We start from the raw sequence: 109,330 nt of genomic DNA on the forward strand, positions 1-109,330 counted from the left end.
CCACCGTCGTCGGCGGCGGCCTCTCCGGCCAGGCCGGTGCGGTTCGTCACGGCATCTCGAAGGCGCTGACCTACTACGAGCCGGCACTGCGCGCCGTGCTCAAGAAGGGTGGCTTCCTGACCCGCGACAGCCGCGTCGTCGAGCGCAAGAAGTACGGCAAGGCGAAGGCCCGCCGCAGCTTCCAGTTCTCGAAGCGCTAAGCGCTCCGCAATTTTGGACAATCGAAGGCCGCCTCCGGGCGGCCTTTTTGCATGGCGCATCCCTATCCGGCGGAGTGGTCGGCGTCGCGGATGAACAGGAAGGCGCAGAGCGCCGAGAACGCCACCGCGAGCGCGGAGGCGAGGAAGGCAATCTGCATGCCGTGGATCGTGCCCAGCGCCAAGGCAGAGCCGAACAGCGCCACGCCGATCGCTCCGCCCGACTGGCGCACGGTATTGAGCACGCCCGAGGCTGTTCCCGACATCGCCGTCGGCACGGACGACAACAGCGCCGTGGTCATGGCGGGTACGGCAAGACCGATGCCGACCGGCAGGAACAGCAGCCGCCACAGCAGCGACAGATAGGACGTGTCGGCCTGGATCAGCGCCATCAACCCGAAACCGGCCGCACCGATGAGCAGGCCGATCGCCATCGGCAATCGTGAGCCATAGGTTGCTGCGATGCGTCCGGCGGCGACATTCGACACCGTGACCGCCGCCATGAAGGGCAGGAAGGCGAGCCCGGTCATTTCGGGCGAAAAATGCCTTTCCTGCTGAAAATACAGGCTCAGCATGAAGATCGTGCCGTAGAGCGTCAGGTTGACCGCCAGCCCGACGAGGCTCGTCACCGCCGGGATGCGGCTGGCAAACAGCTTTAGCGGAAACATCGGCACTTTGGTCCGGCTCTCGACCAGCAGGAACAGGCTTCCTGCCGCCACCGCCAAGATCAGTCCGCCGATGACCGGCAACGAACTCCAGCCTGATGAACCGGTTTCGATGAAGGCGCCGGTCAGCGAAAACAGCGTCAGCACGACAAGCCCCTGCCCGGCCCAGTCGATCGGCGGCTTCTCCGCCTTGGGCGGCATTTCCTGAAGAAACCTGTAAGCCATCCAGATGGCGAGAACGCCGATCGGCAAATTGACCAGGAAGATGCTGGCCCAGCCGAGCGACGCGACCATGAAGCCGCCGAGCACCGGTCCGGCCGACAGTGCGATGCCGCCCGCTGCCGTCCACAAGCCCACAGCGCGCGCCCGGCGTGGCTTGTCGGCGGCATAGGCGCGGTTGAGCAGCGCCAGCGAACACGGCATCAGCAAGGCCGCGCCCGCGCCTTGCACGGCACGCGCCGCGATCAACACCCAGGCGCTCTGCGCCAGGCCGCAGACCAGCGACGCGATGCTGAACAAGGCCATGCCGCCGACGAACACGCGGCGGGCGCCAATCCTGTCGCCGAGCGCGCCGCCGGCGAGCAGCAGCGAGGCGAAGGCAAGCGTGTAGGCATCGACGACCCATTGCAGGCCGCCTATGCCCATCGACAGCGCCGCGCCGATCCTGTTCAGGGCGACATTGACGATGGAGACATCGAGCTGCACCACCACGAAACCGAGACTGGTCGCGGCGACGGTGGCGGCATAGGCGGCGTGGGGCTTGAAAGTGATGGTATCGGACATGCCCATGGGTAACGGTTTGTCACTGACACCGTTCCGTCAGGAGAGGCCAGCCTGCGACAACCAGGCGGGGATGCCGATCACGGCCAATCAATTGATGCTGGCGGTCGCGGCGGGCTCGAGGCGTTCGCCGGTCCCGGCATAGGGCACGCGATAGCCGTTCGCCGCCAGCCAATTGATGGCCGCCTTCGGTTCGTCGGTCTGGATGATGGTGGCGCCGCGATCGGCCCAGAAACCCCAGGCTTCGCGCGGCAGGCTGGCCTGGACCGCCAGTTCGTCGCCACGGCCGCCGGCGAGGAATCCGCCCGGCTTGTTGACGATGGCGTAAGTGTCGGCCCAGATGTGCCAGTTGCCCCGCACCGCGGCCGCGCGCATGCGCGTGCTGAACAGCGGTCCGCCGGTTTCGGTCAGCGTTTCGGCGCCCGCCCGCCAGTTGATCAGTTCGATCGCGCGCGGCGAGAAAGCGTGGTCGACCGTTTCGGCGAAACCGGCATCATGCACCGCGTCGTCGGCGATGATCGGCATGAACTGGAAGCCGCCGCCGATGGCAGCCATGGCTGATTTGACCGTGGTGATCCTGCTCTGGTTCCAGAGGTTCTCCTTGACGATGACCTGGTCGGCCATGCCGAGATCGCGCGCCACCGCGATCATGCCCGGGAGGTCGCCGACTTCGAGCTTGTTGTCGAGATTGATGAGGATCCGGTCCCTGGTTGCCATCAGCATCTCGCGCAGCGTCGAGACCCTCTCGTCGGTGACGGCGTGGGTGCCCTCGACCACCAGCCGGCAGGTCTTCAGTTCGGCCAGCGTGTACTTGACCACCTCGCCCTTGCAGGTCGTGGTGCGGTCGAGCCAGCTGTCATGCATGACGACGAGCTCGCCGTCCTTCGAGCGCCTGATATCGACCTCGACGATCTCGGCGCCCATGGCGATCGAGCCTTCCACCGCGGCAATCGAATTTTCCGCGTAAAGCGTCTTGCCAGCCTGCATGCTGCCGGCTCGATGCGCGGCCACCATGACATGGTCGCGCCACTGATTGGCATGCTCGAAGCGGTCAAGGATCTGCCTGGCGCGGCTTTCGCTGGCCAAGGCCTGACCGGAAACGGCCGCAAGTGCCGCAGAAAGCAGAAGGCTCAGCCAGATGGTCCGCATCGAGAATCGCTCCTTGCCGGATCGAAGCCGGGATAGGCGATGCCCGTGACATCCAGGTGAACGAGCCGGCTAGCGGCTTTCGCAAGAAGCCGGCGTCAGATGCGCTTCGACAGCCGGCGGAACCAGGCCATGGCCGGCATCTCCACCAGGCGCCAGGTGATCCACGAGGCGGCGACGGTGGCGACGAGCATGACGACGATCGCCACGGTCCCGGTCCAGCCGGTGCCGAAGCCGGTCGCCGGCGAGCCGCGCAGCACGATGTCGCCGACGAGGCCCAGGCCGAGCTTGCGCTCGACGAGCCCGGCAACGTTGATCAGGCGCCCCTGGACGAAGATGTGGACCATGTAGATCGAGTAGGACAGCGCACCGAGCGTCAGCATGAAGGGCGTTCTCAGCAAGGCGGAAATCCAACCGCCCTCATGGGCGAACAGAAACAGCGCCAGCGCGAACACCAGGGGTGCGGCGATGCCGAAATCATTGCTGCCCGCCAGCGAGACAAAAAGGACGATGACCGCCACCATGACCATTTCGGCAAGGGTCCAGCTCAGCCGCGGGCCGTTCCTGGCGAGGAGCTGTCGCGCCCCTGCAATGGAATCATGCTGAAACCAGGCCAGCAGGGCACCAAGCGAGAAGCCATAGAGACAGCGGATGAAGCCGAAATCGTAGGACACATCCATATGATGCGTGGAGAAGCCGAGCAGGAACAGCGGCGCGGTGATGGCGGCGGCGACGAACCATACCCACGCACGCGCGCCGGCGATGAAGACCACGCCCGCGAACAGGAGATAGGCGAAGAACTCCGCCGAAATGCTCCAACTTGGCGCATTCCAGGTCAGATGATCCTCGAAGCCCATTCCTTGCAGCAGCAGCAGATTGGCCAGCAGGCTCTTCAAGTCAAAGCCGCCGGTAAAGGGAGCCGCGCCGGTGCCATGCAGTTGCGGCAGCACCAGCCGCAGCAGTTCGAAACCGGCAAAAGCGGCGAGCATGAGCAGATGCAGCGGGTAGATGCGGCCGAAACGCACCAAAGCGAAGCGGGCGACCTGTGCCGGCTGGCTCAGCCGATTGCCATAGCTGCTGGCGATGACGAAGCCGGAAAGGACGAAGAAGAAGTCGACGAAAAGATAGGACGAACCGATGAATCTGCTCTGCGAGATCGCGGAAGCGGTCGGGAAATGAAACAGTGCCACCAGCAGTGCGCAGATGCCGCGCCACGAATCGAGAACCTGGAAGCGTTCGCCGGCGATCGTGCCGGTGTGGGTCGACACCACGGCATCGGACGGATTAAGAAACGCGGTCTGCGTCATGATGGCACAAATCCTGTCTTGCCGTGGCACCCGGGCGGCGCCGCTTCGTCTCCCCAAGCTGTGACTGGCATCTTCCATGCCGGTTCTGTAGTTGTTGCACCCCGATGAAAACGAGGACCAGTAATGGCGACCAAGAACATCGACCATGCCTTCACCGCCCGCTCCAAAACGGGCGGCGCCCTTGAGCCGACCTATTCCGGCGCGCTGTCGTTCATGCGGCGCAAATACACCAAGGACGTGAAGGGCGCGGACGCGGTGGTGTGGGGCATTCCGTTCGACGCCGCCGTCACCAACCGGCCAGGCGCCCGTTTCGGGCCGCAGGCGATCCGCCACGCCTCGGCGATCCTCGACAATGACCCGCAGTACCCGTTCTCGCGCGATCTGTTCGAGCATCTCGCGGTGGTCGACTATGGCGACTGCCTGCTGGATTCCGGCAACCATCAGAAGACGCCCGGCACGATCGAGCGCGAAGCGGCCAAGATCCTGAAATCAGGCGCTTTCCTTTTGACGCTCGGCGGCGACCATTTCGTCACCTGGCCGCTGCTCAAGGCGCATGCCGCCATCCACGGACCGCTCGCTCTGGTGCAGTTCGACGCGCATCAGGACACGTGGGAGGATGACGGCAAGCGCATCGACCACGGATCCTTCGTCGGCCGCGCGGTCAAGGAAGGCATCATCGACCCCGATCGGTCGATCCAGATCGGCATCCGCACCCACGCGCCCGACACGTTCGGCATCAAGATCCTCTACGGCCACGAAATCGAGGAGATGCGTGCGTCCGACATCGCCTACGCCATCGTCGACCGCACCGGCGGCAAGAAGACGTACCTCACCTTCGACATCGATTGCCTCGACCCGGCCTATGCGCCCGGAACCGGCACGCCGGTGGCCGGCGGACCGTCTTCGGCGAAGATCCTGTCGACGCTGCGGCAGCTCAACCAGATCGATATTGTCGGCGCCGATGTCGTGGAGGTTGCGCCGGCCTATGATCACGCCGATATAACGGCGATCGCCGGCTCGATGGTGGCCATGCAGTATCTCGGCCTGCTGGCGGAGCGGAAGGCACGGCAGGAAGAGATGAACAACGGCAATCACAACGGTGCCGCCGTGAATCATGGTAACGGCATATAGTCTTGAGATATCAGGGAATTTGATCAGGCAATGAAACCGAAAATCTTCATCGACGGCGAGCACGGCACCACCGGCCTGCAGATCCGGGCGCTGCTTGCCGAGCGTGGCGACCTGGAGATCATTTCCATTCCCGCCGAGCGCCGCAAGGAGACGGCGGCGCGCGCCGAATTCCTCAATGCCGCCGATATCGCGATCCTGTGTCTGCCGGACGATGCGGCGAAGGAGAGCGTCTCGCTGATCGCCAACGACACCACCAAGGTCATCGATGCGTCGACCGCGCATCGCGTCGCCGAAGGCTGGGCCTATGGCTTCGCCGAAATGGACAAGGATCAGGCCAAGACCATCGCCTCGGCCAAGCGTATCGCCAATCCCGGCTGCTGGCCGCAAGGACCGATCGCGACGCTGCGGCCGCTGGTCACCGCCGGGCTGCTGCCGGCCGATTTTCCGATCACCGTCAACGGCATTTCGGGCTATTCGGGCGGCGGCCGCCCGATGATCGAGGATTACGTCGCCAAGGGCGAGGACGCCTCGGAGTTCCTGCCCTATGGTCTCACCCTGCAGCACAAGCACGTGCCGGAACTGCGGGCCTATGCGAAGCTGTCGCATGATCCGATCATGCAGCCGGCGGTCGGCAATTTCGCCCAGGGCATGATCACCGTGGTGCCGCTGCAGCTCGGCGGCCTCGACCATGTGCCGACGGGTGCGGAGCTTCATGCGGCCATTGCCGACCATTTTGCCGCCATCAAGGGCGGCGTGGTCGAGGTGGCACCCTATGCGCATCTGGAGCGCATGCCGGAGATCGATCCCGAGATCTACAACGGCACCAACCGCATGAAGGTCTATGTCTTTGCTAACGACAAACGCGCGCAGGCGCTGCTGCTGGCGGTCTACGACAATCTCGGCAAGGGTGCCTCGGGTGCTGCCGTCCAGAACATGGACCTGATGCTCGGGCTTTGATGGACGCACCAGCCTTCCCGGCGCGCTGGAAAATCAGCGCGCCCGAACTCATTGCCGAAACCTTTTCAAGCCGCATATGGAAAGTGCGACGCCAAGACGGCTCACCGGCCGTCGTCAAGGCGCTCAAGCCTTTCGACGATGTTGCCGACGAATTGCGTGGCGAACATCTTCTCGCCTGGCGGCGCGGCGAAGGCGCGGTGCGGCTGCTTGGCCGCGACGGCCACAGCATGCTGCTCGAATATGCCGGCGACACCCTGCTTACGCGGGTTCTCGATGAACAGGGCGACAACGCTGCGACCGCGATCGCGGCCGAGGTGATGGCAAGGCTGCTCTCGCCTGGGAAAGACCCCTACCCGCCCGAGCTTCAGCCACTCAGGGAGCGTTTTTCGAGCCTGTTCAAGAAGGCGAAAACCGACCGCGACGACAGCGACGACAGCCTCTATGTCGAGGCCGCCACCATCGCCGAACGGTTGCTGGAAAATCCGCACGATATCAGGCCGCTGCATGGCGATCTCCATCACGACAACATCCTGCACGGGCCGCGCGGCTGGCTGGTGATCGACCCGAAGGGCGTGCTCGGCGATCCCGGCTTCGATGCCGCCAATATGTTCTACAACCCGCTTGATCGGGATGCGCTTTGCCTCGATCCCCTGCGGATCGCGCACATGGCCGAAGTCTTTGCCAGCACACTGGGGCAATCACCGGCAGCGATACTGGACCACGCCATCGCCTATGGCTGCCTGTCCGCGGCCTGGCACCACGAGGACGACAATGCAGTCGAGGAGAACCGCGAATTGTCGATCGCCGAGGCGATCCGGGCGGTGCGGGCAGGTTTTTGATCAAGCGAGGGCATTGGTAAACACTTATTTACCATGTTGGACTACTGAGATGTCCTGGCTCCCACCCAAGGATTCCTCATGGTTAGCGCGATCTCGGGTTCTTCCTCCGCAACCCAGTATTCCTCGTCCAGTTCCTCGAGCAATGCAGCCCAGGAGGCCGCGCTCGAAAAGCAGATCCAGGACCTGGAAGACCAGGCCAAGGCGATCACCGATGAGGTCAAGGCCGCCCAGGTGCGGCAGGATATCGCCGTTGCCCAGGCCAAGCTTGACGCGCTCAGAGCCGCCGACGCCGACAAGGCAGCGAAAGCCGCTCAGAGCCAGTCAACACCATCCGCCGCCGCTGTGCGCCAGGCGGAATTCGACGGCGAGAAAACCACGCAGTCCAACGAATTCTGGATGTGACGGGCCGATAGGCTCGATCAGTTCACCGTTTCACGGAAACGGCGGACTGTTCTTTTCCTGGAATTGCTCTAGCAGGCTGTTGAAGAAGTGCTGGCGCGGTTGTTTGGAGCGTGATTCACTTCTCCCCGGATGATTTGGGGATTTGTGGATGCGCGGCTCGGACGAACGGACAGGCTCTCTGTTTTCGTATGTCGATCTTGAGGCGCGGGTTCGACGTGATCATCCGCTGCGGGTGATACGGGAGATCGTTAACGCGGCTCTTGTCGCGATGGATGGCGATTTTGCGGTGCTTTATCCGCCCGGGCTCGGCCGTCCGTCGATCGCACCGGAACGTTTGCTGCGTGCGATGCTGCTGCAGGCCTTCTACGGCATTCGCTCGGAGCGCCAGTTGATGGAGCGGATGGAGTTCGATCTCCTGTTTCGCTGGTTCGTGGGGCTTGGTGTTGACGATCCGGCCTGGGATCATTCGAGCTTCACCAAGAACCGGGATCGGCTGTTGGAAGGTGAGATCGCGGCAAAGTTTCTGCGCGCTGTGCTGGCGCAGCCAAAGGTGAAGCGGCTTTTGTCGTCGGATCACTTCTCGGTGGACGGGACGCTGATCGAGGCCTGGGCTTCGATCAAGAGCTTCCGCCGCAAAGACGGAGACGACAACGGTCCGGATGGAGCAGGTCGCAATGCCGAGCGTGGCTTTCATAAGGAGAAGCGCTCCAACGACACACACCAGAGCACGAGCGACCCGCAGGCGCGGCTCTACAAGAAGGGCGACGGGCAGCCGGCGAAGCTCTGCTACATGGGGCATGCGCTGATGGAGAACCGCCATGGGCTGGCGGTCGATGGCGGCATCACCCAGGCCACGGGCACGAGCGAGCGTGATGCCGCGCTCGCCATGTTGGACCGCAGACCGTCGCGGCGGCGCATCACACTGGGTGCCGACAAGGCCTATGACGTGCGCGCTTTCATCAGGGATCTGCGCGAGCGCAAGATCACGCCGCACATCGCCATCGACGGCCATCTGAGCAAAACCGGCAAGCCTCGCGTGACGGCGATCGATGGTCGCACGCGCTCCCATGCCGGCTATGCGGTCAGCCAGCGCTGCCGCAAGCGGATCGAAGAAGTGTTTGGCTGGATCAAGGCCTCGGCCGGCATGGCCAAGGTCAAGCTGCGAGGATGCGCCCGTGTGGGCGCGGCCTTCACCTTGAACCTGGCGGCCTACAATCTGGTCCGCTTGCCCAAGCTGCTGGCAGCGCCGGTATGAGCCTCACCGGCCGCTGGCGGATTGTCGCGATGCCCGACTATGTCGAGGACTATCGCGACATGATGGAGCCCGCCTACATTGAGTTCGCGGCCGATGGCTCCGGGGAATTCGCCTTCGGCTGCGTCACCGGGCAGATCATCGGCGCGGGCGACGGCAACGATGTCGCCTTCTCCTGGCAAGGCAATGACGAAATGGACGAAGCCCAGGGCAATGGCTGGGCTGAAATCCAACCAGACGGCTCCATCAACGGACAAATCTGCTTCCATGGCGGCGACGAAGCTGACTTCGTCGCTCGCAAGTGCACTTCTTCAACAGCCTGCTAGGGATCAGCTCCTGAGCGCGATCTCTTGCGGCAAGGGGTAAGCCCCTTTTGTGCCCCGCCAGTGCGCGGCGGCAAAGCCCAGCACGATCAGTGCAAAGCCCTGATGGGTGAGCGCCATGTGCAACGGCACATGCATCAGCAGCGTGCCAATGCCGATCGAGGCCTGCACCAGCACCAGCACAAACAACAGCGTCGCGCGGCGGGCATGGGTTGAGCCCGGCAGCCGCCGACGCGTGGCGATCATGTGCCAGAGCGCGACGGCGAAGACCGTATAAGCGCCGAGCCGGTGGACGAACTGCACCGTCTTCGGGCTTTCGAAGAAATTGCGCCATGCCGGCTCGAGGATCAGCAGATCGCCCGGAATGATCTTGCCGTCCATCAGCGGCCAGGTGTTGTAGCTCAAGCCGGCGTCGAGCCCGGCGACCAGACCGCCGAGATAGATCTGGATCAGCGCCAGAAGCACGATGAAGCCGGCCAGCCGCTGCGTCGAACGATCGGCCGCAGGCTCCGAATGCGGCGCCAGCCCACGCGCGACGACCATGGTGGCGGTGAAGATCAACGCCGCCAGCGTCAGGTGCGTCGCCAGCCGGTACTGGCTGACGGAAACCCGGTCGACCAGGCCGGAGGCGACCATCCACCAGCCGATGGCGCCCTGCAGGCCGCCCAGAAGCAGAATGCCGACCAGCTTTGGCCCAAGGCCGCGCTCGATGCGGCGCGTTACCCAGAAGACCAGCAGCGGCAAGGCAAAGACCAGGCCGACGCTGCGCGCCAACAGACGGTGCGCCCACTCCCACCAGAAGATCGACTTGAACGCCTCGATGCTCATGCCCTTGTTGAGCTCGGTGTATTGCGGGATCTGCTGATAGCGCTGGAATTCCTCTTGCCACTCGGCGTCGTTGAGCGGCGGGATGACGCCGTGGATCGGCTGCCATTCGGTGATCGACAGGCCGGACTCGGTAAGTCGCGTGGCGCCGCCGACCAGAACCAGCGCAAACAGCACCAGCAGCACGGCGTAAAGCCAGCCGCGCACAAGTGCGCGGTTGTGCAGGTCACGGTCGCGGGCAACGTATGGCGCGGCAGCTGATATGGCAGCCATGATCTTGTCCCGTCCGGTTCAATGTCGCGGATTGGTGAACCATCGCACCCGTGCTGGCAAGACCGTGCAGCGCGGCACGCCGTCGCGCCTGATGTCGCGGGTTGCGCGTGTCTTGCGTTCGGCCTAAGCGATAGCAATCAACGAGGCCAAGCCATGCCCATTCGCCTGAAAAAGCTGATCGGAATGTTCCTGCTGGTGGCACTGGTCATCATCTATGCGCTGGTCGCGTCGATCTTCGCGGTCGCCCGGCTGTCGGAATCGGGTCCGTTGGTGCAATTCCTGTTCTTCCTGTTCAGCGGCCTGCTCTGGGTGCTGCCGGCGATGGGCATCATCAAATGGCTGATGCTGGAGCCGCGGGTCAAGCGCTGAAACCCAGCCTACGATCCCTGTGAAAACGCGATCGTGATTCATCAGCCAACGAGCAAAGGACTATCCTGACGGCGCTCACCTGGGGAGGCCGGCATGCTGAAAGGGATGTTCGCGGGGCTGATCTTGCTGTTCGCCTCGCTCGCCGCTTCGATCGCCGCGGCCGAAACCATCAACGTCTCGGACGACCATGGCGGCAGCGTCGCCGCCTACAGCCAGCGCTGGAAGGCGTTGGCGGCACGCGGCGTCAATGTGCGCATCGTCGGCAAGTGCCAATCCGCCTGCACGGTGCTGCTCGGCTATATCCCCCGCGGCCACATATGCGTGATGCCGGCGGCGAGTTTCGGCTTCCACCTCGCCCACCGCACCGACATGACCGGCGTGTTGTGGAACGCTTACGCATCCGACATCCGCGGCTGGATCAACGCGCATGGCGGGTTGACGGCAAACTTCAAATGGATGAGCGCGCCGGATACCTACCGCTACTTCCACAAATGCTGAAACGTTGCGGATGTTCGCTAGGTCGATCGTCGATACCGGGCCAGACAGTCGTCAGATGGTGACGACCATCTTGCCGGCATTGGCGAGCGGCGTCGTCACACCCGACAGCATGGTGCGGATGTGGGCGAGATTCTGGTAGCGGCCATTGATTGAAATGCGCGGCAAGGCATGCAGGAAGCCGGCATGCTCGGCGCGCAGCACGCCATGGCGGGTGGTCACGGCGGAGACATAGCCGGCGTCACGGACAAAGCCGACTTCGCGGCAGCCGACAGCGCTGGCATAGCCATAAGGATAGGCGAAATGGTGCGGCTCCCTGCCGAGTTCGGTCCGCAACATGTCCCTTACAGCGCCGATCTCGTGTCGCGCATCGGCCTCTGAAAGCCGCTTCAGATTGCTATGGTTGATCGTGTGAGCGCCGATCGTCACCAGCGGATGCGCGGCGACACTGCGGATCTCATCCCAGTTCATCAGTGTCCGCAGGCGCGGGGCGTCCGCGTCGACGCCCTTTGAACTGGCGAGATCGCGCAGCACGGTCCGCAAATCCTCCTCGCGGACCTCGGTGGCCAAGTAGGCGTGCAGCCGGGCTATGGCCTGGGTTTTCCTGGCGGGGGTCGCGCAATCGATTACTGCGGGACCATTCGAGGTCGCGAGCGTCAGGCGGTCGCATGCGTTGACGATGTCCTCGGCAACATCCCACCACAGATCGGCGGTGCCGTCGATCAGCCCCGGCGCGACATAGATGGTGATCGGCGCGCCGTGCTTTTCCAGCACCGGCAGGGCCTCTGTCATGTTGTCACGATAGGCATCGTCGGCGGTGATGGTGGCGAACCGGCCGCCCTTGCCCCCTGCCTTGATGCGCTCCACCGCCTCGTCCATCGAGACGAAGGCATAGCCGTCCGCCTTCATATCGGCGATCACGGCGTCGAGGAAACTGGGCGCGATGTTGAGGTGCCGGTTGACGCTGTCGGGCTTTTCCGGTGTCGCCGTCACGCGGTGCAACATCAGGATGGCGCCGATGCCGCCGACAAACGGCCTGGCCAGCGGTGCGAGGCCGGTATAGCGGGCGACGTTGAGCGCCAGTTTCCGGATTGCCTCCCCACCGTCGATCATTCATTCACCTTTTGCGCCTAGGCTGATCCAAGCACGGAACACGCCTGAGCGCTCCCCCAAATCGGGATCAATACGCCTTAAGGATTGAGGTATGGTTGACGCAATGGCGTCATTTGACGGCAATCGGCTCGCGGCGACCGAAGCTTCGCAACGAGCGCTGCCGAAGGATGCAGCGCAGCTGTCGGTCTCCGTTGCCGCAGCCGAAGGGCTCGCGGCCTATGCGGGGTTCTGCCGCTCGGCGCTCCATGCGCCGGCACAGGGCGCGACATGGATCCTGAACTGGGCCGCGCAACTCAAACCCGATCTCCTCGTCGTAACGCTCTCTCTCGAAGGCAAGCCGGTCTTCGCGTTGGCGCTGGAGGTCGTAAGCCAGGGGCCGTTCCGGGTTGCCCGTTTCATGGGCGGCCGCCACGCCAACGGCAATTTCGCCGCCGCCGACCCGCAATGGCTGGCCAGGGCGGATAGTGCGGCCGTCCGCTCGATGTTTGCGGCCATTGCCAGGGCCCGCCCCGATATCGATCTCATCGCACTGGAACGGTTGCTGCCCGATCTCGACGGCATCGCCAATCCGCTCGCATCGCTCGATCACTTTGCCAGCCCCAATCTTTCGCTGGCCGTCGATCTTGCCGGTGGCTTCGATGCCTTGCTGCTGCGCGCCAGCGGCAAGCGCAAACGCAAGAAGCATCGATCGCAGACGCGCAAGTTCGAGGCCGTCGGCAGCCACCGGCGCATCGAGGCGCGCAGCGCGGACGAGGTGGAGAGATTGCTCGACGCCTTCTTCGAGATGAAGGAGCATCGCTTTCGCAAGATGGGCATTGCCAACGTTTTTGGTGACGATCAGACACGCGCCTTCTTCCGGGGGCTGTTCACGCAAGCCCTGGCCGAGGACAAGCCTTCTTTCGTGCTGCATGGACTGGAGGTCGCCGGCAAGCTGCGCGCCATCACCGGGTCGAGCCGTTCTGGGAAACGCCTGATCTGCGAATTCGGCGCGATTGCCGAGGACGATCTCGCGCACAGCAGTCCCGGCGATTTTCTGTTCTTCGACAACATCCAGGAAGCCTGCGAGACCGGCTTTGCTGTCTATGATTTCTCCGTTGGCGACGAGCCCTACAAGCGGCAATGGTGCGATATCGAAACCCGGCATTTCGAGGTGCTGGTGCCGCTGACGCTCAAGGGCCGCGCGCTGGCACAGACGCTTCGCCAGGGCGCGCGGCTGAAGGCTTTCGTCAAGAACAGCCCGACAATCTGGAAACTGACCAAGATGCTGCGCCGCAAGGCCGCCGGACAGGCAGCGCCCGTGGCTGGCGAGGACGACAGCGACAACGATGCCCGACGGGATTGATCTCGGCTGGGCCTATAGTCCTGGTAAGGTCAGCTTTGTCGTAATCGATCGAATAGCGAGCGCCAGCCCGTGGTACAAATCTGTTGCGAAATCCAATTGGTCGGCATTATCTATGCGGCGTTTCAAATAGTAATGTGAGGTATCAATGCTTTGGTCGCCCGCAGAGCACATGCTCTATTCAGCAACTAGGCTGACGACCCTTGACGCCGGAGGCCTCACAACCGGTTATGGGACCGGTTTTTTCTATAAGATTTTTTTCGACGGCGGCGCCAAGTTTTCGGTCGGCATCGTGACAAACAAGCACGTGATCAAAGGCGCTTACGCTCTGCGCTTCCAAATGCATCTAGGCGAAGATGGTCCGTCTGGAGCGGTGAGAGAAATAGGCTTGATACTCGACCAGGAGGCTATCGTCTTTCACCCGACGGCTGACCTTTGCTACTTGGTTATAACAGACCTCCTCCACCGATTCGGCCAAGAGGGTTTGGCTCTCTTCTATGCCGTCCTTGAAGCTAAAGAGTTGCCAACCGATACCGAGTGGGCTGACTTTGACGCAATTGAGGGCGTTACGATGGTGGGGTGCCCAAACGGCCTCTACGACGAGGCCAATGCTCTCCCCATCACCAGAACAGGTTTCACTGCAAGCCATCCGGCAAAGCTTTACAATGGCAAGGCGGAATTTATGGTGGACATGGCTTGTTATCCTGGTTCGTCAGGCTCGCCGATTTTCCTTTTCGATCGAGGTGCACCGCATTTCGATAAATTCGCAGGACACTTCAAATTCGGTAACGCGATTCGGCACAAATTGCTCGGTATCCTCTACAGTGGGCCAACCATCACCACCGAAGGGACAATCACGCTTGCGAAGCAGCCGACGTTTGCAATCACGTCTATGATGCATCTAGGTACGGCTATCCGTTCATCTGAGCTGCTTGTGATTGAAGAAGCTCTTCGCGGTAAAATCGCTGCTTACAGATCGGGCTTGTCACAGTGATCCTTTGCGCCAAGGAAACCCTCGATCGGCATTGCTGAAGCGAGTGCCACACACTTTTCCCGGAATTGCGCCAGCCGTCAGAACTTGAGAGCTTCCCTGAGCGCTGGGCCGGCCCTGACGCGCAGATCGAGATCAGCCTCGATGTGATCGATGTGGTGCAGCATCAGCTGGCTCGCTCGCTCGCAATCGGCGTTTTCCAGCGCGCCGACAATTTCCGTGTGCTCGCTGTGCCCGCAGGCTGACACGCCGGATCGCCCATAAAGGGCGATGACAAGCGAGGAGCGTGCAACCAGTTCCTCCATGAAGCGCTGCAGGATGGCATTGCCGGCGACGGAGGCCAGCAGCAGATGGAAATCGCCGGACGCCTTGATTTCGGAACGCCGCGCGTTCGGGCCGTGCTCGGCGATGAAGCGGCCCTCCTCGTCGAGTTGCGCCTTGAAGGCGACGATGTCGGCTGATGTGACACGCCCGCAGGCGGCAATGGCAATGCCGGGTTCGATCAACCGGCGCGAGGCGAAGACCTGGCGTGCCTCCTCGGGCGACGGGTTGGCGACGAAGGCGCCGCGGTTGCGCTCGGTGCGCACCAGGCCTTCGAAGGACAGCATCTGCAAGGCCGCGCGAGCGACAGTGCGCGAGACGTCGAACAGCGTGCCGACCTCGCCTTCCGACAGTTTGGTGCCCGGCGCCAGCCGACGATCGACTATGGCGTCGCGCAGCTGGTCGCGGATCGCCTGGGCGCGATCCTGCGTGGCGCTGTCGGTGGCGGAATAGATCTGGTCGGCGATGTTCATGGCGATGTTCCCGCACCCTTCTAACGCGACTCATCCTTGTCGTACGAGAGGCAAAGTGGACACGAAGGCAAAAAAGATTGCATACGATTCTTATGCAGATCGCGCACAATCGCCCATTATTTGTGCAATGCACAAGATGGCTCGCCTGATAGGCAATGATCGGGAATCCTGATTTTTCAGACAATTCAAATGCTTGGCCGGTCGCTCCAATATTGGCACGCATGATGCATTGGTTAATGCGACCAAAAGGGAAGCCTGAATGTCCAAAGCCGCCGAGATCGACATCGTGTCCGTTTCGAAAATCTATGGAACGACGACCGCCGTCGAGGACATCAGCCTGAAGATACCGGCGGGCACCTATTGCTGCCTGCTCGGTCCCTCCGGCTGCGGCAAGACCTCGACGCTGCGCATGATCGCCGGCCACGAAAGCATTTCGTCCGGCGATGTCCGGCTCGGCAACACCGTCGTCACCGACCTGCCGCCGGCCAAGCGCGGCACGGCGATGATGTTCCAGTCCTACGCGCTGTTTCCGCATCTCGACCTCATCGACAACGTCGCCTTCAGCCTGAAGATGAAGGGCGTCGACAAGGAAAAGCGCCGCGCCAAGGCGCTCGACATGCTCAAACTGATGCAGATGGAGGCCTATGCGACGCGCCGTCCGGCGCAGCTTTCCGGCGGCCAGCAGCAGCGCGTCGCGCTCGCCCGCGCGCTAATCACCGATCCCGAGGCGCTGCTGCTCGACGAGCCGCTGTCGGCACTCGACCCGTTCCTGAAAATCCGCATGCGCGCCGAGCTGAAGAAATTGCAGACCTCGCTCGGCATCACCTTCGTCCATGTCACCCACAGCCAGGAGGAGGCGATGGCCTTGGCGGACCTGATCGTGGTGATGAATGACGGCCGCATTGAACAGGCGGCACCGCCGCGCGACGTGTTCGAGCGGCCGGCCACGGCCTTCGTCGCGCGCTTCATGGGCGACCACAATGTCATCTCCGGCCGGGTCACCGGCGCGCGCGACGGCATGGTCGTGTTCGACGTCAATGGCGGTGGTTCGCTTGCCGCCAGCGGCCACCGCCAAGAGGCGGGTACGCCGATCGACATCGCCATCCGCACCGACCATGTGCGCATCGGCGACGCGCGCTCGCCCGGCCTCGGCTTCACCGGCATCGTCTCCAACATCGAGTATCGCGGCGCCACCGTGAAGCTTTCCGTCACCGGCGCCGGCATCGACGATTTCACCGTCATCGTCGACGATTCCGACTTCTTCGCCAAACCCGTCGCCATCGGCGACGCCGTGCCGCTGGCCTGGGATCCGCAAGACGCGATCGTCCTCGGCCGCCTTCATTCATGAAATCAACCAAGCAAAACAAGACAGGGGAATAGACATGACAAAAACCATCGAAACGAAGACCGGCATTTCGCGCCGCTCGCTGCTCAAGACGGGTGCGGCCGCCGTCGGCCTCGCCGCCGGCTCGGGCGTCATCACGGGCTTCCCGACCATCTGGGCGCAGTCCAACATCACGCTGCGCCAGTTCGGCACCGGCGTGTCGAACCTCAACGCCATTGCCGACAAGTGCAAGGCAGACCTTGGCATCACGCTGGAGATGACGGCGACCGATTCCGACGCCGCCGCGCAACGCGCCGTGACCCAGCCCGACAGCTACGACATCGCCGACATCGAATACTGGATCTGCAAGAAGGTGTTCCCCACCGGCGTGCTGCAGCCGATGGATGTCAGCAAGCTGAAATATTACGACGAGCTGGTGCCGCTGTTCAAAACCGGCAAACTCACCCCCGACAGCGTCATTGCCCAGGGCACAGCGCCGCATACCGTCGGCTTCGTCGAGGCGCAGGACTCCAAGACCTTCGCCAAGGCGCCGACCAACTGGTTCACCATGGTGCCGACCATCTACAATGCCGACACGCTGGGCATCCGCCCCGACCTTGTCGGCCGCGACATCACAAGCTGGGCCGACATCATGGACCCGGCCTTCAAGGGCAAGACCGCCATCCTCAACATCCCGTCCATCGGCATCATGGACGCCGCCATGATCATGGAAGCCAGCGGCAACATCAAATATGCCGACAAGGGCAACATGACCAAGGACGAGATCGACAAGACGATCGACTTTTTGATCAAGGCCAAGCAGGGCGGCCAGTTCCGCGCCTTCTGGAAGTCCTTCGACGAGAGCGTCAATCTGATGGCGTCGGGCGAAGTGGTCATCCAGTCCATGTGGTCGCCGGCGGTCGCCGCCGTGCGCTCCAAGGGCATTCCTTGCCGCTTCCAGCCGCTCAAGGAAGGCTACCGCTCATGGGGCGGTGGTCTTGGCCTTGCCGCCCACCTCAAGGGCGCCGAGCTCGACGCTGCCTACGAATACATCAACTGGTACACGTCGGGCTGGGTCGGTGGCTACCTCAACCGCCAGGGCTACTACTCGGCCAACATGGTCTCGGCCAAGAAGTTCATGACCGAGGACGAGTGGGGCTACTGGATCGAGGGCAAGCCGGCCAAGGGCGAGATCAAGGCGCCGGACGGCACCGTCATGGAAAAGGCCGGCGCCGTGCGCGATGGCGGCTCCTTCGAGGAGCGCATGGGCAAGGTCGCCTGCTGGAACTCGGTGATGGACGAGGACCGCTACATGGTGAAGCGCTGGAACGAGTTCATCGCGGCGTAAGGGGAACAAGCGCCCTCCTCTACCCCTTCTCCCCTTGCAGGGAGAAGGGGTAACGCGGCTCAGGCCGCATCGCCAAAACCGAGAGCCTAGATGACAGTCGCGCTCGAACACCCCGCAATCGCCGCCGCGAAACCAGTCCGACGCCGCCGCTTCTCCATCGGTGCCGTCACGCCCTACCTCCAGTCGGCTCCACTGGCGCTGATCCTCGGTGCGTTCCTGCTTTTGCCCATCATCATGATCGTCGTCGTGTCCTTCTGGGACTATGACTTCGCCGCCATGTATCCGGACTTTCTCACCACCAACTATTCTGACGTACTGGGCTCCTGGGTCACCTGGAAGACCTATCTCAACACCATCAAATTCGCGGCCATCGTCTGGGCGCTGACCTTGTTCATCGGCTTCTGGGTCGCCTATTTCCTTGCCTTCCACATCCGCACCACGGCCATGCAGATGGTGCTGTTCCTGGTCTGCACCGTGCCGTTCCTGACCTCCAACATCATCCGCATGATCTCGTGGATCCCGGTGCTCGGCCGCAACGGGTTGATCAACTCGACGCTGGTGCACATGGGGCTGGTGCCAAAGCCGATCGAATGGCTGCTCTACTCCGAATTCGCGGTCGTGCTGGCGATGGTGCATCTCTATACGCTGTTCATGGTAACGCCGATCTTCAACACGCTGATGCGCATCGACCGCTCGCTGGTCGAGGCCGCGCGCGATGCCGGCGCCTCCGGCTGGCAGGTGCTTTGGAACGTCATCATCCCGCTGGCCAAGCCAGGCATGGCGATCGGCACCATCTTCGTCGTCACGCTGGTGATGGCCGACTTCTCCACCGTGCAGGTGATGTCGGGCGGCCAGAGCGCGTCGGTGGCGCTGATGATGAAGAACCAGATGTCGCTGCTGCAGTATCCGGCCGCCGCCGCCAACGCCGTGGTGCTTTTGGTGCTGGTGCTCTTGATGGTCGCCGGCATCCTGCGCATCGTCGACATCCGCAGGGAGCTTTGACGTGAGCCACGAAAAACGCACCCTCGAATTCTACGTGCTGGCGGCCTTCTTCGCGCTGTTCGTGCTGTTCCTCTACGGCCCGCTGTCGGCGATCCTGATCCTCTCCTTCCAGGGCGAGACCGGCGGCCTCACCTTCCCGCTCAACGGCGTGTCGCTGCACTGGTTCGCCAATCTGTTCGAGCGCCAGGCGGTCGGCGATTTCGGCGGCAGCTTCAAGCGCTCGCTGGTGCTGGGTTTGATGGTGATGGTCGTCACTGTCATCGTGTCGCTGCTCGCCGGCCTTGCCTTCCGCCAGAAATTTCGCGGCGCCACCGCGCTGTTCTATTTGGCGGTCGCCAGTCTCGTCGTGCCCTCCATCATCATCTCGCTGGGCATCGGCGTCGTCTTCCAGCAGGTCGGCTTGCGCCCAGCCTGGTATACGTCGGCCTTCGGCGCGCATCTGACCTGGACCTTGCCGTTCGGCGTGCTCATCATGTTCGCCGTCTTCAACCGTTTCTCGCCAGCATACGAGGAGGCCGCGCGCGATCTTGGCGCCACCTCCTGGCAGACCTTCGTCCATGTCGTGTTGCCGATGATCGCGCCGAGCCTGATCGGCGTCGGCCTGTTCGGCTTCACGCTCTCCTATGACGAGTTCGCCCGCACGCTGATGACATCGGGCACCTTCAACACGCTGCCGCTCGAGATCTATGGCATGACCACCAATGTCACCACGCCGGTGCTCTACGCGCTGGGCACGGTGACCACCGTGTTTTCCTTCCTGGTGATTCTGGCGACGCTGGGCGCCATCCTCTATGTCGGCCGCCGCCGGGCGAGAGCGTGACCGTGCAGATCCTGGTGGTGAACCCCAACACGACGGCCAGCATGACAGAGACCATCGGCGCGGCGGCGCGCGCGGTCGCCGGCGCCTGGACCGAAATCATCCCCGTCACTTCGTCGACGGGGCCTGCCTCGATCGAAGGCTATTATGACGAAGCGCTGGCCGTGCCGGGCCTTTTGATGGAGATCGCCGCCGGCGAGCGGCGCGGCGCGCAGGCGGCGATCATCGCCTGTTTCGACGACACCGGCCTCGACGCCGCGCGGGCCATGGCCGCCATTCCCGTCATCGGCATCTGCGAGGCGGCGCTCAGCATGGCCTCCTTCATCGCCCAACGCTTCACCGTCGTAACCACCACTGAACGCTCGCGCGTGCCGGTGGAGGGGCTGGTGCAGCGCTATGGCATGGCGGGACGGGCGCGTGTGCGGGCCGCCGACATTCCGGTGCTGGCGCTTGAAGATCCGGCATCGGGCGCAATCGGCAAGCTGCGCGACGAGATCGCTCGCGCCGTGGAGGAAGACCGCGCCGAAGCCATCGTGCTTGGCTGCGCCGGCATGGCCGACCTTGCCCACCAGTTGCAGGCGGATTTCGGACTGCCTGTCATCGACGGTGTCGGCGCCGCGATCAAGCAGGCCGAAGCGTTGATTGCGCTGGGCTTGTCGACATCGAAGCGCGGTGCCTATGCCAGCCCGCTGGCCAAGCCCTATCGTGGTATGCTGAAATCGTTCGCGCCGGGAGCTGTCGCCGCGGAGTGAGCACCATGAAACCGATCATCCGCGCGCTGTCGCTGGCGGAATTGGCCGACCTCATCGACTGGGCGGCTGACGAGGGCTGGAACCCCGGTCTTTACGACGCGGCGATGTTCCAGGCGGCGGATCCGGAGGGGTTCATCGGTGCCTTTGTCGGCGACGACATGGTCGCCGCGATCTCGGCGGTGGCCTATGGGCACGATTTTGGTTTCATCGGCCTCTACATCTGCCGTCCGGACATGCGCGGCAAGGGCTACGGCAAGGCGGTGTGGACCGCGGGCATGGACAGGCTGGCCGGGCGCACCGTCGGACTCGATGGCGTCGAAGAGCAGCAGGCCAACTACCGGAGCAAAGGGTTCAAGCCGATCTACGAGACCATCCGCTACAGCGGGCGCCCTGCGGCCCTGCCCGTCGACACCGGGCGGCTTCGCATGGTGACCGCGGAGCCGGGGCCCGACATCACCTGGTACGACGCGCTTTGCTTTCCCGCGCCCCGGCGCTCCTTCCTGCAGCAATGGCTGCAGCCGCCACATCATGCCCTGGCGGCGATCACATCGCGGGGAACGGCCGGCTATGCGGTGGCCCGCCCCTGCCGCAGCGGCTTCAAGGTCGGCCCGCTCTTCGCCGACGATGTGCAGACCGCACTCGAATTGCTCGGGGCGCTGGCGAGCGCGTGCGACGGCGGCGAATTGAACATCGACGCCCCGGCCACCCAGGTAGACTTCATCGCGGCGCTCGAGGCGGCAGGTTTCTCACCGACCTTCAGCACCACCCGCATGTACAAAGGCACGCCGCCCAAGCTCGATGCCAAGAGGATATTCGGCGTGACGACGCTGGAGCTGGGATAGGCCGAGCGCCTCGCCGAACAGCGATTCTGTCAGGCCGCGGAGCGCCGGCCCGGCGTGCCCGGCGGCTCGTGGCCAAGCGGCGTCACCAGCGTCAGGTCGGGGTAGCCGCTCTCGATCAACTTGACCGCGGCCTTCGTCACCTCGTCGTCCGGCTCGAGCATGGACAGGAACACTTCCGTGGCATCGCCGCCCAGGCGGCTGATGCCTTGCGCATCGGCCGGCCCGCATTCGACCACTACGAGATCATAGGCGGTGGTCAGCGACTGCATGATGATCGGCAGCCGGTCGGCGGCGCGCATGGCGCGGACCGGATCGGCGGTGCCGACGGGAATGACGTGACAGTCGGAATAGAGATCGGCATGGATCACATCGCTGAACTGCGCCTGCGAAGCGAGCAGATCGGTGATGCCCGGGAAAAGCCCGCTGTCCAACATCGGCCTCGAGGCGGCGCCCGAGGCGGTCAGGTCGAGCAACAGGACGCGCAGGCCGGCGTCGGACACCTCGCGTGCCACCAGGATCGCCGATGCGGCTGCCTCGTCGCCTTCGGGCGACACGAATATGGCGCGCGCGGCCCCGCTGGCGATCAGCTTTTCCGCGGCCTTCTCGATGTCGATCTCACCGAGCACCGAGCGTGGCCGCTGGACCTCTACGACAGGCTCCGGCTCGGAGACCGATTCGGCTTCCGCGACAGGCTCAGCCTTGGCCACAGGTTCGGTCGCGGCAACAGGTTCGGGCTCGGCAACGGGCTGCGGCTGCACCATCTCGGAATCCATGACCGTTTCGGGCCATGGCGTCTCGGCGGCACGATTGGCGAATTCGCTGGCGACGGCCGGCTCCAGACGGACAGATGGCTCCAGGGGAGCAGCCGGCTCCTGCCGGGCAGTTGCCGGCATCGCCACTTCGTCGATCGGCGCAAAACGGGCACCCGTGGCCGGGCGCATGGCGCGGCCCGAGAAGAGTTCCTTGAGCAGCGTGAAGACCGCCGCCAGCAGAAGCGAAGCCGCGGCGGCTGCACCAACGATCGGCCCGACCTTGGGGAAATACGGCTCGGAGGGAACCGAAGCCGGTGAGGAGACACGGGCGTCGACCGGCACATAGTTGCGGTCCTGACGCGAAGCTGCCTCGCGGTAGTTGGTCAGATAGAGTTCGAGCTGCTGGCGCTTGGCGGCGGCATCGCGCTGCAGCGCGTCGAGACCGACCTGCTCGTTGCCGGCCTGCGCCGATGCTGCCTTCAGTTGATTGACGTCGGAGATGAGCTGGCTCTCGCGCGCCTTGGCTGCGTCGGCCTGCATCACCAGGCCCTTCATGACCTTCTGGGCTTCGCTGCGGATCTGCGCGTCGAGATCGGCCAGTCGTGATTTCGCGGCGCGAACGCGCGGATGGTTGTCGAGCATTGTCGTCGACAGATCGGCGATGGTCGCGCGCAGCTCGACCTGCCGCTCCCGCAGACGCTGGATCAGGTCGGACGACAGCACTTCCGGCAGTGAGTCAAGCGAGCCGCCATTCTGCAGCGCCTTGCGCACGCTGTCGGCTGTGCCTTCGGCCGCGGCGCGATTGGCGCGCACCCGCGACAATTCGGTCGACAGCTCGGCCAGCTGCTGGGTGGCCAGGGTGGCATTGTTGCCGCCCATCAACAGGTCTGATTGGCCGCGGTAGGCCGCGACCTTGGCCTCGGCATCCCTGACCTGTTTCGACAGGTCGGCGATCTCAGGCGCCAGAAAGTCCGCGGCGGCGCTGTTCGATTCGCTCTTGGCCGCGCCCTGCCCGGCAATATAGGCAGCGGCAATGGCATCGGGGATGGCGGCGGCGAACTTGGGATCCTCGGAGGAGAACTCGATGGCAATGATGCGGGTCTTTTCAACGCCAAAGACGTTGAGCTTCTCGCGCATCTTCTTCAGGACACGCTCGTCGAGAGGAACATCCGTCGGGTCGTTCTTAAGCCCAAGGAGGACCAGCACGCGGCTCAGGTACGACATGTTGATCGCTTCGTCGAACTCAGGCAGTCGCGACAGGCCGAGTTTCTCCGCCACCTGCTTGAGGATTTCGTTGGACGAAATGATCTGGACCTGGGTGGCGACGCCCTGCTCGTCGAGGATCGGCTTGTCACCGTCATTGTTGCTGCCGGCCGGACGGGTGTAGACGGATTCACGCGGGGCGATTTCGATCTGCGTCTGGGCCTTGTAATGCTTTGTCGCGAACGATGCGAAGGCAAACGCCAGGCCCGTCACCACCAGGACGAAGAGCAATATGCGCAGCCAGTTCCTCGCCAGGCTGGCGAAGAGCTGCCTGAGGTCGACGTCGACATCTGCGGCCGCGGACTGAACGGACATGCATCCCTACTCCGAAACTGGGTCAGGATGCACCGTAAACAACTATGGTAACTCAGCCGTTAAGATCGCGGTAATACTCCGTTAGGGATTACTGCAGGCACCCAAGAAAATCGATAAAAATGGCAAAACCCTTGCCGGCGCGAGCCGTATCGGCCGGCTCCTTTACCCGGCCATTAACCCTAACAGGATGATAACGGACCCGATCCCAGATGTTTGCTGCGACGCCGCAGCGGCCAGTCGAAGGTACGTATCCGGTCATGAAAAGCACTGCTCCCCTCTTTCACGCTCTGCTTGCCGTATCGATGCTCGCCGGCTGCTCCAGCTACCGGCCGACGCCGGCTGCCTTCCACGAAGTCCTTGACCAGCCCTATCGTCTCGGCGCCGGCGACCGCATCCGCGTCACGGTGTTCGAGCAGGACGGACTGACCAACACCTACAGTGTCGACCAGTCCGGCTACCTCTCCTTTCCGCTTGTCGGTGCCATACCGGCGCGTGGCCACACCGCGCAGCAGATGGAAAAGGAGATCGCCGACAAATTGCGGCAAGGCTATCTGCGCGATCCCGATGTCTCGGTCGAGATCGATCGCTACCGGCCGATCTTCGTCATGGGCGAAGTGGGAGCTGCCGGCCAGTATTCCTATGTGCCCGGCCTGACCGTGCAGAAGGCCATCGCCATTGCCGGCGGCTTCTCGCCGCGCGCCAACCAGGAAAGCGTCGACATCACCCGCGACATCAACGGCAAGGTGATGACCGGCCGCGTGGTCACATCCGATCCGCTGCTGCCCGGAGATACCGTTTACGTCCGCGAACGCCTGTTCTGACAGACACCACGTGGCGGACAAGCTCAGGATCGTCCACTGCTTTCGTTCACCCGTCGGAGGAATTTTCCGGCATGTGCGCGACCTGACGGAAGCGCAGGTCGCCGCCGGTCATGTGGTCGGGATCGTCTGCGATTCGACCACCGGCGGCGAATTCGAGGAGCGCCTGTTCGAGCAGATGAAGGATATGCTGGCGCTCGGCATCCATCGCACGCCGATGCAGCGCCATGTCGGCCCGGGCGATCTCGCCTCGGCCCGGCGCACCTACAGGATCATCAAGGAATTGCGGCCGGACGTGTTGCACGGGCACGGCGCCAAGGGTGGCGCTTATGCCCGTCTGTTCGGCTCATTGTTGCGGGTATCAAGGTCTCGCGTAGCCCGCCTTTATTCGCCGCATGGCGGCTCCCTCCACTATGACGAAACGACAGCCACCGGGAAGCTGTTCTTCGCGCTGGAGCGCTCCATGGCGCGCTTCACCGATTGCCTGCTGTTCGTCTCGGACTATGAGCGGCGAACCTATCGCAGGAAGGTGGGCGAGCCGCCGATCCCGAACACGCTCGTCTACAACGGACTGCGCGCCGTCGAATTCGAACCGGTCATCATCGCATCCGATGCGGCTGATCTGCTCTATATCGGCATGATGCGGGACCTGAAGGGACCCGACATCTTCATCGATGCCCTGGTCGCCGCCGGTCCCCGGCTTGGCCGGGCGCTGAGCGCGGTTATGGTCGGCGACGGTGACGACCTGCCGCGCTACCACGCGCAAGTGGAGCGCCTGGGGCTTCAAGGCCATGTCCGCTTCTTACCGCCAATGCCGGCCAGAGAAGCCTTCGCGCTGGCGGCGCTGGTGGTCGTTCCATCCCGCGCGGAAGCCATGCCCTATATCGTGCTGGAGGCCCTTGCCGCGGCAAGACCCATGATCGCCACCTCCGTCGGCGGCATACCGGAGATTTTCGGTGCCGGCTCCCCTGCCCTGATCCGCCCCGATCCGGTCGAACTCGCCGACAAGATGAGCGAGGCGCTGGCCGACCTTGCCGCCTACAGCAAACTGATGCCCGACGGCGCCGGCCTCAGGGCACGCTTCGGCGCCGACGTCATGGCCGCGGAAATCGAGAAGGCCTATTTCGCCGCGCTCGACAGGTAACCCCCAAGCCTTTCCAAAGCCACGTGTTGTTTCAAGGGTTTCTTAGCTCTCTTTTGCTATTCACCCTGGGGAAGCTTGCGGACTGTTCCATGAATGAGATCGATCCCGCGCGCCGCTTTTCACCTGAAGCGGTGCGTAAATTCGACGGCCCTACCGATGGCAATGCGCCCGGCGGCATGAATGACGTTGCCCGACAGGTCGCATCGCAATACCGGCGCGATACGATGTCGCCGATCATGGTCAGCGGCGTCCTGCGCATGGTCGAATTCGGGGTGCTGTTCCTTTCGGGGCTGTGCGTCTATTTCTACTATGTCGGGTTCTTCAATTACCTCGCCTGGCAATATCCGGTGACGATGGCCGCCGCGTCGTTTCTCGCCGTGGTGCTGCTCGATGTCACCGACTGCTACCAGGTCGTCTCCCTGATGCGGCCGATCGCCAATTTTGGCCGGATCCTGTTGGCCTGGGCCGGCGCTTTTGCGCTGATGGCGTTGACGGCCTTTGCCATGAAGATGTCGGAAGACTATTCGCGGCTGTTGTTCGGCACCTGGTTCGTCGTCGGCTTCGTCCTCCTCTTCGGCCTCAGGCTGGTGATGTCGAGACTGATCCGGCGCTGGGCACGCGATGGCCGCATGGAGCGGCGCGCCGTCATCGTCGGCGGCGGCAAGGCGGCGGAAGTCCTGATCCGCTCGGTCGAGAAGCAGCCTTACAACGACATCCGCATCTGCGGCATCTTCGATGACCGCTCAGACAAGCGCTCGCCGCCGATCGTCGCCGGCTATCCCAAGCTCGGCACCATTTCGGAACTGATCGAGTTCGCCCGCATCGCCCGCATCGACATGCTGATCGTGTCGCTGCCGCTGACCGCCGAAACGCGCGTGCTGCAGCTGTTGAAGAAGCTGTGGGTGCTGCCGGTCGACATCCGGCTGTCGGCGCATTCCAACGCGTTGCAGTTCCGTCCGCGCGCCTATTCCTTTATCGGCTCGGTGCCGATGCTCGACATCTTCGACAAGCCGATCAATGACTGGGATTCGGTCGCCAAGCGCGCCTTCGATATCGTTTTCTCGCTAATCGGCATCATCGTCTTCTCGCCGGTGATGCTGGCGACCGCGATCGCCATCAAGCTCGACAGCAAGGGACCGGTGCTGTTCAAGCAAAAGCGGCACGGCTTCAATAACGAGATCATCGAGGTCTACAAGTTCCGCTCGATGTACACCGACCGGTCGGATCCGACCGCCAAGCAGACCGTGACCAAGAATGATCCGCGCGTCACCCGCGTCGGCCGCTTCATCCGCAAGACCTCGATCGACGAACTGCCGCAGTTCGTCAATTCGCTGCTGGGCTCGCTGTCGCTGATCGGCCCGCGCCCGCATGCGATCGCCGCGCAGTCGCACAACCTTCTCTACAACGAGGTGGTCGACGGCTATTTCGCCCGCCACAAGGTCAAGCCCGGCGTCACCGGTTGGGCGCAGATCAACGGCTGGCGTGGCGAGATGGACACCAACGAGAAGATCCGCATGCGGACGGAATACGACCTCTACTACATCGAGAACTGGTCACTGCTGTTCGATCTCAGAATCCTGTTCCTGACGCCGATCCGGCTGCTCAACACGGAAAACGCCTATTGAGCGCGATTTCCCACGAGCTGCCACTGGGCGCGGTCAACGCCAAGCTGATCGCGCTGATTTCTTCCAGTGCGGTGGTGTTCGGCATCCTTCTGTCCGGCTTCGTCATCAGCGAGCCGGCGCCTTACGAAATCTACATGGCCGGGCTGATCGCCATCTGGGCGCTCTTCGGCTTGCGGATTTCGCGCGCGGCCATGCCGCTGCTGGTGCTGCTGGTGACGATGAACATTGGCGGCATGATTTCCATGACGCAGATGGCGGACCTCGCCTTCACGCCGCTCTATCTCTCCGTATCGCTGTTTCTCGCCTTCAGCGCGGTGTTCTTCGCATCCGTCACCGCCACGCAGCCAGGCCTCTACCGGCTGATCTTCAATGCCTATGCCGTCTCGGCGGTGGCGACCTCGCTGCTCGGCATAGCAGGCTATTTTCACGCCTTTCCCGGCGCCGAAATGTTCACCAAATACGATCGCGCCGCCGGCGCCTTCCAGGACCCGAACGTTTTTGGGCCTTTCCTGGTGCTGCCCGGCATCTATCTGCTCTATCTGATCCTGACAGGTTCGGTCTCGCGCATGCCGCTGCTGGCGGTGCCGCTGCTGACCATCACATTGGGCATCTTCTTCTCCTTCTCGCGCGGCGCCTGGGGCATGTTCGCCGTGTCGGCGGTGCTGCTCACCGGCTGCCTGTTCCTGCAAAGCGCCAGCGGCAAGTTCCGGCTGCGCGTGGTGATCATGACCATCGCCGCACTGTCCTTGCTGACGATCGCCATCATTGTCATCCTGCAGCTGCCCGGGGTGTCGGAGATGTTCGCCAACCGCGCGCATCTCGAACAGAGCTATGACACCGCCCGCCTCGGGCGCTTCGCCCGCTATGGAATCGGCTTCCAGATGGCGATGGAGCGTCCGTTCGGCATCGGGCCGCTGGTCTTCGGCAAGATGTTCGGCGAGGACACGCACGACATCTGGCTGAAAATGCTGATGGATTATGGCTGGCTCGGCTTCGTGTCGTTCCTGACGCTCGTCGGCTGGACCATAGCAGCCGGGTTCCGCATCCTGCTGCGCGACCGGCCGTGGCAGCCTTATCTCCTGTGCGCCTATGTCGCCTTCATCGGCAATATCGGGCTCGGCACCTTCATCGACATCGACCACTGGCGTCATATGTATCTGCTGCTCGGCCTGATCTGGGGTGCGATCGCGCTGGAATACCGCCATCAGCGGCTGTTGCAGCCGGCATTTCCGGGCGTATCGCCGATCGCGCGATAAACGCCGAATTTCGGTTGACCCGAACGGGGTTATCACGATACATCGCGACCGGTCCGGAGTGTAGCGCAGCCCGGTAGCGCACTTGACTGGGGGTCAAGGGGTCGTCGGTTCGAATCCGGCCACTCCGACCATTTTACAACAAAGGACTTATCCCCAAAGTCCTGCCGAGCAGATGCCGCAGACAAGCGCCCAGGGTAACAAGCGGGGTATAGTCGCTGGCTCTCGCTTCGCCCGGCAATCCTGAATGATATCCGAATCAGCCAGCGGCACCTTGCCTTTCTTGATGGCCTGACTCAAAGTTGGCTCCTCTGCACGGTCGGGGATGCCATCCGCAGCAGACCGGGGGATGGTGTATGCTCAGAAGACTTCATTTCGAAAACTTCAAATCATGGCGTGAAGCGACTGTCGATTTCGCTCCGATTACCGCCTTCTTCGGCGCGAACTCGTCTGGCAAAAGCAGTATCATCCAGTTCCTGTTGATGCTGAAGCAAACGAAGGACTCGCCCGACCGGAACCTGGCTCTCGATTTTGGTGGTGACGACTCCCTGGTCGACTTGGGATCTTTCCCAGCCGCGGTCTACCGACACGATCTGGAATCGCGAATCCGTTGGAAACTTGATTGGTCGGCCAAGGACGAGATCAAGATTTCAGACCCGTCGGGAAAGCGAATTGACGTTCTTTTGCGAGGCAATGACCTCTCCATTTCATCGGAGGTTGGTCTTCGCAATCAAGCCGTTGTCGCAGAAGATCTGTCATACGATTTCTCGGGAGCGCACTTCGAACTCAAACGAGATCCTAACAGATCCGAGTTTCATCTGAGTGCATCAGGCGCCGACTTCCGCTTCATACGCGTTCCCGGCCGAGTGTGGACGTTGCCGGCCCCCACCAAGTCTCATGCATTTCCCGATCAGGCTCGAACCTATTATCAAAACTCGCAGTTCCTGAGTGAGTTCGAAACTGCGTATGTCCAGCAGATGGACGAAATCGTCCATCTGGGACCTCTGCGTGACTTCCCGAAGCGACAATACATTTGGGCCGGTTCCACGCCGGTCGATGTCGGACGCCGGGGCGAGCGGACAATCGACGCGATTCTGGCGGCCACAGCACACAACGAGGAGCGCAACGTCAAACCCAAGTCGCGCCTACGACCGTTTCAGGAGATGGTCGCTTGGTGGCTCAAAGAAATGGGCCTCATTGAGAGCTTCGAGGTAAAGGAAGTTGCGGCAGGATCAGGCCTATATCGCGCCTTCGTCCGACGCGACTCGAAATCTGCCGAGACGCTGATAACAGACGTCGGCTTCGGCATCTCGCAAATATTGCCCGCTCTCGTCTTGCTCTACTACGCTCCCAAAGGATCCACAGTGATTCTTGAGCAGCCGGAAATTCATCTCCATCCGGCCGTTCAATCCGCTTTTGCAGACGTGATCATCACGGCGAGCAAAGTTCGTGGCATACAAATTATTATCGAGAGTCATAGCGAACATATTCTCCAACGGATTCTGCGCAGAATTGCCGAAGGTGCCAAATCAAATTACCCCGAATTGACGCCCCGAGACGTCAAGATGTACTTCACACAATCAAAGAATGGCGCGTCGTCGTTGGAACCACTTGAGGTTAACCTCTTTGGCTCCATCGAAAATTGGGCAATTATCGGCTTGACGTACCAAGGAATTAAGTCCTATGATTCGTGGTGACAGGCCGGCACTAGGTGAGCGTTTGATTGATGTCACACCTGAAATGATTGATGCGGGATTGGACGAGTTCCGCCAGCATCAATATGACGGTGATGTGCGGCACATGTTAGAGTCGATCTACCGCGCGATGGCTTATGCAAGCTTCTCGGCTTCGGCCACCAGCCCTTCTAGATAAGTGACGTTTAGTTCGGCTACGGCGACCGGGGACGTTGATTGGAGTGGAACACCAAGATGGTGGGTCGGGGGATTGTATGTTCGGTCGCCCCTTGCACTTATGGGAACCAGAACTGTGGTCGATGGTGTACGCCGAACTTTAACGGGTTTCCCATCAAGAGATGTCACTCGCAAGTCGGCAGGTGGCGGGCCTCCCACAAACCCGATCGCTGTTGCGAAATTAGTCATGACAACATCGCGAAACGGTCCGCCGTCAAGGCGGATGGAATTGCTGTCGCCCTCGCCGGAAATACCGATGTCGTGTCGTTCAGGTTCGAGATGCACGGCAGAGCCGAGCCCGTGTTCATCGTCGTTTCTAGCTTCAAACATATATTGAAGCAGGGGGTCGCTTTTGCGGACTTGTTTCTTGGATCCAAGCCATTGCATCGACTGTGGCGATCCCTTTGCCCCTTGCTCCAGAACGGTATAAACGTTCTTGGAGGATGTCAGGACCACATACCAACTATCAGAGAAGTCATCAAAAGTGCGACTGGACCGCAATGCGGCCAGCGCCTTTTGCGCAACGCGAAGTCGCCCCTTAGCTTTTTCTACAGCGGACTGGTTCATGACAGAATCTCCTAAAGACAAAGACCAGGATAAGGCCGACGAGCGCCGCGACGAGTTGGCGAAGCGCGTCTTGAATACGCCGCCACAGCCCAAGCACGGCAAGCCAAACGAAAAGAAATCAGCGAACGGAAAGCGCGATGAGCCTCATTCAAAGAGAGATTGACCGGATTCGCGCTGCAATTGCCGTAGGTGGCGATCGTGCCGGTGAACTCTATGCCGCCCAGCAAGCCCTTGAGTGGGCACTGGAGCCGGGCGGCATAAAGTCGCCTTACGCCATGATCACTGGCACTCAGGAAGGCTCAGCAGGTTATCCCGCACCGTCGAATCCCGCGTGGTGCGGATGTGCTTCCGGTGCCCAGCGGGGCTGACAACGATTACGTTGGCTTCTATGGTCCCGACCCTAACGTAAAAATCTTCGTGGTCTGGGCCGCTGCTTTCGATCCGAGCGATAACCACCTCGACGGGCAGTTTCCACGGGATTCCAGCATCGCCAACGTGGGTTATGTGCTCGACGGAACTGTCGCGATTAGGCTTGTTGATGCACTTGATTTGAAAACGTCCTGCCATGTTAGAAAAAGTCCTTGTGTGGGGCCACAGGACGGCTTGACGGAATCACCGGTAGGTTTAGTTTGGCGATTGAACATGTGCCTAGCCGTCCTGTGGCTGGGTTGCATCAAACGGCGGTGACTACGAATCACCGCCGTTTCCAACTTTAAGGCCAAATCAACCGTGGAGTCCCCCGTTTCAGGGTTTCCCACACGGTTTTTTGTTCCCTTTTCGTTTCCTTAAACGGAGAAGCTTTCGCGCCTTCTGCTTAGGCGTGACTGGCTTCGTCAACCCGCCGATAGGTCAGACGTTTGCCGACCATGCCCTTGATGGCACGTTCGCAGCGCTCGGTGTCGGTGACGCCAAGGCCGACGCGGTTGTTGTAACGGAAATCGAACTCGGCAAGGTAGCGGTGCAGATGAGCTTCGCTCACCTGATGATACACGCCATTGATGCCGCGCTTAAGGATCGAAAAGAAGTTCTCGGCGGTATTGATGTGCATGAAACTGCCAAGGCGGACATACTCATTTGCCGAATGGTTCACGGTGCCATGGCTGGCGTATTCCTTGCCGATCTTCGGATAGACGGTGCTCTCGTCAGTCATAAATGCACTGGCGCGGTCGGCGGTGGTCACGATGATCGGGCGCACCGTTTCGGCGGTCACATTGGCAATATGGAATGAGGCAACGCGCCCGTCACGCTCGACCAGCGAAAGGACGGGTTTCTTTGGAGCGGGCTTGCGGTGGGCGCGGTTCTTTGCCTTGCCGCCGACATAGGCTTCGTCAACCTCGACAACCTTGTTCTTGCCGCCAAGCGGACCGGACGACTTAGGATCGTCGCGCATGGCTTCACGAAGGCGATGGCAGAGGAACCAAGCGCTTTCGTAGGTGATGCCAAGCATGCGGTGCATCTGGTGAGCGGACATGCCTTTCTTCGATGCGGTCAACAGGTGCATCGCGGCAAGCCAGACGTTGATCTTGATGTGGCTGCGCTCCATCAGGGTGCCAACCGTCACGGAGAATGGCTTGCGGCATTCCTTGCACTTGTAGACGCCCGGACGAGTGGACTTGCCCTGAAGCTTGGTAATGCGGTCCGGATTGGCATTGCCACAATGCGGGCAGTTCGGACCATGGGGCCAATGAAGGCTCTCAAGGTGTTCGCGGGCCTTGTTCTCGTCAGTGTAGATCGGGTCGGTGAGTTTCATGGGATTGCCTCTGAATTTGAGGCAATCTTATCAAAGTGAGCCGTGGTACGTCAAGCCGATAATTGCCGAAAATTGGCCGCCCGATTTCTTCGGTGACCAATTCGGCGAGATTGCCGCTCGGGATAAGGCGGCAATTCTGAAACGAATGAGCGGATCGTGATAGTTGTCGACGAGAACGTGCCGATCGTCGCCAATGAGGCGACGAAATCGGCAACTCAACGACTTGCGCCGCAAGCAGACGATGCCTGCATCCTCGCTTCGATCAATCGGTTGGAGGAGATCGTGAAAGGCGAGATCGTGCTGCTGGACGAGGCAGGCGCTGTGATGTCGGCTTATCGAGCCAAACTCAGCGGGAGTGGCATGCCTGGCACCGGAGATGCGTTCTTGCGGCATCTGTCAGATCGCCAATACGATCCATCCAAAGTTCGCATCGTGCCGCTGGAGGAAAACGCTGCGCGGGTCTACACCGCTTTTCCTGCCGACGAGGCACTAAAGAAATTTGATAAGGCCGATCGAAAATTTGTAGCCTTGGCTGCATCGGTTGCCGGCTCTCCAATAGTCAATTCCGTTGACAGCGACTATTCCCATCATAGCCAGGCTCTCATCAACGCCGGAATTGTCGTCGAGGAATTGTGCCCGCAATGCCTGAAAGCTCCGCCTGCGAATTGAAAGCCAGGCGCGGTTCTTGAGCAACGGTCAGAGGGTCCTCTGCTGAATTTCCGGTGCCCGAACTAAAGAAAATCAGCGACTTAGCCCGACAGTCCTGACCAATTGATCGCTCCAAAACTGGTCAGGGTATTTGTCTGGTAGCCGCACAGGCATTGTTTCACATTGGATGACCGATTTTCCGGTAAGGTGGGGAAGATGCAGAAGCTTGTTACAGTCAAAAATTCTGTTGTCGAGCTGCTTTCCGTCGGCGTTTTCGGGGCGATGTCAGGAGCGGTTATCTTTGCTTTCTTGGCCGACAGAATCGCATCGACGGCTGAATATGCGACGTTGCTAAGTGGCTTCGGTGGTGCGGTCTTGGGATCCGGTATGAGCGCATTCGTGGCTCTCGTGCTTGCAAGGCAGACATCGAAGGAAACTCTGGACAGGGACATTCGAGCTCGAAACGCCGAGCAGCAATCTTACGCTCTCCGCCTGATGGTGAAGGCGTCCTTGATCTTAAGCGATGTTGTTGCCATCCAGCGGTCAATCGATTCGTCACTTTCAGACGCGAACGACCGGAATCTGACATCGCAACCTCTATGGAAGCGTATTCTGCCGATTGTTGGAAGCTACCAGCTTTATGACGTCGATGCTGCTGAGTTGTCGCCTCTGATCGCCGCAAAAAACAGTGGCCTTATGCAGTCTGCCGTCACGCTTTTCATGCAGCATCGAAACCTGATCGAGGTGGTCAAGGTGTACAGCGAAAAACGGGATCTCGTTAAGAGTTACATTACGCATCACATCACGGCCGCAGACGGCGTTATCACGTCGGGATTGACAGAGGCAGACGTCTCTCGTTTGGCGCCACTGGAGATGGAACTTGAGAGCCTCGCCAAAGGCATCCGCGAGATGATCCCTAACCTTATCAGCCTGGGAGAACAGGTTACCTATGGCATCGGACCGGCGATGAGGAAATTTTATGAGAACAGTGAGTTCCCTGTTTTCGCACCAATAGCTCCATCCGGGCAGCCCGCCGACCCGCCAACAGCCACTGCCGCGGTGGCAGATTGACCTGCCTGCGGCTGATCGAGAATGTTGGCTGCCCCGCTCTGCAGGCCCGTGACACGGCCAAGCTTGCCGGCTTCCCAGCAAACACGCCTCTATGATGATAAGTGTCACCTAACCCTGGCAGACATCGACCCATTCAGCACCGATAATCTCGGCCATCCGCTGCGGTGCAATCCGTACCGCCGCGTTGGTGGCGCCTGCCGCAGGCACCACCTCGTTGAATTCGCGCAGCGACACGTCGCAGTAGACCGGCAGCGGCGACGGCAGGCCGAAGGGGCAGACACCGCCGACCGGATGGCTCGTGGCGGCGACGACTTCCTCCGCGTCCAGCATGCGCGGTTTGCCGCCGAACTGGTCCTTGAACTTGCGGTTGTCCAGCCTGGCGATGCCGCTGGTGACGACCAGCATGGTGCGCTCGCCGACGCGCAGGCAGATGGTTTTGGCGATTTGCGCCGGCAGCACGCCATGCGCCTCCGCCGCCAGCGTCACCGTCGCCGAGCTCGCCTGCGTGACGATGACCTCGATATCGGGCGCATGGGCGGCGAAGAAGGCACGAACAGAGTCCAGGCTCATATCAGAAAACCCACGATTCAAAGCCGACGCACGGCGGATGCAATTGGCGCAGATTTGGATGCCGCAGGTATAAACACGTGCGATCTGTAAATCGGCAAGTCCGGCCTGCCTGATAACGCCGTGGTGTCAACAAGAAACCCGCCAAGCGGGCCTTGGCGGGTTCTCCTGCATGCCTGGTGCTGGTCTAGGCCAGGGGTCGGCCCTGTGCGGCCGGCGTCGGTGTGGCGGAAGCGATGAGAGTGTCCTGAGGCATGCGAAGCGCGGATGCAATACGACGCAGCTTCGACGGATCGGCCGCCCGGCCGTTCTCCATATCCTCGATCTCCTCGACCGACAGGCCGCAGGTCAGGGAAAGCTCTTCCACGCTGTATCCGCGGGTTTCCCGCATGGCTCTGAGGGTGGTGTAATCCGGCCCGATCTCGCTGGCGAACGGTTCGGAGAGGGCATGGCTTTTTGCATTGTTGGGCATTGGCAACTCCGGTGGCTGAAAGCGTTTGATCAAAATGGAGTGTTGCCTGAGACGAGCAGGAACATGCCCGCTCGCCAGCGATTTGCCAAGAGCCAAAGGCCGTCACGCTATCGTGAACCGAATGCCTGCGAGGCGATCTCACCCGCGCCATCAAGTTCTTTTGAACACCCCGGCACCTTTTTGCCCGGAGGTTTCAGCCCACCTGTTCGTTGTTCTGATGCGCCGGCGTGAAAGCCATCCGGTTCCAGCCGGCCCGTTCCCAGAAGGATCTCTGCAATGAACTTCAAGACATTCATGGTCGTGCTCGGCGCGATCTCCAGCCTTTCCGTCGCTGCTGCAGGCGGCGCTCAAGCGGCGGACCCTTTGCGCGTGCGCGGCACGGTGGTCAGTTTCGAGCCATCGCTGCTGACCGTTAAAACCCGCCAGGGCGATACATCGGCGATCAAGCTCAATACCGGCTGGAAGATCTCCGGCGTCGCCAGCGCCTCTGAAAAGGACATCAAGCAGGGCGATTTCCTCGGCATCGCCTCCGTCTCGAAATCGGATGGCGGCAGCGGCGCCCTGGAAGTGGTGATTTTCCCCGCCGCCTTGAAAGGCACTGGCGAGGGAGACCGTCCCTGGGACCTGCAGCCGAACAGCCGCATGACCAATGGCACCGTGGCCGACGTCACCGACATAAGCGGGCGCGCCGTGACGCTGACCTACGACAACGGGCAGACCAAGAAGATTTCGATCCCCGACAGCACGCCCGTCGTGACCTTCGCCCCGGCCACGCCAACCGATCTCAAGCCGGGCGCGACGATCTTCGTTACCGCCCAGCGTGAGGCTGACGGAACGCTGAGTTCCAGCCGCGTCGTGGTGGGAAACAATGGCGTGATCCCGCCGATGTAGCCAAAACAGGCGGCAAGAGCCGGCTTTTCGGCCCTCGCAAAGATGTGACGGAAGCCGGCTTCCTTAGAAACAGTCCAGAAACAAAATTCTACAATCGGGAAATACTGACGAAAAAAACCAGGAGCGTAATCCGATACGCGGCAGCCGGGCTATCGACCCGATCTACATCTGCCTGCGAAAGAAGGAAACGATCCATGAAGAAATCCCTCCTCTCGGCCCTCGGGCTTGCAGCTGCAGTTGCTTTCACTGTGCCGATGATCGGTGCAACCAGCGCAGAAGCCGCCCCGATGGCAAAGCATCATCATCACCGTCACCACCATCATCATCGCCACCATCACTGGCACCACCACCATCATCATCACCACCACGTGAAGAAGATGGTGAAGAAGGCCTAAGCATACCGACTGCCAACGAGAAGACTGGCCTTGGCTTCTTGTTCAAGGCTGGTCTTCTCGTGGTTGTGCACTGCCAGCCCGACTTCAAACCGAGCCTGTCGAATTTCGCCTGACGATCCTGCTGGCCCAGGATTTTCGGCGCCGATACCGCGACGACAAGCGAAATCTTTCACGCGGCGCCAAATCGCGATACGGCAAGGCATGTTGCTGACCGGTGCACCGCGCCGGATAGGGCGTTCGCGAACAGGGCCAGGTATCCCCGATGACGGCCAAGGCCGATATCTCCCGGACAGACCGCATTGCCCTGTCGGTCGCCCGATTGTGGCTCACGCTTCGCCACCCCGCCCTTGTCGTGCGTTTCTTCCTGAAACTGGGCTATCTGCCCAATCCGGCCGCGCCCGTGCGCTACCATGAGCTGTTGCTCTGGCGAAAGATCCTCGACCGCAACCCGCTGTTCGTGACGCTGACCGACAAGCTGGCGGCCAAGGCCTATATCCGCGGCGCCTGCCCCGAACTCGCCTTGCCACGCACGCTCTGGTCCGGGCGCGACCCTGCCGACATTCCTCTCGACCTGCTGGCCGGCGATGTCATCGTCAAGACAAACCACGGCTGCGCGATGAACATATTCGTTGCCAATGGCGCCCCCAATCACGGCCTCATCGTCGCCAAGACGAGGCACTGGCTGAGAAAACGCTATGGCCGCCGCAATGGCGAATGGGCCTATTGGCCTGTCGTTCCCACCGTTTTCGTGGAAGAGCGGCTGGCGCTCTCCGGCGCAAGGATAGCAACCGACATCAAAGTGCATGTCTGCGGCGGTGAGGTAACGCATGCCTGGGTCGAGGATAAAGCCGCGAAGCGTTCGCTGCTTTTGGACCGGGACGCCAATCCATTGCCCGGGCGCGACCCGGACTATCCCCACGAGGATCAGGCGGTGCCCGTCAATGCGCAGCTTCTGGACTATGTTCGCCAGGCGGTATCGATCGCGCCAACCATCGCCGGCAACCTCGACTATATCCGCATCGACTTCCTGGTCACCGACCATTGTCTCTACGCCGGCGAGATCGTCGTCTATCCCGGCGCCGGCTATGGCACCACCACCAATCCGGCGTTCGCCGGCGAAATCGAACGGCTCTGGCGGCTCGACCAATCCGCCTTCCTGCGCCGCCCCCACAAAGGGGTTGTGCGCCTCTATGCCGACGCGCTCCGCGCCAGATGCCGGGCCGGCATCGCAAATGACGACGTCGGGGCCTAGCGCCGGCTGAACAGCAGGCTGGCGACCAGGCCGAGCACCACAAGGCCAACGGCGGCGGCCGCCGCCGGATGGTCGCGGGCCGATTTCTCGATCACCCTGCCCTGTTTGCGAATTGCCGGCATCGCATCCCGCAGACGCCCTGCAAGATCGGAATACGTGTCGAGAGCGGCATCGCGGCCGTCTTCATAGTAAGCGCCGCCACGCTTTGACACGGCCTTGCGCAACGCCGCGAGTTCCCTCGAGAGGGCCGCGACCTGCTTTTCGAGGTCGATGTCCGAAAGGGTTGAAAATGATGCCATCATGCGTTTCCTTGTCTTGCAGAAGGATGTCTTGCAGAAGGAAACGTAACGCCTCACCCCAAGTCGGGTTCCGGTCTTGAGGCTTCAAAGCACCTTTGGCGGCGGTCAGCGCACCTGGTCGAGCAGGCGCTTGCATTCCAGCAGGTCGAACAGCGCCTCCTGCAGCAGCGCGCGATTGTCACGCGAGAGTTTCGACGCGTCCGGCGGAACCGGACCTTCCTCATCGCTCTTGCCCAGGCCGAAAAAGCGGCGGCTGGGCTTGACCCTTGGCTGGCCAACCAGCTCATCATCGCCGCCGCGCGGCTGCGCTGCCGGCGTCAGCGGCACCTGGTCGGCCTGCTTTCGCTGCGAGATCGCCTCGACGGCGGCCATATCGCCATTGCCGATGGCGACGAGGAAATGATTGCCGTTTTCGCGCAGCAGCTTCTGCACGCCCTTGATGGTGTAGCCCTGGTCGTAAAGCATGTGGCGGATGCCCTTGATCAGCTCGACATCCTGCGGCCGGTAATAGCGGCGGCCGCCGCCGCGCTTCATCGGCTTGATCTGGTTGAAGCGTGTCTCCCAGAAGCGCAGCACATGCTGCGGCAGGTCGAGATCTTCGGCGACCTCGCTGATGGTGCGGAAGGCGTCAGGGCTCTTGTCCATGGGCGAAATCCTCACGCTGGAGCGTGACCCGGAACGGTATTCAGCGAGATCAGGCTTCAACAAAGAGAGAAGCTCATTCCATTTGCGCGGAATGAATCATACACCAAACACCAATCCGGCCATACTGCCGAATCGGGCCTTATTTCAGCGGTTTGTGAAGCAATATTCAAGCCCGGCGTCATGGCGGGGCCGGTTTTCAACCGGACAATGTAGGTTATTTGCCGCCCTTGGCCTTGCTGTTCTGATGAGAGCGCAAGATGCGGTTCTTCAACACGTTCGACGATTTGAAGGTCATCACCCTGCGCGGCAGGATCGGCACCTCTTCACCGGTCTTGGGATTGCGCCCGATGCGCTCATTCTTGGAGCGGACGTGGAATGTCGCGAAGGACGAAAGCTTGACCGTCTCGCCACGAACGATGGCTTCGCAGATTTCGTCCAGCACAGCTTCGACGAGTTCGGCGGATTCAGTGCGCGACAGACCGACCTTTCGATAGACGGCCTCCGCCAGGTCGGCACGCGTAAGTGTCTTTCCCCCCATGCGACCGTCCCATCAGCTCAAACATAAAATTCGGCACAACAACGGCTGAGCCTAAGTAATTGATCCGGCAAGGTCAAGGACCGAAACCGGGCCGTTCGGCACTTACCAGCGAACCAGAACAGCACCCCAGGTGAAGCCGCCGCCCATCGCTTCCAGGAGGACCAGGTCGCCCTTCTTGATGCGGCCATCGGCAACGGCCACCGACAGCGCCAGCGGCACGGAAGCAGCCGAGGTGTTACCGTGCAAATCGACGGTAACCACCACCTTTTGTTCTGCAATCCCGAGCTTCTTGGCCGAAGCGTCAATAATTCGTTTATTGGCCTGATGCGGCACGAACCAGTCGAGATCGTCGGCTGATATGCCGGCGGCCGAGAAGGTCGCCTCGATGACATCGGTGATCATGCCGACCGCGTGCTTGAAGACTTCGCGGCCTTCCATCCTGAGGTGGCCGACGGTTCCTGTCGTGGATGGTCCGCCGTCGACAAAAAGCTTGTCCTTGTGCACGCCGTCAGAGCGCAGGCTGGCGGCCAGAACGCCGCGGTCGGCAATCGTGCCGGCCCCCTCGCCTGCTTCCAGGACCAGTGCGCCGGCGCCGTCGCCGAACAGCACGCAGGTCGAACGGTCGCTCCAGTCGAGGATGCGCGAGAACGTCTCCGAGCCGATCACCAGCACGCGTTTGGCCAGGCCGCCACGGATGTAGAGATCGGCAGTCGTCACCGCATAGACGAAGCCCGAGCACACCGCCTGCATGTCGAAGGCAAAGCCGTGATGCATGCCGAGCCGGTTCTGGATCTCGACCGCGGTGGCCGGGAATGTGTTGTTGGGCGTCGACGTCGCCAGCACGATCAGGTCGATGTCATCAGGCGTCAGCCCGGCATCGGCAAGGGCGGCGCGGGCCGCGGCCTCCCCAAGCGAAGCCGTCGTCTCGTCATCGGCCGCGATATGACGCTGGCGGATGCCGGTGCGCTGGGCGATCCACTCATCCGAGGTCTCGACCATGCCCTCGAAATCGGCATTCTTCATGATGCGGCGGGGCAGCGCGGCGCCCGTGCCGCGCACGACTGATCTGATCAAAGTTCTTTCCTATTCCTTCGCGTCGGTAACGACGTCGGATTTCCGGGATGACAATGCATGCGGGTTGCGCGCATGAAACAGGTCCAGGTCGGCTTCGATGCGGTCGAGCAGATTGTTGCGCACCATGTCGTAGCCGAGCTCGATCGCCGCGGCAAAACCGTCCGAATCAGCACCGCCGTGGCTTTTGACGACGATGCCGTTCAGCCCCAGGAAGACGCCGCCGTTGGAGCGGCCGACATCCATCTTTTCGCGCAGGCGATCGAAGGCGCCCTTGGCGAAAACATAGCCGATCTTGGCCATCAGCGTGCGGCTCATAGCGGCACGCAGATACCCTGCGATCTGGCGCGCGGTGCCTTCGGCCGTCTTCAGCGCGATGTTGCCGGCGAAGCCTTCCGTCACCACCACGTCGACCGTGCCCTTGCCGATATCGTCGCCTTCGACAAAGCCATGATAGTTCATCGAGGCCATGTTGGCCTCGCGCAGCATGCGTCCCGCTTCCTTGACCTCTTCCTGGCCCTTGATCTCTTCCACGCCGACATTGAGCAGGCCGACGGTGGGCCGGGCGATGCCGAAGACGGAGCGCGCCATGCCGGTGCCGAGAATGGCAAAATCAATGAGCTGGTGCGCATCGGCACCAATGGTGGCGCCGACGTCCAGAACCACGCTTTCGCCGCGCAATGTCGGCCACAATGCCGCGATCGCCGGGCGCTCGATGGTGGCCATGGTGCGCAGGCAGAATTTCGACATCGCCATCAACGCGCCGGTGTTGCCGGCGGAGATGCAGGCGTCCGCGGCGCCCGACTTGACCGCTTCGACCGCCTTCCACATCGACGACTTCCAGCGGCCATGGCGCAGCGCCTGGCTCGGCTTGTCGTCCATCCTGACCGCGATCTCGCAGTGGAAGAATTCGCTCACCTCGGCCAATTTGGGAAACTTGGCCAGTTCTGGGCGCACCAGCTCCTCACGCCCGTAGATGACGAAGCGGATGTCGGGACGGCGGGTGGCGACCGTCATGAGCGCCGGAATGACCACGGCTGGTCCGTGATCGCCGCCCATGGCATCGATGGAAATCCTGATCACGCGGTATTCATCTCACGGTTATGCGGCAGGTCGCTTTAGTGATCGCGAAGGTTCGGCGAAAATAGCGGTTTTGGGTTTTCACACAACCGACTTTTCCGTCGCGGGCGAGGTTTTCAGGATTTTCCCAGCAAGGATCGCAGTTTTTGCTGAAATTCATTCTCCACCCCTTCAGTCTCACCGCCGGCATCCAGCGACGCGCCCGCCTTGCGTGGATAGGGGTCGATCGCCAATCCGAAGAACTGTTCGGCAAGCGCCCCGACATCGATGATGTCACCGGAGAATGTTTCGGGACTGTCAGGGCCGTCCGCATCGAGCAGGATCTCGCCACCGCCTTCGAATCCCTGCCGCCCAAGCTTGGACTCCTCGGGCAGCAGCAGCGCCTCGACCGGCTCGTCGATATGCGCCTGGACGGGATCGAGCGTGACGATGCAGGCCTGCGTGATATCGGCCTCGACACGGCCGCTGACCTTGACGCCATTGCGCTTCCAGGACGTCACAAGAAGTTCAGCGCGATAGGCTTCGACCGATAGCAGTTCGTGCTCCTCGGCAAGTGCCGCGCGCTGGGCGGCGTCGGCCTCGATCACCACCGGCAGGCCCTTCTGCGGCAGACGGGCGACATTCGCGAAAAAGGAAACTGGGCTTTGCGGATCAGCATGTTTCATCAAGCACCTCCCTTGGCGAGCGGAAACGCCACCGTGCCGGAAACGATTGATTCGGACGGCTGCGCGGCCAACTGCCGACAGGCGTCGGCGACATAGTCGGCCAATTGCGGCGCCTCCGGCCATGTGCCGGCATCGGGCCGGACATTGCGAGCAAGAGCCGCGATCAGCCCGTCGCGATCGTTTCTTTCCAACGCGTCATCATAGGCGGCGGTGCGGCCATAAAACATCTTCGCCAGTTTCTTCATGCGTTTGGGCACGCCGACGTCACCAATGCCCAGCTCCCGCAGCGAATGGTCGACGTCGAGGAAGAACTCGTCGATCAGCACCTGGGCGATCTCCTGCGCCACACCGTCCTCGCCGCGCAAGCGATGCTGGAACAGGAACATATGCAGCGAAAGCATCTCGAAACGGCCGAGCGGCGTGTCCAGCACATTCCAGTGGGAATAAAATACACTCTGCCGCGCCGCCGCCACGATTTGTGCGTAAAGCGCGTCCGTGATGGCGCGGTTGGCGTGGCGTTCGCGACCAAAAAGGCGCTGGAACATGGGGATGGTCTCCGGGGACCGTTTGTTGAATTGGCCTTGTTGCATCGGCAAGCAAGCTGGTTTACCGGTTTTGCGGCCCAGCGCAAGTTGCGGCGATATAATGGAGAATTGTTGTTGCGCGCGCTGAATTTCAAGTCGACCTTCTCGTCCAGGCCCGCCGGCGCGATCTCGCTGCTGCTCGTCGTATCGGCGCTCTCGGCATGTCATACCAACAAGATGTTCGGCGACCTCAGTCCGAGCGAGACGCTCACGCAAGGCTATGTCTACGACCAGCAGGCCGTCGATTCGGTGCCCGTCGGCTCCAGCCGCGAGCAGGTGCTTCTGGCGCTTGGCACGCCGTCGACCACGGCGACTTTCGACAATGAGGCGTTTTATTACATCTCGCAAACGCGCAAGCGCTATGTCGCCTTCGACAAGCCCAGGCTGGTCGACCAGAAAGTGCTGGCGGTCTATTTCGGCGCCGATGGCCGCGTCACCCAGATCGCCAATTATGGCTTGAAGGACGGCAAGATTTTCGACTTCATCTCGCGCACCACGCCGACTGGCGGCAAGGACCAGAACTTCCTCAGCCAAATCATCAACGGCGCCAGCAAGCTGGCGCCCGGCATCCCCGGCGGCGGCACTCCCTGATCCATCAGACTCTGCTTCCCCACGGGGAAAGCGGCATATCTCAGGCGACCGAAAACCCGTGGGAGCGATCTCACGGGTTTTTGTTTGGCCAAGGCAGGCCCGGCTTGCCAGCAATGGGGCAAGCCCGTATCCAAATCCCCGGGCTTTGGGGTTTGAAAATGAGCAGTGGCGAACGTGTAACATCGGACGGCTGGATGGCCACGGGAACACCCGATCGGCAGACCGTGACACCTGATTGGCTTGCCATCGATCCTCCGGCAATCGACGGCGTCAGGATCAAGGAAATCAGGCCGGTCGCGACGTCCAACGGCTATCTCACCGAGGTTTTCCGGGACGAGTGGGATCTCGATCGATTGCCCGTCGGCCAGGTCTTCCAGCGCACGATGTATCCGGGTGCGGTGACCGGCTGGCACGCACACAAGGTCACGCAGGATCGGCTTTTCTGTTGTGTCGGCAGTGTGCGCATATCGCTCTATGACGGCCGAAAGGCTTCGCCCAGCTTCGGCACGGTCTGGCACAAGATCGTCGGCGCGTTGCGGCCGGCGATCGTCGTCATCCCGCCCGGCGTGTGGCATGGCGTGACGGCTCTCGGACCAGAGATCGCCCTGCTGCTCAACCTCGTCGACAAGGCCTATGCGTACGACGCGCCGGACCATTGGCGCCTGCCGCCGGACACGGATCACATCCCCTATAGACTGGTGTAGCGTGGATCGATCCGGCCAGTCCGATGCAACCGGGCAGACCGCGCCGCTCGTCTCGGTGGTGATTGCAACCCACAACCGCCCCGCCGCCTTGCGACAGGCGTTGCGCAGCGTGCTGGGCCAGACCTTGCAGGACTTCGAAATTCTGGTGATTGGCGATGCCTGTCGCCCCGACACGGCGGCGCTCATCGCCGAATTCGCCGATCCGCGCATCGTCTATGTCGACCTGCCGGTCAATTTCGGCGAGCAATCCGGCCCCAACAATATCGGCTTCGCCAGGGCACGTGGCCGGTTCGTCGCCTTGCTCAACCATGACGACCTCTGGTTTCCGGACCATCTCGCGGCGATGACCGGCTGGATCGATGCGACCGGCGCCGATATCATCATCGCTCGCGGCGCCATCATCGAACCTGCGCGGATGAAAGGCGATCCTCTCAAGACCTTAATCTACGGGATGGGCAAAGGCGGGTTTTACGATCCCGTCATCACAGCCGGATACGGATCGGCACAGATGGCCAGGCGGGCATCGCTGGGCTGGCTCGGCCCCTGGCGCCCTGCCAGCGAGTGCCCCTGCGAAAGTTCGCAGGACTGGCTCTTCCGAGCCTGGCGAAAGGGGGCCGTGATCGCGACCATGCCACACCTGACGGTGCTCAGTATCTTCTCCGGCCAGCGCAGTGGCAGCTATGTCGAAGACACGGCGGTGGAGCAGGAAGAACTCGCCAGCGGCATGCGTATGCCGAACGACCTGCGCATCAAAATCCTTGCTGCGGCGGCGGCCCCTTCTCGCCTGAAGAAATTCAGCTATCTGAAACGCAGGCTTTGGGCCGCGTGCGGGATCCATCCGAGATCCGTCGAGTTTCGCCGCAAGTACGGACGTGGTTCCTGTGTTCCCAGGCTGCGTGAGATACGCGGCCTGCCGCCTATGCCAGAACGGGAACCGGGACTGGATGACTTGCTGGCCCGCTACCGCAAGCTCGCCGAGAGCGACGGAGCCAAGCCGAACGGTGGCTGAAGCACCGTGCCTGATCCAAGACAAACAAAAACCCACGGGGATCGCTCCCCGCGGGTTTCATGTGTCAACTGCTCAGCTCAGCCGTGCGCGAGCACGGCCAGCAGCAGGAGCGCCACGATGTTGGTGATCTTGATCGCCGGATTGACCGCCGGACCGGCGGTATCCTTGTAGGGATCGCCCACCGTATCGCCGGTCACCGAAGCCTTGTGCGCCTCGGAGCCCTTCAGGTGCTTGACGCCGTCCTTGTCGACAAAGCCGTCCTCGAAGGACTTTTTCGCATTGTCCCAGGCGCCGCCGCCCGAGGTCATCGAGATGGCGACGAACAGGCCGTTGACGATGACGCCGAGCAGCGAGGCGCCGAGGGCGGCGAAGGCGGACGCCTTCGAACCCGAGATCAAAAGCACGCCGAAATAGACGACGAGCGGCGCCAGCACCGGCAGCAGCGACGGGATGATCATCTCCCGGATCGCCGCCTTGGTCAGAATGTCGACCGCACGCGCATAATTCGGCTTGGAGGTGCCGGCCATGATGCCCGGATCTTCACGGAACTGCTTGCGCACTTCCTCGACGATCGAGCCTGCCGCACGTCCGACAGCAGTCATGGCAATGCCGCCGAACAGGTAGGGGATGAGGCCGCCGAAGATCAGGCCGGCGACGACGTAGGGGTTGGAGAGGTCGAAGGAAACCTCGCCCATGCCCTGGAAGTAGGGATATTTGTCGCCATTGGCGGCGAAGAACTTCAGGTCATTCGAATAGGCTGCGAACAGCACCAGCGCGCCGAGGCCGGCCGAGCCGATGGCATAGCCCTTGGTCACCGCCTTGGTGGTGTTGCCGACCGCGTCGAGCGCGTCGGTCGAGTGACGCACTTCCTTGGGCAGGCCGGCCATTTCGGCAATGCCGCCGGCATTGTCGGTGACCGGGCCGAAGGCGTCGAGCGCAACGATCATGCCGGCAAGGCCGAGCATCGTCGTCACCGCGATCGCCGTGCCGAAGAGACCTGCGAGTTGATAGGTCGAGATGATACCGCCGACGATGACGATGGCCGGCAACGCCGTCGATTCCAGCGAGACCGCGAGGCCCTGGATGACGTTGGTGCCGTGACCGGTCACCGACGCCTGGGCGATCGAGTTCACCGGACGCTTGCCTGTGCCTGTGTAGTATTCGGTAATCACCACGATGAGGCCGGTCACCACGAGGCCGATCAGGCCGCAGATGAACGTGTTCTTGCCGGTGATGATCATGCCGGCAACGGTGCCGATCTCGCCCCAGCCGACTGTAGCGGACGTGGCGATGCCGAGGCCGACGATCGACAGCAGGCCGGTCACGATCAGGCCCTTGTAGAGCGCGCCCATGATCGAGCCGTTCGAACCGAGCTTGACGAAGAAGGTGCCGACGATCGAGGTCAGGATGCAGGCGCCGCAGATGGCGAGCGGATACAGCATCGCAGTCTGCAGAGCGGCGGTACCGCCGAAGAAGATGGCGGCGAGCACCATGGTGGCAACGACCGTCACGGCATAGGTTTCGAACAGATCGGCGGCCATGCCGGCGCAATCGCCGACATTGTCGCCGACATTGTCGGCGATGGTGGCCGGATTGCGCGGATCATCTTCCGGGATACCGGCTTCAACCTTGCCGACGAGATCGCCGCCGACGTCGGCACCCTTGGTGAAGATGCCGCCGCCGAGACGGGCGAAGATCGAGATCAGCGAAGCGCCGAAGCCGAGCGAGACCAGCGAGTCGATGACGATGCGGTCATTGGGCTGCAGGCCCATCGGGCCGGTCAGGATCAGGTAGTAGATCGACACGCCGAGCAGCGCCAGACCGGCAACCAGCATGCCGGTGATGGCGCCCGACTTGAAGGCGATGTCGAGACCGGCGGCGAGGCTGTTGGAGGCCGCCTGTGCCGTGCGCACATTGGCCCGCACCGAAACGTGCATGCCGATGAAGCCGGCGGCGCCCGACAGGACAGCGCCGATCAGGAAGCCGATCGCGGCGGTGATCGAAAGCAGCCACCAGGCGAGCAAGAGCACCACCACGCCGACGATGGCGATGGTGGTGTACTGGCGCGCCAGATAGGCTTGCGCGCCTTCGCGGATGGCGGCAGAGATTTCCTGCATGCGTGCATTGCCCTGATCGGACGCAAGGACCGACCGTGTCGCCCAGATGGCGTAAAGGACAGAAAGCAAGCCGCAGGCGATGACGGCGTAAAGTATGGTCATTGCCGAATTTTCCTCGATTGCTGGCCCAAAAGAACCCCTCCCTGGGCCGTTGAGACAAAGACCGGAATCCGCGCACGGAATCCACCTCTTCGCATCGGTGTATGCGAAACAGGGCTCGGAACGTCAAGATATTGTTCGGTTTTTGCCCGGCTTTCGCCCAAAAGACAAAAGCCGTGACAGCCCTGCCTGCATGGCCCTTGATTTAGATCGATTGAAATGACGCAAGGGGATCATGCCAACAAAACCATCGGCTTCCCTGGGGACTACTGCGCCTCGCGTCCCATCCGCCGCGCCGCATAGCGCTCGACCGCCGACAGTCCGTCATAGATCAGCACGGCAAGGGCCGCCACGATCAGGCCGCCCTGCAGGATGAAGGCGAGATTGTTGGACAGCAGGCCGGCGATAATCACCTCGCCTAGCGTCTTGGCAGCCACCGTCGAGCCGATGGTGGCGGTGGCAAGGCCGATGACAACCGACAACCGGATACCGCCCAGGATGATCGGTGAGCTGAGCGGCAACTCGACCTTGGTGAGCCTTTGCCAGCCGGTCATGCCGGCGCCACGCGCAGCCTCCATCACATTGGCCGGCAGCGTCGTCAGCCCGGTCAGCGCGTTCTCGAAGATCGGCAGCAGGCCATAGAGAAACAGCGCGATCAGCGTCGGCCATTCGCCGAAGCCTACTGCCGGGACGGCAAGCGCCAGCACCGCCACCGGCGGAAAGGTCTGGCCAATGTTGACCAGGCTACGCGACAGCGGCAGGAATTCCGCACCAGCGGGCCTCGTGACCAGGATGGCAAGCGCGACGGCAACGATGGTTGCAGCCACCGTGGCGATCAGCACGGTGCCCAGATGCAGCAGCGTCAAGGTCAGCAGGCTGCCCTGATTGTAGATCACCGGCGCATTGTTCTCCGTCAACGGTTTCAGCAACGGCTCGAACCAGCCGGGGTTGGTGAGGAAGGCGACGAGCAGCACTGCAAGGGCAAGTCGCAGCAGCGCCGGCAGCCAGGCTTTCATGCCGGCCTCGCCGCGCGCTTGACCAGCCCGTCCACCGTGACCCGGCCGAGCGGCGTGCCGTCGGCACCTTTCACCGGCAGCGCCGGCCGGCCCGACCACAACAGCTCGGCCAACGCGTCGCGCTGGCTGGCTTCGCCGGGGATGGCTTCGCCATCGGCGGTGCCATTCTCCACGGCGTCGCGAACACGTCCGAGCGACAGCAGCCTGAAGGGTCTTTCGCTGGCGCCGACGAGCGTCTCGACGAAGCTGCTGGCCGGGTTTGCCAGGATCTCGGCGGGTTTGGCGTATTGCACGAGCTTGCCGGCATCCATGACGGCGATCTTGTCGCCCATATGCACGGCCTCTTCCATATCGTGGGTGACAAGGATGATGGTGGTGCCGAAGCGCTTCTGGATCGCCAGCAGGTCTTCCTGCGCCTTGGTGCGGATGATCGGGTCGAGCGCGCCGAACGGCTCGTCCATCAAAAGCACGTTGGGCTCGGCGGCGAGCGCGCGGGCAACGCCGACGCGCTGCTGCTGGCCGCCGGACAGTTCGTGCGGGTAGCGCGGCCCGTAAGCCTGCGGATCAAGCTGGTAGAGCGTCATCAGTTCATCGACGCGGGCGTCGATGCGGTCCTTGTCCCAGCCGAGCAGCACCGGCACGGTGGCGATGTTCTGCGCCACGGTTCGATGCGGAAACAGGCCGTGGCCCTGGATGGCATAGCCGATGCTGCGGCGCAGTTCGTAACCGGGCACAGAGCGATTGTCGGCGCCGTCGAGCTTGATGATGCCTGATGTCGGCTCGACCAGCCGGTTGATCATGCGCAGCAGCGTCGTCTTGCCCGAGCCGGATGTGCCGACAATGACGCATACCGTGCGCGGCTCGATGACCATCGATACGTCGTTGACCACCGTTGTCGCGTCATAAACCTTGGTGATGCCTTCGATCTCGATCATGCCGTTTCAACCCTGCGCTTGGTGGCAGTCATTTCGATCACCGCATCGAGGATGATGGCGGCGGCGAAGGCGAGCGCGACCGTCGGCACGGCGCCGAGCAGCACCAGGTCCATCGCCGTCTGGCCGACGCCCTGGAAGACGAACACGCCGAAGCCGCCACCGCCAATGAGAGCGGCGATGGTGGCGAGGCCGATGTTCTGCACCAGCACGATGCGGATGCCGGTCAGGATCACCGGAAAGGCCAGCGGAAACTCGACGCCGAACAGGCGCTGGCGGTCGGTCATGCCCATGCCGCGCGCAGCGTCGTTGGCAGCACGCGGCACGCCGGCAAGACCGACCACGGTGTTGGCCACCACCGGCAGCAGCGAATAGAGGAACAGGGCCACGAAGGCGGGTGCGGTACCAATGCCGCGAATGCCGAGCGCGGCCGCCCCCGGCACATGCGTAGCGACCCAGCCGAGCGGCGCGATCAGCAGGCCAAACAGCGCGATCGAGGGAATGGTTTGGATGATGTTGAGCACGTTGAGCACGCCGGCGCGCAGCCTTTCGACGCGGTGGCAGAGGATGCCGAGCGGCAGGCCGACGATCACCGCGGCGGCCAGCGAACCGAGCGCCAGCGTCACATGCTTGGAGCCTTCGGCCCAGAAACTGTCGGCGCGGTTGAAATATTCCTTCAGGATCGACAGATTGTCCCAGCTTCCAGACATCAACAGCAGGCCGATCGCCAAAGCCGCGACGATAAGCACGCCAACTCGCGCCACGGGCGACAGGTTCAGCCTTGTCAGCACATCGGCCAGCAAAAGCGTAAAGGCAAAAATGAGGATCCAGAAACCGGAGGCTGGCGATACTCTGGCGAAGGTGTTGCCGGCCGGCGTCAAGAATGTGCCGGCGACGCCGATGAGGAGCGCGAGCGCTGCAAGCGCGACGACGCCAGCGGCGAGGCGCAGCACGAGCGGTGTCCTGAACAGTGCAATGAGCGCTGCAGCGACGATGATGGCGAGCAGCAACCATCCTGTCGTTGCCGGCAACGCCTCGAGAATCGAACGTGCCTGACCCGGAACGATGCGGTTGGCGCGGAACGTGGCAAAGGGGGCGAGGAACGCCGCATAGGCCGCGATCGCGGCAATGACCACGCCGAGCTTGTCGAAGCGGATATTCACGCCCTCCCCCGTCGGTCGTTCCGGCGCGCCATGCGAGCGGCGCGCCGGAATCGTCCTACTTCAGAAAGCCGTTCTTCTTCAGGAAGTCCTCGGCGACGCCCTTGACCGGCTCGCCGCCGACCTGCACGCGGCCGTTCAGTTCCTGCAGCGTGACGAGGTCGAGCTTGGCGAAGACTGGCTTCAGCAGCGTCTCGATCTCAGGATGTTCCTTGAGCACGGATTCGCGGATGATCGGCGCCGGCTGGTAGACCGGCTGAACGCCCTTGTCGTCCTCGAGCACGACCAGGCCGGACGGCGCGATGCCACCGTCGGTGCCATAGACCATGGCGGCGTTGGCACCGCTGGTCTGGTTGGCCGCAGCGGCGATGGTCGCCGCCGTATCGCCACCGGAGAGCGTGATCAGCTGCTCGGGCTTCAGCTTGAAGCCATAGGTGGTCTGGAAGGCCGGCAGTGCTGCCGCCGAATTGACGAACTCGGCCGAGGCCGCCAGCACCACCTTGCCGCCGCCGGCGACGTATTTGCCGAAGTCCGACAGCGTGGCGAGCTTGTTGGTATCAGTCACTTCCTTGCGCAGCGCGATCGCCCAGGTGTTGTTGGCCGGCGCCGGCGACAGCCAGACGATCTTGTTGGCGTCATAGTCGAGCTTCTTGGCCGTCTCATAGGCCTTGGCGGCATCCTTCCAGACTGGGTCATCGGCCTTCTCGAAGAAGAAGGCGGCGTTGCCGGTGTATTCGGGATAGATGTCGATCTCGCCGGCGGTGATCGCCTTGCGCACCACCGGCGTGCCGCCGAGCTGGATGCGGTCAGTGGTCTTGATGTTGTTGGCGTTGAGAACGAGTTGGATGATGTTGCCGAGCACGCCACCCTCGGTATCGATCTTCGAGGAGACGACCACCTGGGCACTGGCGGAAGCCGCCGTGATGGCCAGCGCCAATGCCGCGCTGGCGAAAACCTTGACTGAAAACATTGTGAAAACCCCTTGCTGTGAACCGGAATGCGGTTGGCCGCATATGAGCATGGCTTCAACGGCCAGTCGGGGCACACGGTTTCATAACAATAGGTACAGACGCAATAATTTTGTTTCGGATCGGCAAATTCAACCGAAGCAATCCTGACAGCATCATGCCAAGTCGACAGCAGTTCGAGGATCAGGCGCTCGCCTTGCGCAGAGCCGTCATCTTGAGCGCACCGAGTGCGACGAAGCACAGAACGGTGACCGGAAAGATCATCCAGTTCAGCATCTCCCAGCCCCAGGCGTTGTAGACCATGCCCGACAGCAGCGACGCGCAAGCGACGGAACCGAACAGGGCGAAGTCGTGGAAGCCCTGCACCTTGCCCTTTTCCGACGGCCGGTAGCTTGCCGCCACCATGGCGGTGGCGCCGATGAAGCTGAAATTCCAGCCAAGGCCGAGCAGGATCAGCGACGTCCAGAATTGCCACAGCGCCAGGCCCGACAAGGCAACGGCACCACAACCGATCAATAGCAGGAGGCCGGTGGCGACAATGCGCTCGGCGCCGAAGCGATGGATCAGCGAGCCGGTGAAGAAGCTCGGCGCGAACATCGCCATGACGTGCCAGGAGATGCCCAGCGTCGCATCATCCTCTGACAGGCCGCAGCCGACCATGGCCAGCGGTGCGCCGGTCATGACGAAGCTCATCAGCGCATAGCTGCCGACGGCACAAAACAGCGCGGCGACGAAGCGCGGTTTGGTGACGATTTCGGACAGGGGTCTGGCATCACCGTCGGCAATGTCGACCTTGCCCACCGCCTTCGCCGGCAGCCGCAGAAACGACAGGATGATGGCGCCCACGGCTGCCAGCGGCAAGATGGAGGCGAACGACCCGGCAAACATCACCGGCGCGAACAATTCACGGGTGAAGATGACGATCTGCGGCCCAAGGATGGCGGTGACGATGCCGCCGGCCAGCACGAAGGAGATGGCGCGCGCCTTGAACTGCGGCGGCGCGTTGTCGGCGGCGGCGAAGCGGAACTGCTGGACGAAAGCACCACCGATGCCGATCACGAGCAGCGCGAAAGCGAACAACCAGAAACTGCCGTGGAAAAGCGCCAATGTTGCAATCAGGCCGCCAAGCGCGGTGACGACGGTTCCAGTCATGAAGCCGCCGCGCTGGCCCAGCCTGCGGATGATGGCCGCGGCGGGCAAAGCGCCGAGCGCCACGCCAAGGTTGAAGCCGGTGATCGGCGCCGTCGCCAGCGATTTGTCGGGACCGAGCAGATATTGCCCGGCCAGTGCGCCCATGGAGATGGCGATGGGTGCCGCCGAGCCGATAATCGCCTGCGAGGCGGCGAGGATCAGCGCGGTGCGCCGCGCATCCTTAGGCGCCTCGACGGCGATGGCCGTCACGATGCGTCCTTGCCGCGCCCCTCGCCGCGCACCCGGCGTGACACGCGGTCGAGCACGGCATTGACCAGCTTCGGCTCGTCTTCCTCGTAGAAGGCCTTGGCGATGTCGACATATTCCGAAACGATCACCGCTACCGGCACGTCTTCGCGCTTCATTAGTTCATAGACGCCGGCGCGCATGATGGCGCGCAGCGTCGAATCGAGCCTCGACAGCGGCCAGTCATCGGTCAGCGCCTGGCGGATGACCGGATCGATGGTCTTCTGGTTCTCGACGACGCCGGTCAGGATGGCGCGGAACCATTGGGCATCCGCCTCGCGGTAGAGCGCGCCGTCGACTTCCTTGCCAAGGCGAAACGCCTCATATTCGGCGGTGATCTCGAAGACGCCGCTGCCGGCGACATCCATCTGATAGAGCGCCTGCACGGCGGCCAGACGGGCGGCGCCGCGCTTGTTGGCGTGGCGCACCGCGGGCTGTCCGGGCGAAGCGGGTTCGCTCACGATCGCGCTCCCAGTTGTTCCTTGAGCGCGATCATGGTCAGCGCCGCGCGCGCGGCAAAGCCGCCCTTGTCGCCTTCCGAGCGCTTGGCCCGCGTCCATGCCTGTGCATCGTTTTCGGTGGTCAGGATGCCGTTGCCGATGCAGACCGAGTCCTGCACGGACAGGTCCATCAGCGCGCGGCTGGATTCATTGGCGACGATGTCGAAATGATAGGTGTCGCCGCGAACGACGGTGCCGAGCGCAACGAAGCCGTCGTAGTTGGTGCCGCCTTCCGCTGCGCCGTCCAGCGCGAAGGTGATCACTGCGGGAATTTCGAGCGAACCTGGAACGGTGACGACGTCGTAGGTCGCGCCCGCTTCATCAAGCGCGCTTGTGGCGCCGTCGAGCAGCGCGTCGGCAAGGTCGTCGTGAAAGCGCGCTTCGACAATGAGCAGATGCGCCTTCGCCTTCGGACGAATGAAGGCTTTGCCGTGTTGGGATGTGCCTGCCATAAAAATCTCCGGGGGGGTTGCCGGTGACTTAGGCCGAAGCCGGATTGATCGCAAGCGGAAGATTGTGGGAGGTGCCAGAGGTCCGTTGAACTTAACGGATTTGCGGTGCTCAAACGCCGATAGCTTGACGGTAGCGACGCACCGTATCCCGCAGACGATCGTTCACCGGTTGCCGATTGATCAGGGCTTCAACGAAGACCCTGCGGTCCTTGGTCGACAGATTGAGCTGCTGATGCTCCTCGTTGTTCGCATCGGTCTGTGCTTCACGCTTCGGCTTTTTTCCTCGCGTGGAACTTATTTTGTCCTTAGCCATCAAAGCCCCTCTTTCGCCGCCTCGGCAAGCCGCGCGGCGTAGCGGGCCATGGTGTCGATCTCGAGATTGACGCGGTCGCCGGCCTTGCGCTCGCCCCAGGTGGTGACGGTCAGCGAATGGTGGATCAACAGCACGTCGAAGCGGGTGCCTTCGACCTTGTTGACCGTGAGCGAGGTGCCGTCGAGCGCGACAGAACCCTTTGGCGCGATGAATTTCGCCAGATGGCGCGGCGCCTCCAGCGTGAAACGCACCGCATCGCCCTCATCCTTGCGCTCGACGATCTCGGCGGTTCCATCGACGTGTCCTGAAACGATGTGGCCGCCGAGCTCATCGCCGATCTTCAGCGCCCGTTCGAGATTGACCTTGCTGCCGGATTTCCACATCGAGGCCGTGGTCAACCGCAAGGCCTCTTCCCAGGCCTCGACCTCGAACCAGCGCGCGTTCGAGCCATGGTCGGGCAAAGCCGTGACCGTCAGGCAGACACCGCCGCACGAAATCGAGGCGCCGATAGCGATGCTCTCGGGATCATAGGCGGTGTCGATGCGCAGGCCGACGCCTTCGCTCAACGGCTTGACGGCCGCCACGGTGCCGATATCGGTGACAATTCCGGTAAACATCGATGCTGATCCCTAGAGGTCTCTTACCCACTCGGCGTAGCCGTCTTCGCCGAACCGCATCTCGCGCAGCTTGCGAAATCCAGCCGGGATATGGTCAGCGTCGATCGGCGATGCAATGCCGTCCTCGCCGATCGCTTCCGGCCCCTGGAACAGCACGATACGATCGACCAGCCCATCGGCCAGGAAAGCGCTGGCCACCCTGGCGCCGCCCTCGACCAGCACGCTTGCCATGCCGAGTGCCGCCAGATCCTCGAGCAGTTCCGGCAATGCCACCCCGCCTTCATGCGTTTCGGTGCCGATGAAGCGCACGCCGGCGCGTTCGAGCGCCGCCCGCCGCTGCGGATCGGCCTCCAGGCAAGCGGCGACGTAGAGCGGCACGCGATCCACGCCCGAAGCCAGTTTCGAAGTCTCCGGCAGCCTGATCTGCCGGTCGAGCACGATGCGGGCAGGCGAGCGGTTCTCCAGCCCCGGCAGGCGGACCGTGAGCGCCGGATCATCCTCCAGCGCCGTGCCGATACCGATCAGAATGGCGTCGGCCTCGGCCCGCATCAGGTAGACTTCGCGGCGGGCGATATCGCCTGTAATCGCAACCTGGCCGGCGCCTTCCCTGCCGATCTTGCCGTCGCTGGAAAGCGCAAGCTTCAGAATCACTTCCGGGCGCTTTCTGAGCGACCGAATGAGATAACCGGCCATCTGCTCGGCGGCTTCGCCCGCCAACACCTTCTCCACCACCTCGATACCGGCGGCGCGCAGGATGGCATAGCCCTTGCCGGAGACGCGCGGATCGGGATCGCTGGCAGCCCCCACGACGCGTGCAACGCCGGCATTGACCAGCGCATTGGCGCAAGGCGGGGTGCGGCCGTGATGAGCGCAGGGCTCCAAAGTGACGTAAGCCGTAGCGCCACGCGCCAGCTCGCCGGCCTCGGCCAACGCCTCGGTCTCGGCATGCGGCCGGCCGCCGACGGCGGTGACACCGGTGCCGACGATCATCGGCCCCGCGCCATCATCGCGCACGATGATCGTTCCCACGGATGGGTTGGTCGAGGTCCGGCCCGCATTCCTGCGCGACAGCCGCAGGGCCGCGGCCATGAAACGGCGGTCAAGGGCCGCTTGCTCGGCCCCGCTCAGTTGCGATGCTGCCATGCTCAGCCGGCTTCCTCTTCACTACTCTTGTCTTCGTCGCCCTTCAGCTCGCCCAGCAGCTCGTGGAAATCCTTGGCCTCGCGGAAATTGCGGTAGACCGAGGCAAAACGCACATAGGCGACGTCATCGAGCGATTTCAGCGCTTCCATGACCAGCTTGCCGACCTCACCGGAAGCCACTTCCGTCTCGCCGGAGCTTTCGAGCTGGCGCACGATGCCGGTCACGGCGCGATCGATGCGCTCGGGATCGACATTGCGCTTGCGCACCGCGATCTCGACCGAGCGCAGCAGCTTGTCGCGGTCGAACGGCACTTTCCGGCCCGACTTCTTGACCACGACCAGATCGCGCAACTGGACGCGTTCAAAGGTGGTGAAACGGCCGCCGCAATCGGGGCAGACACGCCGCCTGCGGATCGCCGCGCCGTCCTCGGCGGGGCGCGAATCCTTCACCTGCGTATCTTCGGACTGGCAATAGGGACAGCGCATGAAAAGCCTTGGGTTCGCGAATCTGGTGAGGCGAAAGGCTTAGAGCCTTTCCGGTTCGGGTTGAAGCAGTTCCGTTTCTTCAGAGATAGCGAGGCGCGAGGAAGATTGCCAGCGCGGCAACCAGCCAGACGGCGATGCCGCCGACAACAGCCAGGCGATAGTCGACCTTGTCAATGAACAGCCAGCAGGCGCCGAGGAAAGCAAGATAGGCGGGAATTGTCTTCATACCGGCAAGGCAGGCATCGCGGAAACCGCCCGGATCACCCTTGGCACCCACGGCGAGCAAGGCAATGACGGCAAAGGTCGGCGCCAAAGGCAGTATCCCGGGCAGGACATTGCCCCGTCTGGACGCCCAGACGATCAGCGTCGTCACCAGTCCGCCGACCACACCCTTCCAGACAATGTCCATCCGCGCCCCCTATTCCGACCCGGCGATCTGCGTCACGGCGCGACGTCCTTGGTCGGGAAGCCGCAGGATGTTCCGAGGTTGCGGTAGGCCTTGGTGAAGCCATCCATCGGGATGCTGGCGACAACGTTCTTGCCGAAAGTCACATCGAGCGAGATGACCTGGCGCATGGCTCGCAGCAGCGCGAGACTGGTCTTGGCCTGATTGTCGACCGTCCAGCTCGGACGGCCGATGACGGCATCGTTGGAATAGACCGTTGCCGAAACCTTGACGCCGGGATCGCCGAACGTCGCCGCGATCTTCTTGCCGGTCGGCAGCTCCTTGTTGTCAACGGTGAGCATGATAGCCGGATAGGCATCGGGCGGCAGCGCATCGCCGGTTGAGATCGACAAGGTCAGCGTGCCCGAATTGCCATTTGCATCGAAGAACGCCGTCGAAGCCGCACACGTCTTGCTCGCATCCTGACCGGTGTCGAGCACATCGACGATGACTGTCCATTTGCCGAAGGTGCTGGTGGCAGGCATCTCCGGGGCTGGCTGCGTCTGCGCCGACGCGGACCCGCAAACGGCCAGCCAACCGACAGTGACGAGTGAGGCGAGACGAAAATTGCGCATCATCAATTCTCCAGTTCCATGCGTCACCCGATCAGGGGTGACGCACCGCCGGCGAATAAGAGATGACGCTTCGCGCCCGGTCAATCGAGATAAGGATGGTCAACCGAGATAAGGATAGAGCGGAAAACGATCGGTCAGCGCCACGACCTTGGCCTTGACCGCCGCTTCGACCGCGGCATTGCCCTCGTCGGAATTGGCGACCTTCAGGCCGTCCAGAACTTCGGCGATCAGCTTGCCGATCTCGCGGAACTCGGCCTGGCCGAAGCCGCGCGTGGTGCCGGCCGGCGTGCCGAGGCGCACGCCCGAGGTGACGAAAGGCTTTTCCGGGTCGAAGGGGATGCCGTTCTTGTTGCAGGTGATGTTGGCGCGGCCAAGGGCTGCCTCGGCGCGCTTGCCGGTGGCGTTCTTGGGGCGCAAATCGACCAGCATCAGATGGTTGTCGGTGCCACCGGAGACGATGTCGAGACCCGTCTCCTTGAGGCTCGAAGCCAGCGCCTTGGCGTTGGCGGCCACACTCTCGGCATAGACCTTGAAGCTCGGCTTCAGCGCCTCGCCAAAGGCCACCGCCTTGGCGGCGATGACATGCATCAGCGGGCCGCCTTGCAGGCCGGGGAACACCGCCGAGTTCATCTTCTTGGCAATGTCCTCGTCATTGCACAGGATCATGCCGCCACGCGGACCGCGCAGCGACTTGTGCGTGGTCGTCGTCACCACATGCGCGTGCGGCAGCGGCGACGGGTGCACGCCGCCGGCGACGAGGCCGGCAATGTGCGCCATGTCGACCATCAGATAGGCGCCGACCGCATCGGCGATCTCGCGAAAGCGCTTCCAGTCCCAGATGCGCGAATAGGCGGTGCCGCCGGCCAGGATCAGCTTCGGCTTGGTCTCATGCGCGGTCTTCTCGATCGCGTCCATGTCGAGCAGATGGTCGTCCTTGCGCACGCCATAGGAAACGACCTTGAACCACTTGCCGCTCATATTGACTGGCGAGCCATGGGTGAGATGGCCACCGGAATTGAGGTCGAGGCCCATGAAGGTGTCGCCGGGCTGTAGCAGCGCCAGGAACACCGCCTGGTTCATCTGACTGCCGGAGTTCGGCTGGACGTTGGCGAAATTGCAGCCAAACAGCTTCTTCGCCCGCTCGATGGCCAATTCCTCGGCCACGTCGACGAACTGGCAGCCGCCATAGTAGCGCTTGCCCGGATAGCCCTCGGCGTATTTGTTGGTCATGATCGACCCCTGCGCCTCGAGCACCGCGCGGGAAACGATGTTCTCCGAGGCGATCAGCTCGATCTCGTGGCGCTGGCGACCGAGTTCGTTGCGGATGGCGCCGAAAATCTCCGGATCGGCGTCTTCCAGCGTGGTTTCGAAGAAGGATTCGAATTTGTTCGACGCTGCCGCTGCTGTTGCCATGGCCTGAAATCCTCCGGTTCGGGGGCAATGTGTTTATGCATATCGTTGCCCCAAAACCGCTGCACAGCTTTGGGCGACATGCATTGCCGCGCCATTAACACAGTTGTTTTCGACCCGCCACGTTTGCAGCGCGAAATTTGCTGGCCGGTTTGCGGCAGAGACTGCAAATCCACAGCCCCTGGGCATCGCAAGTCCTATTTCTGCGTCTGCCTGCCGTTCAAAAGGGCTTCCGTCAGGGTAATCTCGGTGAACAGCGCCCGCGCTGTGTGATCATTGATCTCGCCGCGCTGAAGCATGGCGCGCAAGGCGTCACGCTCGGCGGCGATGCCGGCGAGCGTGAGATCGATCTCAAGCCTTCCCGCCTCGCGCACCTCGGCGCGTGCTTCATTCGCCTCGTCGGACGCCGCGATGCGCCGCTGGTAGGCAGCGACAATGCCGTTGGCTGCGGCGAGCCTGACGCCTGGCACATCGCCCTCCTCTTCATCCGTCTGCGCGATGCTCTCAAGGCGGGCGATTGCCGCCTTCGCCGCGCCGACACGCGCCATGCGTTCCTCGGCATCGCCGGCATCTTCGCCGGGCTCGACCAGGCCGCGCGCAATCACCGGCAAGGCAAGGCTGGCGATCACCAGGGAGCAGATGATGACGCCGGCGGCAAGGAAGATGACCAGGTCGCGCGCAGGGAATGGTGACCCGTCCTGCAGGGCCAGTGGCAGCGACAATATGCCAGCCAGCGTGATGGCACCACGCACGCCGGCCACCGATCCGGCGAGCCGCACGCGCAGGCCGAACGGTTCGGCTTCGCGCTTGCCGAGCCGCGCCGCAAGCGTCGCCGCGATGTCGCCAATCCAGATCCAGACGAAGCGCAGGCCTATCAGGCAAAGGGTCAGCAGCAGAACCGTCAGGACCGGCTCCAAGAGCCAATGGCGGCTGGACAGTTCCGGCGGCACCTTGCGGATGATTTCGGGCAGCTGCAGGCCGAGCACGATAAACAGCGCGCCGTTGAAGACGAAGGAAAACGTCGTCCACAAGGAAATCGTCTGCATGCGCGCCGAGACGCCGAGAAAGCGGAATATGCCGGTGCTTCCTGTCAGCAGGCCGGCGGTCACCGCCGCCAGGATGCCCGAGGCCCCGAAATGCTCGGCGCCGAGATAGGCAACGAAGGGCAGCAGGATGGTGATCAGCACCTGCGCCTCGGCCGGCACGCCGCCGATGCGGTTCAAGAGTTGCAGCGCCTTGGCGGCGACGAACAGCGCCGCAACGCCGGCCAGGATGCCGACCGCGACGGCATAGAGGAAGCTCAGCGAGGCGGCGGCAAAGGAAAAGCTGCCGGTCAATGCTGGCGCCACGGCAAAGCGGAACATGACCAGGCCCGACGCATCATTGAGTAGCGACTCGCCTTCCAGAATGTGCATCAGGCGCGCCGGGACGACGTTCCTGTCAACGATCGAGGAGACGGCCACCGCATCGGTCGGCGACAGCACTGCCGCGAGCGCGAAGGCAACCACCAGCGGAATGCTCGGCACCAGCCAGTGCAAGGCATAGCCAAAGCCGACGATGGTGAAGAAGACAAGGCCGATGGCAAGGTCGAGGATCGGCCCGCGCAATGCCATCAGCTCACGCTTGGGTGCACCAAAAGCATCGCTGAACAGCAGCGGCGGAATGAACACCAGCAGGAACAGTTCCGGATCGATCTCGACATGGATGCCACGCACCGGCCAGGCAAGGGCGGCGCCTATGGCGATCTGCAGGACCGGCAGCGGCACCCGCACCAGCCACACCAGCGCGCCGGAAACGGCGACGAAGACGAGCACGACGAGAATGAAGATGGCGGTTTGCATGGCTCGATTCCGGCTGTTTGCGGGACCATGCGCAATCATCGGCGTCGCGTCCAGACAGCGCTGGCGGAGCGATGGCCGAGAGGACAGCAGAACGAGTGGCCAGCAAGAAGCCGATGCCAGAAAAAGGCCGGCACCTGGCGTCAGCGCAAGGCTGCCTAGGGGCACCAGGTGGCCGGCCGCACGCCGACCCCCCAACGGTCGGCGTGCCTATGCTGCGCGCCGGTGTCCAAACATTCGGGCATGAATGCCGGAAGCCAGCGCCGCTCCTTTTCTGGATAATCGAGCATAGTCCAGCATCAACCTCCCGATAGCGCGGGGTTGACAGGTGGCTTTCGCCGGGCGGCAGCCTTGCAGCTTATATAAGGCTGTGTCACGCTGCGTTACGGCTGGCGAGCGGGGGTTCGATCGATGCTGTCGCGGATCATGGCACATGCCGAACCGGCCCTGGCGTCGGCAACGGCCGAGGGCGCAAGCACCGCTTATTTCGCGGCGATGGAAAGTTTTGGCGCTTCCTATCTGCAGACCCGTCTCTACCGGAGGCCGTCAGCGACGCTGACTTCGGCCAGCCATTGGGCGGCCGGCGGCTTCATCACGCGGCTGGCGCCGGCGAACTGGCCGGGCAGCCCTGCCTTCGACTATGTCTGTTTCGAGTGCAACCCGTTGCTCGGCGCGATCCGCGAAAGCCGCACGCGCTACCGCTTCTCCGACTTTGCCCCGCGCGACCGCGCTGAGTTCGGCGTCTATTGGGAGGCGCTCAGCGAGGCCGGGATCAATGATGCGCTGTGTTCCACCTCCTACGGAGCGGATGGCGCCATAGCCTCGCTGCACCTCGGCTTCCACGAGCGCGACTTCACGGCAGACGAGAGCTTTGCCATCCAGATGGCCGGTCTCATGCTGACGGAACGGCTGATGAGCCTGACAACGCCACCACCCGCCGCCGCCGTCCGGCTGACGGTGCGCGAGCGCGACAGCCTGGCGCTTGTCGCCGAAGGCAAGACGGATTGGGAAATCTCGGTCATCCTCGGCATTGCCGAAGCGACGGTGCGCTTCCATGTCGACAATGCCAGGCGCAAGCTCGGCGCCGTCAATCGCGCGCAAGCGGTGGCGCGGCTGGTCAATCAGCGGCTGATTTAAAGCAATTCCAGGAAAAGTGTGAAGCGGTTTTCCCGGGAAAAGCGCGTGGCGCTTTCCCTTGGGAATTGCGTCGAAACAACCAACGTTCCCGCAAATAAAAAGGCCGCCCTTTGAGCGGCCTTTCGCTATAATTATCAGACGCTTAGAGCGAAGATGTAATCTGCAGCTCGCTGGCGCCGTCAAGCGCGTAGACATCGTCGCGGAACTGGACGACGCCGGGTCCGGTCGACCAGGCCGAGAGATAGAGGAAGTGCACCGGCACCGGGTTGGTGACCTGGATCGGCGTGTTCTGGCCGGTCTTGATCGCTGCCTCGAAATGCTGGCGGTCCCAGCCGGGCGTGTCGCGCAGGACCCAGGTGACGAGATCGCGCACGTTCTGGACGCGCACGCAGCCGGAGGAATCGAAGCGCATCATCTTGCCGAACAGACTCTGCTGCGGCGTGTCGTGCATGTAGACACCGTCCGGGCTCGGAAAGTTGATCTTGACCGAGGCCATGGCGTTTTCCGAACCGGGATCCTGGCGGAACCGGTACTTGGCGGCATCGTCGGTCGACCAGTCCACGTTCATCGGATCGACTTCGCTGCCATCCGGCGCGAACAGGCGGATATGGCTGTTCTTCAAATAGTTGGGATCTTTCCGCATCAGCGGAATGATGTCCTTGCGCACGATCGACACCGGCGCATTCCAGTACGGATTGACGATGATCTCGTTGATCTTGGAATTGACGATCGGGGTCTGGCGATCGATCTTGCCGACGATTGCGGTGTGGCGAAGCACGACGCGGTCGTTCTCCACCGCCTCGACCTGCGCCGCCGGAATGTCGACCAGCACATAACGGCTGCCCAGCGTACCGGCCTTCTCCTTCAGCCGCTGCAGATTGGTCTGCAGCTGGCCAAGCCGAATCTGCGCCGAAACGTTCATCGCCGCATAAGTGTATTTGCCCATCGCGCCGTCGGCGGGTAGGCCGTGGCGCAGTTGGAAGCGCTTGACCGCCGAGTCGACATAGGAATCGAAGGCCGTCGAAATGCCGGCGCTCTGCGACAGGTCGCCCGAAACCATCAGGCGCTTGCGCAACGGCACCACATCGGGATCGTCAACGCCGAGCTGCAGTTTCTTGGTGTCGGGAACCGGCTGCCAGCCGCCCTGCCCGGCGATGTTCTGATATTGCGCAACCGCCTGTTCGGTGAAAGCGACAGTCTGCGGGCTGAAGATCGGCAGCGTCGAGGCCACCTTGCCGCCTTCGCTGGCGCGGGCGTCGAACTGGTCGTCCCAATTGCCGCGGGCCGAGGATTTCAGGATATCCCCGATCACATCCTGCGCGTTCGCACGGCCGGCCACCATGGCGGCGGCGAGCAACGAAGCTCCGGAAAGGAAAAAACGGCGACTGGTTCTCATGGACGTTCCAGACATAGGTAGCGGTTCGATCATTTGCTGCGTCGATCATCGGGCGATCTCGCCCGCACTCTAAAATTGGCAATCTTAACAATTAGCCAACCATGGCCCGTATCACGTTGGCGAGAAACGCACGAGGCGCGATACGGTTGCGGGTGGACGCATGGTCTTCACGACAGCATCACTGCCACCCTCGGTTCCATTGGAATATGGCGGCAACGTGGCCTTGCGCCCAATTTGGGCCGCCCGGCAAGGCGAAATGAAAGGGGCGTGGTTTTTCGGCACCGAACCGTTGTTGTCTGCCACGACATCGATTGCTTAGATAGGGTCGATGTCTGCCGCTACACAACACGTATATTCCTAAGCGCGGATCAACTGCGCCAGAGCGGGAAGAGTTCTGCTGGAGCCGCGCGGTCGCCCTGCTGTTCCAGAACTCCGCGAGGTAATTCAGACTGCAATCGGCGCTGCCAGTGCCCCTCAAAGTTCTGTCGACCAATGCCGTAGCCCGACACATGTCTGCAGCCAAATCCGAAAAGAAAAGGCCGGTGCTTTTCGGCACCGGCCCTGACTGAAGGTCGCTATTTCGGCCGCGCTTCTATGGCGCGGGCCAGATCTGATGCGGTGTCTTACATCCGGTATGCAATCGTATCGTTCCAGAAGCGGTCGAGCCGCTGCAGGGCGCGGTTCATCTGCTTGAACTCGTCGGTGTTGATGCCGCCGACCTGTTCGATCGAGCCGACATGGCGCTCATAGAGACCGGCGACGACGTCCGCGACTTCGTTGCCCTTCGGGGTCAGCGAGACGCGGACCGAACGGCGGTCGATGCGCGAGCGCTGGTGGTTGATGAAGCCGAGATCGACCAGCTTCTTCAGATTGTAGGACACGTTCGAGCCGAGATAGTAGCCACGCGAGCGCAGCTCGCCGGCGGTCAGCTCGGAATTGCCGATGTTGAAGAGCAGCAGCGCCTGGATGGCATTGATGTCGGAACGGCCGTTGCGGTCGAATTCGTCCTTGATCACATCAAGCAGGCGGCGGTGCAGCCGCTCGACGAGCTGCAGCGATTCCATGTACAGGGAACGGATAGCCTCGCGGCGATCGTCAGATACGTTGGCGGTCTTCGCCGCCGGACGCGAATTGATCATTGTCTTTGCCTCTCGTTTGTCGCCCTGGTGATTTTTTGTTTTTCACCTTGATCGCGACACTATCGAATACTCATAAAATTCGACTTAAACGCTAGGGCTAACAAGAGCTTACCGGTAAGAGGTTTCGAAAGAGGCTTAACGAACGGTCACCCGAGCAAGGATAATTAACCTAAAGGCTTAGGCAGATATCGCGGGGCTCAAAGCCGGCGTTTGCCAAGTCGCCAATGCCCTCAACGGCTTAGTGCCGTACAGGGCGTTTCTGCAGCCAGATGACGACGCGAAAGACGACGTAGAGCAGCGCCACCGCCGCATGCGAGACGACGATCAGCAGCCGATGGCCGAAAAGCTCGGGAAAACCGGCATACATCACGGTCTCGGTGACCGCGCAGATAAACCAGATCACTGGGCCCCAGGAGGCCAGCATCCACAAGCCCGCCGCGGCAAAGGGGAAAAACACGGCGAGCATCACCGCCGCCACCTGCCAGTGTACGGGCATCAGGTCGAAGCGCCAGAGCGGGCCCGGGTAGAAGCCGATCAGCTTGATCCAGTACAGGATGCCGAACAGCAGGCAGTAGCCGGCGATGACGCGCTGGAACCAGGCGAAGATCACCTCGACCGTCGATGGCTGAAGCACGACCCGTCTCGAAGTGACCTCGCTCATGCCAGGAGTTCCCGTTCACCGAGCGGGGCGAAATAGGCGTCGACATCCGCCTCGCCGACCGCATCGAGACTTGCCGGCCGCCATTGCGGCTTCGATCCCTTGTCGATGATGGCGGCGCGGATGCCTTCGTAGAAATCGTGGCCGGCAAGCATGCGGTCGAGGATGCGGAACTCCATCTTCATGCATTCGTCCATCGACAAGGTCTGCCCGGCGCTGATCTGCCGCCAGGCGACGCGAAGGCTGGTCGGAGAGCGCATGCGGATCGTCGCCAGCGTCTTTGCCGCGAACTCGTCGGTGCCTGCCGCGTGGTCCAGGCTATCGACGACATCCTGCAGCGACGGCTGGTTAAAATGGCGCGAGATCGCCTCCAGCGTCGGCCTGTCGGTCTCCCGCTTCGCCTGGACGAAGAAACCGCGCAACACCGATTCCGGATCGCCAGTCAGCGCCAGCCGATCAAGAAAGCTCGCCTGGTCTTCGGCCTTGATGGTGTGGGTGGCGAGCCCCGACCACAGCGCGTCGCCATAGCGGATGCGGTTGCCGGTCAGGGCCAGATACATGCCGAAAGAGCCGCCAAGGTCGGGCAGCAAATGGCTGGCGCCGACATCCGGGAAAAAGCCGATGCCGACCTCCGGCATGGCGAACTGGGCATTTTCGGTCATCACCCGATGCGAGCCGTGAAAGGAAATGCCGACGCCGCCGCCCATGACGATGCCGTCGATGAGGGCCACATAGGGTTTCTTGAAGCTGTTGATGCGGGCGTTCAGCCGGTACTCGTCGGCAAAGAACTCGACCGGCGGCTTTCCAGCCCGGCCGGCTTCATAGATGTGCAGGATGTCACCGCCTGCCGAAAACGCCCTGCCCTCGGCCTTGACGACGACGACGTCCACGCCGTCGTCGCGCTCCCAGGCACGCAGGGCCTTGCTCAGCGCCTTGACCATGCCATGGGTGACGGCATTGAGCGCCTGCGGCCGCGTCAGCGTGACGACGCCGGCCCGGCCCAGATGTTCGAAGCGGATCTCGTCGCCGCCGCCAAAATCCATCGTGAAAGAATCCCTCCCCCGCGCCGGCGGGACTGAAGTGCTAAAGGCGGCGCATGGGTGCGTCAATGGCAGCAGCCTTTCCGCCGCGGTCTTTGCGACCGGCGGCGGCCGGTGCTACGAAGATCGCCGCCGTCGCAAACGACGCGCCGATATTGCGCGCGGACGGCTTCGGGGGGACAGTTGGCCATGTCCGGATTTCTTCGTCGCGCGCTTTTGACGGTCGGGCTGGTGATCGCCGGCCTTGCGCCGCGCGCTGCATTCGCCATCACGACCAACGATCTCTACCAGTCGCAGACCATCGTCACCGGCCAGGGCGAGGTGAACCGCCAGATAGGCTTCAGGGACTGCCTGGACCGGGTCCTGGTCAGGGTCTCAGGCGATCAGCGGCTGCCGAAAAAGCCGGAAATGCTGGCACTACGAGACAGGGCTGGCGACTTCGTCGACACTTTCCGCTACCACGACCGGCTGGAAGGCATTCCGATCCATGACGAACAGGGCACGCACGACCGACCGCACGATCTGACCTGTCTCTACAAGCCCGCCACGGTCGACAAGCTGCTGGCTTCGCTCGGCAGCAGGCCCTGGCTTGGCGAGCGACCAACGCTCGCCGTCTTTCTCACCACCGAACAGGGCGCTCGGCATTTCGTGCTCAGCGCCGAGGAGGAGCGTGGCGAGACGATGCGCGAGTCTTTCGCCAATGCCACCGGTCCGCTGTTGATGCATGTCGCATTTCCGAAGGCTGCGCAGATAGCCGACCTGGGCGAAAAAGCGCTGCGCACCGACGACATGGCAAGGCTGGACCTGCTGGCCAAACAGGTTGGTGGCGCGCAGGCGCTCGTCGGCAGCATCGTGTGGAGCGACAAAGAGCTCGGCTGGATCGCCGATTGGCGGCTGGCCAACAACGGCAAGACCTATCGCTGGCAGGTGCGTGGCGTCAGCTTCGACGTGGCGTTCCGCGTGGCAATCGGAGGCGCTGCACAGATTCTTTCGGGCAATGGCCAGCCTTGAGAGATCCACGCTGCCTCTCGGTAAACGGGGCGAAGGAAAGCTGGCACAATCGTGTCGCATTGGTCAGCACCAAGGGCTCGTGGTAAAAGCCGCCGAACGAGAGTTTTGGCCATGAACAAATTCACCCCGACCAAGCCAGCCGGCGCGCGCAGCGTCGACGACATCACCGGCAGCCGCCGCCTGCGCCGCATGCGCAAGGCCGATTGGTCACGTCGCCTGGTGCAGGAGAACCGGCTTTCGGTCGACGACCTGATCTGGCCGATCTTCGTCGTCGAGGGCAGGAATGTACGCGAGCCGATCGCCGCCATGCCGGGCGTCTTCCGCCTGTCGGTCGACCTTGCCGTCAAGGAGGCCGAACGCGCGGCAAAGCTCGGCATTCCGGCGCTGGCCACCTTCCCCAATGTCGAACTCGGCTTGCGCGACCAGACCGGCTCGCACATCCTCGACCCGGAGAACATCATCAACCGCGCCACCCGCGCCATCAAGGACGCGGTGCCCGGGATCGGCATCATCACCGACGCGGCGCTCGATCCGTTCACCAGCCACGGCCATGACGGCATCCTGCGCGACGGCATCATCGTCAACGACGAAACGGTCGAACAGGTCGCGGCGGCGGCCGTCATCCAGGCGGCGGCCGGCGCCGACATCATCGCGCCATCCGACATGATGGACGGCCGCATCGGCGCCATCCGCGACGCGCTCGACGCCAACGGTTTTCAGGACGTGGCGATCATGTCCTACGCAACCAAGTTCGCCTCGGCCTTCTACGGCCCCTACCGCGAGGCGGTCGGCACCGCCGGCCTGCTCAAGGGCGACAAGAAGACCTACTACATCGACCACGCCAATTCGGACGAGGCGGTGCGCGAGGCCGAGCAGGACATCGCCGAGGGCGCCGACATGCTGATGGTCAAGCCCGGCCTGCCCTATCTCGACATCATCCGCCGGCTGAAGGACGAATTCCAGATGCCGACCTTCGCCTACCAGGTGTCGGGCGAATATTCGATGATCAAGGCGGCGGGCGCCAATGGCTGGATCGATGGCGAGAAGGCGATGCTGGAATCGCTGCTCGCCTTCAAGCGCGCCGGCTGCGACGGCATCTTGACCTATTTCGCGCCGGAAGTGGCGCAGATGCTGAAGGGGTAACCCCGACTTCCCGGGCAAGGCCTTTCAGTAGCTGTCACCACTCTTTCGACCGGCCGGTGGTTCTTTCGAATTCCCGCTGACAAGATCGGCGTGACCCGGCTACGATGGCGGCACGGCCGGAGGCGGCCGGCAGCCCGCACCTCGCCGAGAGGTATGGCGAACGCCTCCAGAGGATGCTTCCTGACCCGTTTCACCGTCGGGCGAAGGCGTCGGCAATGCGGGCACTGACGAAGACTTCGCCGTGACCCGAGGAAACGGACATGCTTGCCTATCGTGATGCCAAGACCATGGCGAAAGCCATGCGGGAGGCGCTTGCCGCCCGCGACCTGACGATCAGCCACAGCGAGGCCCTGGAGATCGTCGCGCGCCAGTTCGGACTGGCGACCTGGAACATCCTGTCGGCGAAAATCGATGCGCCGGCGGCCCGGCAGGAAACGATCATTTTCGAAAGGACGGCGCCGATCGTGCGCATCTTCGACGTCGCCAAGGCGCACGAATTCTATCTCGGCTACCTCGGCTTCGCAGTGGACTGGGAGCACCGTTACGGCGACAACTTCCCGCTTTATACGCAGGTCTCGCGCGGCAACCTGGTCCTGCATTTGTCTGAACATGCCGGCGACGCGACGCCGGGCGGCAACATGGTGGTGTACATGAAAGCCATCCGCGACTTTCACAAAGAGCTTGCGGCCAAGGACTACCGTTATATGAAGCCCGGTCTCGAGCACGAAGACGGGCGGCTGACGGTCGAGGTCATCGACCCGTTCAGCAACCACATCCGCTTCATGGAACTCACCGGCGAATAGCCTGATATTGCGTCTGCTTCGGCGACCACCAGTGGCCACCGCAGCGTATCGCTACGCAAAATTCCGGACGTCACTTGGCGACGATGTCAGGACGTGTCTCCATCGTAGGGAACACCGCTTGTGACCTGCAATCGGTTTGCTACAAGAAAACCGATTGCAAAACATAATTGGTTATCGAGGAGGATCTCCATGCCCAAACTTCGCGTCAACGCATTCACCCTATCGCTCGACGGCTATGGCGCCGGTCCCGATCAGAATCTGCAAAATCCGCTCGGCGTCGGAGGGGAATCCTTGCACAAGTGGTTTGTCGACACCCGCACCTTCCGTGAGATGGTGCTCGGACAAGATGGCGGCACCACCGATATCAACGAGGCGTTCGCGGCTCGCAGTTTCGAAAATGTCGGCGCCTGGATCCTCGGCCGCAACATGTTCGGGCCGATCCGCGGCGAATGGCCTGACGACAGCTGGAAAGGCTGGTGGGGTGACAACCCGCCCTACCATGTGCCGGTTTTCGTGCTGACGCGCCACGAGCGGGCACCCATCACCATGGAAGGCGGCACCACCTTCCACTTCGTCACCGACGGCATCCATTCGGCGCTCGAGCAGGCAAAGGCGGCGGCTGATGGCAAGGATGTGCGGGTTGGCGGCGGCGTCGCCACCATCCGCCAGTATTTGCAGGAAAAGCTCATCGACGAGATGCATCTGGCAATCTCGCCGGTGCTGCTTGGCAGAGGCGAGAACCTTTTTGCCGGCCTGGATATGTTGAAGCTAGGCTACCAGTGCAGCGAGCAGGTGGCGACGCCGCTTGCCACGCATGTGGTGATCAAGCGGACGTAGCTACAGCTCTTTCTCCCCGTCACTATACGGGGAGAAATGCCCGGCAGGGCAATGAGGGGCGGCGCGACCGGTTGAAGATTGCGTTTCCGACGGCACCGCCAATAGCAAATGGCAACACCCGCGCATCGCTTCCGCCCGCGTTCAATTGTCAAGATCGGCGCCGCCCCTCATCCGCCCTTCGGGCACCTTCTCCCCGTATAGTGACGGGGAGAAGGAAGAAATCACTCAATACTTCTCCGGCACGTAAAGCTCGCGCGGCAGCGTCTGGCGCTCGTATTCGGGGTTGAAGACGCGCTCCGGCAGCGTAATGTCCTCGTGCGGCACCTCTTCATACGGCATCTGCTTGAGCAGATGATCGATGCAGTTCAGCCGCGCCCGCTTCTTGTCGTTGCCCTCGACGATGAACCAGGGCGCCTCGGGAATGTTGGTGCGGGCGAAGGTCTCTTCCTTGGCCTTGGTGTACTGCTCCCAGCGCACGCGCGATTGCAAATCCATGGGCGACAGCTTCCACTGCTTCATCGGGTCATGGATGCGCATCAGGAAGCGCATCTGCTGTTCCTCGTCGGTGATCGAGAACCAGTATTTCACGACAGTGATGCCCGAGCGCACCAACATGCGCTCGAACTCCGGCACGTCGCGGAAAAATTCCTCGACCTGACCTCCATCGGCAAATCCCATCACTCGTTCGACGCCGGAGCGGTTGTACCAGGAGCGGTCAAACAACACGATCTCGCCGCCGGCCGGCAGATGCGGCACATAGCGCTGGAAATACCATTGCGACTTCTCGCGCTCGGTCGGCGCCGGCAGCGCCACGACGCGGCAGATGCGCGGATTGAGCCGCTGGGTGATGCGCTTGATGACGCCGCCCTTGCCGGCGGAATCGCGACCCTCGAAGATCACCACCAGCTTCTTCTTGTGATAGGCGACCCAGGACTGCAGCTTGATCAATTCGGACTGCAAGCTGATCAGGTCGCGAAAATATTGCATGCGGTCGATCGAAGGCGGATGCGCGTTCTTGTAGATCTTGGCGATCTCCATCGACAGCGCCGGCTCCGACATTTCGAGCTCATAATCTTCGTCGAGCGTGTCGGCGAGCTCGGCTTCGAGCCAGTCCTTGGCGGGAGAATTCTGTCTTAGCTCGGTCATATCGGTTGCTCCGCTTGCAAGCCTGTCGGTTCATGTCCGGCACCCCAAACTGCTGGCCTGCGGCCTGGAATGGAAACACCTTAGCCGATTCAATATAGGCCGGCAGTGACGGTTTTATTGCAGCCCAAGCGCGATTGGCGCGCTGTGGAGTCGGCGATGTCTAGTCGATCCATCATCATTGCATGGCGACAAGCTGGCCGAATTGTCCTACAAATCCCCGGTCGCATTTCGGGCTGCCCTTCGCGGCGCCCCAATTCAACACAATCGCGAGGACCGACATGGAATACCGCACCCTTGGCCGTTCCGGCCTGAAGGTTTCGACACTGACTTTGGGCACCATGACCTTCGGCGGCGCAGGCCCGTTCGCCGCGGTCGGCAACAGCGATCTTACCGAAGCCAAGCGGATGATCGACATGTGCATCGACGCCGGCATCAACCTCATCGACACCGCCAATGTCTATTCGAACGGCCTGTCGGAGGAGATCATCGGCGAGGCGCTCGGCGGCAAACGCAAGAACGATGTGCTGATCGCCTCCAAGGCGCGCATGCGGATCGGCAGCGGACCCAACGACGAAGGCCTGTCGCGCCACCATCTGATCCGTGAATGCGAAAAGAGCCTGAAGCGGCTGAAGACCGACGTCATCGATATCTATTTCGTCCACCAGTGGGATGGCCTTACCCCGGTCGAGGAAACGATCGCCGCGCTCGACACTTTGGCCAGCCAGGGCAAGGTGCGCTATATCGGTTGCTCCAACTGGTCCGGCTGGCAGGTGATGAAGGCGATCGGGATCAGCGACAGCCATCACCAGCAGCGTTTCGTCACCCAGCAGATCCACTACACGCTGGAGGCCCGCGAGGCCGAGTATGAACTGCTGCCGATCTCGGTCGACCAGGGCCTGGGCGTGCTGGTCTGGAGCCCGCTCGCCGGCGGCTTGCTGTCCGGCAAATACCGCCGCGACAGCCCGACCGCACGGCAGCTGGCCGGCTGGTCCGAGCCGCCCATCCGCGACGAGGACCGGCTGTGGCGGATCGTCGATGAGTTGGTCGAGATCGGCAAGGCCCGCGGCGTATCGGCGGCGCAAGTGGCGCTTGCCTGGCTGCTCGGCCGCCCCACCGTCTCCTCGCTGGTGATCGGCGCCCGTAACGATGTCCAGCTCAAGGATAATCTCGCGGCGGCAAGCCTGGGGCTCAGCCCTGACGAACGCCAGCGCCTCGACACGGTCAGCCGGCCGCCCCTGCTCTACCCCTATTGGCACCAGCAATTGACGGCGAAGGCTCGTTTTGGTGCTGCCGACCTCGTGATTGACCGAAGCGGCGTCTGACAGCAGAGGCGAGCAGCGCCCAAGCGCGTCACGTCGAAGCGAATTCAGGTGACGCGCTTCAGGTCTTCGTGTTGATGCATGTCGTTCTTTTGAGCGACATGCACTAGCCCTCGATGAAACGCCAGACCTCGGCATCCGGTTTGATCTGACCGCTCAGCACGAAATATTTGTAGAGCACCAGAAGCGAGATCGCCTGTTCGGTCTGTTCGTCGTTGAATATCCGGCAATAGGCGTTCGCGGTTGCGATGATGCGCTCTGCTTTCGCCGGGTTCCGTTCGAAATAGGCCACATGTTCGGCAAGGTCGGAGAAATCGGCTTGGAGCGGCACATAGTGCACATTGGCTTCGAGTTGCCGCTCCGCGAACCATGTTTCGTATGTCGGCGGCGGCATCAGGCAGAGCGACTTCGAGTTCAAGATCCATTTGAGGTTGGTCGCCACGTCATTGCCTTCGAGCGAGACGATGTAGCGATAGCGCTGGTGCTGGCTGATGCTGAGAAAGGGCTTGGCGTATTCGGCCGGCGCGTTGGGCTTGTGCGAGCCGGCATCGCAGAACGGCAGGTCGCGCACCGCTTGCAGGAACCGTGTCCTGATCGGATTGTTGAGATCGCCGCGCCAGACCACGGCCGGCAGCTTGTCGGCGAACGAGATGGCGTCAGCCGGCATCTGGAAGTGACGGAACTTGTCGAGCTTCATGATGACCGCGTTCTCGTCGTCATCACGGATCGGCCGGTCCTTCACGATCGTCGGCACCTTCGGCACATTCCTGACATCGCCGAATTCGATGTCGATGAGCAATCCAGGATCGAAGTAGCGGGCGAATTCCTTCAGGTCGTAATAGTACATGGTCGGCGTGAAGGGCAGCTTGCTGATGCGCATGGCATTGGCGCTTGGCGCGAAACCATCCTGCAGCTTGTTGTAGTAATTCAACCGTCGGCGCGCCGCCTCATCGCAAAGCCTGGCCTTTTCGAGGCGAATGGCCAGCCTGCGGCGGAACAGGGTTTGTGGAACGATATCGCGCGCCGCGTTTCGCGCATAGTAGAAAACCTTTGCCGACGTCCGCGCGATTGTGGCCATGGTTCACTTGATCAAAAACAAACGAGCAGCTCCCAACACGCTGGCGCCCCGCGTTTCCTACATCATTGTGGCGCCGATCTGGCAAGCCCCCTCGGATCTCTGAGGCTGCGCCCGCACTGTCGCTTCAGCTGTTGTATTTGACGGCTAATGCTCCTAGGCAGGGTCAGAGCCGCAAGGCGATGAAAAGGAGCCGATATGGCGCGAGCACCAAACTACGATCAGGAACGCAAGGAACGCGACCGGCAGAAGGCGGCGAAGAAGGCCGAAAAGCTGGCGGCCAAGGTTGCAGCGCGCGAACGTTCAAAGCCTGAGGGCGAGATCGAAAACGAAACAGCGGAATGACGGCAAAAGGCCCGCACATGCGGGCCTTGCCTCAATCCAGATTGTCGCCCTGCGTCAGGCGGGCGCCTTGTCGCTGACAAAAACGTCCACTTCACGCGCCGCGGCGATAAAGGCGCGCCGGGCGTTCATGGCCGGCTTGTCGCCGGCCAGCGCGTCGTGGCAGGCCTGCAGCGCTGCGCGATGCTTGGGACTGCGCTTGCCGGGCCAGCTGTTGAGCAGGTAATCGGAAGCCTCGCGGGCCGTGCGCAGGAGCTGGGTGCTTCCCGCCGTGACGGACTTGACGGTCACGGGTGTTTCAAATCGGTTGTTTTCCATCGCCGCTCTTACGCCATCGGCGTCCGTGAAGCGAGGCCGAAAGTGCGCCTAGTGTCCGGCCGCTGCCCTTTTGCCCTGCCCTTACAGCGCTAAGCGGCGACGACGGCAAATCCCCTGGCGCGAAGACCGCGTCGGTCGTTGGCGAGCGACGTCACCAGCCGGTCGCGGCTGCCGACGATGTGGGCTGAAAGCCGGCGCGCCGCTTCATCGGCCTCGCCAAGGCGCGTTGCCGCCAGAATGGCGCGATGTTCGGCCCAGGCGCGACCAAGGGCAGCCTCATCACGCACCTCCAGCCAGCGGGCGCGCGACAGCCGCGTCATAGCATCGCGCACCGCCCGGAACAGGAATTCATTGCCCGACAGGCGCGCCAGTTCGATGTGAAAATCCATGCCGACACGATGCCATTCCTCGCGCGGCGTGTTTTCGTCGCAGGAATCGAGCATCGCCTCGATGACGTCGATGGCGTTGCCGTCAGCGCGCGCGCATGTCAGCCGCAAAGCCGCGACCTCGACCGCTTCACGATAGACCGCAATCTGCTCGAGCTCGGCCAGGTTGATGGGCGACACCGTCCAGCCACGGCCATCCCTGCTGACCAGCCCCTCGGTCTCCAGCCGCAGCAGTGCCGCCCTGACCGGTGTGCGCGAGGCGCCGAAGCGGGCTTCGATCCAGCGCTCGGTCAGTTTCTCACCCGGACCGATCTCGAGGCCGAGGATCATCTCGCGCAACTGCCGTTCGACATTCTGCATCTGCGACATCGCGCTGGCCTTCTCCGAAGCCGCATTGACAGCAGCCGGGTTGGAGTTCATGACGGATACCGGTTTGGTATCCCAAAATGGTATCCGCAACAAGCGCTGATATCGGGCAGGCAGGACATGGCACAGGAAGACACGCAACAGAGCGGCTACAACATCCACTGGCGGCGCAATCTCGCCGTCTGTTTCGCGGGCTCGTTCAGCACGCTCATCGCCATGACGCTGCTGTTGCCTTTCCTGCCGCTCTATGTCGAACAGCTCGGCGCGCAGGGCCATGCGGCGATCGTGCAGTGGTCCGGCATCGCCTACGGCGCCACCTTCTTCGCCGCAGCCTTGGTCGCGCCGTTATGGGGGCGGCTTGGCGACCGCTACGGCCGCAAGGTGATGCTGGTGCGCGCCAGTTTCGGCATGGCGATCTGCATGTCATTGACGGGCATGGTCGAGACGGTCTGGCAATTGGTGCTGCTGCGCCTGCTGATCGGCTTTGCCGGCGGCTATTCCTCAGGGTCGACCATACTGGTGGCCATGCAGACGCCCAAGGACCGCTCGGGCTGGGCACTTGGCGTCCTGTCGGCAGGGATCACGGCAGGCTCGCTGGTCGGCCCCTTGCTCGGCGGCGCGCTGCCGCCGGTGATCGGTATTCGCGCCACCTTCCTGTTGTCCGGCGGCGTCATCTTCCTGGCTTTCCTGGCAACGACCTTCCTCATCAAGGAGACCCCGCGCCCGAAGCCGGCCAAAGCCGCGTCGACGGCAAAGCCGAAAAGCGGCTGGTCGCAGATCCCCGACAAGCGCCCGGTCGTGGCCATGCTGACAACCGGCATGCTGCTCGCCTTCGCCACCATGTCGATCGAGCCGATCATCACCGTCTATGTGCAGCAGCTCATCGCGGACCAGAGCCAGGTGACGATGGTCGCCGGCGTGGTGATGTCGGCGGCGGCGCTGGGCACCATCCTGTCGGCGTCATGGCTGGGCAAGCTTGCCGACCGTGTCGGCCATTGGAACGTCGTCGTCGGAGCCCTGGCCGTCTCGGCCCTGCTGCTCATCCCGCAGGCCTTCGTCACCAATGGCTGGCAACTGATCGGCCTGCGTTTCCTGATGGGCCTGGCGCTCGGCGGCCTGCTGCCTTGCATCACCAGCGTCATCCGCCACAACATCCCGGACGGCGTCGGCGGCAACGTGCTTGGCCTGGCGATCTCGGCGCAGTATGTCGGGCAGGTTGCGGGACCATTGACCGGCGGCTTCGTCGGCGGTCACTTCGGCATGCGGGCGGTGTTTCTTGCCACATCGGTGCTGATGGCCGGCGGCGCCGTCTACAACTGGATTGTCCAGTCGCGGCGGACACGGCATATGGCGCTGGAAGCGAGTGAGTCCTGAGAGGGTTTGGCGGTTCGCCGTTTCACGCAACAAGGAGCTAGCCGACATGAATTCCGCCGAACCCAGCCGTATCCTTGTGCTTGCCGGCGGCCTTGTCGGCGCGGCGGGTGTGGCGCTGTCGGCGGCCGCGGCGCACCTCGGTGGCGCCTTCACCGGCACGGCCGCGTCGTTCCTGTTGATGCACGCGCCGGTCTTCCTCGCTGTCGGCCTCATTGGCGCGAATCGCTGCCTGCGGATCGCGAGCGTCGTCCTGCTTGTCGGGCTCCTGCTTTTCGCGGGCGATCTTCTCGCCCGCGATTTCCTGGGATCGAGACTGTTTCCGATGTCGGCGCCAATCGGGGGCACCCTGCTCATCGCCGGCTGGCTGGGGATAGCAATCTCTGCCCTGGTACGCCCGCGCTCCTGAGGCCAAATAGGATCAATCCCGGGGGCGTTCGGTGCGGACCCAGAGATCGCGATTGCGCGCGGCCGGCTTCGTCAGGCGCCGCACCTCCGGCCGCTCGGCGGCCGGCGCGATGCCCCAGTAGTTGCGATAGATGTCCTCGAACAGATGCTTGATGGGATGCATGGTTTTTCTCCCTTGAATTGAATCGATCCAATCGACAGTCGCAAAAGAGCCGCGCCGATCAGATCCGTTTACGCTCCACAAGCAAGCGAAGGTCGCGAATCCATGGGCCGGTCCTGCCCCGGCGCCTGGGCTTGTTGGTAGTCGACCCGATACTCCAGTCGTTGCGGTAGATGTCTTCGAACAGATAGTTGACGGGATGCATGGCGCACCTCCCCTTTGTCATTCAGCAGAACAAATCTGCCAATTTGGATCGATTCAAACATAAATCCCCGGCCATCTCCGGTCAAGCGAAATTTGAATCGATCCAACGAAAGTGCTAGATGCAAATCGGGAACGTGCTAAATGCATGTCAGGAGGCACGCACAATGGCGTCACTCACCGCAGGCAATCAAAGACCCGTCCGGCTGGCCGACATCGCCAAGGCGGCAGGGGTTTCGCACGGCACCGCATCCAATGTCTTCAGCCGCCCCGAGATCGTGCGCGAGGAAGTTCGCGAACGGGTCAAGGCGGCGGCCGAAGCGATGGGCTATGGCGGGCCGGATCCCAAGGGTCGCCTGTTGCGGGCCGGCAAGGTCAACGCCATTGGCGTCGCCACAGCCGAACCCCTCTCCTACTTCTTCGACGATCCCTTCGCCCGTGTCATGATGGCGAGCATCTCGCAGGCCTGCGACGCAACGGGAGCCGGTATCTCCCTGGTCTCGGCCGCCAACAACGAACAGCTCGCCTGGAACATCCAGAGCGCCCTGGTCGACGGCTTTATCGTCTTCTGCATCGAAGGCGGTTCGCGCCTGGTGGAACTGGCGCGTGAGCGCAAACTGCCCTTCGTGGCGCTCGATCTGGACTCCGAGGATGGGGCGGTCGCGGCGATCGGCATCGACAACGTCGCTGGTGCCGCCATGGCGGCGCGCCATCTCACCGATCTTGGACACCGCCGCTTTGCCGTGCTGGCGTTGCCCTTTGTCGACGGCAGGACGGGCCTTGTTTCGTCCGAGCAGGTTCAGACCGCGGTGTATGCGGGAACGCGCGACCGCCTCACCGGCTATTTCAAGGAGCTTTCGCGGGCCGGCATCGACACATCCAGTGTGCCCGTCTACGAAACCGCCAATGATGCGGCCAGCACAAAGGCGGGCCTCGAGACCATCTTCGGCTCTGCCCACCCCCCGACGGCGATACTGGCTATGTCGGACAGAATGGCGCTGGTGGCGCTCGAATGGCTGAGCGCGCGCAAGCTGAACGTCCCCAATGACGTCTCTATCGTCGGGTTCGATGGCGTTCCGGAAACGGCGGTATCCGAGCCACCATTGACCACCGTCGCCCAGCCGATTGCCGAGATGGGCCGTCTCGCCGTCAAGGCGATCCTCGAAAACGACGGCACGACAAATCGCCAGCAACTGCCGGTCGAACTGATCGTGCGCGCCTCGTCGGCTTCGCCGCGCGGCTGAACCGCACGCGCCTCAGCGATTGGCTCTTGCCACCGCGGAGACGCCGAAAGACGCACGGGCCGGCGTGACATCCCTTTGCGTCGTGCGGACCTTGCCCGAGCCGCCGATGGTCGACAGCCATTCGAGATAGAAGGCGAGCGCGAACTGCATGGCGATGCCGGCTGACAGCAGCAGGCTGTCATAGGCAAGCCCGCCCGGATTGATCAGTTTCATCACCTGCGCAACCATGGCGATCACCGTGCCGGCGATGAAAACCGGCAGCGAGCGCTTGCCCAGTATCGCCAAAGGATGATCAGGACTGGTGCGGAACAGGTTCGACAGCGCCGGCAAGGCGACGATGAGGTAGCTGACCGCCAGGATATGCAGCAGACGCGGCAGCGACAGGAAGGTCTTGTCGAAGCCACCGATCACCACAGGCAGCTTGAACCAGGTTATCTGCCCCCAGAGCGGGCTGTGCACCCAGACCAGCGCCGTCAGCACATAGGCCGCGGCCGCGCCGACCAGCCAGCGGTTGACCGGAATGGCACCGCCGCGCCTGACATGCAGCATGGCGGCCAGGCCGATGTTGAACAGGAACTGCCAGGACAGAGGGTTCAGGAACCAGAAGCCGGGCTCGGGATAGTTGGGCGGGGCGATCTGCCAGATGCCGGCGATGAGCCACAGCGCCCCGGACACGACAAGTGCCGCTACAGGCCGGTAGCTGATCAACAGGACGAAGGCCGGTGCCATCAAAAGCAGCGCGGCATAGACCGGCAGGATGTTGTTGTAGCCGAGCTGATGGCCGAGCGTGACGATGCCGACCAGCACTTCCGGCGTGTTCCTCATCAATGGCTCGATGTTGATCAGCTTCAGCATTTCCGGCCGCCTGGTGAACACAGCGACGGTGCAGAACAGGGCGATCACCACCATGGTCGTGACGATATGGGCGACGTAGAGCATGCCTGCCCGCCGCCACATCTTCAATGTGGCCAGAAGCCGGCCACCCGGCCGGAACTTCATGCCGTAGGCGAGCGCGACCGAGATGCCGGAAATCAGCACGAATGCCTCGGCCGCGTCCGAGAAACCGAAATTCTTGTAAGTGAGGGTCTCGAAGGCGGTGCCCGGCACATGGTCGACGAAAATGGTCAGCAGCGCCAATGCGCGCAGTACATCGATACGCGTATCGCGTTCGGGCGAAACAGGGGTAGTCATCGACAAAAGGCCTCAAAGCTGGTTGTTCATGTCCAGCAATGCGACCCCCGGCGCACCGCTTCGATTCCTCCCACGCGGAGTGTATCGGCGCAGAAACGGGCCGGAATGCGCCTGGTTCAATCAACTTTCGCGGAGCACGAAAATATTGCGTTTTGAAGCCGGCAAATTGAGCGGAACCTCATATAATCAAGAGGATGCGGGATGAGCGGCGACGGCGTCGAAACCGGCCCGCTGCTCACGGATCTGGCCTTTCCCTATCGTCTCCTGGGCGCTGGCGGCAACAGCCGTGAATGCCTGTTCCTGCTGCATGGGTCGGGTGTCGACGAGACCACTCTGGTGCCGCTGGCAAGGCGGATCGCGCCGGCCGCGGTGCTGGTCGCGGCGCGCGGCCGCATCCCCCAGGAGGACGGTTTTCGCTGGTTCGAGCGGATAACCCCGACGCGTTTCGAACAGAAGAGCATCCTGGCCGAAACGGCTGGCTTCGCGGCATTCGCCAACCAGGCCGCCAAGCGCCATGGACTTGATCTCACCTGCGCAACTTTTCTCGGCTATTCGAACGGCGCCAATCTGGTTTCCAGCCTGATGCTGCTTCATCCGGGTATTATCCGCAGGGCGGCGCTAATGAGGCCGATGCCTGTGCTTGACCACGTGCCGGCGACGGATCTCATGGGAACACGGACGCTGATCATCGCCGGCGCCGCCGACGAGACCTACGGACCCTTCGCGCCGGCGCTGGTGACGCTGCTCGACCGGCACGGCAGCGAAATCGACGCCCGGATCATCCCATCAGGCCATGACATCGGTGATCCGGACGCCGCCATCGTCAGGCAATGGCTGGCGGGCCCAATGGCCATTGCACAGGCGGATTGACCGCTCAGCGCGCGGCGACGGCCTCAAAGCACTCGGCGGCGTCACCGGCAAGCTTTGGGAGATCGCAGACATCGTGGCGCTGAGCGAAGCGAAGGAAACCGAGAAGCCGGTGGCGCGCGGCCCGTACAAAAAGAAGACCGCCTAAGCGGCTATCTGGCCTTTTCCTTGCGGACGATAGACAGCTTCGGCGCGTTGGCTTTCCGGATGATCTTGGCGGCTTCATCTCTAGTGATGCCGACCTTGCGGGCATAGTAGGCGGCTTCCGCTTCAAGCCCGTCCTCTAACGGCGCATCAATCGCCTGCTTGGCCTTCTGCTTTGCTTTCTTTCCCATGTGCCGAATCATAGCACATTGCGATACTTGGCTGAATGGCCGCTCCTGATCGGGTAGTGGATCACCGACCGCTCGCGGCAATATAAGAAGCGCAACGTATAGACACAAAATGGACTTCAAGAGATTTTATCGCGGCATACGGCGGGCTACCACTGGTCGGGTTGCACAGCAGATTGACACTGACATTGCCAGCCTTGGTGCTGTGAAAATCTCACTTCGGCTTAAAACGGAGCGTGATGGGCCATATGTGGTCTTGGCTCTGATCTCACCTGGCAACTACCAATATTGCCCGATGGACGTCGGCGAATTGGATTTGGTTATCGAAGCCATGCATGAAATTCGAGACGCCGCAGTGAAGCTTCAAATTTCAAACTGACCCACTACCGGCGCGTGACAAAATAGGTGAGGGCCGAAATCGCCGCCGTCGCCGGCAAGGTGACGATCCAGGCGATGACGATGTTGCCGGCGATGCCCCAGCGCACAGCCGAGACGCGGCGGGCGGCACCGACGCCGATGATGGCGCCGGTGATGGTATGCGTGGTCGACACTGGAACGCCAAGCCAGGTGGCGGCAAACAAAGTGATCGCGCCACCCGTCTCGGCACAAAAGCCCTGCATCGGGTTCAGCCGGGTGATCTTCGACCCCATGGTGTGGACGATACGCCAGCCGCCGAACAGTGTGCCCAGCGCCAGTGCAGACTGGCAGGTGAGGACGACCCAAAGCGGCACGTAGAATTTCTCGCCAAGCATGCCTTGCGAATAGAGCAGCACCGCGATGATGCCCATGGTTTTCTGCGCATCGTTGCCGCCATGCCCGAGCGAATAGAGCGAGGCGGAAAAGAACTGCAGGACGCGAAAAGTGCTGTCGACGGCGAACGGCGTCTGGCGCACGAACAGCCACGAAACCACCAGGATGAGCACGAGCGCCAGGACAAAACCGGTCGCCGGCGACAGCACGATCGCGGCGACCGTCTTGCCAAGTCCCGACCAGACGATGGCACCGATGCCCGCCTTTGCAACGCCGGCGCCGACCAGCCCGCCGATCAGCGCGTGCGAGCTGCTCGAAGGAATGCCGGCAATCCAGGTGACGATGTTCCAGACAATGGCGCCGACAAGGGCTGAGAAAATCACCGCCGGCGTGACGATGCTGACGTCGACGATGCCTTTCCCCACGGTCTCGGCGACATGCAGACCGAAGAACATGAAGGCGATGAAGTTGAAGAAGGCCGCCCACAGCACTGCATATTGCGGCCTCAGCACACGGGTGGAGACGATGGTGGCGATGGAATTGGCGGCGTCGTGCAGGCCGTTGAGAAAATCGAAGAACAGCGCCACGGCGACAAGGCCGATCAGCACGGGAAAGGCAATGGTGGCTTCCATCACCTAAACATTCTCGATGACGATGCCGCTGATCTCGTTGGCGACGTCCTCGAAACGGTCGACCACCTTTTCCAGCTGACCGTAAATCTCGCTACCGATCAGGTAAGCCATCGGGTCGCTGCGCCCATGCCGCTTGAATAAGTCCTTCAGCCCTTGCTCGTGCAAATCGTCGGCCCGGCTTTCTACGCGCATGACCTCTTCGGCGATAGCGTTGAGGCGCACGGTGTGCGTGCCGACCTTGCTCAGCAGCGGGATCGCCTCGGCGACCAACTTGGCGGCGGCGACGATGACGCCGCCCATCTCCTGCATCAGCGGGTCGAATTCCTTCGTTTCGAACAGCTTCACTGTCTTGACGGTCTTGTGCATCATGTCGATGGCATCATCCATCGACTGGATCAGATCCTTAATGTCGCCGCGATCGAAGGGCGTGATGAAGGAACGCCGCACCGCTAACAGGACTTCGGCGGTGATATGATCGGCCTCGTCCTCGAGATCGATGATCTTCTGACACCAGCGATCGATGTCCTTGCCCTGGAGAAGCTGTTCCAGCGCCTCGGCGCCGCCGACCACGGTGCGGGAATGCCGTTCGAACAGGTCGAAGAAGCGATCTTCGCGCGGCAGCAGCTTGCGGAACCAGCCCAGCATGTCCAACCTCCCGTCGCGCTTCCACGACCCCATCCATTCACATAACGCCCCAGCGAGCCACTGGAAACAGTAAGCCGGCTGAAAGATGTGGATGCGGACGACGCGGCTTGAGACGCAACACGATTTCCCCGACCTTGCGCGGGAAGGGCCGCGACGGGGGGCATCGGCGAGCTTTATGGCCGGGCGCGCATCGTCTCCACCGACCCCAACCGCTCCAATTCCGGATTCATGTTCGCCGGCCTGGTGCTCAGCCTGATGAGCGGCGACGTGGCGACGCAGGAACTGCTGGCCCAGCATGGCGACCAAGCCAAGGCGATCTTCCGCAGCATGGGCCTGAAGTCGTCATCATCGGGAAAACTGTTCGACCAATATATCGCCGGCGGCCTCGGCGCCGAGCCGATGGTGGTCGGTTACGAGAACCAGCTGGTCGAATGGGCGCTCGCCGATCCGGCGCGCTGGCAAAGGGTGCAGGCCGGAATGGGCGCCAAGCCCGAAATCCTCTACCCCAGACCGACTGTGTATTCCGCGCATCCGCTGATCGTCATCGATCCGGCGGTCGATAGGCTGCTGGAGGCGCTGACCAGCCCGAAGCTGCAGCAACTCGCCTGGTCCAAGCACGGGTTCCGCGGACCGCTCGGCACCGTGGCGGGGGACGCCGATGCCATAGCCGGCGTGCGACCAGCGGAAATCGAAGCGGTGCTGCCGATGCCTTCGGCCGACGTGATGCTGGCGCTGCTCGACCAGATGGACGGTTAAGCAAGCATGAAACGGTTTTCCGTCCGGAGCTGCGCCGGAACAGAAAACTAGCTCTACCCCCGTCCCATCCTGTTCCAGGCATCGAGCCCGGCGATCTTGTAGGCTTCGGCGAGCGTCGGGTAGTTGAAGGTGTTGTTGACGAAGAAGTCGACCGTGCCGCCGAGATTGATGACCGCCTGGCCGATGTGAATGAGCTCGGTGGCGCCCTCGCCGACGATATGCGCGCCGAGCAGGCGGCGCGTTTCGATCGAGAACAGCAGCTTCAGGAAGCCGGTATTGACGCCCATAATGTGTCCACGCGAGGTCTCGCGAAAGCGTGCCACGCCAACTTCATAGGCGGCTCCACTCTCACGCACCTGTTCCTCGGACTGGCCGACAGTGGAGATCTCCGGCACGGCGTAAATGCCATATGGGAAAGTTTCCGGCGGTGGCGGGAGCGGCACGCCGAAGGCGTGGCAGGCGGCCACCCTGCCCTGCTCCATCGAGGTCGAGGCGAGGCTCGGGAAGCCGATGACGTCGCCGGCGGCGTAGATGTTGGGCACGCTGGTCTGGAAGGTCTGCGGGTCGACCTTGATGCGGCCCCTGGAGTCGGCGTCGATGCCGACCACGTCGAGGCCCAAGGTTCCGACATTGCCGGTGCGACCGGCGGCGTAGAGCACGACATCCGAACGGATGGTGCGGCCGTCGGCCAGTTCCACCTCGGCCGTTTCCGGCTTGGAGCGGATTTCCTTCACCGCGCTGCCGAGCCTTATCGTCATGCCGCGGTCGCGCATCTGGTGGATAAAATCGTCGACGATCTCGCGATCGACGAAATCGAGGATGGTGTTGCGCGGCTCGACCAGCGTCACCGGCACGTCGAGGGCGGAAAAGATCGTCGCATATTCGACGCCGATGACGCCGCCGCCGATCACCGTCAGCGTGCGCGGCAACTGGCCGAGTTCCAGCATCTCGTCGCTGTCGAAAACACGGGTCTTGTCGAAAGGCACGTCGCGCGGTCGGTGCGGCCTCGTGCCAACCGCGATCAGCGCATGAGCGAAGCCAACCTCGCTGTAGTCGCCGGTGTCAGTGGTCAGGCTGACCTTGTTGGGGCCGAGAAATTTTACCGAGGCACGCGCGCTCTTGACCGTGTTGCGCATGAACTGGTGCTGCAGCACCTCAACCTCGTGATCGAGCGTCTTGTGCAGGCGCTCGACCAGATCGCCGACCGAAATATCCTGCTTGACCCGATAGCCGCGTCCGTAAAAACCGCGCTCGCGCCACCCGGAGAGATTGAGCACGGTTTCGCGCAGCGTCTTCGAGGGAATGGTGCCGGTGTGCACGGAGACGCCGCCAAGACGCCGGCCGCGGTCGACCACCAGCACCGACTTGCCGAGCTTGGCCGACTGCACCGCGGCGCGGCGGCCAGAAGGGCCGCTGCCGATGACCAGCATGTCGTAGTCCATATTTCCCCGTCCCCTCGCCTCTGCTTCAGAGTGCTTTTGTTGCGCCGCAACAAGCTAATGCCATCCGCGCGGCAAATTCAACCGATTCGGATTGTGTCCTGCGTCGCTCGATCCCTGAACTCTGGAAAGCGCCGACCTTGATTCCGACACAGGCCTTCACCATTTCATCATCGAGCGGTCCGCACCCTATGTCGGGCCTTGTTACGAGGAAATGACATGAACGCGCGCGTTCTCGACGGCGAAATCATCAACACCCGGCTTGACGATGTCAGGGCCTATGAAGGGGTGCGCACAAGGCGCATCCTGGCCTTCGTGCTCGACTATATCATCGTCGCGCTGCTCACCATTCCTTTCGCCATACTGGTGTTCTTCCTCGGGCTTTTGACCCTGGGTCTTGGCTGGATGCTGTTCGGCGCCCTCGTGCCGGCCGTCGCCATCCTCTACATCTGGAACACGCTGGGCAGCGCTGACCAGGCGACCACCGGCATGAAGGTGATGGGCATCCGCCTCGACCGGCTCGACGGCCGGCCGATCGACGGCCTGACCGCGGTCGTCCATTCCGTGCTGTTCTGGGCCGGCAATGTCATCCTGTCGCCGCTGGTCCTGCTGGTGACCTTGTTCTCCGACCGCAAGCGCACGCTGCACGACCTTCTGCTCGGCACGGTGGTCAGCCGCGGCGGCCGTTAAAGGCGGTTTTCGGGGGCGCTCCCGCGTCGTCGGCGCAAATGTGAAGGCATCCGCTTGCGCGTACCTTCACAATCCTGTTGAATTTTTCGCTTTCCGCGCCAAAGGTAGAGCGACTCGAAGGAGTGTTTCCAAGACTTAGATGACGCAGCATCCGACCCAGTCGCCGCAGTTCTTCCTGACCGCGCCGTCGCCGTGCCCCTATCTCGACGGCCAGTTCGAGCGCAAGGTGTTCACGCATCTGGTCGGCGACAAGGCGTCGGAGATGAACGACCTCTTGACGCAAGGTGGCTTCCGGCGCTCGCAGAACATTGCCTACAGGCCGGCCTGCGAGACGTGCCGCGCCTGCGTGTCGGTGCGCATCCTCGCCCAGGAATTCACCGCCAGCCGCAACATGAAGCGCGTGCTGCAGCACAATTCCGACCTCGTCGGCGCCATGCACAATGCCGAGCCCTCGACCGAACAATATTCGCTGTTCCGCAGCTATCTCGATGCCCGCCACCGCCGCGGCGGCATGTCCGACATGACGGTGCTCGACTACGCCATGATGGTCGAGGACACCCATGTCGACACCAAGGTGATCGAATACCGGCGGCGCGGGCCCGACACTTTCATCACCGGCAAGGGTCAGGGTGAGCTCATCGCGGTGGCGCTCACCGACAAGATGGCCGACGGGCTGTCGATGGTCTATTCCTACTTTAATCCCGAATTCGAGGAGCGTTCGCTCGGCACGTTCATGATCCTCGACCACATCGCCCGCGCCAGGGCGATGGGCCTGCCCCATGTCTACCTCGGCTACTGGGTCAACGGCTCGCGCAAGATGAATTATAAGATGCGCTTCATGCCGCAGGAGCATCTCGGCCCCAAGGGCTGGGAGCGCTACACCAACGAAGCGGTTTCACGCTGAGTTTTTCCACGATCCGCGCTTAAACTGTTTCAAGGCAGGGGATGCTGGTCTTTCAGCCGGTTGGCTGGAGAAAGTGCGCCATTGCACCGGTCAGCCGTCGGCCTGCATGTCATTGCGAAGGTTCCTGCATGTCCTCCCATCACGATCACCAGAAGGGCCTTCTGATAACCGCCATCGGCGGACTGACGCTGACCGTCGATATACCGTTGATCCGCCTCGCCGACGGTGGCGCATGGACGATCATGCTGCTGCGCACCGGCACCACGTTCGTCGCGGCCATGGTCATCTGGTCGCTCTGGCGCGCGCTCAGCCGGAACGCACCGCCGCTCATCCCCGGCTGGTCAGGCCTGATTGTGGCGATCTGCTATGGACTGACCGGGATCACCTTCGTCACCGCCGTCTATCACACCTCGACCGCCGATCTGGTGTTCATCCTGGCCTTCAACACCGTATTCGCGGGCTTGCTGTCCTGGCTATTCCTGAAGGAAAGGCCGCAGCTGGTGACGATCATCGCCATGTCGATCATGATCCTCGGTGTGCTGGTCATCGTCGGCGGCTCGGTCGGCACCGGCAAGCTGTTCGGCGATTTCATGGCGCTTTGCTCGGCCTTCTTCATCGCGGTGGCCATCACCATCTCGCGCGCCAGCGGCAAGGACATGGGCTTCACCTCGCTCGTCGGCGTCCTTCTGCCGCTCGCCCTGGCAGCCTTCATGGTCACCGGCGAGGGCTTTCACGTCAACGCGCCCTGGTGGATCATCTTCAACGGCGCCGTCATCATGCCGATCTCGTTCTTCTGCCTCGCCGCCGGGCCGAAATACATTTCGGGGCCGGAAGTGGCGATGTTCTACCTGCTCGAAACCGTGCTGGCGCCGGTGTGGGTGTGGATGATCTTTGCCGAGGCACCAACCCGCAACAGCCTGATCGGTGGCGGAATCCTGATCGTCACTTTGGTCGTCCATTCGCTCTGGCAGCTGCATGACGGCCGCAAGCACCGCGGTGACTTAGCGGTGCACCATCCGGTTTAAGGCATGTCGATATTCAGGTGATGCCGGCCTGCAATCAGGCGCTGGCCTTCTTCGCCGCGCCAGGTTCCGGCAGGATCTCGATCTGTGGGCTGGCCTCGATTTCGACCGCCGAGTCGGCGGCCATCTCGTCGACCAGTTCCACCTCGCGCAGCCACTCGCGCCAGATGGCGACCAACAGCGCCATCAGCACCGGGCCGATGAACAGGCCGAGAAACCCCATGGTCTTGACGCCGCCGATCAGGCCGAAAAAGGTCGGCAGGAATGGCAGTTTTATCGGTCCGCCGACGAGCTTCGGGCGCAGCGTCTTGTCGACGATGAACAGCTCGACCGCGCCCCACAGGAACAGCGCCAGACCGGTCATGGGCGAGCCGCTGGCCGCGAGGTAGATCGAGACAAGGGTGAAGGACAAAGGCGCGCCGCCGGGGATGAGCGCCATGACGCCGGTCAGGGCGCCGAGCGTCACTGGCGACGGCACGCCGGCCAGCCAGTAGGCAATGCCCAGCACCAACCCCTCGCCGATGGCGATGACAGTCATGCCGGTCACCGTCGAGGAAATGGTCGCCGGCACGACGCGCGAAATCCGCTCCCATCTCGTCGGCAGGATGCGCTCGCCGAGGCGGTCGATCTGGCCGGCAAAATGCTCGCCATCGCGATAGGCGAAGAACAGGGCGATCATCATGAACAGCAGCGTCAACAGCAGCCCGAAGGCACTGCCGCCGGCGGCCAAGGCGCCGCGATAGATGCTGCCGATATTGGCGCCGCTGACCAGTTGGATCAGTTCACCAATGCCGCCGGGATGACCGAAATTGGTCGTCCATTGCTCGTTGAGCCAGTCGCCCACGACAGGCATGGTCGCGATCCAGTGCGGCGTCACCGCACCATGCCGATTGGTCTCGATCGCCCAGCCGACCCACTCGCGCACCTCGTTGATGGCGTAGGTTCCGGCAAGCGCGATCGGTATCACCAGGAAGGCAAGGATGAACAGGATGGCCAGAGTGGCGGCGATGGTGCGGTTGCCGCCGACGCCGGCCAGCAGCCGCTGATAAAGCGGCCAGCTGGCGAAAGCGATGACGAGCGCGGCCAGTACCGGGAACAGGAAGCCGTGGAAGAAATAGACGCCAGCGGCGACGATCAGCACCAGCAGCCAGCGCGCCGCCGACAGCGGCGGAATGACAGCCGACCGCAGCGGCGTCGACAGGCCGAACAGGCGCTGCTGCCGTTCCGGTTTCTGGATCTTGGATTCCTTCAAACGCCCGTGTCTCCCAAACGCCCTTCCCCGTTATGCACTGATATAGTGCAGCAATCGTGACGATACTCCAAATGGTGAGGATGAAGCTGCCAATCTCCCCCTCGTGGGGGAGATGTCCGGCAGGACAGAGGGAGGCGTGAAGGATCGCCGACGTTGGTATTTTGCGACCAAGAACCGAGACAGATGCAGGGAGCCATGACTATTTGATACGCTGGCGGGACAGCGCCCCCCTCTGGCCTGCCGGCCATCTCCCCCACGAGGGGGGAGATCGCAGCATCACCCGAACTTGCCCGTCCTCGGGAAACCCTTTGGCACCATACGGCCGGCCGACGCCCGGGCGCCGATCCATTCGGCCAGTTCCTCGCGCGATCTCGTAAAGGTGCGGTCGGCCGAATCCTGCCAGGACAGGCCCGTCTCCAAGGTGAACGGCTTGAGATCGAGCAGGCCGCCATCCTTGTATTTCTGCAGCCGCACGCCCTTGCCGCGGCCCATCTCGGGAATTTCGGAGAGCGCGAACACCAGCATCTTCCGGTTCTCGCCGACGATGGCCAGGTGATCGCCACCGACCGGGATGCAGCGTTTGGCCTCGTCCGGCGCCTTGACGTTCATCACCTGTTTGCCCTTGCGGGTGTTGGCGACCACTTCCTCCTCCGGCACGATGAAGCCATTGGCATCATATGAGGCCAGCAGCAGCTTGCGCTTGGGATCGTGGACGAAGGCGGTGACGATGTCCTGGTCATTGTCCATGTCAACGATGATGCGGATCGGCTCGCCATGGCCGCGCCCACCGGGCAGCCGGTCGGCGCCAATGGTGTAGAACTTGCCGCCGGTGGTGAAGACCAGCACCTTGTCGGTGGTCTGGGCATGGAAGGCGAGCTTCAGGCTGTCGCCTTCCTTGAAGGTCAGCGTCGAGAGATCGGCCAGATGCCCCTTCATCGCCCGCAGCCAGCCTTTTTCCGAAACCACCACGGTGACCGGCTCGCGCTCGATCATGGCGTGGGCGATGTCGGTGAGGTCGTGCTCGGGCGCATCGGCGAACTGGGTGCGGCGCTTGCCGAGCTCGGTCTCGGGGCCGAACTTGTCGCGGATGCTGGTGACTTCCCACTTGATCGTCGCCCACTGCTTGGCATCGGATGCCAGCAGCGCCTCGATCTGCTTCTTCTCGGTGGTGAGGCCATCGAATTCCTTGCGGATCTCGAATTCTTCGAGCTTGCGCAGAGCGCGCAGGCGCATGTTGAGGATGGCTTCGGCCTGGGTGTCGGTAAGCGACCAGCGGGCCATCATGACCTGCTTGGGCTCATCCTCCTCGCGGATGATCTTGATCACCTCGTCGATGTTGAGATAGGCGATCAGGTAGCCGGCCAGGATTTCCAGCCGTCTTTCGATCTCGCCCAGGCGGTGTTTCGAGCGGCGGATCAGGACGTCGCGGCGGTGGTCGAGCCATTCCTGCAGCACGCCCTTCAGCGACAGGACGTTGGGCACCTTGCCGCGCGACAGCACATTCATGTTGAGTGGGAAGCGGCTTTCAAGCTCGGTGAGCTTGAACAGCGATTCCATCAGGATGCCGGGATCGACGGAGCGGCTCTTCGGCACCAGCACGACGCGGATGTCCTCGGCACTTTCGTCCCTGATGTCCTCGAGCAGCGGCAGCTTGCGCGCCATCAACAGCTCGGCGATCTTCTCGATCAGCCGTGCTTTCTGCACGCCATAGGGGATTTCGGTGACGACGATGCTCCAGGTGCCCCTGCCCTGGTCCTCCTGGATCCACTTCGACCGCACGCGAAAACCGCCGCGCCCGGTCTCATAGGCTTCGAGGATGGAGGCGCGGCTGTCGACGATGATGCCGCCGGTGGGGAAATCCGGGCCCTGGACAAAATCCATCAGCTTCGCCACCGGCGCATCCCGATGCTCGATCAGATGCAATGCCGCATCGCAGAGCTCGGCCGCATTGTGCGGCGGGATCGATGTCGCCATGCCGACAGCGATGCCGGACGAGCCGTTGGCCAGAAGGTTCGGGAAGGCGCCGGGGAGCACGACCGGCTCCTCGTCCTCTTCATTGTAGGTCGGCCTGTAGTCGACGGCGTCCTCGGTGATGCCGGCGAGCAGCTCGGTCGCCACATCGGTCATGCGCGCTTCGGTGTAGCGCATGGCGGCGGCGTTATCGCCGTCGATGTTGCCGAAATTGCCCTGCCCGTCGACCAGGGGATAGCGCATCGAAAAATCCTGCGCCAACCGCACCAGCGCGTCATAGATCGACTGGTCGCCATGCGGATGGAACTTGCCCATCACCTCGCCGACGATGCGGGCGCATTTGGCGAAACCCTGATCAGGGTTGAGGCGCAGCAGGCGCATGGCGTGCATGATGCGGCGGTGGACCGGCTTCAGCCCGTCGCGAACGTCGGGCAGCGCCCGGTGCATGATGGTCGACAGCGCATAGGCGAGATAGCGCTCTTCCAGCGCCTTCTTCAGATCGACCGGTTCAATGTGATCGCCACCGCCATCTTGAGGCGGCAAAAGCCTTTTTCCCATAGGCTGGGACTAGCCGAGCGGGTGATTCGCGGCAAGAGGCGCGCACCGGACCGGACGACTTGTGCGCTGTTCTGCAACAGGAAACAGCAAGGTCGAGCTTGCCGGCCAACATCAGTCTGTTACATGCCACATCTATTGCGAAGCACGGTAACGCTCTACGGCCCGACCTTCATGCCAAATTCACTGCATTCTGCAATAGCGTTCGGATCGGGTTTGCCTTTCACCGCGATTTTTGACCATTGTGCCGGGACACGCCTTTTTCCCGTCCAGTTCGTCACGGAATGGTGATGGCGCGAAGAATTGAAAAACAATTTCAGGACACTCTCAGGGACCTTGCGATGACAATCAAACGCTCAACTCTCCGGAAATTCGCTCTTTCGACCTTCTTGTTCACACTGCCGCTGAATGCGGCCCTTGCCCAGGACACGGCGGTTGCCGACCGGCTGAAGGCGGCGCTGGCCGCCCAGGGCGTCGACATCTCCTGGACCGGCGTCACCGGCGACAATACCAGCATGGTGCTGCAGGGCGTTGCCATCAAGCCAGCGGCGGAAAAGGAAGCCCTCACCATCGGCGACGTCAAGCTCGAGGGTGTGACCGCCGCCAATGGCGGCTTCGACATCGGCACCGTGTCGACGTCGGCCTTCGAACACAGCAAGGATGGCGTCACCCTCAATCTCAGCCCCTTCGTCATCCACGACATGACGGTTCCGGCAGACGGCGCCACCGGCCCACTCGGTGCGCTGATGATCTACAAGTCCGCCGAACTCTCGAATATGACGGTCAAGGTTGCCGACAAGACCGCATTCTCGATGGACGGGCTTGCCATCAAGATCACACCGCCCGCGGACGGCAAGGCGATGGAATTCACCGGCACCACCGAAAAGTTCAATGCCGACCTGACGCTAGTCGACGATCCCAAGTCGAAGGAAGTCATCGACGCGCTCGGCTACCAGAACATCGCGGGCAATTTCGAGATAGCCGGCACCTGGCAGCCGACGGATGGCAAGATGGAGCTGTCGAAGTACGACATCTCGGTCGAGAATGCCGGCACGCTCGGCATGACCTTCGACCTCGGCGGCTACACGATGGACTTCGTCAAGTCGCTGCAGGAAATGCAGAAGAAGATGGCCGCGCAGCCGGAAGGCGCGGACAATTCGGCGCAAGGCATGGCCATGCTCGGCCTGCTGCAGCAGCTGTCGTTCAACAGCGCCTCGATCCGCTTCGACGACGATTCGCTGACCGGCAAGGTCTTGGAATATGTCGGCAAGCAGCAAGGCATGTCGGCCAAGGACATCGCCAACCAGGCCAAGGCGATCGTGCCGTTCGGCATGTCGCAGCTCAACAATCCGGAATTGACGGCGCAGGTGACGGCTGCGGTCAGCAAATATCTCGACGATCCGAAGAGCCTCGAAGTCTCGGCAGAGCCGCCGGCATCGGTGCCCTTCGCGCTGATCATGGCGGGCGCCATGTCCAATCCGCTCGACCTGCCGAAGACGCTTGGCGTCAGCGTCAAGGCCAACGAGGACTGATCGAAGCGGCCTCAAGATCAAAAAAGCCCGGCAGCGATGCCGGGCTTTTTTGTTGGATTATCGAATCGAAAGAATCGGTTCGAACGGTTCTTTAAAGTGTCGCCCGAAGCTCGCGATCAGGCGTCCTTCTTGGTCGGCGCGACACGCAGCGCCAATTCGCGAAGCTGCTGCGGCGAGGCTTCCGAGGGCGCGTTCATCAACAGATCATAGGCCTGCTGGTTCATCGGGAACATGGTGATCTCGCGTAGGTTCTTGGCGCCAACCAAGAGCATGACGACGCGGTCGACGCCGGCCGCCATGCCGCCATGCGGCGGCGCGCCATACTGGAAGGCGCGGTAAAGGCCACCGAAACGCTCTTCCACCGTCGCGCGGTCCAGCCCGACCGTCTCGAACGCCTTGACCATGGTTTCGGGCAGATGGTTGCGGATGCCGCCTGAGGCGATCTCGAAACCGTTGCAGACCATGTCGTACTGGAAGGCCTTGATGCCGAGCAGATCCTCGCCATTGAGCGCATCGATGCCGCCTTGCGGCATCGAGAACGGGTTGTGGGCGAAGTCGATCTTCTTCTCCTCCTCGTTCCATTCGAAGAACGGGAAGTCGACGATCCAGCACAGTTCGAAACGTTCGCGGTCGACGAGGTTCAGCTCCTCGCCGGCGCGCGTGCGCGCCGCACCGGCGAAGGAGACAAACTTCTTCGGATCCCCGGCGACGAAGAAGGCAGCGTCGCCGTCGGCAAGGCCGAGTTGCTGCCGGATCGCCTCGGTGCGCTCCTCGCCGATGTTCTTGGCGAGAGGGCCGGCGCCTTCGAGCTTGTCGCCCTCCTTGCGCCAGAAGATGTAGCCCAGCCCCGGCTGGCCCTCGCCTTGCGCCCAGGAATTCATGCGGTCGCAGAAGGCACGGCTGCCGCCGGTCTTAGCCGGAATGCCCCACACCTCCGCCTTCGGATCGTTGGCCAGGATGTTGGCGAAGACCTTGAAGCCGGAATCGCGGAAATGATCGGAGACGGCCTGCATCTCGATCGGGTTGCGCAAATCGGGCTTGTCGGAGCCGTATTTGCGCATGGCGACGTCATAGGGAATGCGCTGGAAATTCTGCGTCACCGGCTTGCCGTTGGCGAAGGTCTCGAAGACCCCGCGGATGACAGGCTCCATCGTGTTGAGCACGTCGTCCTGCTCGACGAAGCTCATTTCGAGGTCGAGCTGGTAGAATTCGCCTGGCAGACGGTCGGCGCGCGGGTCCTCGTCACGGAAACACGGCGCGATCTGGAAATAGCGGTCGAAGCCCGACACCATGATCAGCTGCTTGTACTGCTGCGGCGCCTGCGGCAGCGCGTAGAAGGTGCCGGGATGGATGCGCGAAGGCACCAGGAAGTCGCGCGCGCCTTCCGGCGACGACGCGGTGAGGATCGGCGTCGAGAATTCGGTGAACCCGACCTCGCCCATGCGCCTGCGCATTTCGGCGATGATTTTTGTCCGAGCAATAATGTTCTTGTGCAGCGTCTCGCGGCGCAGGTCGAGGAAACGGTATTTCAGCCGGATGTCCTCGGGATAGTCCGGCTCGCCGAACACCGGCAGCGGCAATTCCTTGGCCGCAGACAGCACCTCGATCTCGCGGGCGAATATCTCGATCTCGCCGGTCGGCAGGTTGGCGTTGGTGGTCTCGGGCAAGCGTGCCTTGACCTCGCCGTCGACGCGGATGACCCACTCGCCACGCACGGTCTCGGCAACCTTGAAGGCAGGCGAATCCGGATCGGCAACGATCTGGGTCAGGCCATAATTGTCGCGCAGGTCGATGAACAGCAGGCCGCCATGGTCGCGCACGCGATGCACCCAGCCCGACAAGCGAACGGAAGAGCCGACGTCGCTCTTTCTCAACTGGGCACAGGTATGGCTGCGGTAACGGTGCATGGTCATTGGTAAAGTCCGGGGTGCTGGGTGGCAGGCCAAAGCATCAAAGCCCGGCCCAAAATTTGCGCGAAAAGCGCATGGGAGGCCGGATTTGTCAAGGCAAGCGGGCGATCCCCGCGCCCGGCATGCCGCCGAGCGTTCAGGCGAAGTGGATTTCGGCGCCCTGGCGTTCGAAGTCGGCGAGGATCGCGGCCGGCGCGGTCTTTTCGACCACCAGATGCCGGATCGCTTCGGCCCCGGCGATGCGATAGGGCGCCGCGGTGGCGAGCTTGTCGTTGGTGACGGCGATGACGATGCCGGCGCTGTTCCTGGCCATGGCCCGCTTAACCTCGGCCTCGGCCGAATCGAACGCCGTTACACCACGTGAGGCGTCCAGGCCGCACGAGCCAAGGAAAAACAGATCGGCGCCGAGCTGCGCAATGGCGGCCAGCGTGTCGGCGCCGACGCAGGTTCCAAGGTCGCGGACAAACCTGCCGCCGAGCACGGTCAGTTCGACCGATGGGTGCTCGGACAGCGCCGAGGCAACACCGAGCGAATTGGTGGCGATGGTCAGGTTGAGGTCGCGCGGAATGGCCCTGGCAATGGCGGCGTTGGTGGTGCCGCCGTCGATGAACAGGCTCTGTCCGCTGGAGAGCAACGCAACGGCCGTGCTTGCCAGCCGTGCCTTCTCCTCCACCGCATGGCCGCCGCGCAGACCGATGGGGGCCGCGGCAAAGGGCGCCGCCGCAACCGCGCCACCATAGACCCGGCGACATTGCCCGGCTTTCGCCAATTCCCTGAGGTCGCGACGTACCGTGTCTTCCGAAACGCCGAAGCGGCTCGCCAGCTCGCCGGCCAGCACACTCCCCTCCGCCGCGAGGCGGTCGCGGATAAGCTGGTGCCGTTGATCGGTCAGCATTGCCTGATCCTGTTTCGCCTGATCGTATTTCTCTTTGCACGTTCTTGCATGTTCTGCACGTTTATGCAAGGAGTGACTGACCAAGGCTGCCCGACAAGCCGGCCTCCCCTTCCTTTGAAAGCACCGCGATGAGCTTTGGCCTGAACCTTGCCCCGCAACACCGCGTCTATGCCGGGTTCGCGATCTATTCCTTCGCCATGGGCAACATTTTTCCGCGGCTGCCCGATATCAAGCACGCCATGGGCATCGGCGACGGCACGCTCGGCCTCAGTCTGATCGGAACGCCGATCGGCACCTTGACGGCGTTGACGCTGGCGACGCCGCTGCTTGAGCGCGTCGGCTTCCGCCGTGCGCTGCTGGCCCTGGTCCCGCTGCTGGCGCTTGCCTATGCCATCGCGGTGCATGCGCCGGGGCCGCTGGCGCTGTTCCTGATGCTGTTTCCAGTCGGGCTGATGATCGGCAGTGTCGAGATCATGCTCAATGTCGAGGCCGACCGGACCGAATTCCTGGTCAAGCGCCGTATCATGAACCGCGCGCATTCTTTCTGGAGCATGGGCTTTTTCGGCGCCGGCCTGTTCGGCGCCGCGCTTGCGCATCTCGGCATGTCGCCGCAACTGCATCTGGCGCTGATCGTACCGATCGTCGCGATCTCGATGGCGTTGTTCCTCGGTGGTTACCAGCCGGCGCCGGGCCGTTTCGCCGGCACCGGCGAGAAGGCACCGATGCTGGCGCGACCGACGCTGCCGATCCTTGTCCTCGTCGCAGTGACGCTCGCCGCCATGCTGATGGAAGGCGCCAGCATCGACTGGTCGGCGATCTACATGCGCACCGTGTTCGAGTCAGGCCCCTTCGTCGCCGGCTTCACCGTGGCGCTGTTTGCCTTTTCCCAGGCAACCACGCGCTTCTTCGCCGACAGTTTCGTCGACCGCAATTCGCCAAGCGGCGTGGCGCGGGTGCTGCTGGTGATGATGGCGGCCGGCGTGTTGATTGTCTTTTTCTCGCCCTCGCCATTCGTCTCCATGCTGGGCTTTGCCCTTCTGGGGATCGGCACCAGCGCCATCTTCCCGCTAGCGATCTCGGCCGCCGCCCAGCGGACGGACCGGCCGGCGGCGATCAATGTTGCGGCGCTGTCGCAGATCTCCTTCGTCGCCTTCCTGCTCGGCCCGCCGCTGCTCGGCTTCGTCTCCGACCATTGGGGCATCCGCTCGGCCTTTGGCATCGGCATCCCGTTCATCGTCCTCAGCCTGCTGACCGCGGGGTCGCTTGGCCGGCGGCCGGCCGCTGGCAAACCTGTCGCGCTGGCGGACGAGGCCCTCGAGCCGACATCGGACAAGATACTGGCGCGGGCAGCGGAGGGGTGACTGGCGTCTGCCTCTATGAACCCAGGGCCGATAGGCGCAGGCGATCTGCGAGGTGATCTGCGACCAATGCAGCGCCGGCGGAAGACCTTACGGCCCGATGAAGGCGTATCTCGGCCCCCGGCAGCTGCGGTACATGTCGACCCGGAGGGACGCCCCGCAAGCCGGGCGCAAGCATGCTGCCCTTGACCACGGTGATTGCCAGGCCCTGCTCGACGATTGCCTCCGTGGCGGCGAGGCTCGGGCTGACATAGGCCAATCGCCATGGCCGGCCTGCCTTGTCGAGCGCCTCGACGGCCCAGGCGCGAAACAGGCAATCGGGATAGGACAAGGCGACGGGCAGCGGATCGATCTCCTCGACGGCACGGGTCGCAGCGGCCGCCCAAATCGCCCTTTCTCGGCATATCAGATCGCCCTCCGCCGTACCGTCCGGATGCATGGCAATGACCGCGTCGAACGATGAACCGAGCCGTTTGAGAAGCAGCGCCGTGAGACCGATCTCCATGTCGACCTGCACGAGCGGAAATCGCTCGGCAATGTCGGCGAGGAGGCGCGGCAGGATCTTGGTGCCATAGTCTTCCATGACCCCGATACGAACGTGTCCAGCCACACGCTGATTGGCAACACGTGCAATCGCCTGCTCATTGAGAGCAAGGATGCGGCGCGCATCGGTCAGAAAGCCCTCCCCGGCGGCCGTGAGTTCAACGCGAGCGGTCGAGCGGCGAAACAGGGCAGTGTCGAGGCGTTCCTCGAGACGCTTCACCTGCAGGCTGACGGCGGCCTGCGTTCGATTGAGCTGCTCGGCGGCGCGCGTGAACGAGAGGCGGTCGGTAACAACGACGAAGGCGCGCAGCAGGTCGGGATCAAGGCTGGGGATATTCATAGCGAAACATTATCAAACTCATTGAGCTTATTCGATTCCTTTCGACCCGCCTGCCCGATATCGCTGGCACCGAACTAGCGAGGTCGGGAAACGATGGAAATTCTGGGCGTGCTCGCGGCGATTCTCTCCAGCGCTCTTGGCGGCACTGCCGTTGGCGCAACTCGATATCTTGCAGGCACGCTCGATCCTCTGACGATCGGTGCGATCCGGTTCGGCGGCGGGTTTCTGGTCCTGGTTGCCGTGGCACTTGTGCGGTGCGACAGGTGGCCGCCGAAGAGCGACTGGCCCGGCACCGGCGCATTGGGTCTGCTGTTCTTCGGCCTGTTTCCCGTGTTGTTCAATGGAGCCCTGGTCTACACGACGGCCGCACGCGGAGCCCTGGCGCTTTCGACGCTGCCCCTGCTCACCATGGCTGCCGGGGCGGTTCTGAGGATCGAGACGCCGACCATGCGCAAGATCATCGGCGTCCTGATCGCAATGGCTGGGGTGGCCATCGCACTCGGCACAAGCCTGGCGACCGCTCCCCCGGGCGCATGGCGCGGAGACCTGCTCATGGTCGCGGCCGCATGCTGCATGGCGCTCTACAATGTCTGGTCGCGACCATTTCTGTCCCGCACCGCGCCAATCCCGTTCGTGGCGTTTGGCATGGGTGTAGGTGCGGTCTCCCTGTCGGTCCTGGTGGCATCGAACGGAGGCTTCGCACGACTTGCCACGCTTAATGCACCGCAGTGGATAGCGAGCGGATACCTCGCCATCATTTGCGGCGCCTTCATCTTCTTCCTCTGGGCATTCGCGCTTGGACGCGCGGCGCCGACACTGGTTGCCGTCTCTGTCGCGGTCAATCCACTGACGGCATCGATCTTCGGCGTCGTCTTCCTGGGCGAGCAAGTGAGCGCGAAGCTGATTGTCGGGCTCATCGCGGTCCTCGCCGGAATAGCGATCGCATCAGGAGCAACCGAATGGTTCGGCTCAGGACATCAGGGATTCCGGCGCCGCCTTCCCTGAGCCGAATTCCGGCTGATCCCTGCTGGCGCGGGGAAATGCCGCTGGCATTGACCTAAGCAATGGTTCAAGAAGAGATCACCGATACGTGATCGCCTTTTTCATGTCCTCTATCCGCCCGCTGATCCCGCTTCTTCTCGCCGCAGGCATCCTGCTCGGCGGCAATGGGCTGCAGAGCACGCTGATTGCGCTGCGCGGCGCACAGGAAGGGTTTTCCGCTTCCGACATCGGCCTGATGGGCACCTTCTATTTCGCCGGCTTCCTGCTCGGCTGCCTGGCCATCACCCGCATCATGAAGGCGGTCGGCCATATCAGGGCGTTTTCAGCACTTGCCGCGATCGCCTCGGTCGGCACTCTCCTCTTGGTGCTGGTCCTCGATCCTGTGATGTGGTGCGCGGTGCGCTTTGCCGGCGGCTTCTGTTTCGCCGGGCTGTTCACCATCGTCGAGAGCTGGCTGAATTCCGGCGTCACCAACAAGGATCGCGCCCGCGTGCTGGCGATCTACCGGATGGTCGATACAGGTTCGGTGACATCAGCCCAGTTCCTGATCCCGGTCTTCGGCGCCGGCGGCTTCACCATCTTCGCCATCATGTCGATCATGATCACGCTGTCGCTGGTGCCGGTTTCGCTCGGCGACCGTTCCAACCCGACGCCACCGGAGGAGGTCAAACTCGACCTGGCGCGCGTCTGGCGCATTTCCCCGCTGGGCTGCTTCGGCTGCATTGCCGTCGGCGTCACCAACAGCGCGTTTCGCACGCTATCGCCGGTCTATGCCGAGCAGATCGGCATGTCGGTCGCCGATGTCGTCACCTTCGTCAGCGTCGGCATCTTTGGCGGCGCCATCATCCAATATCCGCTCGGCTATCTCTCAGACCGCTGGGACCGGCGCCGGGTGCTGTTGATAACGACCTGCTGCGCGATGCTTTCCGCCCTGGCGCTGGTGTTCATCGCCGGCAGCAATCCGCTGCTCAACTTCATTATCATCTTCATCTTCGGCTGTTTCGCCATGCCGCTCTATTCGCTGTCGGCGGCGCATTCCAACGACCGCGCCGACACCGGCGAGTTCGTGCTGATCAATGCGGCACTGATGCTGTTCTACTCCTTCGGCGCCATCGGTGGCCCTTTCGCCGCCTCGACAGTGATGCAGTATTTCGGGCCGAGCGCGCTGTTCGTGTTCAGCGCCATCGTCTATGCCATCTTCATCGCCGTCATCCTCTACCGCATGCAGGCACGGTCCGGCGTGCCCGCGGGCAAGCGCGGCCGCTTTATCGCGCTGTTGCGCACCTCGACCGTTTTCGCCCGGCTGGCCAGACGGAATGGCGATTCCGATGGCCCGGGAAGCTCATGAAGAAGGCGCCAAAGCTTGACGAAAGCCTTCCCGGCTGAAATCTAGGAAGACCTTACTCCTGCCAAAAGCGATTTGATGCACGTCATCACCACCCAGAAAGAACTCGAGACCGTTCTCGCCGCTTTCGAAAAATCGGATTTCGTCACCGTCGACACCGAGTTCATCCGCGAAACGACCTTCTGGCCAATCCTGTGCCTGATCCAGATGGCGGCGCCTGGCGTCACCGCGCTGATCGACCCGCTGTCGCCGGACATCGACTTGGCGCCCTTCTTCAGGCTGATGGCCAACGAGGCGGTGGTGAAAGTCTTCCATGCCGCCCGGCAAGACATCGAAATCATCGTCCATCTCGGCGATCTGGTTCCGCACCCGGTGTTCGACACACAGGTGGCGGCGATGGTCTGCGGCTTCGGCGACAGCGTTTCCTACGACCAGCTCGTGCAGCGCATCACCGGCGCGCGGCTCGACAAATCCTCGCGCTTCACCGACTGGCGCCACCGGCCGCTGTCCGACAAGCAGCTCGATTACGCGCTGGCCGACGTCACCCATCTGATCGAGGTCTATCAGCACCTGAGTGCCGAACTGGAGCGGGAAAACCGCGCCCACTGGCTGAATGAGGAAATGGACGTCCTGACCTCGCGCGAGACCTACGATCCGCATCCCGAGGACGCCTGGAAGCGGCTGAAGATGCGGCTGCGCAAGCCGCAGGAACTGGCGATCGTGCAGGCCGTGGCGGCATGGCGCGAACGCGAGGCCAGGGAACGCGACGTGCCGCGCGGCCGCGTGCTCAAGGACGACGCGATCTACGAAGTGGCACAGCAGGCACCACGCGACGCGGCGGCCCTTGCCAAGCTGCGCACCACGCCAAAGGGCTGGGAGCGCTCCTCGACGGCGACAGCCCTGCTTGGGGCGGTCAATACCGCGCTGGCATTGCCCAAGGAGCAGATGCCGAAACTGCCGAAGAATTTTCAGCCGCCGGAAGGCTCAAATGCCGCGGCGGAGCTGTTGAAAGTGCTGCTCAGGATCGTCGCCGAAAAACAGGGTGTGGCCTCGAAGGTGCTGGCCTCCAGCGACGACATCGACCGCATCGCGGCCGAGGGCGAGGACGCCGATGTGCCTGCGTTGCAAGGCTGGCGCCGCGCCGTCTTCGGCGAAGCGGCACTGAAGCTGGTGCGCGGCGAGATCGGCATCAAGTTCGACAAGCGCAAGATCGCCGTGTTTGATTTGTAGGGTGAGAAGGGGTGGCCGCAGGCCACGAACCACGAAAAGCCAATTGCTTGGCTTTTCGACCTTCGAACGCCCTGGGCCTTGCGAAGGGCCGGGGCGATTGTCACTGTTCAAACCACTCCCAGCAGATGCAGCGCGAACCAGATCCAGGCCAGCGCCAGCACCACAGCACCTGCGAAGAAAGAACGGCTGCGCAGACGCAGATTGTTGCTGGTCAGGTGTACCCAGGCGTGGAAATAGCGCGTCAGGACGAAAATCCACATCAGCGCCAAGGTCAGATAGTTGACGCCGTTGGTGACGTGGAGCGTCAGGCACAGCACGTAGAAAAGCACCGGCAGTTCGAACTGGTTGCAGAGATTGGCGGCAACGGTGACGCTGGATGCAGGCTCGGTCGAACGCGTCTTGAACTGGCCAACCTTGGCCTCGCCGGACTTCACCGCGACGAACCGGCGCCGGCCCATCACGACATAGACGATATAGACCAGCAGAACTTGCGCCAGAACAGGCCAGAAGATCGTGGTCTGGTTCATGACATGTCCCTTGCCCTGTCCTTCATCAAGCCTGGCGTCTCTGGCCCACCAGCCAGAAAGCGGCAATGATGACCAGCGGGATGGCGAGAAGCGCGAATTTGGTGACGATCAACGCGGAAGCCAAAGACAGCGAATCCGGGTTGGCCGACAGGAAATCAGACAGAAGCCGTGCCACCGCAATATTTTGGGCATAGTCGGCAAGCGTGTAGGGCAGCACCAGCACCAGCGCGAAGATCGACTGCACCTGCCCCGGAAGCACGCGGAAACTCTTCAGGCGCCGGCCAGTGGCCAGGACCAGGCTCACCAATGTCAACGACAGCAGCGCCGGGAACAAGAGATCGAAGGTAAGGTAGTGCCAGACGAGAATGATCTCGCCGCCGCGCCGGCCGAGCGCCGTCAGCCAGGCCATGCCTTCGTCGGGCGTGAAACCGAAATAGCGCATGTCGAGCGACGGCAAGCCGCCGCTCAATTGACGGAAATAGAAGAATTCCAGCACCGTCATGGCGATGAAAACCGCCGCCGACATGAAACACAGTGCTGCCGCGTGGCGTGGCAGCCGCAGGATCGTCGCGGTCAGGCTCCGCCCGAGCCCGTATTGTTCAGGCTCCGCCGGGATAGTTCGGGCTTTCGCGGGTAATCGTGACGTCATGGGCGTGGCTTTCACGAAGTCCGGCGTTGGATATGCGCACAAAGGTGGCGCGTTCACGGAAATCGGCAAGGTCGCGGCCACCGACATAACCCATAGCGGCTTTTAGCCCGCCTGCAAGCTGGTGCAGCACGCCAGACACAGGTCCTTTGTAGGGAACCTGGCCTTCAATGCCTTCCGGCACCAGTTTCAGCGTGTCGCGCACCTCGGCCTGGAAGTAGCGATCAGCCGAGCCGCGCGCCATGGCGCCGACCGAGCCCATGCCGCGATAGGCCTTGAAGGAGCGGCCCTGGTGCAGATAGACCTCGCCCGGGCTTTCGTCGGTTCCGGCCAGCAGCGAGCCGATCATGGCGGCACTGGCGCCGGCGGCGAGCGCCTTGGCGAGATCGCCGGAATATTTGATGCCGCCATCGGCAATCACCGACACACCGGATTTGTGCGCCGTCTCGACCGCCGACATGATGGCTGAAAGCTGCGGCACGCCAACACCGGCGACGATGCGGGTGGTGCAGATCGAGCCCGGGCCGATGCCGACCTTGACGGCGTCGGCGCCGGCATCGATCAGCGCCTGCGTGCCTTCGGCGGTGGCGACGTTGCCGGCCAGGATGCGCACCGAGTTGGAGAGTTTTTTCGCTCGCGTGACGGCATCGAGCACGCGCTGCGAATGACCGTGCGCGGTGTCGATGACCAGAAGGTCGACGCCGGCCTCGATCAGGCGTTCGGCGCGCTCGAAGCCGTCATCGCCGACGCTGGTGGCGGCCGCCGCGCGCAGGCGTCCCTGCGCGTCCTTGGTGGCGTGCGGGTTGAGCTGCGACTTCTCGATGTCCTTGACGGTGATCAGGCCAACGCAATTGCCTTGCTTGTCGACGACGACAAGTTTCTCGATCCGGTGCTGGTGCAGAAGCCGCTTGGCCTCGTCCTGGTCGACATTCTCCTTGACCGTGATCAGGTTCTCACGGGTCATCAATTCGTAGACCTTCTGCGCCGGATCGGAGGCAAAGCGCACGTCGCGATTGGTCAGGATGCCGACCAGCCGGCCGATTTTCTGGCCGCCGGTACCGCCATTCTCGACCACCGGAATGCCCGAGATCGAATAGGTGCGCATCAAGGACAGCGCGTCGGCCAGCGTGGCGTCGGGGCCGATGGTGACGGGATTGATCACCATGCCGGACTCGAACTTCTTGACCTGCCGCACCTGCTCGGCCTGCTCGGCCGGGGAGAAGTTGCGGTGGATGACGCCGATGCCGCCGGCCTGGGCCATTGCGATGGCAAGACGCGCCTCGGTGACGGTGTCCATGGCGGCGGAGAGGATCGGCACGTTGAGATCGATGTCGCCGGCAATGCGGGTGCGGACATCGGTTTCGCCAGGCATGACCTCGGAATGACCCGGCTGCAAAAGCACGTCGTCAAAGGTCAGCGCCAGTGCGCCGGTGGACGTTTCGATGATTTTTGCCATGGCCAGCCCTTTAGAATGCGGAAAAAGCGCTGGACCGGGATGGACAGCGCCGACTCGTTCTTCCCTTTCAGGATTGGCGCTGGCTGGTAACACGTCGCGGCGCCGATGAAAAGCCGATCGTTGCGACGTTTTCGTTCTATTCCGAAGACTGCCCCAAGAGTGCGCCAAGCAATGCATGACGCGGCGATGCGAAAGGACTGACGACAGTTACCCCACCCCATGTGAAGCCGTCCTGCAGGTCTTCCGACAGGAGCAGCCGACAACCGGCTTGCGAGGCCGAGGACAGAATGACCGCATCCCAAATGCTGAAGCGGTGGTCCGTAGCCAGATCAGCCGCCATCATCATGACGTCTTGCGTCGTCGCGGCAACGGGAAACGCGTCGCGCCAGCTCAGAAGGGCATCCCGGGCCTCCAGGGGTGGTCTTCCGGCCTTGCGGACGAGAACGTTGTACAACTCGCCAAGGACCTGGACAGGAACAATGGCAGCCTCTTGCGGGAGGGCGCGCAGCAGTTCGAGGACGATGTCGCGCTTCTCGGCACCGTTGACCCCCTCCGCATAGGCAAGAACATTGGTGTCGAGTGCGACTTTCACCGCCCATCCTCGTAGAGCTCGTCCCGGGTCCAGCGCCCGGCATCCACGACAGCCTGGCGTTCGAGGCGCGACAACAACGCTGCGCGCGAGCGTGAGGCCACACCCTCCTGTCGATCAGCGGGAACGATCCGCGCGACGGGGCGTCCGTGGCTGGTCACAACGTAGCTTTGTCCTTCGCGGACACCGCGCAGGATGAGAGAGAACCTGCGGTTGGCATCGGCTGCCGAAACGGCTTCTTCCATGATAAGGTCCATATAGTAGTTATATTCACTACAATAGTGAGGCGCATCGCTGTTCGCAAGCCATTCTTCGCTGCCTGGCCGGCGCCCTGAGACAGCCGCCTCGCAGTCGCACAAAAGTGACAGCAAATTAACACGACATCGGTGGCCAGCCATGATAACCGCCCCCACATACCGGCTTGTTCCCCTTTTCTGAACGAGAATTGGGCCGGAAAGAAAATTTGAAACGGTCACGCTCGTGAATCGCACCATCCCGCTGATCCTGGCGGTCGCCCTTTTCATGGAAAACATGGATTCGACCGTCATCGCGACATCGCTGCCGGCGATCGCCATCGACATCCATACCAGCCCGATCGCGCTCAAGCTGGCGCTGACTGCCTATCTGGTGTCGTTGGCGATCTTCATTCCGATCAGTGGCTGGATGGCCGACCGCTTCGGTGCCAAGAACATTTTTCGTGCCGCGATCGCGGTCTTCATCGTTGGTTCGATCGCTTGCGCCCTGTCAGGTTCGCTGCCGGCTTTCGTCGTTTCACGCTTCCTGCAAGGCATTGGCGGCGCCATGATGACGCCGGTCGGGCGCCTGGTGCTGGTGCGCGCCACGCCCAAGAGCGAACTGGTCGCGGCGATGTCATGGCTGACCGTTCCCGCACTGGTCGGACCGCTGGTGGGGCCACCGATCGGCGGCTTCATCACCACCTACTTCACCTGGCACTGGATCTTCCTGATCAATGTGCCGATCGGCCTGATCGGCATCTGGCTGGCCACCCGCTTCCTGCCGGAAACCGAATCGATGGAAACGCCGCCACTCGATTTCATCGGCTTCGTGCTGAGCGGGCTGGCGGCATCCGGCGTCGTGTTCGGCCTGTCGGTGGTCTCCCTGCCCTATCTGCCGCCGGCGACTGGCCTGATCACCGTGGCCGTCGGGCTGCTGTCGGGCGCGCTCTACCTGATGCACGCCCGCCGCGCCAAAAATCCGCTGCTGGCGCTCGAACTGTTCCGCAACCAGGTGTTCCGCTCGTCGGTGCTTGGCGGCTCGCTGTTTCGCATCGGCATCGGCGCCGTGCCGTTCCTGCTGCCGCTGATGTTCCAGATCGGCTTCGGGCTGACGCCGTTCCAGTCCGGCATGATCACTTTCGTCTCGGCGATCGGCGCCATCGGCATGAAATTCGTCACCGCGCTGATTTTTCGCCTCGCCGGCTTCCGCCGCGTGCTGATCGTCGGCTCGCTGGTCGCCGCGGCATCGATCGCCATCTACGGCCTTTTCACCCCCGAAACGCCTTATGTGCTGATGCTGGCCATATTGCTGGTCGGCGGCTTCATCCGCTCGATGTTCTTCACCGGCGTCAACGCGCTCTCCTACGCCGAGGTGTCGGCCGAAGACACCAGCAAGGCAACGCCGATCACGGCGGTGTTCCAGCAACTGTCGATCGCGCTCGGTGTGGCGCTCGCCGGCGGCATTCTGGAAGTCTCGACTTCGATCCATGGCGGCCCGCTGGCGCTGAGCGATTTCCATATCGCCTTCTTCATCGTGGCGGCGGTATCGGCGGCGGCATCGCTGTCGTTCATGCGGCTGGCGCCCGACGCCGGCAACGCCGTGTCGGGTCATGGCCGGCTGACTACGCCCAAGACGCTTGAATCGGTGAGATCGCCGGGGGAGTGAGCTTCCTTCCTTCTCCCCTTTGTTTGGACCGGAGACATCGCGAACAGGTGTGCGAGGACATCGCGAACAGTTTTGCGCTTTTGCGCGAGGGGGTTCGGGATGCCATTCGAGGACAGAAGCGCGATGAAGCAGAAGGAAGAGTTTGTGCGCCTGGCGCTAGCGCCTGGGGCGAATGTGAGCCTTTTGTGCCGGCGCTTCGGTATCGGCCGGACCTGTGGCCACAAGTTGCTTTCGCGCTATCGGATCGAGGGCGAGGCTGGACTGGTTGAGCAGTCTCGTCGGCCGCGGTCGAGCCCGGCACGCAGCGCGCCGGAGGTGGAAGCGGCAGCCGTTTCGGTGCGTGTGGCGCATCCCGCCTGGGGTGGGCGCAAGATCGCGCGCGTGCTCGCCCGCGAAGGTATTGGCACGCCGGCGGCCTCGACGGTGACCGGCATCCTGCGCCGCCACGGTATCGAACTGGGGGCGTTGGGCGGCGGAGCCCAGCCTTTCATTCGCTTCGAGCATGCCGCCCCCAACGACCTGTGGCAGATGGACTTCAAGGGGCACGTTGCCTTGCGTACCGGCCGGCTGCACCCGCTTACCGTGCTCGACGACCATTCGCGCTTCTCGGTCGCGCTGTCGGCTTGCGCCGACCAGACCACCGAGACCGTAAAAGCCCGGCTGATCACCGCCTTCCGTCGCTACGGACTGCCGTGGCGCATCGCCACCGACAATGGTCCGCCTTGGGGCGATGGCGGCCGCAACGACTTCACCTTGCTCACCGTCTGGCTGATCGAAACGGGCATCACCATGAGCCACTCCAGGCCTTGCCATCCGCAGACACTCGGCAAGGACGAGCGCTTCCATCGTTCGCTCAAGGCCGAGGCACTGCAGGGACCGCCCTTCGCCGATCTCGCCGAGGCCCAGGATGCATTCGACCAGTGGCGCCACGTCTACAACGCCCAGCGTCCCCACGACGCGCTGGACGGCGGCGTGCCGCTCGATCGCTACCAAGCCTCGCAGCGCCAGTATCGCGAAACTGTCGAGCCGTTCGAATACGCTAAGGACGATCTCATCCGCCGCGTTCAGCAGCACGGCTTCGTCTCCATTCTTGGCCGCTCAATGCGCTTGTGCAGGGCCTTCGCGGGAAAGTCCGTCGCCTTCAGGCCTACCAACACAGATGGCGTCTTCGACACATGGTTCAGACATCAGAAAATAGAAACCATCGACCTCAACACCTTGGCTCGATAGCATGCAAAACTGTTCGCGATGTCCTCGCACACCTGTTCGCGATGTCTCCGGTCCAAACACCCTTGTGGGAGAAGGTGGATCGGCGCGCAGCGCCGAGACGGTTGAGGGGTGGGTGACGGAGCGAGGCGCTGATCGCAAGCGTATTGCCAAGCTGGACTACCCCTCATCCGACCTCGCTTCGCGAGGCCACCTTCTCCCACAAGGGGAGAAGGGAAGGCGCTACTCTCCGTCCCCCGGCCCTTCGCTATGGCTCCGGGTGCTCGAGTCCTTCGGAACGTCCACTGGACGTTCCGATCCGCCTGGCGGCGGACCGGACTCTCGCCCCTTGAAATCCTTGGCCAACAGATACAGCTCCACCGACTCATCCCGTGAGGCCGGCGGCTTGACGTGGTGGACGGAGCGGAAATTCTTCTTGAGCATGGACAGCAGCTCGTTTTCGGCGCCGCCCTGGAAGGTCTTGGCGAGGAAATGGCCGCCCGGCTTCAGGACCGACAGCGCGAAATCGGCCGCCACCTCACACAGATGCATGGTGCGGATGTGGTCGGTCCGCTTGTGGCCGGTGGTCGGTGCGGCCATGTCCGACAACACGACATCCGGGTCACCACCCAGCGCTTCGGCAAGCTTCTGCGGCGCATCCGCGTCCAGGAAATCCATCAAAAGCACCGGTGCGCCGGGCACGGCATCCATTTCCAGATAGTCGATGCCGATGACATGCGGATTTTCCGCCGTCGATTTCGTGCGCGCGGCCGCGACCTGGCACCAGCCGCCGGGGGCGGCACCGAGGTCGATCACCTTCATGCCGGGTTTGAGCAAATGATGCTTGTCGTCGATCTCGATCAGCTTGTAGGCCGCGCGCGAGCGATAGCCGTCGGCCTTCGACCGCTGGACATAGGGATCGTTGATGTGGCGCTGCAGCCAGCGGCGCGACGATTCCTTCAGGCCACTCTTCTTCTTGATCCGCGTCTTCAGCACACGAATGCTGGCTGAGCCTGGTTTTTCCGGTTTCTTGGTCATTGCCTGGTTTCTTGCCCGATCTTTTGCGAAAACCGGTGGCCGCTTTTCGCTGACGCGGTCCTGCGGTTCGGGATCATAATTTCTGGTCTGAGTTTTCTGGCTCGCTGAGTTGTGGCCGTTTTTCGGCGGCAGCGCGTTTCGTGAACGGCTTCCCCCACTCCGTCGCTGCTTCGCAGCGCCACCTCTCCCCCCTCCGGAGGGAGAGGAAGGGAGCCAGCCTGCATAAGTTCGCGCCTTTCCTCTCCCCCGTCGATCGGGGGAGAGGTGTCGAGCGCAGCTCGACGGAGTGGGGGTCGACTATTCATGCCCTGCCACGTCCATCATTGCGCCAGACGCCGTCATCGGCCATCAGCTCGCTCAATATGCCTTCGCGCAGGCCCCGGTCAGCGACGCGCAGCCGCTCCGAGGGCCAGACTGCGCGGATCGCTTCGAGGATAGCACAGCCGGCGAGCACCAGATCGGCGCGGTCCGCACCGATGCAAGGGTTGGCGCAGCGCTGCTGGAAATCCCAGCCGACCAGCCTCTCGACCATGCGGTCGACGCTGTCGCGGTCCATCCACAACCCGTCGACCCGACGCCGGTCGTAGCGTTCGAGATCGAGGTGGACGCCGGCCAGCGTCGTCACCGTGCCGGAAG

116 protein-coding genes, 1 tRNA gene and 1 pseudogene (2 of these 118 running past the window's edge) are annotated in these 109,330 nt (G+C 62.7%); 56 read left to right on the forward strand and 62 right to left on the reverse strand.

The genetic code is table 11. From position 1 onward, the window contains the following. A protein-coding gene (gene rpsI / locus DBIPINDM_RS38775; RefSeq protein ID WP_027042360.1) for a 30S ribosomal protein S9 crosses the window boundary here: on the forward strand, positions 1-200 show its end. 283 nt of this gene lie to the left of the window's left edge; the window shows 200 of its 483 coding nt (coding positions 284-483); its start codon lies beyond the left edge, outside the window; its stop codon occupies positions 198-200. A 62-nt stretch (positions 201-262) separates the two neighbouring features. On the opposite strand, the gene DBIPINDM_RS38780 is transcribed toward rpsI, so the two are convergent. The 3 genes from DBIPINDM_RS38780 to DBIPINDM_RS38790 form a co-directional block, all read right to left on the reverse strand. Beyond that, entirely contained in the window at positions 263-1,651 is a 1,389-nt protein-coding gene (locus DBIPINDM_RS38780; protein ID WP_258584309.1) for an MFS transporter, read from the reverse strand. Positions 1,652-1,732: 81 nt separating this feature from the next. Next, the gene (locus DBIPINDM_RS38785; protein WP_258584310.1) at positions 1,733-2,791 is read right to left on the reverse strand and encodes a glycerophosphodiester phosphodiesterase family protein; all 1,059 of its coding nucleotides are present in this window, start codon (positions 2,789-2,791) and stop codon (positions 1,733-1,735) included. 95 nt (positions 2,792-2,886) lie between these two features. Then, positions 2,887-4,095, reverse strand: coding sequence for an acyltransferase family protein (locus DBIPINDM_RS38790; RefSeq protein ID WP_258584311.1), 1,209 nt, complete (start codon positions 4,093-4,095; stop codon positions 2,887-2,889). Positions 4,096-4,218: 123 nt separating this feature from the next. On the opposite strand from DBIPINDM_RS38790, the gene speB reads away from it, so the two are divergent. The 6 genes from speB (at position 4,219) to DBIPINDM_RS38820 (ending at position 9,002) form a co-directional block, all read left to right on the forward strand. Then, positions 4,219-5,226: an agmatinase gene (speB, locus tag DBIPINDM_RS38795; RefSeq protein ID WP_258584312.1), complete on the forward strand. Its 1,008-nt coding sequence runs from the start codon at positions 4,219-4,221 to the stop codon at positions 5,224-5,226. A gap of 30 nt (positions 5,227-5,256) precedes the next feature. Next, the gene (gene argC, locus DBIPINDM_RS38800; RefSeq protein ID WP_258584313.1) at positions 5,257-6,183 is read left to right on the forward strand and encodes an N-acetyl-gamma-glutamyl-phosphate reductase; all 927 of its coding nucleotides are present in this window, start codon (positions 5,257-5,259) and stop codon (positions 6,181-6,183) included. Beyond that, positions 6,183-7,022, forward strand: a complete 840-nt coding sequence (locus DBIPINDM_RS38805; protein WP_416361739.1) for an aminoglycoside phosphotransferase family protein — start codon at positions 6,183-6,185, stop codon at positions 7,020-7,022. Before argC ends, DBIPINDM_RS38805 begins: the two co-directional genes overlap by 1 nt. A gap of 78 nt (positions 7,023-7,100) precedes the next feature. After that, positions 7,101-7,424, forward strand: coding sequence for a hypothetical protein (locus DBIPINDM_RS38810; RefSeq protein ID WP_258584315.1), 324 nt, complete (start codon positions 7,101-7,103; stop codon positions 7,422-7,424). 148 nt (positions 7,425-7,572) lie between these two features. After that, positions 7,573-8,679, forward strand: a complete 1,107-nt coding sequence (locus tag DBIPINDM_RS38815) for an IS5 family transposase (protein WP_258584194.1) — start codon at positions 7,573-7,575, stop codon at positions 8,677-8,679. Further along, positions 8,676-9,002: a hypothetical protein gene (locus DBIPINDM_RS38820; RefSeq protein ID WP_258582457.1), complete on the forward strand. Its 327-nt coding sequence runs from the start codon at positions 8,676-8,678 to the stop codon at positions 9,000-9,002. The genes DBIPINDM_RS38815 and DBIPINDM_RS38820 overlap by 4 nt, the downstream gene beginning before the upstream one ends. A gap of 3 nt (positions 9,003-9,005) precedes the next feature. On the opposite strand, the gene DBIPINDM_RS38825 is transcribed toward DBIPINDM_RS38820, so the two are convergent. Continuing rightward, positions 9,006-10,097 (reverse strand): COX15/CtaA family protein, encoded by a 1,092-nt coding sequence (locus tag DBIPINDM_RS38825; RefSeq protein ID WP_258584316.1) that lies wholly within the window; start codon positions 10,095-10,097, stop codon positions 9,006-9,008. Positions 10,098-10,250: 153 nt separating this feature from the next. Here DBIPINDM_RS38825 and DBIPINDM_RS38830 point away from each other — a divergent pair, with 153 nt between their 5' ends. Both DBIPINDM_RS38830 and DBIPINDM_RS38835 read left to right on the forward strand, forming a co-directional pair. Next, positions 10,251-10,466: a DUF2842 domain-containing protein gene (locus DBIPINDM_RS38830; protein ID WP_258584317.1), complete on the forward strand. Its 216-nt coding sequence runs from the start codon at positions 10,251-10,253 to the stop codon at positions 10,464-10,466. Between the two features lie 93 nt (positions 10,467-10,559). Then, complete coding sequence (locus tag DBIPINDM_RS38835) at positions 10,560-10,964, forward strand: hypothetical protein (RefSeq protein WP_258584318.1); 405 nt, start codon at positions 10,560-10,562, stop codon at positions 10,962-10,964. 51 nt (positions 10,965-11,015) lie between these two features. On the opposite strand, the gene DBIPINDM_RS38840 is transcribed toward DBIPINDM_RS38835, so the two are convergent. Beyond that, positions 11,016-12,074, reverse strand: a complete 1,059-nt coding sequence (locus DBIPINDM_RS38840) for a polysaccharide deacetylase family protein (protein ID WP_258584319.1) — start codon at positions 12,072-12,074, stop codon at positions 11,016-11,018. A 91-nt stretch (positions 12,075-12,165) separates the two neighbouring features. Between DBIPINDM_RS38840 and DBIPINDM_RS38845 the strand changes: the two genes are divergently transcribed. Continuing rightward, on the forward strand, positions 12,166-13,416 hold the full coding sequence (locus DBIPINDM_RS38845; protein ID WP_258584320.1) for a GNAT family N-acetyltransferase: 1,251 nt from the start codon (positions 12,166-12,168) through the stop codon (positions 13,414-13,416). A 169-nt stretch (positions 13,417-13,585) separates the two neighbouring features. Next, positions 13,586-14,407: a S1 family peptidase gene (locus tag DBIPINDM_RS38850; RefSeq protein WP_258584321.1), complete on the forward strand. Its 822-nt coding sequence runs from the start codon at positions 13,586-13,588 to the stop codon at positions 14,405-14,407. A 77-nt stretch (positions 14,408-14,484) separates the two neighbouring features. Here DBIPINDM_RS38850 and DBIPINDM_RS38855 read toward each other — a convergent pair whose 3' ends face one another. Then, entirely contained in the window at positions 14,485-15,198 is a 714-nt protein-coding gene (locus tag DBIPINDM_RS38855) for a GntR family transcriptional regulator (RefSeq protein WP_258584322.1), read from the reverse strand. A gap of 259 nt (positions 15,199-15,457) precedes the next feature. Here DBIPINDM_RS38855 and DBIPINDM_RS38860 point away from each other — a divergent pair, with 259 nt between their 5' ends. From DBIPINDM_RS38860 to DBIPINDM_RS38885, 6 genes are all read left to right on the forward strand, one after another. Continuing rightward, complete coding sequence (locus DBIPINDM_RS38860) at positions 15,458-16,546, forward strand: ABC transporter ATP-binding protein (RefSeq protein ID WP_258584323.1); 1,089 nt, start codon at positions 15,458-15,460, stop codon at positions 16,544-16,546. 34 nt (positions 16,547-16,580) lie between these two features. Next, positions 16,581-17,870, forward strand: coding sequence for an ABC transporter substrate-binding protein (locus tag DBIPINDM_RS38865; RefSeq protein ID WP_258584324.1), 1,290 nt, complete (start codon positions 16,581-16,583; stop codon positions 17,868-17,870). Positions 17,871-17,960: 90 nt separating this feature from the next. Continuing rightward, positions 17,961-18,872 carry an ABC transporter permease gene (locus tag DBIPINDM_RS38870; RefSeq protein WP_258584325.1) on the forward strand — a complete coding sequence of 304 codons (912 nt, stop codon included), beginning with the start codon at positions 17,961-17,963 and terminating at the stop codon, positions 18,870-18,872. A 1-nt stretch (position 18,873) separates the two neighbouring features. After that, positions 18,874-19,692 (forward strand): ABC transporter permease, encoded by an 819-nt coding sequence (locus DBIPINDM_RS38875; protein WP_258584326.1) that lies wholly within the window; start codon positions 18,874-18,876, stop codon positions 19,690-19,692. 2 nt (positions 19,693-19,694) lie between these two features. Beyond that, positions 19,695-20,441, forward strand: a complete 747-nt coding sequence (locus DBIPINDM_RS38880; protein WP_258589448.1) for an aspartate/glutamate racemase family protein — start codon at positions 19,695-19,697, stop codon at positions 20,439-20,441. Between the two features lie 5 nt (positions 20,442-20,446). Then, a complete protein-coding gene (locus DBIPINDM_RS38885; RefSeq protein WP_258584327.1) occupies positions 20,447-21,283 on the forward strand; it encodes a GNAT family N-acetyltransferase in 837 nt (278 codons plus the stop codon). A gap of 29 nt (positions 21,284-21,312) precedes the next feature. Here DBIPINDM_RS38885 and DBIPINDM_RS38890 read toward each other — a convergent pair whose 3' ends face one another. Continuing rightward, positions 21,313-23,613, reverse strand: a complete 2,301-nt coding sequence (locus DBIPINDM_RS38890; RefSeq protein WP_258584328.1) for a GumC family protein — start codon at positions 23,611-23,613, stop codon at positions 21,313-21,315. Between the two features lie 257 nt (positions 23,614-23,870). Between DBIPINDM_RS38890 and DBIPINDM_RS38895 the strand changes: the two genes are divergently transcribed. The 6 genes from DBIPINDM_RS38895 to DBIPINDM_RS38920 all read left to right on the forward strand — a co-directional run bounded on the left by DBIPINDM_RS38895 (position 23,871) and on the right by DBIPINDM_RS38920 (position 30,150). Continuing rightward, complete coding sequence (locus tag DBIPINDM_RS38895; protein ID WP_258584329.1) at positions 23,871-24,434, forward strand: polysaccharide biosynthesis/export family protein; 564 nt, start codon at positions 23,871-23,873, stop codon at positions 24,432-24,434. A gap of 10 nt (positions 24,435-24,444) precedes the next feature. Continuing rightward, positions 24,445-25,575: a glycosyltransferase gene (locus DBIPINDM_RS38900; RefSeq protein ID WP_258584330.1), complete on the forward strand. Its 1,131-nt coding sequence runs from the start codon at positions 24,445-24,447 to the stop codon at positions 25,573-25,575. Between the two features lie 89 nt (positions 25,576-25,664). After that, positions 25,665-27,200 (forward strand): undecaprenyl-phosphate glucose phosphotransferase, encoded by a 1,536-nt coding sequence (locus DBIPINDM_RS38905; RefSeq protein WP_258584331.1) that lies wholly within the window; start codon positions 25,665-25,667, stop codon positions 27,198-27,200. After that, positions 27,197-28,456, forward strand: a complete 1,260-nt coding sequence (locus DBIPINDM_RS38910; protein ID WP_258584332.1) for an O-antigen ligase family protein — start codon at positions 27,197-27,199, stop codon at positions 28,454-28,456. Before DBIPINDM_RS38905 ends, DBIPINDM_RS38910 begins: the two co-directional genes overlap by 4 nt. A gap of 54 nt (positions 28,457-28,510) precedes the next feature. Next, a tRNA-Pro gene (locus tag DBIPINDM_RS38915) sits at positions 28,511-28,587 on the forward strand. A 222-nt stretch (positions 28,588-28,809) separates the two neighbouring features. Next, on the forward strand, positions 28,810-30,150 hold the full coding sequence (locus tag DBIPINDM_RS38920) for an AAA family ATPase (protein WP_258584333.1): 1,341 nt from the start codon (positions 28,810-28,812) through the stop codon (positions 30,148-30,150). 132 nt (positions 30,151-30,282) lie between these two features. Here the strand turns inward: DBIPINDM_RS38920 and DBIPINDM_RS38925 are convergent, their stop codons facing one another. After that, positions 30,283-30,930 (reverse strand): hypothetical protein, encoded by a 648-nt coding sequence (locus DBIPINDM_RS38925; protein ID WP_258584334.1) that lies wholly within the window; start codon positions 30,928-30,930, stop codon positions 30,283-30,285. Between DBIPINDM_RS38925 and DBIPINDM_RS38930 the strand changes: the two genes are divergently transcribed. Further along, on the forward strand, positions 30,929-31,093 hold the full coding sequence (locus DBIPINDM_RS38930) for a hypothetical protein (RefSeq protein ID WP_258584335.1): 165 nt from the start codon (positions 30,929-30,931) through the stop codon (positions 31,091-31,093). The genes DBIPINDM_RS38925 and DBIPINDM_RS38930 overlap by 2 nt on opposite strands. A 116-nt stretch (positions 31,094-31,209) precedes the next feature. Here the strand turns inward: DBIPINDM_RS38930 and DBIPINDM_RS38935 are convergent, their stop codons facing one another. Beyond that, positions 31,210-31,497, reverse strand: a complete 288-nt coding sequence (locus DBIPINDM_RS38935; protein WP_258584336.1) for a DUF3892 domain-containing protein — start codon at positions 31,495-31,497, stop codon at positions 31,210-31,212. A gap of 247 nt (positions 31,498-31,744) precedes the next feature. Next, positions 31,745-32,680, reverse strand: coding sequence for an IS1595 family transposase (locus tag DBIPINDM_RS38940; protein WP_258584337.1), 936 nt, complete (start codon positions 32,678-32,680; stop codon positions 31,745-31,747). 156 nt (positions 32,681-32,836) lie between these two features. On the opposite strand from DBIPINDM_RS38940, the gene DBIPINDM_RS38945 reads away from it, so the two are divergent. Together DBIPINDM_RS38945 and DBIPINDM_RS38950 are read left to right on the forward strand one after the other, a co-directional pair. Beyond that, positions 32,837-33,349, forward strand: coding sequence for a hypothetical protein (locus DBIPINDM_RS38945; protein ID WP_258584338.1), 513 nt, complete (start codon positions 32,837-32,839; stop codon positions 33,347-33,349). 195 nt (positions 33,350-33,544) lie between these two features. Then, complete coding sequence (locus tag DBIPINDM_RS38950; RefSeq protein ID WP_258584339.1) at positions 33,545-34,399, forward strand: hypothetical protein; 855 nt, start codon at positions 33,545-33,547, stop codon at positions 34,397-34,399. A 108-nt stretch (positions 34,400-34,507) separates the two neighbouring features. Here DBIPINDM_RS38950 and DBIPINDM_RS38955 read toward each other — a convergent pair whose 3' ends face one another. From DBIPINDM_RS38955 to DBIPINDM_RS38965, 3 genes are all read right to left on the reverse strand, one after another. Next, positions 34,508-34,969 carry a YbaK/EbsC family protein gene (locus DBIPINDM_RS38955; protein ID WP_258584340.1) on the reverse strand — a complete coding sequence of 154 codons (462 nt, stop codon included), beginning with the start codon at positions 34,967-34,969 and terminating at the stop codon, positions 34,508-34,510. Positions 34,970-35,153: 184 nt separating this feature from the next. Continuing rightward, positions 35,154-35,438 (reverse strand): helix-turn-helix domain-containing protein, encoded by a 285-nt coding sequence (locus tag DBIPINDM_RS38960; RefSeq protein ID WP_258584341.1) that lies wholly within the window; start codon positions 35,436-35,438, stop codon positions 35,154-35,156. A 107-nt stretch (positions 35,439-35,545) separates the two neighbouring features. Beyond that, the gene (locus tag DBIPINDM_RS38965) at positions 35,546-35,734 is read right to left on the reverse strand and encodes a hypothetical protein (RefSeq protein WP_258584342.1); all 189 of its coding nucleotides are present in this window, start codon (positions 35,732-35,734) and stop codon (positions 35,546-35,548) included. Here DBIPINDM_RS38965 and DBIPINDM_RS38970 point away from each other — a divergent pair. From DBIPINDM_RS38970 to DBIPINDM_RS38980, 3 genes are all read left to right on the forward strand, one after another. Continuing rightward, positions 35,715-36,329, forward strand: coding sequence for a hypothetical protein (locus tag DBIPINDM_RS38970; protein WP_258584343.1), 615 nt, complete (start codon positions 35,715-35,717; stop codon positions 36,327-36,329). The genes DBIPINDM_RS38965 and DBIPINDM_RS38970 overlap by 20 nt on opposite strands. Before the next feature lie 194 nt (positions 36,330-36,523). Further along, complete coding sequence (locus DBIPINDM_RS38975; RefSeq protein WP_258584344.1) at positions 36,524-36,724, forward strand: hypothetical protein; 201 nt, start codon at positions 36,524-36,526, stop codon at positions 36,722-36,724. Positions 36,725-36,986: 262 nt separating this feature from the next. Further along, positions 36,987-37,976: an ATP-grasp fold amidoligase family protein gene (locus DBIPINDM_RS38980; RefSeq protein ID WP_258584345.1), complete on the forward strand. Its 990-nt coding sequence runs from the start codon at positions 36,987-36,989 to the stop codon at positions 37,974-37,976. Here the strand turns inward: DBIPINDM_RS38980 and DBIPINDM_RS38985 are convergent. The 7 genes from DBIPINDM_RS38985 to DBIPINDM_RS39015 all read right to left on the reverse strand — a co-directional run bounded on the left by DBIPINDM_RS38985 (position 37,973) and on the right by DBIPINDM_RS39015 (position 42,819). Then, the gene (locus DBIPINDM_RS38985; protein WP_258584346.1) at positions 37,973-38,275 is read right to left on the reverse strand and encodes a hypothetical protein; all 303 of its coding nucleotides are present in this window, start codon (positions 38,273-38,275) and stop codon (positions 37,973-37,975) included. The two genes, DBIPINDM_RS38980 and DBIPINDM_RS38985, sit on opposite strands and share 4 nt — an antisense overlap. 105 nt (positions 38,276-38,380) lie before the next feature. Continuing rightward, the gene (locus DBIPINDM_RS38990) at positions 38,381-38,920 is read right to left on the reverse strand and encodes a MerR family transcriptional regulator (RefSeq protein WP_137929894.1); all 540 of its coding nucleotides are present in this window, start codon (positions 38,918-38,920) and stop codon (positions 38,381-38,383) included. Positions 38,921-39,134: 214 nt separating this feature from the next. Then, complete coding sequence (locus DBIPINDM_RS38995; RefSeq protein ID WP_010915609.1) at positions 39,135-39,458, reverse strand: integration host factor subunit alpha; 324 nt, start codon at positions 39,456-39,458, stop codon at positions 39,135-39,137. Between the two features lie 102 nt (positions 39,459-39,560). Beyond that, a complete protein-coding gene (locus tag DBIPINDM_RS39000; RefSeq protein ID WP_258584347.1) occupies positions 39,561-40,532 on the reverse strand; it encodes a beta-ketoacyl-ACP synthase III in 972 nt (323 codons plus the stop codon). Between the two features lie 9 nt (positions 40,533-40,541). After that, a complete protein-coding gene (gene plsX / locus DBIPINDM_RS39005) occupies positions 40,542-41,612 on the reverse strand; it encodes a phosphate acyltransferase PlsX (protein WP_258584348.1) in 1,071 nt (356 codons plus the stop codon). A 113-nt stretch (positions 41,613-41,725) separates the two neighbouring features. Next, complete coding sequence (locus DBIPINDM_RS39010; protein ID WP_258584349.1) at positions 41,726-42,274, reverse strand: YceD family protein; 549 nt, start codon at positions 42,272-42,274, stop codon at positions 41,726-41,728. After that, positions 42,274-42,819, reverse strand: a complete 546-nt coding sequence (locus DBIPINDM_RS39015) for a ubiquinol-cytochrome C chaperone family protein (protein WP_258584350.1) — start codon at positions 42,817-42,819, stop codon at positions 42,274-42,276. Before DBIPINDM_RS39015 ends, DBIPINDM_RS39010 begins: the two co-directional genes overlap by 1 nt. A gap of 114 nt (positions 42,820-42,933) precedes the next feature. Here DBIPINDM_RS39015 and DBIPINDM_RS39020 point away from each other — a divergent pair, with 114 nt between their 5' ends. The 3 genes from DBIPINDM_RS39020 (at position 42,934) to DBIPINDM_RS39030 (ending at position 45,162) form a co-directional block, all read left to right on the forward strand. Continuing rightward, on the forward strand, positions 42,934-43,449 hold the full coding sequence (locus tag DBIPINDM_RS39020; protein WP_258584351.1) for an outer membrane protein assembly factor BamE: 516 nt from the start codon (positions 42,934-42,936) through the stop codon (positions 43,447-43,449). 194 nt (positions 43,450-43,643) lie between these two features. Further along, complete coding sequence (locus DBIPINDM_RS39025) at positions 43,644-44,153, forward strand: dTDP-4-dehydrorhamnose 3,5-epimerase family protein (RefSeq protein ID WP_258584352.1); 510 nt, start codon at positions 43,644-43,646, stop codon at positions 44,151-44,153. Between the two features lies 1 nt (position 44,154). After that, positions 44,155-45,162 (forward strand): glycosyltransferase family 2 protein, encoded by a 1,008-nt coding sequence (locus tag DBIPINDM_RS39030; RefSeq protein ID WP_258584353.1) that lies wholly within the window; start codon positions 44,155-44,157, stop codon positions 45,160-45,162. 77 nt (positions 45,163-45,239) lie between these two features. Here DBIPINDM_RS39030 and DBIPINDM_RS39035 read toward each other — a convergent pair whose 3' ends face one another. The 16 genes from DBIPINDM_RS39035 to DBIPINDM_RS39110 all read right to left on the reverse strand — a co-directional run bounded on the left by DBIPINDM_RS39035 (position 45,240) and on the right by DBIPINDM_RS39110 (position 60,672). Continuing rightward, entirely contained in the window at positions 45,240-47,381 is a 2,142-nt protein-coding gene (locus tag DBIPINDM_RS39035) for a sodium-translocating pyrophosphatase (protein ID WP_258584354.1), read from the reverse strand. A gap of 263 nt (positions 47,382-47,644) precedes the next feature. Continuing rightward, complete coding sequence (locus DBIPINDM_RS39040; RefSeq protein WP_258584355.1) at positions 47,645-48,394, reverse strand: ABC transporter permease; 750 nt, start codon at positions 48,392-48,394, stop codon at positions 47,645-47,647. Continuing rightward, positions 48,391-49,329 (reverse strand): ABC transporter ATP-binding protein, encoded by a 939-nt coding sequence (locus DBIPINDM_RS39045; RefSeq protein WP_258584356.1) that lies wholly within the window; start codon positions 49,327-49,329, stop codon positions 48,391-48,393. The genes DBIPINDM_RS39040 and DBIPINDM_RS39045 overlap by 4 nt, the downstream gene beginning before the upstream one ends. Further along, on the reverse strand, positions 49,326-50,489 hold the full coding sequence (locus tag DBIPINDM_RS39050) for an ABC transporter permease (RefSeq protein ID WP_258584357.1): 1,164 nt from the start codon (positions 50,487-50,489) through the stop codon (positions 49,326-49,328). The genes DBIPINDM_RS39045 and DBIPINDM_RS39050 overlap by 4 nt, the downstream gene beginning before the upstream one ends. Before the next feature lie 55 nt (positions 50,490-50,544). Beyond that, positions 50,545-51,456: an ABC transporter substrate-binding protein gene (locus DBIPINDM_RS39055; protein WP_258584358.1), complete on the reverse strand. Its 912-nt coding sequence runs from the start codon at positions 51,454-51,456 to the stop codon at positions 50,545-50,547. A 181-nt stretch (positions 51,457-51,637) separates the two neighbouring features. Beyond that, positions 51,638-52,855 (reverse strand): MFS transporter, encoded by a 1,218-nt coding sequence (locus DBIPINDM_RS39060; protein WP_258584359.1) that lies wholly within the window; start codon positions 52,853-52,855, stop codon positions 51,638-51,640. Continuing rightward, positions 52,852-53,352, reverse strand: coding sequence for a transcription antitermination factor NusB (nusB, locus tag DBIPINDM_RS39065; protein ID WP_019857616.1), 501 nt, complete (start codon positions 53,350-53,352; stop codon positions 52,852-52,854). Before nusB ends, DBIPINDM_RS39060 begins: the two co-directional genes overlap by 4 nt. Continuing rightward, the gene (gene ribH, locus DBIPINDM_RS39070) at positions 53,349-53,843 is read right to left on the reverse strand and encodes a 6,7-dimethyl-8-ribityllumazine synthase (protein WP_172229648.1); all 495 of its coding nucleotides are present in this window, start codon (positions 53,841-53,843) and stop codon (positions 53,349-53,351) included. The genes nusB and ribH overlap by 4 nt, the downstream gene beginning before the upstream one ends. A gap of 109 nt (positions 53,844-53,952) precedes the next feature. Then, entirely contained in the window at positions 53,953-54,156 is a 204-nt protein-coding gene (locus DBIPINDM_RS39075) for a DUF1778 domain-containing protein (RefSeq protein ID WP_258584360.1), read from the reverse strand. Next, the gene (locus tag DBIPINDM_RS39080) at positions 54,156-54,773 is read right to left on the reverse strand and encodes a riboflavin synthase (protein WP_258584361.1); all 618 of its coding nucleotides are present in this window, start codon (positions 54,771-54,773) and stop codon (positions 54,156-54,158) included. Before DBIPINDM_RS39080 ends, DBIPINDM_RS39075 begins: the two co-directional genes overlap by 1 nt. Before the next feature lie 12 nt (positions 54,774-54,785). Beyond that, the gene (gene ribD, locus DBIPINDM_RS39085) at positions 54,786-55,916 is read right to left on the reverse strand and encodes a bifunctional diaminohydroxyphosphoribosylaminopyrimidine deaminase/5-amino-6-(5-phosphoribosylamino)uracil reductase RibD (protein WP_258584362.1); all 1,131 of its coding nucleotides are present in this window, start codon (positions 55,914-55,916) and stop codon (positions 54,786-54,788) included. Positions 55,917-55,918: 2 nt separating this feature from the next. Continuing rightward, entirely contained in the window at positions 55,919-56,401 is a 483-nt protein-coding gene (gene nrdR / locus DBIPINDM_RS39090; RefSeq protein WP_027028512.1) for a transcriptional regulator NrdR, read from the reverse strand. Positions 56,402-56,480: 79 nt separating this feature from the next. Further along, positions 56,481-56,810: a GlpM family protein gene (locus DBIPINDM_RS39095; RefSeq protein ID WP_258584363.1), complete on the reverse strand. Its 330-nt coding sequence runs from the start codon at positions 56,808-56,810 to the stop codon at positions 56,481-56,483. Between the two features lie 32 nt (positions 56,811-56,842). Then, the gene (locus DBIPINDM_RS39100) at positions 56,843-57,421 is read right to left on the reverse strand and encodes a hypothetical protein (protein WP_318036959.1); all 579 of its coding nucleotides are present in this window, start codon (positions 57,419-57,421) and stop codon (positions 56,843-56,845) included. A gap of 99 nt (positions 57,422-57,520) precedes the next feature. After that, a complete protein-coding gene (gene glyA, locus DBIPINDM_RS39105; RefSeq protein ID WP_015318249.1) occupies positions 57,521-58,834 on the reverse strand; it encodes a serine hydroxymethyltransferase in 1,314 nt (437 codons plus the stop codon). Positions 58,835-59,028: 194 nt separating this feature from the next. Beyond that, positions 59,029-60,672, reverse strand: a complete 1,644-nt coding sequence (locus DBIPINDM_RS39110) for a Na+/H+ antiporter (protein ID WP_258584365.1) — start codon at positions 60,670-60,672, stop codon at positions 59,029-59,031. 408 nt (positions 60,673-61,080) lie between these two features. Between DBIPINDM_RS39110 and DBIPINDM_RS43385 the strand changes: the two genes are divergently transcribed. Next, a complete protein-coding gene (locus DBIPINDM_RS43385) occupies positions 61,081-61,806 on the forward strand; it encodes a helix-turn-helix transcriptional regulator (RefSeq protein ID WP_318036922.1) in 726 nt (241 codons plus the stop codon). 142 nt (positions 61,807-61,948) lie between these two features. On the opposite strand, the gene DBIPINDM_RS39120 is transcribed toward DBIPINDM_RS43385, so the two are convergent. From DBIPINDM_RS39120 to DBIPINDM_RS39135, 4 genes are all read right to left on the reverse strand, one after another. Continuing rightward, positions 61,949-63,202 (reverse strand): L,D-transpeptidase family protein, encoded by a 1,254-nt coding sequence (locus DBIPINDM_RS39120; RefSeq protein WP_258584366.1) that lies wholly within the window; start codon positions 63,200-63,202, stop codon positions 61,949-61,951. Between the two features lie 623 nt (positions 63,203-63,825). Then, positions 63,826-64,341 (reverse strand): transcriptional regulator LdtR, encoded by a 516-nt coding sequence (gene ldtR / locus DBIPINDM_RS39125; protein ID WP_013896002.1) that lies wholly within the window; start codon positions 64,339-64,341, stop codon positions 63,826-63,828. 238 nt (positions 64,342-64,579) lie between these two features. Next, entirely contained in the window at positions 64,580-65,002 is a 423-nt protein-coding gene (locus tag DBIPINDM_RS39130) for a DUF6163 family protein (protein ID WP_258584367.1), read from the reverse strand. Then, positions 64,999-66,042 (reverse strand): enoyl-CoA hydratase/isomerase family protein, encoded by a 1,044-nt coding sequence (locus DBIPINDM_RS39135; RefSeq protein WP_258584368.1) that lies wholly within the window; start codon positions 66,040-66,042, stop codon positions 64,999-65,001. Before DBIPINDM_RS39135 ends, DBIPINDM_RS39130 begins: the two co-directional genes overlap by 4 nt. Positions 66,043-66,228: 186 nt before the next feature. Between DBIPINDM_RS39135 and DBIPINDM_RS39140 the strand changes: the two genes are divergently transcribed. The 4 genes from DBIPINDM_RS39140 (at position 66,229) to DBIPINDM_RS39155 (ending at position 69,833) form a co-directional block, all read left to right on the forward strand. Further along, entirely contained in the window at positions 66,229-67,050 is an 822-nt protein-coding gene (locus DBIPINDM_RS39140; RefSeq protein WP_258584369.1) for a DUF2066 domain-containing protein, read from the forward strand. A gap of 111 nt (positions 67,051-67,161) precedes the next feature. Next, the gene (gene hemB, locus DBIPINDM_RS39145; RefSeq protein WP_258584370.1) at positions 67,162-68,193 is read left to right on the forward strand and encodes a porphobilinogen synthase; all 1,032 of its coding nucleotides are present in this window, start codon (positions 67,162-67,164) and stop codon (positions 68,191-68,193) included. A 260-nt stretch (positions 68,194-68,453) separates the two neighbouring features. After that, the gene (locus DBIPINDM_RS39150) at positions 68,454-68,996 is read left to right on the forward strand and encodes a glyoxalase superfamily protein (RefSeq protein ID WP_258584371.1); all 543 of its coding nucleotides are present in this window, start codon (positions 68,454-68,456) and stop codon (positions 68,994-68,996) included. A 189-nt stretch (positions 68,997-69,185) separates the two neighbouring features. After that, entirely contained in the window at positions 69,186-69,833 is a 648-nt protein-coding gene (locus DBIPINDM_RS39155; RefSeq protein ID WP_258584372.1) for a dihydrofolate reductase family protein, read from the forward strand. 225 nt (positions 69,834-70,058) lie between these two features. Here DBIPINDM_RS39155 and ppk2 read toward each other — a convergent pair whose 3' ends face one another. Continuing rightward, positions 70,059-70,979 carry a polyphosphate kinase 2 gene (ppk2, locus tag DBIPINDM_RS39160; RefSeq protein WP_258584373.1) on the reverse strand — a complete coding sequence of 307 codons (921 nt, stop codon included), beginning with the start codon at positions 70,977-70,979 and terminating at the stop codon, positions 70,059-70,061. A gap of 278 nt (positions 70,980-71,257) precedes the next feature. Here ppk2 and DBIPINDM_RS39165 point away from each other — a divergent pair, with 278 nt between their 5' ends. Further along, positions 71,258-72,301 carry an aldo/keto reductase gene (locus DBIPINDM_RS39165; protein ID WP_258584374.1) on the forward strand — a complete coding sequence of 348 codons (1,044 nt, stop codon included), beginning with the start codon at positions 71,258-71,260 and terminating at the stop codon, positions 72,299-72,301. A gap of 103 nt (positions 72,302-72,404) precedes the next feature. Here DBIPINDM_RS39165 and DBIPINDM_RS39170 read toward each other — a convergent pair whose 3' ends face one another. Next, positions 72,405-73,376, reverse strand: a complete 972-nt coding sequence (locus DBIPINDM_RS39170) for a glycosyl transferase family 90 (RefSeq protein WP_258584375.1) — start codon at positions 73,374-73,376, stop codon at positions 72,405-72,407. Positions 73,377-73,571: 195 nt separating this feature from the next. On the opposite strand from DBIPINDM_RS39170, the gene DBIPINDM_RS39175 reads away from it, so the two are divergent. Next, the gene (locus tag DBIPINDM_RS39175; protein WP_258584376.1) at positions 73,572-73,718 is read left to right on the forward strand and encodes a hypothetical protein; all 147 of its coding nucleotides are present in this window, start codon (positions 73,572-73,574) and stop codon (positions 73,716-73,718) included. A gap of 54 nt (positions 73,719-73,772) precedes the next feature. Here the strand turns inward: DBIPINDM_RS39175 and DBIPINDM_RS39180 are convergent, their stop codons facing one another. After that, a complete protein-coding gene (locus DBIPINDM_RS39180) occupies positions 73,773-74,033 on the reverse strand; it encodes a DUF982 domain-containing protein (RefSeq protein ID WP_027028494.1) in 261 nt (86 codons plus the stop codon). Between the two features lie 89 nt (positions 74,034-74,122). Beyond that, positions 74,123-74,788, reverse strand: a complete 666-nt coding sequence (locus tag DBIPINDM_RS39185; RefSeq protein WP_258589449.1) for a GntR family transcriptional regulator — start codon at positions 74,786-74,788, stop codon at positions 74,123-74,125. A 117-nt stretch (positions 74,789-74,905) separates the two neighbouring features. On the opposite strand from DBIPINDM_RS39185, the gene DBIPINDM_RS39190 reads away from it, so the two are divergent. Both DBIPINDM_RS39190 and DBIPINDM_RS39195 read left to right on the forward strand, forming a co-directional pair. Further along, entirely contained in the window at positions 74,906-76,159 is a 1,254-nt protein-coding gene (locus tag DBIPINDM_RS39190) for a multidrug efflux MFS transporter (RefSeq protein WP_258584377.1), read from the forward strand. A gap of 46 nt (positions 76,160-76,205) precedes the next feature. Beyond that, a complete protein-coding gene (locus DBIPINDM_RS39195) occupies positions 76,206-76,565 on the forward strand; it encodes a DUF423 domain-containing protein (protein WP_258584378.1) in 360 nt (119 codons plus the stop codon). A gap of 12 nt (positions 76,566-76,577) precedes the next feature. On the opposite strand, the gene DBIPINDM_RS39200 is transcribed toward DBIPINDM_RS39195, so the two are convergent. Beyond that, entirely contained in the window at positions 76,578-76,727 is a 150-nt protein-coding gene (locus DBIPINDM_RS39200; protein ID WP_258584379.1) for a hypothetical protein, read from the reverse strand. Between the two features lie 365 nt (positions 76,728-77,092). On the opposite strand from DBIPINDM_RS39200, the gene DBIPINDM_RS39205 reads away from it, so the two are divergent. After that, positions 77,093-78,169, forward strand: a complete 1,077-nt coding sequence (locus DBIPINDM_RS39205) for a LacI family DNA-binding transcriptional regulator (protein ID WP_258584380.1) — start codon at positions 77,093-77,095, stop codon at positions 78,167-78,169. A 12-nt stretch (positions 78,170-78,181) separates the two neighbouring features. On the opposite strand, the gene DBIPINDM_RS39210 is transcribed toward DBIPINDM_RS39205, so the two are convergent. Further along, positions 78,182-79,360 carry an OpgC family protein gene (locus DBIPINDM_RS39210; RefSeq protein ID WP_258584381.1) on the reverse strand — a complete coding sequence of 393 codons (1,179 nt, stop codon included), beginning with the start codon at positions 79,358-79,360 and terminating at the stop codon, positions 78,182-78,184. Positions 79,361-79,561: 201 nt separating this feature from the next. Here DBIPINDM_RS39210 and DBIPINDM_RS39215 point away from each other — a divergent pair, with 201 nt between their 5' ends. Both DBIPINDM_RS39215 and DBIPINDM_RS39220 read left to right on the forward strand, forming a co-directional pair. Next, the gene (locus DBIPINDM_RS39215; RefSeq protein WP_258584382.1) at positions 79,562-80,230 is read left to right on the forward strand and encodes an alpha/beta hydrolase; all 669 of its coding nucleotides are present in this window, start codon (positions 79,562-79,564) and stop codon (positions 80,228-80,230) included. Further along, positions 80,214-80,375 carry a hypothetical protein gene (locus DBIPINDM_RS39220; RefSeq protein ID WP_258584383.1) on the forward strand — a complete coding sequence of 54 codons (162 nt, stop codon included), beginning with the start codon at positions 80,214-80,216 and terminating at the stop codon, positions 80,373-80,375. Before DBIPINDM_RS39215 ends, DBIPINDM_RS39220 begins: the two co-directional genes overlap by 17 nt. Positions 80,376-80,379: 4 nt before the next feature. Here the strand turns inward: DBIPINDM_RS39220 and DBIPINDM_RS39225 are convergent, their stop codons facing one another. After that, entirely contained in the window at positions 80,380-80,562 is a 183-nt protein-coding gene (locus DBIPINDM_RS39225) for a hypothetical protein (RefSeq protein WP_258584384.1), read from the reverse strand. 109 nt (positions 80,563-80,671) lie between these two features. Between DBIPINDM_RS39225 and DBIPINDM_RS39230 the strand changes: the two genes are divergently transcribed. Beyond that, on the forward strand, positions 80,672-80,938 hold the full coding sequence (locus DBIPINDM_RS39230; RefSeq protein WP_258584385.1) for a hypothetical protein: 267 nt from the start codon (positions 80,672-80,674) through the stop codon (positions 80,936-80,938). Positions 80,939-80,942: 4 nt separating this feature from the next. On the opposite strand, the gene DBIPINDM_RS39235 is transcribed toward DBIPINDM_RS39230, so the two are convergent. Then, complete coding sequence (locus DBIPINDM_RS39235; protein ID WP_258584386.1) at positions 80,943-81,941, reverse strand: inorganic phosphate transporter; 999 nt, start codon at positions 81,939-81,941, stop codon at positions 80,943-80,945. 3 nt (positions 81,942-81,944) lie between these two features. Further along, positions 81,945-82,586, reverse strand: a complete 642-nt coding sequence (locus tag DBIPINDM_RS39240) for a DUF47 domain-containing protein (RefSeq protein WP_258584387.1) — start codon at positions 82,584-82,586, stop codon at positions 81,945-81,947. Between the two features lie 159 nt (positions 82,587-82,745). On the opposite strand from DBIPINDM_RS39240, the pseudogene DBIPINDM_RS39245 reads away from it, so the two are divergent. After that, positions 82,746-83,342: pseudogene (locus DBIPINDM_RS39245) on the forward strand (hypothetical protein); the annotation flags it as partial. Positions 83,343-83,395: 53 nt separating this feature from the next. On the opposite strand, the gene sthA reads toward DBIPINDM_RS39245, so the two are convergent. Beyond that, a complete protein-coding gene (sthA, locus tag DBIPINDM_RS39250; protein WP_258584388.1) occupies positions 83,396-84,784 on the reverse strand; it encodes a Si-specific NAD(P)(+) transhydrogenase in 1,389 nt (462 codons plus the stop codon). 216 nt (positions 84,785-85,000) lie between these two features. On the opposite strand from sthA, the gene DBIPINDM_RS39255 reads away from it, so the two are divergent. The 3 genes from DBIPINDM_RS39255 to DBIPINDM_RS39265 all read left to right on the forward strand — a co-directional run bounded on the left by DBIPINDM_RS39255 (position 85,001) and on the right by DBIPINDM_RS39265 (position 87,400). Further along, positions 85,001-85,471, forward strand: coding sequence for an RDD family protein (locus tag DBIPINDM_RS39255; protein ID WP_258584389.1), 471 nt, complete (start codon positions 85,001-85,003; stop codon positions 85,469-85,471). Between the two features lie 139 nt (positions 85,472-85,610). Continuing rightward, a complete protein-coding gene (locus tag DBIPINDM_RS39260) occupies positions 85,611-86,375 on the forward strand; it encodes an arginyltransferase (RefSeq protein WP_010915563.1) in 765 nt (254 codons plus the stop codon). 128 nt (positions 86,376-86,503) lie between these two features. Next, entirely contained in the window at positions 86,504-87,400 is an 897-nt protein-coding gene (locus tag DBIPINDM_RS39265) for a DMT family transporter (protein ID WP_258584390.1), read from the forward strand. A gap of 34 nt (positions 87,401-87,434) precedes the next feature. On the opposite strand, the gene DBIPINDM_RS39270 is transcribed toward DBIPINDM_RS39265, so the two are convergent. Then, positions 87,435-88,649: an AI-2E family transporter gene (locus DBIPINDM_RS39270; RefSeq protein WP_258584391.1), complete on the reverse strand. Its 1,215-nt coding sequence runs from the start codon at positions 88,647-88,649 to the stop codon at positions 87,435-87,437. Positions 88,650-88,925: 276 nt separating this feature from the next. Next, on the reverse strand, positions 88,926-91,178 hold the full coding sequence (gene parC, locus DBIPINDM_RS39275) for a DNA topoisomerase IV subunit A (protein ID WP_258584392.1): 2,253 nt from the start codon (positions 91,176-91,178) through the stop codon (positions 88,926-88,928). 338 nt (positions 91,179-91,516) lie between these two features. Here parC and DBIPINDM_RS39280 point away from each other — a divergent pair, with 338 nt between their 5' ends. Beyond that, positions 91,517-92,707 (forward strand): hypothetical protein, encoded by a 1,191-nt coding sequence (locus tag DBIPINDM_RS39280; protein WP_258584393.1) that lies wholly within the window; start codon positions 91,517-91,519, stop codon positions 92,705-92,707. 116 nt (positions 92,708-92,823) lie between these two features. Here the strand turns inward: DBIPINDM_RS39280 and aspS are convergent, their stop codons facing one another. Both aspS and DBIPINDM_RS39290 read right to left on the reverse strand, forming a co-directional pair. Beyond that, on the reverse strand, positions 92,824-94,614 hold the full coding sequence (gene aspS / locus DBIPINDM_RS39285; protein ID WP_258589450.1) for an aspartate--tRNA ligase: 1,791 nt from the start codon (positions 94,612-94,614) through the stop codon (positions 92,824-92,826). A 139-nt stretch (positions 94,615-94,753) separates the two neighbouring features. Then, the gene (locus DBIPINDM_RS39290; protein ID WP_258584394.1) at positions 94,754-95,512 is read right to left on the reverse strand and encodes a DeoR/GlpR family DNA-binding transcription regulator; all 759 of its coding nucleotides are present in this window, start codon (positions 95,510-95,512) and stop codon (positions 94,754-94,756) included. 128 nt (positions 95,513-95,640) lie between these two features. On the opposite strand from DBIPINDM_RS39290, the gene DBIPINDM_RS39295 reads away from it, so the two are divergent. Continuing rightward, complete coding sequence (locus tag DBIPINDM_RS39295; protein WP_258584395.1) at positions 95,641-96,873, forward strand: MFS transporter; 1,233 nt, start codon at positions 95,641-95,643, stop codon at positions 96,871-96,873. A gap of 13 nt (positions 96,874-96,886) precedes the next feature. Here DBIPINDM_RS39295 and DBIPINDM_RS39300 read toward each other — a convergent pair whose 3' ends face one another. Beyond that, positions 96,887-97,753 (reverse strand): LysR family transcriptional regulator, encoded by an 867-nt coding sequence (locus DBIPINDM_RS39300; protein ID WP_258584396.1) that lies wholly within the window; start codon positions 97,751-97,753, stop codon positions 96,887-96,889. A gap of 93 nt (positions 97,754-97,846) precedes the next feature. Here DBIPINDM_RS39300 and DBIPINDM_RS39305 point away from each other — a divergent pair, with 93 nt between their 5' ends. The 3 genes from DBIPINDM_RS39305 (at position 97,847) to rnd (ending at position 101,330) form a co-directional block, all read left to right on the forward strand. After that, the gene (locus DBIPINDM_RS39305) at positions 97,847-98,758 is read left to right on the forward strand and encodes a DMT family transporter (RefSeq protein WP_258584397.1); all 912 of its coding nucleotides are present in this window, start codon (positions 97,847-97,849) and stop codon (positions 98,756-98,758) included. Between the two features lie 100 nt (positions 98,759-98,858). After that, the gene (locus DBIPINDM_RS39310) at positions 98,859-100,103 is read left to right on the forward strand and encodes an MFS transporter (RefSeq protein WP_258589451.1); all 1,245 of its coding nucleotides are present in this window, start codon (positions 98,859-98,861) and stop codon (positions 100,101-100,103) included. Positions 100,104-100,178: 75 nt separating this feature from the next. After that, the gene (gene rnd / locus DBIPINDM_RS39315; protein WP_258584398.1) at positions 100,179-101,330 is read left to right on the forward strand and encodes a ribonuclease D; all 1,152 of its coding nucleotides are present in this window, start codon (positions 100,179-100,181) and stop codon (positions 101,328-101,330) included. Positions 101,331-101,437: 107 nt separating this feature from the next. Here rnd and DBIPINDM_RS39320 read toward each other — a convergent pair whose 3' ends face one another. From DBIPINDM_RS39320 to DBIPINDM_RS39340, 5 genes are all read right to left on the reverse strand, one after another. Next, positions 101,438-101,857 carry an MAPEG family protein gene (locus DBIPINDM_RS39320; protein WP_258584399.1) on the reverse strand — a complete coding sequence of 140 codons (420 nt, stop codon included), beginning with the start codon at positions 101,855-101,857 and terminating at the stop codon, positions 101,438-101,440. Positions 101,858-101,882: 25 nt separating this feature from the next. After that, on the reverse strand, positions 101,883-102,383 hold the full coding sequence (locus tag DBIPINDM_RS39325) for a hypothetical protein (RefSeq protein WP_416361740.1): 501 nt from the start codon (positions 102,381-102,383) through the stop codon (positions 101,883-101,885). 73 nt (positions 102,384-102,456) lie between these two features. Then, the gene (guaB, locus tag DBIPINDM_RS39330) at positions 102,457-103,959 is read right to left on the reverse strand and encodes an IMP dehydrogenase (protein WP_258584401.1); all 1,503 of its coding nucleotides are present in this window, start codon (positions 103,957-103,959) and stop codon (positions 102,457-102,459) included. A 136-nt stretch (positions 103,960-104,095) separates the two neighbouring features. Next, the gene (locus DBIPINDM_RS39335; RefSeq protein WP_258584402.1) at positions 104,096-104,551 is read right to left on the reverse strand and encodes a PIN domain-containing protein; all 456 of its coding nucleotides are present in this window, start codon (positions 104,549-104,551) and stop codon (positions 104,096-104,098) included. Next, positions 104,548-104,793 (reverse strand): type II toxin-antitoxin system prevent-host-death family antitoxin, encoded by a 246-nt coding sequence (locus DBIPINDM_RS39340; protein WP_258584403.1) that lies wholly within the window; start codon positions 104,791-104,793, stop codon positions 104,548-104,550. The genes DBIPINDM_RS39335 and DBIPINDM_RS39340 overlap by 4 nt, the downstream gene beginning before the upstream one ends. 235 nt (positions 104,794-105,028) lie before the next feature. On the opposite strand from DBIPINDM_RS39340, the gene DBIPINDM_RS39345 reads away from it, so the two are divergent. Together DBIPINDM_RS39345 and DBIPINDM_RS39350 are read left to right on the forward strand one after the other, a co-directional pair. Then, positions 105,029-106,450, forward strand: coding sequence for an MFS transporter (locus tag DBIPINDM_RS39345; protein ID WP_258584404.1), 1,422 nt, complete (start codon positions 105,029-105,031; stop codon positions 106,448-106,450). Positions 106,451-106,549: 99 nt separating this feature from the next. Next, positions 106,550-107,680 carry an IS481 family transposase gene (locus tag DBIPINDM_RS39350; RefSeq protein ID WP_258582414.1) on the forward strand — a complete coding sequence of 377 codons (1,131 nt, stop codon included), beginning with the start codon at positions 106,550-106,552 and terminating at the stop codon, positions 107,678-107,680. Positions 107,681-107,899: 219 nt separating this feature from the next. Here the strand turns inward: DBIPINDM_RS39350 and DBIPINDM_RS39355 are convergent, their stop codons facing one another. Together DBIPINDM_RS39355 and DBIPINDM_RS39360 are read right to left on the reverse strand one after the other, a co-directional pair. Then, entirely contained in the window at positions 107,900-108,694 is a 795-nt protein-coding gene (locus tag DBIPINDM_RS39355) for an RlmE family RNA methyltransferase (RefSeq protein ID WP_258584405.1), read from the reverse strand. A 301-nt stretch (positions 108,695-108,995) separates the two neighbouring features. Next, positions 108,996-109,330: the end of a Ppx/GppA phosphatase family protein gene (locus tag DBIPINDM_RS39360; protein ID WP_258584406.1), read on the reverse strand. Its footprint extends 1,078 nt past the window's final position; 335 of the gene's 1,413 nt are visible here — the last part of the coding sequence; its start codon lies beyond the right edge, outside the window; its stop codon occupies positions 108,996-108,998.

This window comes from Mesorhizobium sp. AR02, from assembly GCF_024746835.1.
GTDB lineage: Bacteria > Pseudomonadota > Alphaproteobacteria > Rhizobiales > Rhizobiaceae > Mesorhizobium.

Excerpts from the sequence above, each read along its gene's own strand:
- DBIPINDM_RS38780 (WP_258584309.1), bottom strand. The coding sequence starts at position 1,651 with ATGGGCATGTCCGATACCATCACTTTCAAGCCCCACGCCGCCTATGCC.
- DBIPINDM_RS38785 (WP_258584310.1), bottom strand. The coding sequence starts at position 2,791 with ATGCGGACCATCTGGCTGAGCCTTCTGCTTTCTGCGGCACTTGCGGCC.
- DBIPINDM_RS38790 (WP_258584311.1), bottom strand. The coding sequence starts at position 4,095 with ATGACGCAGACCGCGTTTCTTAATCCGTCCGATGCCGTGGTGTCGACC.
- speB (WP_258584312.1), top strand. The coding sequence starts at position 4,219 with ATGGCGACCAAGAACATCGACCATGCCTTCACCGCCCGCTCCAAAACG.
- argC (WP_258584313.1), top strand. The coding sequence starts at position 5,257 with ATGAAACCGAAAATCTTCATCGACGGCGAGCACGGCACCACCGGCCTG.
- DBIPINDM_RS38805 (WP_416361739.1), top strand. The coding sequence starts at position 6,183 with ATGGACGCACCAGCCTTCCCGGCGCGCTGGAAAATCAGCGCGCCCGAA.
- DBIPINDM_RS38810 (WP_258584315.1), top strand. The coding sequence starts at position 7,101 with ATGGTTAGCGCGATCTCGGGTTCTTCCTCCGCAACCCAGTATTCCTCG.
- DBIPINDM_RS38815 (WP_258584194.1), top strand. The coding sequence starts at position 7,573 with ATGCGCGGCTCGGACGAACGGACAGGCTCTCTGTTTTCGTATGTCGAT.
- DBIPINDM_RS38820 (WP_258582457.1), top strand. The coding sequence starts at position 8,676 with ATGAGCCTCACCGGCCGCTGGCGGATTGTCGCGATGCCCGACTATGTC.
- DBIPINDM_RS38825 (WP_258584316.1), bottom strand. The coding sequence starts at position 10,097 with ATGGCTGCCATATCAGCTGCCGCGCCATACGTTGCCCGCGACCGTGAC.
- DBIPINDM_RS38830 (WP_258584317.1), top strand. The coding sequence starts at position 10,251 with ATGCCCATTCGCCTGAAAAAGCTGATCGGAATGTTCCTGCTGGTGGCA.
- DBIPINDM_RS38835 (WP_258584318.1), top strand. The coding sequence starts at position 10,560 with ATGCTGAAAGGGATGTTCGCGGGGCTGATCTTGCTGTTCGCCTCGCTC.
- DBIPINDM_RS38840 (WP_258584319.1), bottom strand. The coding sequence starts at position 12,074 with ATGATCGACGGTGGGGAGGCAATCCGGAAACTGGCGCTCAACGTCGCC.
- DBIPINDM_RS38845 (WP_258584320.1), top strand. The coding sequence starts at position 12,166 with ATGGTTGACGCAATGGCGTCATTTGACGGCAATCGGCTCGCGGCGACC.
- DBIPINDM_RS38850 (WP_258584321.1), top strand. The coding sequence starts at position 13,586 with ATGCTCTATTCAGCAACTAGGCTGACGACCCTTGACGCCGGAGGCCTC.
- DBIPINDM_RS38855 (WP_258584322.1), bottom strand. The coding sequence starts at position 15,198 with ATGAACATCGCCGACCAGATCTATTCCGCCACCGACAGCGCCACGCAG.
- DBIPINDM_RS38860 (WP_258584323.1), top strand. The coding sequence starts at position 15,458 with ATGTCCAAAGCCGCCGAGATCGACATCGTGTCCGTTTCGAAAATCTAT.
- DBIPINDM_RS38865 (WP_258584324.1), top strand. The coding sequence starts at position 16,581 with ATGACAAAAACCATCGAAACGAAGACCGGCATTTCGCGCCGCTCGCTG.
- DBIPINDM_RS38870 (WP_258584325.1), top strand. The coding sequence starts at position 17,961 with ATGACAGTCGCGCTCGAACACCCCGCAATCGCCGCCGCGAAACCAGTC.
- DBIPINDM_RS38885 (WP_258584327.1), top strand. The coding sequence starts at position 20,447 with ATGAAACCGATCATCCGCGCGCTGTCGCTGGCGGAATTGGCCGACCTC.
- DBIPINDM_RS38890 (WP_258584328.1), bottom strand. The coding sequence starts at position 23,613 with ATGTCCGTTCAGTCCGCGGCCGCAGATGTCGACGTCGACCTCAGGCAG.
- DBIPINDM_RS38895 (WP_258584329.1), top strand. The coding sequence starts at position 23,871 with ATGAAAAGCACTGCTCCCCTCTTTCACGCTCTGCTTGCCGTATCGATG.
- DBIPINDM_RS38905 (WP_258584331.1), top strand. The coding sequence starts at position 25,665 with ATGAATGAGATCGATCCCGCGCGCCGCTTTTCACCTGAAGCGGTGCGT.
- DBIPINDM_RS38920 (WP_258584333.1), top strand. The coding sequence starts at position 28,810 with ATGCTCAGAAGACTTCATTTCGAAAACTTCAAATCATGGCGTGAAGCG.
- DBIPINDM_RS38930 (WP_258584335.1), top strand. The coding sequence starts at position 30,929 with ATGACAGAATCTCCTAAAGACAAAGACCAGGATAAGGCCGACGAGCGC.
- DBIPINDM_RS38925 (WP_258584334.1), bottom strand. The coding sequence starts at position 30,930 with ATGAACCAGTCCGCTGTAGAAAAAGCTAAGGGGCGACTTCGCGTTGCG.
- DBIPINDM_RS38935 (WP_258584336.1), bottom strand. The coding sequence starts at position 31,497 with ATGGCAGGACGTTTTCAAATCAAGTGCATCAACAAGCCTAATCGCGAC.
- DBIPINDM_RS38940 (WP_258584337.1), bottom strand. The coding sequence starts at position 32,680 with ATGAAACTCACCGACCCGATCTACACTGACGAGAACAAGGCCCGCGAA.
- DBIPINDM_RS38950 (WP_258584339.1), top strand. The coding sequence starts at position 33,545 with ATGCAGAAGCTTGTTACAGTCAAAAATTCTGTTGTCGAGCTGCTTTCC.
- DBIPINDM_RS38955 (WP_258584340.1), bottom strand. The coding sequence starts at position 34,969 with ATGAGCCTGGACTCTGTTCGTGCCTTCTTCGCCGCCCATGCGCCCGAT.
- DBIPINDM_RS38960 (WP_258584341.1), bottom strand. The coding sequence starts at position 35,438 with ATGCCCAACAATGCAAAAAGCCATGCCCTCTCCGAACCGTTCGCCAGC.
- DBIPINDM_RS38970 (WP_258584343.1), top strand. The coding sequence starts at position 35,715 with ATGAACTTCAAGACATTCATGGTCGTGCTCGGCGCGATCTCCAGCCTT.
- DBIPINDM_RS38965 (WP_258584342.1), bottom strand. The coding sequence starts at position 35,734 with ATGAATGTCTTGAAGTTCATTGCAGAGATCCTTCTGGGAACGGGCCGG.
- DBIPINDM_RS38975 (WP_258584344.1), top strand. The coding sequence starts at position 36,524 with ATGAAGAAATCCCTCCTCTCGGCCCTCGGGCTTGCAGCTGCAGTTGCT.
- DBIPINDM_RS38980 (WP_258584345.1), top strand. The coding sequence starts at position 36,987 with ATGACGGCCAAGGCCGATATCTCCCGGACAGACCGCATTGCCCTGTCG.
- DBIPINDM_RS38985 (WP_258584346.1), bottom strand. The coding sequence starts at position 38,275 with ATGGCATCATTTTCAACCCTTTCGGACATCGACCTCGAAAAGCAGGTC.
- DBIPINDM_RS38990 (WP_137929894.1), bottom strand. The coding sequence starts at position 38,920 with ATGGACAAGAGCCCTGACGCCTTCCGCACCATCAGCGAGGTCGCCGAA.
- DBIPINDM_RS38995 (WP_010915609.1), bottom strand. The coding sequence starts at position 39,458 with ATGGGGGGAAAGACACTTACGCGTGCCGACCTGGCGGAGGCCGTCTAT.
- DBIPINDM_RS39010 (WP_258584349.1), bottom strand. The coding sequence starts at position 42,274 with ATGAAACATGCTGATCCGCAAAGCCCAGTTTCCTTTTTCGCGAATGTC.
- DBIPINDM_RS39015 (WP_258584350.1), bottom strand. The coding sequence starts at position 42,819 with ATGTTCCAGCGCCTTTTTGGTCGCGAACGCCACGCCAACCGCGCCATC.
- DBIPINDM_RS39025 (WP_258584352.1), top strand. The coding sequence starts at position 43,644 with ATGGCCACGGGAACACCCGATCGGCAGACCGTGACACCTGATTGGCTT.
- DBIPINDM_RS39035 (WP_258584354.1), bottom strand. The coding sequence starts at position 47,381 with ATGACCATACTTTACGCCGTCATCGCCTGCGGCTTGCTTTCTGTCCTT.
- DBIPINDM_RS39040 (WP_258584355.1), bottom strand. The coding sequence starts at position 48,394 with ATGAAAGCCTGGCTGCCGGCGCTGCTGCGACTTGCCCTTGCAGTGCTG.
- DBIPINDM_RS39045 (WP_258584356.1), bottom strand. The coding sequence starts at position 49,329 with ATGATCGAGATCGAAGGCATCACCAAGGTTTATGACGCGACAACGGTG.
- DBIPINDM_RS39055 (WP_258584358.1), bottom strand. The coding sequence starts at position 51,456 with ATGTTTTCAGTCAAGGTTTTCGCCAGCGCGGCATTGGCGCTGGCCATC.
- ribH (WP_172229648.1), bottom strand. The coding sequence starts at position 53,843 with ATGGCAGGCACATCCCAACACGGCAAAGCCTTCATTCGTCCGAAGGCG.
- DBIPINDM_RS39075 (WP_258584360.1), bottom strand. The coding sequence starts at position 54,156 with ATGGCTAAGGACAAAATAAGTTCCACGCGAGGAAAAAAGCCGAAGCGT.
- DBIPINDM_RS39080 (WP_258584361.1), bottom strand. The coding sequence starts at position 54,773 with ATGTTTACCGGAATTGTCACCGATATCGGCACCGTGGCGGCCGTCAAG.
- ribD (WP_258584362.1), bottom strand. The coding sequence starts at position 55,916 with ATGGCAGCATCGCAACTGAGCGGGGCCGAGCAAGCGGCCCTTGACCGC.
- nrdR (WP_027028512.1), bottom strand. The coding sequence starts at position 56,401 with ATGCGCTGTCCCTATTGCCAGTCCGAAGATACGCAGGTGAAGGATTCG.
- DBIPINDM_RS39095 (WP_258584363.1), bottom strand. The coding sequence starts at position 56,810 with ATGGACATTGTCTGGAAGGGTGTGGTCGGCGGACTGGTGACGACGCTG.
- DBIPINDM_RS39100 (WP_318036959.1), bottom strand. The coding sequence starts at position 57,421 with ATGCGCAATTTTCGTCTCGCCTCACTCGTCACTGTCGGTTGGCTGGCC.
- glyA (WP_015318249.1), bottom strand. The coding sequence starts at position 58,834 with ATGGCAACAGCAGCGGCAGCGTCGAACAAATTCGAATCCTTCTTCGAA.
- DBIPINDM_RS39110 (WP_258584365.1), bottom strand. The coding sequence starts at position 60,672 with ATGCAAACCGCCATCTTCATTCTCGTCGTGCTCGTCTTCGTCGCCGTT.
- DBIPINDM_RS43385 (WP_318036922.1), top strand. The coding sequence starts at position 61,081 with ATGCTGTCGCGGATCATGGCACATGCCGAACCGGCCCTGGCGTCGGCA.
- DBIPINDM_RS39120 (WP_258584366.1), bottom strand. The coding sequence starts at position 63,202 with ATGAGAACCAGTCGCCGTTTTTTCCTTTCCGGAGCTTCGTTGCTCGCC.
- ldtR (WP_013896002.1), bottom strand. The coding sequence starts at position 64,341 with ATGATCAATTCGCGTCCGGCGGCGAAGACCGCCAACGTATCTGACGAT.
- DBIPINDM_RS39130 (WP_258584367.1), bottom strand. The coding sequence starts at position 65,002 with ATGAGCGAGGTCACTTCGAGACGGGTCGTGCTTCAGCCATCGACGGTC.
- DBIPINDM_RS39135 (WP_258584368.1), bottom strand. The coding sequence starts at position 66,042 with ATGGATTTTGGCGGCGGCGACGAGATCCGCTTCGAACATCTGGGCCGG.
- DBIPINDM_RS39140 (WP_258584369.1), top strand. The coding sequence starts at position 66,229 with ATGTCCGGATTTCTTCGTCGCGCGCTTTTGACGGTCGGGCTGGTGATC.
- hemB (WP_258584370.1), top strand. The coding sequence starts at position 67,162 with ATGAACAAATTCACCCCGACCAAGCCAGCCGGCGCGCGCAGCGTCGAC.
- DBIPINDM_RS39150 (WP_258584371.1), top strand. The coding sequence starts at position 68,454 with ATGCTTGCCTATCGTGATGCCAAGACCATGGCGAAAGCCATGCGGGAG.
- DBIPINDM_RS39155 (WP_258584372.1), top strand. The coding sequence starts at position 69,186 with ATGCCCAAACTTCGCGTCAACGCATTCACCCTATCGCTCGACGGCTAT.
- ppk2 (WP_258584373.1), bottom strand. The coding sequence starts at position 70,979 with ATGACCGAGCTAAGACAGAATTCTCCCGCCAAGGACTGGCTCGAAGCC.
- DBIPINDM_RS39165 (WP_258584374.1), top strand. The coding sequence starts at position 71,258 with ATGGAATACCGCACCCTTGGCCGTTCCGGCCTGAAGGTTTCGACACTG.
- DBIPINDM_RS39170 (WP_258584375.1), bottom strand. The coding sequence starts at position 73,376 with ATGGCCACAATCGCGCGGACGTCGGCAAAGGTTTTCTACTATGCGCGA.
- DBIPINDM_RS39175 (WP_258584376.1), top strand. The coding sequence starts at position 73,572 with ATGGCGCGAGCACCAAACTACGATCAGGAACGCAAGGAACGCGACCGG.
- DBIPINDM_RS39180 (WP_027028494.1), bottom strand. The coding sequence starts at position 74,033 with ATGGAAAACAACCGATTTGAAACACCCGTGACCGTCAAGTCCGTCACG.
- DBIPINDM_RS39185 (WP_258589449.1), bottom strand. The coding sequence starts at position 74,788 with ATGTCGCAGATGCAGAATGTCGAACGGCAGTTGCGCGAGATGATCCTC.
- DBIPINDM_RS39190 (WP_258584377.1), top strand. The coding sequence starts at position 74,906 with ATGGCACAGGAAGACACGCAACAGAGCGGCTACAACATCCACTGGCGG.
- DBIPINDM_RS39195 (WP_258584378.1), top strand. The coding sequence starts at position 76,206 with ATGAATTCCGCCGAACCCAGCCGTATCCTTGTGCTTGCCGGCGGCCTT.
- DBIPINDM_RS39200 (WP_258584379.1), bottom strand. The coding sequence starts at position 76,727 with ATGCATCCCATCAAGCATCTGTTCGAGGACATCTATCGCAACTACTGG.
- DBIPINDM_RS39205 (WP_258584380.1), top strand. The coding sequence starts at position 77,093 with ATGGCGTCACTCACCGCAGGCAATCAAAGACCCGTCCGGCTGGCCGAC.
- DBIPINDM_RS39210 (WP_258584381.1), bottom strand. The coding sequence starts at position 79,360 with ATGACTACCCCTGTTTCGCCCGAACGCGATACGCGTATCGATGTACTG.
- DBIPINDM_RS39215 (WP_258584382.1), top strand. The coding sequence starts at position 79,562 with ATGAGCGGCGACGGCGTCGAAACCGGCCCGCTGCTCACGGATCTGGCC.
- DBIPINDM_RS39225 (WP_258584384.1), bottom strand. The coding sequence starts at position 80,562 with ATGGGAAAGAAAGCAAAGCAGAAGGCCAAGCAGGCGATTGATGCGCCG.
- DBIPINDM_RS39230 (WP_258584385.1), top strand. The coding sequence starts at position 80,672 with ATGGACTTCAAGAGATTTTATCGCGGCATACGGCGGGCTACCACTGGT.
- DBIPINDM_RS39235 (WP_258584386.1), bottom strand. The coding sequence starts at position 81,941 with ATGGAAGCCACCATTGCCTTTCCCGTGCTGATCGGCCTTGTCGCCGTG.
- DBIPINDM_RS39240 (WP_258584387.1), bottom strand. The coding sequence starts at position 82,586 with ATGCTGGGCTGGTTCCGCAAGCTGCTGCCGCGCGAAGATCGCTTCTTC.
- sthA (WP_258584388.1), bottom strand. The coding sequence starts at position 84,784 with ATGGACTACGACATGCTGGTCATCGGCAGCGGCCCTTCTGGCCGCCGC.
- DBIPINDM_RS39255 (WP_258584389.1), top strand. The coding sequence starts at position 85,001 with ATGAACGCGCGCGTTCTCGACGGCGAAATCATCAACACCCGGCTTGAC.
- DBIPINDM_RS39260 (WP_010915563.1), top strand. The coding sequence starts at position 85,611 with ATGACGCAGCATCCGACCCAGTCGCCGCAGTTCTTCCTGACCGCGCCG.
- DBIPINDM_RS39265 (WP_258584390.1), top strand. The coding sequence starts at position 86,504 with ATGTCCTCCCATCACGATCACCAGAAGGGCCTTCTGATAACCGCCATC.
- parC (WP_258584392.1), bottom strand. The coding sequence starts at position 91,178 with ATGGGAAAAAGGCTTTTGCCGCCTCAAGATGGCGGTGGCGATCACATT.
- DBIPINDM_RS39280 (WP_258584393.1), top strand. The coding sequence starts at position 91,517 with ATGACAATCAAACGCTCAACTCTCCGGAAATTCGCTCTTTCGACCTTC.
- aspS (WP_258589450.1), bottom strand. The coding sequence starts at position 94,614 with ATGCACCGTTACCGCAGCCATACCTGTGCCCAGTTGAGAAAGAGCGAC.
- DBIPINDM_RS39290 (WP_258584394.1), bottom strand. The coding sequence starts at position 95,512 with ATGCTGACCGATCAACGGCACCAGCTTATCCGCGACCGCCTCGCGGCG.
- DBIPINDM_RS39295 (WP_258584395.1), top strand. The coding sequence starts at position 95,641 with ATGAGCTTTGGCCTGAACCTTGCCCCGCAACACCGCGTCTATGCCGGG.
- DBIPINDM_RS39300 (WP_258584396.1), bottom strand. The coding sequence starts at position 97,753 with ATGAATATCCCCAGCCTTGATCCCGACCTGCTGCGCGCCTTCGTCGTT.
- DBIPINDM_RS39305 (WP_258584397.1), top strand. The coding sequence starts at position 97,847 with ATGGAAATTCTGGGCGTGCTCGCGGCGATTCTCTCCAGCGCTCTTGGC.
- DBIPINDM_RS39310 (WP_258589451.1), top strand. The coding sequence starts at position 98,859 with ATGTCCTCTATCCGCCCGCTGATCCCGCTTCTTCTCGCCGCAGGCATC.
- rnd (WP_258584398.1), top strand. The coding sequence starts at position 100,179 with ATGCACGTCATCACCACCCAGAAAGAACTCGAGACCGTTCTCGCCGCT.
- DBIPINDM_RS39320 (WP_258584399.1), bottom strand. The coding sequence starts at position 101,857 with ATGAACCAGACCACGATCTTCTGGCCTGTTCTGGCGCAAGTTCTGCTG.
- DBIPINDM_RS39325 (WP_416361740.1), bottom strand. The coding sequence starts at position 102,383 with ATGTCGGCGGCGGTTTTCATCGCCATGACGGTGCTGGAATTCTTCTAT.
- guaB (WP_258584401.1), bottom strand. The coding sequence starts at position 103,959 with ATGGCAAAAATCATCGAAACGTCCACCGGCGCACTGGCGCTGACCTTT.
- DBIPINDM_RS39340 (WP_258584403.1), bottom strand. The coding sequence starts at position 104,793 with ATGGAAGAAGCCGTTTCGGCAGCCGATGCCAACCGCAGGTTCTCTCTC.
- DBIPINDM_RS39350 (WP_258582414.1), top strand. The coding sequence starts at position 106,550 with ATGCCATTCGAGGACAGAAGCGCGATGAAGCAGAAGGAAGAGTTTGTG.
- DBIPINDM_RS39355 (WP_258584405.1), bottom strand. The coding sequence starts at position 108,694 with ATGACCAAGAAACCGGAAAAACCAGGCTCAGCCAGCATTCGTGTGCTG.